The organism is Streptomyces sp. NPDC051738, from assembly GCF_044453205.1.
In the GTDB taxonomy this organism is placed as follows: Bacteria; Actinomycetota; Actinomycetes; order Streptomycetales; family Streptomycetaceae; genus Streptomyces.
In genome coordinates this window covers 1-81171 of the sequence record NZ_JBITCM010000031.1, presented here as the reverse complement: position 1 = coordinate 81171, position 81171 = coordinate 1, and the positions used below count along the sequence as shown (strand labels likewise).

Here is an 81171-nt window from a genome sequence, read left to right as displayed (position 1 = left end):
CGGATCTTCCGCAAAGCCCGGTGCAGCCCCAACCGCATGTCGTCAATCGCCGCCGCCATCCTCACCCTGGAGCGACAACGCTGAAAAGGCTCAGTGCTCGTGGTCCTGGTCCTTCTGCATGAAGACGATGCCCTCGTCCTCGACACGAGGCACCATGTGGGGATTGCCTCTCCGCACGCCTCGCACGAGGCGGTGGAGGCGCTGTCGATCTCCCGGGCGAGCCGATATGCCATCTCGGACAGCGTCGGCTCGACTCCCACCAGGTCGCCCAACTCCTCGACATCGCTGGGGACGGCCTGTTCGACGGGTCCCATGAGGCCCCCTATGGGCTGTCCCGTAATGATCTCGGGCTCGCGTTGATGCGGTGTCCCGTTGTGGGGCATCGCCTGCCTATCCGGCGAGGGCGAGGTTGCGCAGGCGGGCGATGCCAGGCATGGCGTGGTGGACGCCGTCTCCTCTGAGTCGGCAGTCGCGCAGGATCTTCCAGCCTTTCATCCGGGCGAAGACATGCTCGACGCGGGCGCGGACCTGTTTGTGGGACTTGTTGTGTGCCTGCTTCCAGTCGGGCAGTTCCTCGCCTTTGCGTCGGCGATGTGGCATGACGAGTCCTGTGCCTGGATAGCCGCCGTTGGCGATCGTGGTGGTCTTGCCGACGGCGGCCTTGGCGCCGGATTCCTCCCATGCCTTGCAGTCGGCGCGGTTGCCGGGAAGTGGTCGTCCGACCATGACGATCAGGCGGGTGTCGGCGTCGATGACGACTTGGTGGTTGGTGGAGTACCGGTAGTTCTAATAGCTCATCGGTGAGCCCGAGCGCGAGAGTGCAAGGGCCCGCTGTGCGAGTGGAAGCCTGCCCCCGTTCCGGGACTGGATCCCCGTGGTCAGACCGGCTTCGCCTCGCCCCTTGCCCTGTCGGGCGGAGACCTTCGGTAGTTCCGGGACATCGATCTCTTGTCAAAGACCGGTCCCACCCGGCAGGAGCGCGGACATCACAGGTTTCATGTCGCCAGCCCGTCGGCAGGGGCCGACCTCTCAGCAGTTCGCGAGCCCGAGAGCTCTTCAGCAGACCAAGGTCCCTGCCGGTCGCTGGAGACACGAACGGCTCATGAGATGGCGTGCCTTGAGCACTTCTATAGAGCGCCGCGTGCTCCGCCTGCAAGTGAAACCCCACGTTGACACGGAGGCAGAGACATTGAGCACGATCTTCTGCGGCATCGCCTGGGCGGAAGGACACCACGACATAGCTCTGGTGGATGGGGACGGTGCCCAGCTGGCGAAGTTGCGGATCAGCGATGACAGCGCAGGATTCCACGCGCTGATGGAACTGCTGGCCCGACACGGTGATAGTGCAGAGGATCCAATCCCGGTCGCCATCGAGACCCCCCGTGGGCTGCTCGTCGCCTGCTTGCGGGGCACCGGCCGCAAAATCTACGCGATCAACCCACTGGCCGCCGCCCGTTACCGCGATCGCGCCAGCGTCTCCCGAGCCAAGTCCGACGCAGGGGACAACATCCTGCGGACCGACCGGCACGCTCACCGCCCTCTGCCTGACGACAGCGAAGCCGGGCAGGCCGTCGCAGTCCTGGCCCGCGCTCCCCAGGACGCGATCTGGGACCGGTAGCAGATGATCAACCGGCTCCGCTCACACCTGCGCGAGTACTACCCGGCCGCCCTCGCCGCCTTCCACGGCCCCGGAAAACCCGGACTCGACTCGCCTCGGGCCCGCGTGATCCTGACCGCCGCACCCATGCCTGCCGACGCCGCCAAACTCACCCGCAGCCAGCTGCGCGCGCTGCTCAAACGCGGCGAACGTCCACGCTGCGGAATCGAAGCCGAGGTCGAGCGACTTCGGGAGATCTTCCGCGCGGACTACCTCCGACAGCTGCCGCAGGTCGAACAGGCTCTGGGACACCAAGCCACAGCCCTCATCCGGCAGGTCGACGCCGCTTGCACCAGCGTCGCCCAGCTCGCGGCCGCGACGGAGGAGGCATTCCTCGCGCACCCAGATGCCGACATCATCACCAGCTTCCCGGGACTGTCCGTGCTCTCCGGAGCACGCGTCCTCGCAGAAATCGGAGACGATCGCAAACGCTTCGCGGACGCCCGAGCGATGAAGGCATACGCCGGCGCGGCCCCCGTTACGCGGGCCTCCGGCCGCAGCGACGTCGTTGTAGCCCGCACTGTCAAGAACCAACGACTGGCCTCAGCAGGCCATATGTGGGCCTTCGCAGCCCTCCGCACGCGGGCTCCCCGCGCCCACTACGACCGACGGCGTGCCGGCGGAGAACGCCACACCGCAGCTCTCAGGAACCTGTTCAACAAACTGCTCGGCTGCCTCTACTACTGCCTACAGCGCCGCACGCTATTCGACCCCGATCGTGCCTTCACGCCGCCCATGGACCTCGCCGCCTGAGCGCCTACTTGACCCACCAGCGACATGAGATGTCTGACCGTGGTCGGCGACTGCGTGGTCGCGGGTGGGTACCAGAGTGCCGTCCACGATGAGCGCGGTGTCCTTGCGGAATCGCTTGTGCGGCTGGAGTACGAGCATGGGGCCAAGGTGGTCGATGACGCGGCCAGCTGTGGACTTCGAGACGCCGAACAGCGGGGCGAGCTGTCGCATCGTCAAGTTCGTGCGCCAGTAGGCCGCCACGAGCAGTACACGGTCCTCCAGCGGAAGGCTCCGGGGCCGGCCCTTGCGGACTGCGTCCGCGCCCTCGCGCCGCAGTGCGGTCACCAACATGGTGAAGCAGCGTGGGCTCAGTCCAGTGAAGGGGCCTATCCAGGACGGCTCCGAAGCCGAGATCACACCAGCCATCGCAAGATCGTCTCACCCGCGATCCGGCGTTATGGCCAACCGTCAGGTGTACAGGATGCGCACGGCGAGCAGCGTCTGCCAGGTCCAGCCGATAGTGAGCGAGATCCGCTGGATGAGTCCGCCGAGGTCGACCCAGCGTTGATGCTGGTCGAACGCGGCACTGGCCAGCGCCATCGTCGCTGCGAAGAGCACACCGCTGGCGATCGAGTAGATGGCCCACCCAGGTGAGTTGGGCAGGGCGAATACGAAGCAGGCCACAGCGAGGGCGAGGAATCCGATGAGAGACAACAGGTCATGCAGAGCCCCTGCGCGGGTGTGACGCTGGAGCTGATCGGGCGTGCCGGGAGGGTAACCGCTCACCGGATCGGTCCGGAAGGCACCTGCGCCCAGCAGACCGACCGCCCATGCGCCGATCAGCAGGGCGCCCCAGCGTGAAGGCCCAACACGCCACAGGCCCGCGGCGAAGATCAGCGACAGCAAGCCCGCGAGCAGGAAGTTGGCGGTCTGCGCCCACCCGGCACGGCCGAGGGCGAGCGAACTGACGGGATGGCGGAACGGTCTGTAGCCCACACGACGGGCGCCTTCAAACAGATATGCGACGGTGAACAGAGGCCCAGCGGCCATCCCGCAGGCAAGCAGCACTTGATTCCCCATCTCGTCAACATAGGTTGACAGGATGAACAGTGTCAACCTCGGTTGACATGAAGGCGGAGCCCCTGGCTGTCGACGTCAAGTGATCATTTACGGGGCAGCCCTTACGGGCTCGTGCATGGTTGGCCGTGAGACGTCGAGGACTGCGGTGGGGCTCGGGGGTCACATCTGCCGTGCCAATTTCAGGTCCGTGATCTCTTGGTGGGACAGCAGGCCGGCGATGGCCTGGACGGTGTCGCTCATGTGCTCGCGGTGGCCGAGGTGGCGTGCGAGTGCCCGCCAGTTCTTCAGGTGGGCGATGCCGTGCTCGACGCGGATACGGCGTGAGGAGTGCGCTCTGCGCTGGCGCTCGTACATCTCCTCGTACCAGTCCGGGGCGTTCTTCTTGAACGTGCGGTGCGGTGGTGTCACCACGCGTCCGCCGGTCTGAGCACCCAGACCCTGATAGCCGGCATCGGCGAGGATCTCGACCGCGGGCCGTCGGCCAGGAGCTTGACCAGCCCCAGCTGGCGGGCGTGGGTGATGTCCGCGCAGCTTCCGGGCTTGGTCGGGCTGCAGAACGGCACCCGGCCGTCCTCGTCCGTGACCACCATGGATTTGACGGCGTTCTGCTTGTTCTTGCCGGAGATGAACTTGTCCCGGTCCTTGCGTCCTTGGGCCGGTTGGCGCACCCGGATCTCGGTGCCGTCGATGATGCCGGTCTTCCCGGTCGCGCCGAGATGGTCGACGACCTCGGCCAGGCTTCGCAGACGCACGTCGGGGCTGATGGTGCACCCCCGCTCAGCGAGCAGGGGCCGCACCGCGCCGACAGCCCGGGTGATGGTCGAGCGGTCCACCCCGAACCAGCAGGCCAGCACGTCGTGAGTGGCCCCGTGACGGAGATGGACCAGGGTGGCCAGCAGCCGTTCAGCGAACACCAGTTGGTGCCTCGCATCAGCGCCTACGGCCCGCTTCCGTTGCCGGGATACGAGCCTGGCCTGCTGGCGCTCGTGCCACAACGGGCCGATCTCAGCGACGAGTTCAGCGATCACATCGGCCGTCAGGCCCTTGATCCGCCGGTTGCTGATGATCACTGCACGAGTCGCGTTCCCCACCACATGACCATGATCAACGATCAAGAGCTCGACGTCTCACGGCCAGCCATGCACGAGCTCGTTAGATGATCAATTCCAAGGGATGCCTGCGGAGGGTGTGGGGTGGGCGGCGGCCGAAGCCACCGCGAGACGGTCAGGCGGCGGGCTGCCGGCCCTGGTTGTCGAGGTGGCAGCGGGCGGTCAGGCGTCAGGGTCGACTTCGGGGTGCGTGAACCGCACGGGCTTGCCCAGCGACCGGGCGTTGGCGATTTCGGCTCGGGTGCTGTCTCCGATGTAGTCGCCGACTACGAGCACCTCATCAGCGAGCCGGATCTTCGCCCGGTGCAGATCGTCGAGTCGAACCTTGAGCGCCTCGGCCTCGACAGGGTCGGACCAAAGTTCGTGCGGCGACTTCATGTCACAGCCCGGTTTGACGACAATCTTTCCGGCTTTGGTCTCCCGCAGATCGGCCTCGTTCATCTCGGTCATGAAGCGGGTGGAGCCGCAGATCACGACGATACGCGGGAGGCTCAACAGCTTCTTCGCCTCGGCGAGCTTCTCCTCGGGGGTGAGCAGTTGCGGGTATGACACTGGTTCCTCCTGGTGGGGTGGTCCAAGGGGTGCCTGCGGAGACGAGAACGAGGGTGTCCAAGATCGTTTTGTGACGAACGACGTGGACACCCTCGCGACAGGACTCTATGCGACGACCGACGACATGCTGAAGGAGCATCCCGACCTGGCGCCATGGCGCCCGCCGGTCGGCATTACGCCCCGCCTGAGCGATGCCGAACTGGTCACCCTCGCCACAATGCAGGCCATGCTCGGCTACACCTCCGAGGCCAAATGGCTCCGCCATGCCCGTGCCCACCTGCGCCACCTCTTCCCCTACCTGCCCCAGCAGCCCGGCTACAACAAGCGGCTGCGCAAGGCCGCCGGTCTGATGCGAAGCGTCAACCGGATCCTGGCCACCACCTCGGTGTGGAGCGACGACGTATGGGTCGTGGACTCCACCCCGGTGGAATGCGGCCGCTCCCGCGAGACCGTCAAACGCTCCGACCTGGCAGGTTGGGCCGAGTACGGCTACTTCGCCGGCCACAGCCGCTTCTTCTGGGGCCTGCGCCTGCACCTGGTCTGCACCCTTCAGGGCCTGCCCATCGCCTTCGCCCTGACCGGGGCCAAGGCCGACGAACGCGAGACCCTCCTTGACCTCCTGGCAGCCGAATGCGAGCTTCTGCGAGAGCGCCCCCGACAGACTCTCATCGGCGACAAGAACTACTTCGGCTGTGGTTTCGAACGCGAACTGTCCGAGCATGGAGTCCAGTTGCTGCGGCCTGCCCGTAAAGGTGAACGGGAACGGCCTGGCGCAGCCCTGTTCAAGCCGCTGCGACAGGTCATCGAATCGATCAACGAGATCTTCAAGGGACACCTTGACCTCGAACGGCACCGAGGGCGCACACTCGGCGGTGTCATAGCCCGCGTCATGCAACGCATCCTCGCGCTGACCGCCGCGATCTGGCACAACGACGCCACCGGACAAACCGTCCTACGCTCACTGATCGCCTACGATCACTGACCCCTTGGACTAGATCATCTAGGGGCAGACAAGGCCACGCTACTCACGCGCCGTCTCCACCGAGCACTCCTCGATCCATCGCGCGACGACCGAGAAGGTCGCCAGGTACTCCAGGGCCTCCTGCTGGGTCCAGGTGACCTGCTCCTCGTGCGCCGCCAGATTCCGGATGCCGAGGAACGCCCCGGCGGACAAGTACTTGGCTCCCTCCTGCCGCGCTTTCCAAGTGGGGGTGTCTCGGTCGCCGTCGAACCTCAGCCGGGGTTTGCCCGTTGTCGGCGACTTGGGATCGAAGGACTGCATGCACAGGTCCATCTCGCCGATGTCATGGCGGCCGAGTTTCTGTTGCAGTCGACGATTCACCTTCCGCGCAGCCGTCAGCACAGCGTCCTGGTGGGCCTGGGCGGCCCAAAGTGGTGCGGCCGGCTCCCAGACCCACGGGTGTAAAGCGTCGGCCGACAGACCTGGCCCTCGGGCCCGTCGGAAGGCATCGAACTCGTCTTGATATGCCGCCAGTTCACGCGCGTGTATTGCAGCCTCACGTGCGGGTCCCCACCGCTTCTGCTTTGAGCTGTTGAAGTGCACCGTGTAGTCGCCGAGTCCCTGCGTGTACTCGTTGGCGATCTGGCGTACGACGATCTCCTTGCGGACCAGAGCCTCTTCCTGGGAACGGAGTCGAACCCAGTCCCCAAGTTTGTCGATGCCCTCTATGAAGTCGTCGAGCTTCTCGATCGCCCAGGCGTGGTCCATGCTGGGAGGGTAGGGCGAATGCCTCGCCTGAGCGCGGCATTTACGGAGGACTGGTTGACTCCCGAGGAGCGCCAGGAGCCCTGCCTCCGGTGACGGGTGGGAAGTGGAAAATCAGCCCTAAATGGGATCCATCCGGCCAAGCATGGTGCGATGGGTCTCGCATCGTCGTGCTTCGGGAATCGCTTTCTTTGGATCAACCGCCTTCGGGCAGCGGGTTCCTCGACTCACGGACCGCACCGTAACTCCCCACAGATCTTCGCGTACGTCAGCCGGAGGAGCCCGTGAGCGACCGAGAGCCCAATCTTCGGCTTGCCGCGCTGCTTGCTGAGGCCGAGTGGAGCGCGGGGGAACTGGCCAGAGCCATCAATGCCCTGGGGACAGCCCAAGGTTTGCGGCTGCGCTACGACCGCAGTTCGGTCGCGCACTGGCTCGGCGGGACCCGGCCGCGCGGGCCGGTTCCCGAACTGATCGCCGCGGCTTTCACGCAGCGACTTCGCCGCCTCGTCACCCCTGCGGACACCGCGCTCGTCCCTCTCAGGGACCCCACGGTGCTGCTGGCCCGCACTCCACCGGGGGGCGGAGCTGTGCACCGACTGATCGACCTGTGTCACACGGCGGCAGACCCCAACCGCCGCACTTTCCTGATGCGGACCGCGTACACCCTGACCTCTGTCAGTGCGCCGGACTGGCTGGCCCCGCCACCCGTCGAACCGCAGGATCAGCGGCACGCCGGTGCGGCCGGTCCGCAGGACGTGGCGGCATTGGAGGAAGCAGCCGCATGCTTCGCCACCATCAGTCAACGCTACGGCGGCGGGCACATCCGTGGCGCGCTGACGGCCCATATCGCCGACCAGGCCAGTTACCAACTCGCCCGCCCCGCATCAGCCGGTCTCCACCGCGACCTGCTGACCGTCGTAGCACAACTCACGCACCTCCTGGCCGACATGACCGCGGACGACGTGCTGCCCGGGCTCGCGCAGCGTTACTCGCACCTCGCGCTGGCAGTCGCCCAGGAGGCCGGGAACCGCCGCCAGTACGCAGTCTCCCTGAGGGCGGCGGCGGCCCGGGCGCTGCGGCTGGGCCACCCCCTGTACGCACTGCGCCTCGCGGAGGCAGCAGTTGAGGCGGGCGGACCGGCTGCCGACTCCTCCGCCCTCGCCTTCCTCCTCACCCAGCGTGCCCTGGCCCATGCGTACGACGGCCGTAGCCGCCGAGCCCTCGACGACCTGCTCGCGGCCGAGCGTCATCACAGCCGCGCCACAAGCCCCGCGGGCCCCTTCACGGACTATCCCCGGGCGGCCCTGGAATTCGAGCGCGCCGAGGTACTACTGGCGCTGGGGCACCGTGCTCACGCAGGTGCCCACCTGCGGAGTTCCCTGCAACTGCGTGCCCCCGACCAGCACCGACCGCTCGCCCTCACGTATGCCCGTCATGCCGAACTCCTCGTTCACACGCCCGCCCACCCTCTCGACGACGCCCGCCCCTTCGTGCCCGAGCACGACCGGCGCGGCCGGCGGCAGGAGCCGATGCGCACCAACAGGTCCGTGTGACACACACCCGCGGCGACCAGACGTACGAGGACTTCGTCATCGCGAGGTTCGTCGATCTCGATCTCGATCTCGCAGAGCTCGAGCGAAGCCCGCACCTCACTCAGTACGGCCGCTGTGATCCGCATCCTGACCTCTCACCGGGCTCTGAGAAGCGAACGGGGCAAAGGCGCCGGGCAAAGGGAAACTCGATCTCTGATGCGTGGAGCAACGTGTCACGGAAAGGTCCTCTCAAGGGCCCCTTCGGCCTGTGGGGAACGCCATTACACGTGGCCGGCGTCGTTGTCAGGAAGTAGCCCGTGGGCCTGATGTGGGGCACGCGTTGACCGCTCGTGCGTTCGTGAACACGCGCCTTGCTCGGCTTGATCCACCGGACAGGCCCCCCACCAGTCGCCTTGGTGGCTACTCGCCCTTCGCGTTCACTTCCTCGGACGGGCAGGCGGTGTTTCCGTCCGGCAGCTGCCCCGTCACCAGATAGCGGTCCACGTGCTGCTTCACGCAGGCAGCGTGGGCGTAGCCCGTGTGGCCCTGGCCCTCGTAGTCGATGATCACGGGCGAGTCGAGCCGGGCGGCCGTCTCCTCGGTCCACAGATACGGGGTCGCGGGGTCGTTGCGGACGCCGATCAGGAGCATGGGCGGGGCTCCGGGGTGGTCGATGTTCGCGATGAAGCCGTCACTCGGGGGCTGGCCGTGGCAGAGCTCGATCTCGGAGAGTTCACCGCGGCCAAAGATCGGGGACGCCTTTTGGAACTCCGGCCGCAGGGAGTCGAGTTTGCGCTGGAGGGCCTGCACATTCCCGCGGACTCCACGGTCGGTGTAGTCGGTGCAGTTCACCACCGTCCAGGCCGCGCCTTCGTTGTCCTCCTCCGGCTCGGCGAGTTCCGCCAGAACCGTGAGGTCCTTGAGGCCCTTGTCCCGCTCCAGCCTGCCCAGGCCGTCCGCGAGCTCCGGCCAGGCACGCGTACCGTACAGCGAGTTCTCGATGGCGAAGGCCAGCGACTGACCGGTGAACTCCTTGCCGTCCTTGGTGGTCAGCGGGGACTCGTCCAGCTGGGCGACCAGCTTTTCGGCCTTCTCCACCGCCTTGTCCGGGTCCATGCCCGTGTACACGCAGCTCGGCTGCTTGGTGCACCAGTCGACGAAACCCTCGAAGGCGAGTTGCTGGCCCTTCACCACGTCCATGGCCTGTTCCGTCAGGGGTTTGGAGAGGGTGTCGACTCCGTCGAGGACCATCCGGCCGACGTGCTGCGGGAATTGGGCGGCGTAGACGGCGCCGATCCGGGTGCCATAGGAGAACCCCAGGTAGTTGAGTTTCGGCTCGTCCAGCGCCGCGCGCAGCACGTCCATGTCCCGGGTGACGTCGACCGTGCCGACGTGGCGCAGGATCGGGCCGGTATGGCTTTCGCAGGCGCGGGCCGCCTTCTCGGTGGCACGCAGCAGTTCGGCGGCGTCCAGGTATTCGGTGCCCATGAGCGGCAGGGCGCCGTCGCAACTGATGGGGGCACTCTCGGCGATGCCGCGGGGGTCGAAGCCGACCACGTCGTAGGACTTGGCGAGATCCCGCCAGCGGTCGAAGCGGGTGCTGGTGCCCTGGGTGCCGCTCTGCCCGGGACCGCCCAGATTGAGGACCAGTGAGCCAAGCCGGGTCGGCCCGGTGGCCGGGATCCGGGCCAGGGCCAGCTCGATGGTGCCCTGGTCGGGGTGCGCGTAGTCGAGCGGGACCTGGAGCTTCCCGCACTGCATGGACGCGGGGTAGGAGGCGGGGCACGGGCCCCAGCCGATCTTCTGCTGGTAGAACTCGGCGAGCTGCGGGTCGTCCGCGGCCGGGCGCGGAGTGGTGCCGCCAAGGGTCGCGGCGGTCAGAACCGCAGCGCAGAACAGTGTTGCGCATCGCATGGCACGCTCCGAGGATGTGCCCCTCTCTCACCATAAGCAGGCGTTGAAGAGGTGGCACTCGTTGGAGCGGAGGGCTGGCTCAATTGCCCATGCTGGCCATTGAGGCGAGCAACCATGAGAATGGCGAAGTAAGCAATCGCCCATACCTGAATCCCAGCGTCCCAACACGTGACCCCATCCACCGCGAACGCGCAGACACGACCGTCAGTATCGATGCCAACCTTTCTGGATCCGATGCATACACAATGTGTGACTTCATGAAGTACGTGTTTGAAGACGTGCATAGCGTCTGGACCGGGGTGTGGACCAGTGCCGGCTATCCGGATCCGGAAACTACTTATTCTTTCCCGGGACCTGGAGAGGTGGTCGACTGGGGCTGAGGTCAGCCGAATGACGCGACGGCAGCGTATTGCCCCATCGATGATCACCTGGTGATATCGCAAGTCGTGGCCACGGAGATATGGGAAGGCGTACACAGGACCAATCCGGATCCCGATTTCGGATTCCCGGCAGGAGACTTCTCAGTGCTCATGCGGTGGCCCATGAATACGCTCATCACCTTCAGGGCGAGCTGGGGCTCGTCCCCTCCAGCGAAACTGAGCCGAGGCGATTCCCGGTCTACAAGACGGAGCTCCATGCAGACTGCTGGGCGGGAGTATGGGCGAAAAGCTGAAGACGAGCAGTTCCACGGGACGCCGGAGCAGAGGCGAGACGCATTTCTCACGGGTTGGAACAGCGGTGTTCCGGTGGAATGCGACACATACTTGCTCGGCGACTACTAGCCGGATAGCCGGATACGCAAACACCCACTGGCCCTGGCAGGCTCGCTGCGGGCGCCGGGCGCGGCCGGCGCGGGATTCCCAGGGCGCACAGCGCGCCGCCGAACACCACCGCGACGCCGACCCACACCGCGGGCTGCAGGCCGTCGACGAACTGCTGCGGGCTTCGCGTGCTGCCGTGTGCCACGAACACGGTGCTGAGTACGGCGATGCCCAGCGCGCCGCCGATCTCGCGGACGGTGGTGTTCGCGCCGGAGGCCTTGCCCGCGTGCTCCTTGGCGACCGAGCCGAGGACGACCGCGGCCGTGGGTGCGAAGACGAAGCCCATGCCGATGCCGGCCACGATCATCGGGCCGACCAGGGAGGAGTAGGCCGTGTCCGTGTCGGTGACGAGGTTGATCCAGCCGAGGCCCACGCCCTGGAGGAACAGGCCGAGTGCCATCAGGCGTCCGCCGCCGACCTTGTCGGTGAGCAGGCCCGCGACGGGGGCGACGAACATCGGCATGAGGGTCCAGGCGAGGGTGCGGACGCCGGCCTCCAGCGGGGTGCGCGGGGGCACGATCTGGAGGTACTGGGCGAGCCGGAACAGGGAGCCGAACACGCCGAAGTACATCGTCGCGGAGACGATGTTGGTGAGGGTGAAGGCGCGGACCCGGTAGAAGGACAGGGGCAGCAGCGGCTCGCGGGTGCGGGCCTCCCAGGCGACGAACGCGGCCAGCAGCACGGCGCCCGCCGTGAACGCGCCGAGGACCTTCGCCGAGGTCCAGCCGTCGGGCTCACCGTGCACGATCGCCCACACCACGGCGCACAGCCCGGCCGCCGCCAGCACCATACCGACCAGGTCGAGACGGACGCCGGGCAACGAGCTCTCCCGCAGGGCGAACAGGACCAGAGGAATGGCGATCACACACACCGGCACGTTGATCCAGAAGATCCACCGCCAGTCCAGGCCGTCGACCACCGCGCCGCCCACGACCGGACCCATGGCTACGGCCAGGCCGCTCACCCCGGACCAGACGCCCAGCGCCATCCCGCGCAGCCGCTCGGGCACCGCCTGGGACAGCAGGGTCAGCGACATTGGCATGACGGCGGCAGCCCCGAAGCCCTGGATCGTGCGGAAGGTGATCAGCTGGGCGCTGGTGTCGGACAGGCCGCAGCCGATGGAGGCGAGCGTGAACACGGCGATGCCGGCGACGAAGACCAGGCGCCTGCCGAACCGGTCACCGAGCGCGGCCCCCGTCATCAACAGGCAGGCGAAGCTGAGGACGTAGGCGTTGACGAACCACTGGAGTTCCTGGGTGTTCGCCCGCAGGTCGACGGCGAGCGTGTGCAGGGCCGTGGAGACGACGAGGTTGTCGAGCGCGACCATGAACATGGGCACGCTGCACGCGACGATGGCGAGCCACAGGGGTATGCGGCGGGCCGCCGAGGGTGCGGCCGGGTCGGTGACGGGATCGTCGAGGACCGGGTTCTCTTCGGACAGCGTCATGGCGAGGGACTCTCCTAGCGGAATGGGTGTCCAAGGGGGGCGGGGGATCAGCTGCCGGTCTGTGCCTGCTCGGCGAGGCGGTGCTTGGCGTCCGTCCAGTCGATGGGCAGGTCGGTCGCGGGGACCTGCCAGAACGTGAAGACGGAGTCCTTCATCGTGGGCCGCAGGCCGTTCATGATCGACCGGTGCGGTTCGGTCTTCGCGTAGGTGTACAGCGCCTCCTTGTTCTCCCAGGCCGACAGGGTCCAGAAGGTGCGCTTCAGTGGTTGGGCGATCAGTGAGGCGCCGTAGGCGCCGGGTGCGCCGGTGACCTGTTTCCACGCGGTCAGTGACTGAAGGAAGAAGCGCGGAACGTCCTTGAGTGAGCGGACCTCCAGGCGGGACGCCATGACGAACGCCTCGGTGTCCGGTGCGGGGGTGTTGACGGTGGTCCAGCGCAGGGTGGGCATGGCTGTGGCCCTCTCCGGAGGAAATATTGGATACCTCTACTATCTATGTTAGACAGTAGAGGTATCCAGTTTCCAGAGCGGGGGCCGATCGATGCGTATATCCGAGTTGAGCCGCCGCAGTGGTGTGGCCGTCACGACGATCAAGTACTACCTCCGTGAGGGGCTGCTCCAGCCCGGTCAGCAGACGGCGGCGACGCAGGCCGAGTACGACGAACACCACCTGCGCCGACTGAAGCTGATCCGGGCGCTGACCGGTGTCCGCGGCCTGTCCGTGAGCACCACCCGGGAGGTGCTTGACGCCCTGGCCGAGCACACCGACGACACCCATCGCGTTCTCGGTCTCACGCTGGGCTCCCTCGCGCCGGCCGGAAAGCCTGCCGACCAGGCCGACGAGGCCGGTGAAGTCGACGCCCTGGTCGAGGAGTTGGGCTGGGATGTGCACCAGGCCGCCCCGGCCCGCGGCACGCTCGCCGACACTCTGTCCTCCCTGCGCTCGCTCGGCGTCCCGATCGACTGGCGCGTCCTCCTGCCGTACGCCCGACTCGCCGAGCGCACCGCCGTCCTCGACCTCGACCAACTGGGCGGAATCGAGGACCCGTTGGAGGTCGCCGAGCGGGCCCTGCTGCTGACCGTCCTCCTGGAACCCGCGCTGCTGGCGCTCAGGCGCATGGCCCAGGAGAACGAGTCGGCGCGGCGGCACACCGGCGACTAACCCCGGAGCTCGCGCAACAGCTGTGCCGCCGCCTCCTTCCCGGAGGAGAACGCGGCCTCGTGCGAGCCGATCTGGTCGTGGTACTGCTGCTTGGAGTGGAAGTACGAGCCGCACAGCTTCACCCGCGGCCCCTCGTTGACCGCGTAGATGGTCTGCTGCGCGGTGCGCATGGCCATGTCGATGACCGGGTGCTCGTAGCGGAAGGTCCGGATCACCGACTCCTCGGTGACCGGCAGGGGGTAGTCGAGCGTGACGAAGTAGTCGGTCCGCGCATCGAAGCCCTGCAGTTTGTTCATGTAGTAGGCGACGTACGTGCGCGGCTGCCCGTCCACCGTCACCTTGCCGTAGTTCCAGGCCTCCCAGCGCGCGCGGTCGGCGGGCATCACCGAGGGGTCGGTGTGCAGGACGACCGTGGAGGCGTTGTAGCGCAGGGGCGACAGCAGCTCGTGCTGGGCCGGGGTCGGGTTCTCCAGCAGAGCGCGGGTCACGTCGGCGTGTGTGGCGGCGACGGCGTGGTCGAAGCGCTCCTCGCCGGACGCCGTCCGCACGACGACGCCGTCCGGGTCCTGCCGGATCCCGGTGACCGGCTCGGACAGCCGGGTCTTCGGGTCGATCGCCGCGATCGCCTTCCGCACGTACGAGATCGAGCCCCCGACCACCGTCCGCCAGTCGCCCCGGCGGCCGCCGAGACCGCTCTCGTCGTGGGCCATGAAGAAGGCGATCACGGTCGTCGCGGGCATCTCCCAGATCAGTTCGGCGGGCACCGACCACACCGCGCTGCACAGCAGGATGAAGTAGCCGTACCGGAACTCCTGGCTGTAGCCGCCCCGGTCGAGGTACTCGCCCATCGGCATGTTGGTGCGCTTGCGGAAGAAGTCCCGACGGCCCTCCTCGTGGAACCGGCGTGCCTCCCGCCAGATGGTCCGGAAGGACTCGGGGTGGCGGGCGCGGACCTCCTCCTCCGGGAGGTCCATCTCCTCGCTGCCGTACTGGACACCGCCGTCGAGGCCTCACGCAGCCGTGCCTCGGCCCGGCTGCGTGAAGCAGGTGCAGCCGGGCCGAGGTTGAGCGGTTCCGCATGGGTGCCGCCTGTGCGGACGCGCCGTCCCCCTCGGCTGCCCGTGGTCCCCGTCGTTCAGTTCGTTCAGTGAGTGACCAGCAGGCCGCGGCTGCGCAGGACCCAGCGCTCCAGCGGGCTGAAGATGAGCAGGTCGATGGCGATGCCGACGAACAGGATGAGGAGGATGGCGAAGAAGACCATGGCCATGGAGCTGTTGGTGCGGCCGTTCTCCAGGAGTTGGCCCAGGCCCACGCCGAGGTCGGGGTGGGAGGCGATGATCTCGGCGGCCATGAGGGAGCGCCAGGAGAAGGCCCAGCCCTGCTTCAGGCCGGCGAGGTAGCCGGGCAGGGCGGCGGGCATGACGATGTGCCAGGTGCCCTTCAGGCCCGTGGCGCCCAGCGTGCGGCCCGCCCGCAGGATCAGCGGGGGTACCTGGTCGACGCCGGAGACCAGGCCGTTGGCGATGGAGGGGATGGCGCCGAGCAGGATGACGGCGTACATCATCTTGTCGTTGAGTCCGAGCCAGATGACGGCGGGCGGGACCCAGGCGACGGAGGGCAGGGACTGCAGGCCGGACAGGATCGGGCCGATCGCCGCGCGGACGAACTTCACGCGTGCCACGAGCAGGCCGAGCGGCGTGCCGATGGCGAGGGCCAGCAGGAAGCCGAGCATGCCGCGGGAGACGGATGTCCAGATGTAGTCGAGGAGGGTGCCCTGCAGCCAGGACTCGCGCAGTTCGCCCCAGACGTCGGCCGGTGGGGGCAGTTTGGAGGGGTCGTCGGCGATCCCGGAGGAGACCAGGAACTGCCAGACGGCCAGGACCAGGGCGATGGCGACGAGGGGCGGCAGGACCTTCTGGGTGAGGGTCTTGCGGAAGGGCGTGCGGGTGGTCTGGACGGTGTCCAGGGCGTCCAGGCCGGCTTCGAGTCCGGCGAGGTCGTTGCCGTCCTTGGCGGTGGTGGTCTCAGTGCTGGCCATGGCGGCGGATCTCCCCACGCAGTTCTTCGGTGATCTCGACGGACAGTTCGGCGACCGCGGCGTCCTCGATACGACGCGGATGCGGCAGGTCGACCGTCCACTCCCGGGCGATACGGCCCGGACGCGAGGACAGCAGGACGACGCGCTGGGCGAGCCGAACCGCCTCGCGCACGTTGTGCGTCACGAACAGCACCGACAGTCCCGTCTCGCGCCAGATGCGGGTCAGTTCGTCGTGCAGGACGTCCCGGGTGATCGCGTCCAGCGCCGCGAACGGCTCGTCCATCAGCAGCAGCCGCCTGTCCTGCGCCAGCGCCCGGGCGAGCGCGACGCGCTGGCGCATACCGCCGGACAGCTCGTGCACCCGCTTGCCGTGCGCGCCCTGCAGTCGGACGAGGTCCAGCAGCCGTTCCGCCTCCGGCCGGCGCTCCGCCTTGGCGACCCCGCGCAGTTTCAGGGCGAGTTCGATGTTCTTGCCCGCGGTCAGCCACGGGAACAGCGCGTGCTCCTGGAACATCAGGGCGGGCCGGCCGTCCGTGCCGATCGAACCGGCGGACGGCAGGTCCAGCCCCGCGACCAGGTTGAGCAGAGTGGACTTGCCGCACCCGGAGGCCCCCAGGAGGGTGACGAACTCGCCGGGTGCGACATCGAGCGTGATGTCGTCCAGCACGAGTTGCTGTCCGCCGGGTGTGCCCGGCGCCGGGAAGGACTTCGAGACATGCTCGATCCGGGCGGCGTACGGCACCGCCGTGGTGTCCTCCGCGACCTTGGCGGTCGTGGCCGTCGTAGTGGCCATCGTCGTCATCTCCTGGGGGACTCGTCGGATGCGGTGGTCGTTACTTGACGCCGAGACCGGCGTCGTCGACCTCGTCCTTGCCGTCGGCCTTGAGGACCTTGTTGAGCGGAGCGAGGTCGTAGATGCCCTTGAGGTCGGGCTTCTCCAGCAGACCGGCCTTGACGGCGTGCTCCGCCTCGGTGTCGAGGGTGGCGGCCAGCGGGTCGTCCAGGAAGGTGATCGACTTCCAGGCCGGGTCGATGACCTCGGCGGGCAGGGCCTTGCCGGTCTCCTCCTTCAGCGCCTCGTTGGCCGAGGCCTTGGCCTTGTCCGGGTTGGCGTTGATCCACGCGTTGGTCTTCACCGAACCGCGCAGCACGGCCTCGACGACATCCGGGTGCTTCTTCAGGAAGTCCTGCCGGACGATGATGTTCGTGATCACGAACTTCTTGTCGGGCCACAGGTCGCCCTCGTCGAGCAGCACCTTGCCGCCCTCGGCGACCAGCTTGGACGCGGTCGGCTCCGGCACCCAGGCGCCGTCGATCGAGCCCGACTTGTAGGCGTCCGGCGTGATCTTGTTGTCGGTGCGGACCACGGAGACGTCGCCCTTGCCGCTCTCGGCGTCGACCTTCCAGCCCTGCTCGGAGATCCAGTTGAGCAGCGCCACGTCCTGGGTGTTGCCGAGCTGCGGCGTGGCGATGTTCTTGCCCTTGACGTCCTTCAGGGACTTGATCTTGTCCGGGTTGACGACGAGCTTCACGCCGCCCGAGGCCGAACCGGAGATGATCCGCAGGTTCTTGCCCGCCGCCTTGGTGTAGCCGTTGATGGCGGGGGAGGGGCCGATCCAGCCGATGTCGAGGGAGCCGGAGTTCAGCGCCTCGATCTCCGAAGGACCGGCGTTGAAGGTCGAGGGCGTGATCTTGGTGCCGCCGAGCTCCTTCTGGAGCAGGCCCTCCTGGATGCCCACCAGGGCGGTGGCGTGCGTCAGGTTCGGGAAGTAGCCGATGTTCACCTCGTCGACGGAGAGCTTCTTGGCATCCGCCGCGACCTCGGTCTGCTTGTCGCTGTCGGTGGACTCGGCGCCGTAGCCGCAGGCGGTCAGCAGCAGGGGCAGCGCCGCTATGACGGCGAAGGTGCGCAGGGTGGTGAGCGGTCTTGCGGCAGACACAGAGGTGTCCTCTCGAGGAAAGGGTGTTCAGGGAGGTACGGCAAGGCAGGCAGGGGGCCTGGTGACGCGTACCGGCACACCACTCGCCCGCCATCCCGACGGGACAGCAGGGGCGCAGCGGTGTGTGGGGGGTGGGTGCGCGTCGCGGAGAGTCTCAGACGAGCCGACAGATGGCGCTGGACGTACGGCCGAAGTCGATGTGGCGACGCGAGGTCAGGAGGGCCGGGAACAGGTCCGTGCGGTCACGCATGCTCATGGCGTCCCCACCCCACAGATTCCTAGTTTTCCTACCTGGTTGATGGGGATCGTGGCAGAAGGTTGCGCCTATCCCAAGTGGTTGTTCATATAATGGACGCTTCCTTCTCTCCATGTGAGAAAGGCGAGGTCAGGCCCCCGGCGCCAAGGGCGCGCAAAAGCGCGCGCGCCACCGCGTCATTCTGGCGGAAGGCGGGCGCGTTGGTGCGGGGCCGGGCGAAAGCGGCGACGGCCCGGCTGTTGGTGGGGGCGCCGAGGGCGATGCGCCGGGGGTGCGTTCCGCCGAGCGATGGGTCGATGACATGGCCGTTCTCGGAGGAGACCGCGAGCAGGCCGGAGCGGTGGGTGTGGGTGGGGTCGGCGATGACCTCCTCGGTGAGGGCGCCGGTCCGGTGCAGGTCCCGCAGGAGGGGGTCCTCGGTGCGGTCGAGGGAGGGGCGCGGCAGGTATGCCTCGATGAGGGCGGTCGCGTGGACGGTGTGCCCGGGGACGGTGGGGCTGGTCGCGGTGAAGGTGCCGGCGCTCTCGTCGGTGCCGATCCGGACGTCGGCGCCCACGAAGTGGACGATCCCCGCCCGGGACAGGGCCAACAGCTCGCGCAGCCGGAAGCCGGGCGGGCCGGAGGCCAGGAAGCTGAAGAAGCCCTGCCACCAGCCGTCGAGCCGCTCGGCGACGGACCGCGCGGTCAGCCGTCCCGCGGCGACCAGGCGGGGCAGCTGGCCGTAGAGGGACAGCAGGGCGAGGAACGCCCCGAGATCGGCGCTGAACTCCGGGTCCTCGCGGCGGGCGACATCCTGGGCGATGTGCTCGCGCAGATGATCCTGGAAGGCGTCCGGTGCCGGGAAGGAGAGGCCGTCCAGCGGATGATCCAGGGCATCGAAGTCCAGGCGGTCCGCCGGGTCGGGTACGGCCGCGGCGACGAGGGCCGCCATGGCGTCGTCGTACCAGCCCAGGCGGTCGTACGCGGCGACGAAGTCCGGCCAGGGGAGTGCGGTGCGTTCGGGGTGGGCGTGGAAGAGCTCGTGGTAGTGGCCGAAGCCGATCTCCTTGGCCATCAGCGGCCACACATCGCGCCGCAGGTCCAGCGGGCGCCCCTCGGCGAGCAGCGCGTCCACCGCCTCGGGGCCGAAGTGCCGGGGCAGCGGCGGGCGGGGGCCTTGGAGGCGGTAGCGGGCCTTGGAGTGGTACGGCACCCCGCGCCGCGATCCGACGTGCAGGACGGGCTCGCGGCCGGACGGAAGGTAGGTGAGGGTGCCGTCGGCCTCGGTGCGGTATGTGCCGCCGCGGCCCTCGGTGAGCATGGCCATCAGGTCGATGAAGGCGAGCCCGAAGCCCCGCAGGATGACGTGTTCGCCGGGCCGCAGTGCGGACAGGTCGGCGTCGGCTGAGAACTCCGGGGGGAGATGGAAGCGGCCGTGGCGGCGGGCGAAGCCGGCGTGCTCGCGCTGCTCGGCGGCGGGCGTGGCGCCGATGTGCCCCTGGGCCAGGATCACCAGGTCGGCGGTGAGCGGGTCGGCGCGGTCGGCCAGGTGCACGTGCTGCGGGCCGTCCGGGGGACCGGTGACGGCGGTCGCGGTGGTGCGATGCCACTCGACGGTCACCGAGGGCGGCAGCTCGACCAGCGCCCTGCGGAACACCCAGTCCAGATAGGCGCTCTGCGCGCGGCGGGTGGGGAAGTCGGCCGCGTCGAGTGAGCGCAGTTCGGCGAGCACCTCCGGGTCGGCGGGTTCGGCGTACGGGGTGTGACGTGGGCCCCGGCCGGAGAACTGGGCGGCCCACTCGGCGAGCGAGGGACCGGGCCGTACCGGGCCGTCGATGGTGGAGGACTCGTCGGTGAACATGGTGACGTCCTCGGCCATGGAGTTCATCCGGAGCAGCGCGGACTGCTCGTGCCGCCAGACGCGACCTGGTCCGGGCGGATGCGGGTCCAGCAGGTGGATGCGCAACTCCCGTGTCCCGTCCCACAGTTCGGGAGCGTTGGCGGCGATCCGCTCCAGCAGTCCCGTGGCGCGCGGCCCCGCGCCGACGACGACCAGGACGGCCGTGGCGGGTGCGCCGCTCACCGGTCACCGCCGATCGCCGGGCGGGCGTCGGCGGCCGTCGCCGCGCTCAGCCGGTGGCGTACGGCGGTCAGGTGGCCGCGCGCCCGCTGCAGCGGAGTGGGCGGCAGAGCGCGGGAGTTGCCGCGGGCGTAGTACCGCTCGACGTAGAACTGGCCCGCGCTCAGCACCGTGGTCACCGCGATGTACCACAGCGTGGCGACCATCAGCAGCGGAATGACCTGGTAGGTCTGGTTGTAGATCAGCTGCACCGAGTACAGCAGGTCGTGCACGGCCAGCACGCTGACGATGCTCGTGCCCTTCAGGGTGCCGATCAGCATGTTCCCGGCGGTCGGCACGATGGAGCGCATCGCCTGCGGGACGACGATCCGGCGCAGGGTGCGGCGTCTGCTGAGCCCGAGCGCCTGGGCGGCCTCGTTCTGCCCGGAGTCCACCGAGAGGATGCCACCGCGCACCACCTCGGCGGCATAGGCGGACTCGTGCAGGGTCAGGCCGATGACGGCGGTGAGGGTCGGGCCGAACAGATTGACCGTCTTGACGGTGACGAACTCCGGGCCGAACGGGATCCCGAGCCCGAGCGTCGGATACAGCGCGCCGATGTTGAACCAGAACAGCAGCTGCACCAGCAGCGGAGTGGACCGGAAGATCCACACATAGCCCCAACTCAGCGTGCGCAGCACCGGGTTGGCGGACAGCCGCATCACCGCGAGCGCCGTGCCGAGCAGGAAGCCGAGCACCATCACCACCGCGGTCAGCCACAGGGAGAGCAGCAGCCCGTCCAGCACGGCTGTCGTGGTGAAGTACCGGCCCACCACGTCCCATTGGAAGGCCTCGTTGCGGACCACGGAGTTGAGCACCATCGCGAACAGCAGCAGGGCGAGGGCGCCGGTCAGCCAACGGCCGGCGTGCCGGCGCGGGACGACCCGCGGCAGGTCCGCGTCCGCGGCGCCTTGGCGGGCGGATCCTTCGGGTGTCTGGGGCGTCTTCGTGGCAGGGGTGGGCGTGACATGGGGCGGCGTGACCATGGGGAGGCTCTCTCCAGGGGAGGGAATCGCAGGCGTGGATGACCCCGGTGGCATCCGCAGGGCGGCGCACTTACGGGCGCTGCGCGGGTGCGGTGCGGCCGGGGCGCGGCGTCGTCACGCTGCCGCGTCCCTCAACGCGGCCGGAGAGGCTGCCACGCATCGCGGAGCCGGTCCGCCGTCGATCGTATGTGCCCATGGCATCGATGTGTCAACAGCGCCGCGGACGGCGCCGGTCGGGCCCGTCCGGCATCCGGGCTCTGCTTGACGAAGAGCGCGATGTACTGCTCAATTAGTCGCATGAATGCCCAGCAGCGCTTGGTCACGCGCGATCACATCGACTTCTGTCGGGTGTGCTCCGCGGCGTGTTGCGCCTGACTCGGCAGCGGGCCGTCTGACCGGCCCTTCCCTCCCTCGGTGACCCCGTCGCGGGCCGAGTTCTCCCTTCACGCGCGCTGCCGCCGCACCCTTTCCACCGACGCCCGGCGTCGTCACGCCCGTATCGACTCGTCCTTCCACTCGTCGCCGCCGTTCTGACGAGCCATCACCCACGCCTGCACGCCCGGCAGTTCCGCCATGCCCGCGTGCGTGCCGCCGTATCCCCTGAAAGGCCCACGCCCATGCCCGTGGAGTTCCTCGGCATCGCCGCCACCAACAACGGCTCCGAAACCACGCCGCGCTCCGGCGCCGCGTTCGACAAGGAGTACACGCTCCGGCTCGCCCGGGCACACGAGGACCACGGCTGGGACCGGGTGCTGTTCGCCTACGGCTCCGGATCACCGGACCCGGCACCGGCCGCCGCGTACATCGCGAGCCGGCTGGACCGCCTCCAGATCCTGCTCGCCCACCGCCCGAACGTCTCGTACCCCACCTTCGCCGCCAAGACCTTCGCCACCCTCGACCAGATCAGCGACGGTCGGCTGACCGTCCACTTCATCACCGGCGGCAACGACCACGAGCAGGGCCGCGAGGGCGACACCCTCACCAAGGACGAGCGCTACGCCCGCACCCGCGAGTACATCCGGATCGTCAAGAAGATCTGGACCACCCACGAGACCTTCGACCACGAGGGCGAGCACTACCGCTTCCACGACTTCGTCAGCGACGTCTTCCCCGTCCAACAGCCCCGCCCGAACGTGTCGTTCGGCGGCTCGTCCCCCGCCGCCTACGCCGCGGGCGGCGCCGAGGCCGACATCTACTGCCTGTGGGGCGAGCCCCTCGCGAAGACCGCCGAGCAGATCGAGCACGTGAAGGCCGCAGCGAAGGCCGCGGGCCGCACCGACGTGCCGCGCATCCAGGTCGCCTTCCGCCCGATCATCGCCCCGACCGAGGAACTGGCCTGGGAGAAGGCCCACCGCACGGTCGGCGCGATCAAGGCCCGCAGGGAGCGGGGCGAGGCGATCACCAAGCGCCACAACGGACACGCGCAGCCACAGAACACCGGCTCGCAGCGGCTCATCGCCATCGCCGAGGCGGGCGAGCGCTACGACCGCGCCCTGTGGACCCCGACCGCCGCCGCGACCGGAGGCGCGGGCAACTCCAACGCCCTGGTCGGCACCCCGGAGACGGTCGCCCAGGCACTGCTCGACTACTACGACCTCGGCGTCGACATCCTCTCCGCGCGCGGCTACGACCTGCTGGACGACGCCATCGACTTCGGCCGGTACGTGATCCCGATCGTCCGGGAGGAGGTCGCCAAGCGCGACGCCGAGCGTGCCGCCCGCGGCACGCAGGCCCTCACGGCGGTGAACGGATGACCTCCGTCGCCCAACCACCGGCTCGGTCAACCGAGTTGACGGTCCTCGAAGTGCCCGTGTCCGACCCCTTGGTGGAGCCACTCCTGCGGGAACTCGGAGACGAGTACTCCGCGCGGTACGGCGGGGACGCCCACGGCGAGATGGCCCGCTACCCCGACGAGGAGTTCACCGCGCCGTACGGCGGCGTCCTGCTCCTGCTCCTGGAGCACGGCGAGCCGGTCGCGGGCGGCGCCTTCCGCCGGTACGACGCGACCACGGCCGAGCTGAAGCGGATCTGGACACACTCCGCCCACCGCCGCCGCGGCCTCGCCCGGCGCGTCGTCGCCGAGCTGGAACGCGAGGCGGGCGCCCGCGGCTACCGGTGCGTCTACCTGACGACGGGACCGCGCCAGCCCGAGGCCCGCGGCCTGTATCTGGCCACCGGCTACACACCGCTGTTCGACACGGAGGCCGACCCGGAAACCATCGGTCCGCTGCCCTTCGAGAAGCACCTGACCGCCGAAGCACCCACAGGAAGGGCCGCCGAGCTGTGAACGTCCACGGCATCAGACCACGCCTGCGCGGCGCCGCCGCCCTCCTGTTGCTGCCCCTGCTCGCACTGAATGCCTGCGGCTCCGGCGCCGCCGACGGCACAGCGCCGGTGGGCGCCCAGGGGTCCCCCGCACCGACCGACGACCCGGTCACCGCCGTACGCAAGGTGGACTCCGCCGCCGCCCTGCTCCCCGCCGACGTACGCAAGTCGGGCACGCTCCGGGTCGGCAGCTCGGTCGGCTTCCCGCCCGGTGCGTACTACCCGAACGGCCCGGACAAGGCGCCCGCCGGCCAGGACATCGACCTCGCCGACGCCGTGGCCAAGGTGCTCGGCGTGAAGCTGGAACGCCAGGACGCCTCCTTCGAGACCATCCTGCCCGCCCTCGGCAGCGGCAAGTACGACGTCGGCACCGGCAACTTCGGCGTCACCGCGGAGCGCCTCAAGACCATCGACTTCGTCACCTACATCAACGACGGCCAGGGCTTCGGGGTGAAGAAGGGCAACACCACGCTCAAGTCGAAGGTCACCGACCTCACCCAGCTGTGCGGGCTGACCATCGGCACCGGCGCCGGCACCACCTTCGAGGCGACCCTCAACGCGCAGAAGGGGGTGTGCGCGAAGGCGGGCAAGAAGCCGTACGACGTGAAGGTCTACTCGGAGAACGCGGCGCCGCTCACCGCGCTCCAGCAGGGCCGTATCGACGTGATCATGTCGACCATCAACGGCCTGCGCCACCAGGCCGCACAGCCCACCTCGCAGACCGCGTTCCTCGGCGAGTTCCACCGCCTCGACGTCGGCTTCGCCTTCAAGAAGGGCTCCGCGCTCACCAAGGCGTTCCAGGCCGCCGTCAACGCGCTGATCAAGGACGGCACGTACGCCCGGATCCTCGCCAAGTGGGGCACCTCCGCCTCCGCGATCGACACATCGCGGATCAACCCGCCCGAGCACAGGTGACCCATGAGCAGCGACACCGTTACCCCACCCGTCACCCAACTCGCCGAAGAACCAGCCGAGTTGAAGGTCGTGCCCGCCCGCCACTACGCGCGCTGGGCCGCCGCCGTCGCCGTCGTCGTGCTGATCGCCCAGTTCGCGCACGGCCTGGCCACGAACCCCGTCTGGGAGTGGAACGTCTTCCGGGACTACGTCCTCTCCGAGACGATCGTCCAGGCCGTGTGGGTCACCCTCCAGCTCACGGCCTACGCCACCGTCCTGGGCTTCCTCCTCGGCACCGTCATCGCCTTCATGCGGCTCTCGCGCAGCCCGGTGCTCTCGACCGTCGCCTGGACCTACATCTGGGTCTTCCGGTCCATCCCGATGATCGTCCAGCTGGTGTTCTGGTTCAACCTGAGCGCGCTGTACAGGGAGTTGGGCGTCGGCATCCCCTTCGGCCCGGTGTTCTGGTCCGTCGACAGCAACACCCTCATCGGCACCATCGGCGCCGCCATCATCGGACTGACCCTGCACCAGGCGGCGTACGCCGCAGAGATCGTCCGAGGCGGCGTCCTCTCCATCGACCACGGACAGCTGGAGGCGGCCGCGGCGCTGGGCATCCCCCGGCTGCGGCAGATCCGCCGGATCGTGCTGCCGCAGGCGATGCGCGCCATCCTGCCCACGGCCGGCAACGAGATCATCGGCCTGCTCAAGGGCACCTCGGTGGTCTACGTGATGTCGATCGGCGAGCTGTTCTACCAGGTGCAGGTGATCTACGGCCGCAACGGCCGGGTGATCCCGCTGCTGCTGGTCGCCACCGCCTGGTACGTCGTCCTGACCTCGCTCCTGTCGATCGCCCAGTACTACGTCGAGCGGCGCTACGCCCGCGGCGCCAACCGCACCCTGCCGCCCACCCCGCTCCAGCGCGTCCGGCGCCACCTGACGAAGGAGAGTTCATGAGTGCCGTCATGGTCGACGTCCACGGCGTCCACAAGAGCTTCGGCCCGCTGGAGGTGCTGCGCGGCGTCGACCTACAGGTCCGGGCCGGCGGGGTCACGGTGATCCTCGGCCCGTCCGGCTCCGGGAAGTCCACGCTGCTGCGGACCATCAACCACCTGGAGAAGGTGAACCGCGGCTGGATCAGCATCGACGGCGAGCTCATCGGCTACCGCCGCGCCGGGAACAAGCTGCACGAGCTGAAGGAGAAGGACGTTCTGAAGCAGCGGACCAACATCGGGTTCGTCTTCCAGAACTTCAACCTCTTCCCGCACCTGACGGTTCTGGAGAACCTGATCGAGGCCCCGGTCTCCGCGCTGCGCCGCACACGCAAGGCGGCGGAGGAGACGGCCCGTCGGCTCCTCGACCGCGTCGGCCTCGCCGACAAGGTCGACGCCTACCCGCGCCAGCTCTCCGGCGGCCAGCAGCAGCGCGTGGCCATCGCCCGCGCGCTCGCCCTCGAACCGAAGGTACTGCTCTTCGACGAGCCCACCTCGGCGCTCGACCCGGAGCTGGTCGGTGAAGTCCTCGACGTCATCAAGGACTTGGCCAGTACCGGCACCACCATGATCGTCGTGACCCATGAGATCGGCTTCGCCCGTGAGGTCGCCGACACCGTGGTGTTCATGGACGGCGGAGTCGTCGTCGAGCAGGGGCCGCCCAAGGCCGTCCTCGAAAACCCGCGCCAGGAACGCACCCGCGCCTTCCTCTCCAAGGTCCTCTGAACCCACCCCCTTCACCCCCGTTCCGCACGCAAGGAGTACGACCGTGTCCACTCGCCTCGCCCGCCGCCGCACCGCCGCAGCCGCGCTCGGACTGGCCTCCGCCCTCGTCCTCGCCGCCTGCAGCAACCCCTCCGAGGGTGGTACGACCGAGGTCGCGGCCGCGTCGGGCGCCAAGACGAAGATCAACATCAGCCCCGACCAGAACCGCGTCACTACCGACAAGGTCGACTCCATAGCCGCCGAGGTCCCGGAGAAGATCCGCAAGAGAGGCACCCTGGAACTCGTCGCCTCGTCCGGCTCCGCCGCGCCGCTGACCTTCTACGCCACCGACAACAAGACGGTCATCGGCGTCGAGCCCGACCTCGCCTACCTGGTCGCCGACGTGCTCGGCCTCAAGCCGCACATCAACACGGTGTCCTGGGAGAACATCTTCGTCGGCCTCGACAGCGCCAAGTACGACGCCGGCTTCAGCAACATCACCGTCACCGAGGAACGCAAGGAGAAGTACGACTTCGCCACCTACCGCGAGGACAACCTGGGCTTCGGAGCGAAGAAGGGCAGTGGCCTGAAGGTCACCGGGCCCGCGGACGTGGCGGGCAAGACCGTCGCCGTGAGCAGCGGTACCAACCAGGAGAAGCTGCTGATCGAGTGGAGCAAGGAGAACGAGAAGGCCGGCCGCAAGCCGGTCGACATCAAGTACTACCAGAACGACAGCGACACCTATCTCGCCCTCCAGTCCGGCCGTATCGACCTCTACCTCGGCCCCAACCCCACCGCCGCCTACCACGCGGCCACGACCGGCAAGACCGAGGTCGTCGGCACCTACTCCGGCGCCGGAGCCACCCTCCAGGGCCTCATCGCGGCCACCACCAAGAAGGACAGCGGCCTGGCCAAGCCGCTCGCCGACGCCCTCAACCACGTCGTCGAGAACGGCACGTACGCGAAGGTGCTGAAGCGCTGGGGCCTGTCCGACGAGGCCGTGACCAAGTCGGAGATCAACCCGCCGGGCCTGCCCAGGACCAACAAGTAGCCGCCGCCCGGGCGTCCTCGGCGGGACCAGGCATGCTCATCGTCCTGTGCGGGCTGCCCGGCACCGGCAAGACGACACTGGCGCGGCTGCTGGCCGGCCGGATCGGCGCGGTCCACCTGCGGATCGACACCATCGAGCAGGCGATCGTCCGTTCCGGTCTGGCCCGGCACCCCGTCGGGCCGGCCGGTTACATCGTCGGCTACGCCCTGGCCGAGGAACATCTCCGACAGGGGCTGACCGTCATCGCCGAGTCGGTCAACCCGCTGGCCGTGACGCGGGACGCGTGGCGTGACGTCGGTTCGGCGGCCGGAGCCGTGACCGTTGAGGTGGAGGTGGTTTGTTCGGATGCCGCCGAGCACCGGCACCGCGTGACGGCGCGGTCCGTGGACATCCCCGGGCTGCCCCTGCCCGACTGGCACCAGGTGCTCGCCCGCGCGTACGAGCCGTGGGAGCGCGAGCACCTGGTGATCGACACCGCCGGACGGAGCCCTCACGAGTCGCTGGCCGGGCTCATGCGACAGCTCGACATACGCTGAGCGGCGTCCGAGTGCGCCCCAACCACCCGGCACGGATGGTCCGTTGACACCCTCGCGCCCCGCATGCTTGCATCGCGCCATGCCACCGCAGGAGCCTCTGATACGCCGCCGCACCGTGGACCTCGTCCGCGTGGCCGCCGCACTGTGTCGGTTCCCCGGCTGATCACCGCGCGCCACCTCGCCACCACCCCCTCCAACGGCCATACCCATCGGACCTGTTGGAATCGACGGCCCGGCCCGTAGGTGCTCCCAGAGTTCGGCCCGCGCCGTCCCCCCCCGCCATGTCCGGCCTCCACACTCACGACGAGGACCCGTCATGCCCGCATCCGCTGTGCCTCCGTCCCGTCCCGCGACCCGCCTCGACGAGTCCGCCTACGACCGCCGCAGGCTGCGTCAGTGGCTCGCCGGGGACGCCAGGGCCGACGGGGTCAGCCGCCGTCGGCTGCTCACCCTGCTCGCCGCCACGGCGGCCGCGACCGCGCTCCCCGCGCCCGGCCCCGCCCGCGCCGCCGACACCCCGATCGTCAAACCGCCACCAACGCCGAGACCCGCTGGGAGGCCCTGCGCGGCACCGGCCACCACACCCCGAACGAGCTGTTCTTCGTCCGCAACCACACCACCACTCCCGTCCTGGACGCCGCCGACTGGCGACTGCGGCTGTGGGGCAGCGGGCTGCGGGGCGCCCTCGGCGAGGACAGGCCGGTGGAGTTCGGATACGACGATCTGCGCGCCCTGCCCGCCGTCACCCGGACCGCGTTCGTCGAGTGCGCCGGAAACGGCCGCAGCCACTACACGACCCAGCAGGGCGAGACGGTCACCGGCACCGCTTGGACGTCGGGCGCGATCGGCGTCGCCCGCTGGCGCGGGGTGCGCCTCGCCGACGTCCTGCGCAGGGCGGGACTGTCCCCGTACGCCGTGGACGTGCAGCCGCGCGGCCTGGACGCCGAGTACGTCAGCGGCGGGGAGAACCTCGGCCGGGTGCGGCGTCCGCTGCCGCTGGCCAAGGCGGTGTACGACGTGCTGCTCGCGTACGAGATGAACGGCGAGCCGCTGCCGTACGACCACGGGTATCCGGTGCGGGTGCTGGTGCCCTCCTGGGTGGGGATCTCGTCGATCAAGTGGGTCGGCGACATCGAGGTGTCCGCGCAGCCGCTCTTCTCACCGTGGAACACCACCTTCTACCGGCTGTACGGCCCCTCCCACCCGCCGGAGGGCAGCGCGCCGCTGACCCGGCAGACGATCAAGAGTGCCTTCGAGCTGGCCAGTGGCGCCACGTTCCCGGTGGGGGAGGGCCAGGTGCTGCACGGCCGGTCCTGGTCGGGCGCCGGAGGGATCGCGCGGGTCGACGTGAGCACCGACGGCGGAACGAGCTGGCGCCCGGCCCGACTGCACGATCGGCCGCGTGCCGACACCTGGTCGCGCTGGTCCGTCCCCTGGAGGCCCGCGACACCCGGCGCGACCCACCTGCTCGCCCGCGCCACCGACACCGCGGGGCGCCGCCAGCCGGACGTCTCCGTGCCCAACACACAGGGCTATCTGTTCGACGCGGTGGTGCGGCATCCGGTGACCGTGGTCTGATCAGGCACCCTCACCGCGGGAAGGGGCGTCATACGCACGCGCGTTGCGCACGAACAGCTCGTGCAGGTCCCGTACCGCCCGGGGGACGGAGCCGGAGTCGCGGCGCTCAAGGACCAGCAGCACCTCGGTCGCGTCTCCGGCGAGCGGCCGTACGGTGATGACGCCCCGCCGCTCCAGCGGGTCGCCGAGGACACTGAAGTCGGGCAGCACCGTCGCCCCCAGCCCCTCGGCGACCATCAGCTTTCCCATCTCGGCGCCGTCGGTGGAGTACGAGAAGGACGGCGTACGGCCGCCCAGCAGCCGGTGCAGGAAACGGTGCATGACATAGCCGGAGCGCATCACGACCAGCGGTTCGGCCAGCAGGCTGTCCGCGTCCACCGTGTCCAGGGCCGCCAGCGGACTGTCCGGGCGCACGCACACGACCGGCCGGCCGCGCAGCAGCTCGGTCGTCTCGAAGCCGGGCGGCAGGTCGTCGCCCGCCAGGTAGTTCACCAGCCCCAGATCGAACGCGCCCTCCAGCAGCCCGCGATGGATCTCGGACTGCTGCGCTCCGACCAGCTCGACCTGGGTCACCGGGTGCGCGGCCCGGAACTCCCGCACGGTCGGGATGACCAGCGGCACGGTGGCCGTGTTGACCGTGCCGAGCCGGACCATACGGCTGATGCGGTGCTGGTCACCGGCCGCGCCCCGCAACCGGTCCACCGCGTCCAGCACACTCATGATGTGCGGCAGCAGCTCCCGGCCCTCGTCGCTGATCTTCGCCCCGGACCGCTTGCGCTCCAGCAGATCCACACCGAGCTCGCGCTCCAGGTTGCGCACGGTCTCGCTGAGCGCGGGCTGGGACACATGCAGTTCGTCGGCGGCCCGCCGCAGCGACCCCAACCGGGTGACGGCGGCGATGTATTCGAGCTGTTTGATACGCACGACAGGAGACTGCGGCCCGTCGAGCGCCGGGTTCAAGGGAATCCCTGTCACAACCTCGTGAATACCGACTCTCAGCATGTGGAATCCCCTCCGGGCATTCTTGACCGGTCGGACTCCCCGCTGCTTTGATCGAAGGCATGAAGCGACAGGACCTCACGCGGCGACGCCATGTCGACCTTGCGCGTGTCTCCAGCTCCTGCTGTCGCTGTCGGGTCTGAGCGCACCCGAGGGAAACCCTCGCACTCGCGCTGATCTCCCTGTGTGAATCCGTGTGAATTCCACCGCCGGCCGTTTCCCTCGGTGATTTCGACTTTCCCGGGAACGTCGTGCCCGCACGCCCGAATCCCGATCTCCGAACACGTTTCCCTGTGACCGCACGCGCCCTTTCGCGTGCGCATTCCCGCCAGGAGCCCTCCATGCCCGTCCCGCCCGGATCCGACCCCGCCCGCTTCGCCTACTGGGTGCCGAACGTCAGTGGCGGCCTGGTCACCAGCACCATCGAGCAGCGCACCGACTGGGGCTACGACTACAACCGCGAACTGGCCGTCCTCGCCGAGAACAACGGCTTCGACTACGCCCTCAGCCAGGTCCGCTACATGGCCAGCTACGGCGCCGAGTTCCAGCACGAGTCCACCAGCTTCAGCCTCGCCCTGCTGCTCGCCACCCAGCGGCTGAAGGTCATCGCCGCCGTCCACCCCGGCCTGTGGCACCCGGGCGTGCTCGCCAAACTCGGCGCCACCGCCGACCACCTGTCGAACGGCCGCTTCGCGGTCAACGTCGTCAGCGGCTGGTTCAAGGGCGAGTTCACCGCCCTCGGCGAGCCCTGGCTGGAGCACGACGAGCTCCCCCACTTCTCGGCTTCGCTCGAACCGGGGGGACCCCCATCCGCCGCTCGGAGGAGTTCATCCGCGCCCTGCGTCAGATCTGGACCGAGGATCACACCGAACTCGCCGGTGACTTCTACCGGTTGCGCGACTTCTCCCTCAAGCCCAAGCCGCTCAACACCCCCGAGCGCCCGCACCCGGAGATCTTCCAGGGCGGCAACTCCACCGCCGCCCGCGCGATGGCGGGCCGTGTCTCCGACTGGTACTTCAGCAACGGCAAGGACTTCGACGGCGTCACCGAGCAGATCGCCGACGTCCGCGCGTCCGCCGCCCAAGTGGGCCGCAGGGCACCGAAGTTCGGCCTCAACGGCTTCCTCATCGCCCGGGACACCGAGGCCGAGGCCCGCGACACGCTCCGAGAGATCGTCGCCAAGGCCGACACGCCGGCCGTCCACGGCTTCCGCGACGCCGTCCAGCAGGCCGGGCAGTCCACCGCCGACGGCAAGGGCATGTGGCAGGACTCCAGCTTCGACGACCTGGTCCAGTACAACGACGGCTTCCGCACCGGCCTCATCGGCACCCCCGAGCAGATCGCCGAGCGGATCGTCGCCTACAAGCGCCTCGGCGTGGACCTCTTCCTCCTCGGCTTCCTGCACTACCTGGAGGAGGTCGAGTACTTCGGCAAGCGGGTGCTGCCGCTCGTCCGTGAACTGGAGGCCCAGGAAGCCGAGTCCGAGTCCGAATCCGTCGCCGCCCGAGCCTGACCTGGGGCCCTGTCGTCACAGGGTCCAGCCGCCCGCATCCGACACGCCCCTGAGAGGTCCTCGCATGGCCACCGTCCTGTCCGTCTCCGGAAGCCCCTCCGCCACCTCCCGCACCGCCCGGCTGCTGCGCCACCTCGACGACCGGCTCGCCGCCCAGGGCCACGAGGTGATCCCCTTCGACGTCCGCACGCTCCCGTCCGAGGCCCTGCTCCACGCGGACTTCGGCCACCCCGCGATCGTCGAGGCCACCGCCCTGGTCGAGCGCGCCGACGGAATCGTGATCGGCACGCCCGTCTACAAGGCTGCCTACTCCGGCCTGCTGAAGTCGCTGCTCGACCTGCTCCCGCAGTACGCGCTCGCGGGCAAGACCGTCCTGCCGCTGGCCACCGGCGGCACCAACGCCCACGTCCTGGCCATCGACTACGCCCTGCGCCCAGTGCTGAACTCCATGGGTCCCGCCCACATCACGCCGGGCTGGTTCACCCTCGACAAGGACATCAGCGTGGGCGACGACGGCACCCTGACCGTCGCACCGGCCGCCGCCGAGGCCCTGGCCCATGTCACCGACCAGTTCTCGATCGCCCTCGGTGGCCGCCCGACCCTGCTGGCGGCCACCGGATGAGCGCCGCGACGGTGATCGCCGACGACGCCGAGGCCCTCGCCGTCGCCGCCGAACTGGCCGCCGACTTCCGCAAGGACGCCGCCGAGCGGGATGCCGTGCGCCGGCTGCCGCACCCGGAACTCCAGCGGCTGTCCGCCTCCGGGCTGCTCGGGGTGACGGTGCCGGCGGAATTCGGCGGCGCGGACGTCCCTGCGGAGACACTCGCCGAGATCTTCCGGCTGCTGGCCTCGGCCGACGCCAGCCTGGCCCAGATCCCGCAGAGCCACTTCGTGTACGTCAACGTGCTGCGCCGGCAGGGGACGCGGGAGCAGCAGGAGTTCTTCTTCGGCGAGGTGCTGGCGGGCAGGCGGTTCGGCAACGCCCAGTCCGAGGCGGGCACCAGCCACGTACAGGACATCCGTACGCGGCTGACCCGGCGGCCCGACGGGTCGTACGGCCTGAACGGCGTCAAGCACTACTCGACCGGCGCCCTGTTCGCCGACTGGATCCCCGTCCTCGCCCGCGCCGACGACGACAACCTGCACGTGGCGTACGTGCCGCGCGACGCGCCCGGCGTCACGGTCGTCGACGACTGGGACGGCATGGGACAGCGCACCACCGCCAGCGGAACCGTCCGCCTGGAGTCGGTGCCCGTGCCCGCCGACCGGGTGGTGCCGCACCACCTCACCTTCGAGGGTCCCCAACTCCACGGCGCAGTGGCCCAGTTGCTGCACGCCGCCATCGACGCCGGGATCGCCTCGGGGGCACTCGCCGAGGCCGTGGAGTTCGTCCGCACCAAGAGCCGCCCCTGGTTCGAGAGCGTCGGCGAAGGACACGCGACCGCCGCCGAGGACCCCCTCCTGACCCAGCGGTTCGGTGAGCTGGCGATCCGGGTACGGGCCGCCGACGCGCTGCTCGCCACCGCCGCCAGGTCCGTGGACGCCGCCCGTGCCGACCTGACCGACGACTCGGCTGCCGAGGCCTCCATCGCGGTCGCCGCCGCCAAGGTGACCGCGGCGGAGGCGGCCGTGGAGGTCGGCAGCGCGCTCTTCGAGGTCGCCGGCACCCGCGCGGCCCTCGACTCCCTGCGCCTGCACCGCCATTGGCGCGACGCCCGCACCCACACCCTGCACGACCCGGCGCGCTGGAAGGTCCAGCACATCGGCCGCTACGTGCTGCGCGGCATCAAGCCGCCCCGGCACGGGCTGCTGTGAACGAACGACCCGACGCGACGAACGACCCCGATGCGACGTACGCCCCCGACGCGATGAACGACCCCGATGCGACGTACGCCCCCGACGCGATGAACGACCCCGTCTAGATGAACACCCCCGATCGGAGACCCCCCATGTCCCTCACCTTCCACTGGTTCCTGCCCACCAACGGCGACAGTCGCCATGTCGTCGGCGGCGGCCACGGCACCCCCGCCACGGTGTCCGGCCGTGACCGGCCGCCGACGGTCGCCTACCTCAGCCAGATCGCCCGTGCCGCCGAGGACCTGGGCTTCGTGGGCGCGCTGACGCCCACCGGCGCCTGGTGCGAGGACGCGTGGCTGACCACGGCGATGGTCGCCCAGTACACCGAGCGGCTGAAGTTCCTGGTCGCCTTCCGGCCCGGCTTCGTCTCGCCGACCCTCGCCGCGCAGATGGCGTCCACCTTCCAGCGGCAGACCGGCGGACGGCTGCTGCTGAACGTGGTGACGGGCGGGGAGAGCCACGAGCAGCGTGCCTACGGCGACTTCCTGGACAAGGACGACCGTTACCGCCGTACCGGTGAATTCCTCCAGATCGTCCGGGGGTTGTGGGAGGGCGCGACCGTCGATCTGGTCGGCGAGCACCTCCAGGTCGAGGACGCGAAGCTGGCCCGGGTGCCCGACCCGGTGCCCGAGGTGTACTTCGGCGGCTCCTCGCCCATCGCGGGCGAGATCGCCGCCCGGCATGTCGACGTCTACCTCACCTGGGGCGAGCCGCCCGCCGCCGTCGCCGAGAAGATCGCCTGGATCCGGGCGCTGGCCGAGAAGGAGGGCCGCAGCGTCCGCTTCGGCATCCGGCTGCACGTCATCACCCGGGACACCGCCGAGCAGGCGTGGGCGGAGGCGCGGCGGCTGCTGGCCGGGTTCGACACGGAGACGGTACGGGCCGTACAGGCCGGCCTCGCGCGCAGTGAGTCCGAGGGGCAGCAGCGGATGCTCGCGCTGCACGGCGGCAGCTCCGACGAACTGGAGATCTACCCGAACCTGTGGGCGGGCATCGGGCTGGTCCGGGGCGGCGCGGGCACGGCGCTGGTCGGCAGTCACGACGAGGTCGCCGAGCGGATCGCCGAGTACCACCGGCTGGGCATCGACGAGTTCGTGCTCTCCGGCTATCCGCACCTGGAGGAGGCGTACTGGTTCGGCGAGGGCGTGCTGCCGAGGCTGGAGGCGCAGGGGCTGTGGTCGCACCCGTTCCGCGACGCGACGGTCGCCCGCACTGTGACTCAGGTCCCCTTCGTGGAGCGGGAATCAGCCAAGGTGACACGCATTCCCTAGATTTCCTATCGAATTACTAGGGAAGTGTTGACCCCCGTCGGTGGAGCGAGTGAGGATGACATGACCGGGTTGGCCGGGCAGACCGGGACCGCGTTGTCTTCTGTCTTGAAAGAAGTCCGTCATGACAACTGCACCACCGGCCGGCAAGACGGTCGCAGCGGTGACCGGGCGCTCCGACTGGCCGCACATCGCCCGTGAGTTCGCGGACGACCTGGCCACGGACGCGGTCGAACGCGAGCAGGCCGGCAAGCCTCCGCTCGACGAGGTCGCGCGGCTGCGTGAATCGGGGCTCCTGGCGCTGCTCGTGCCGGCCGCGCGAGGCGGCGGGGGAGCGGACTGGCGTACCGCCTACACGGTCGTGCGGACCGTCGCGGCGGCCGACGGTGCGGTGGGTCATCTGCTGGGCAGTCACTACTTCCTGTCCTACTGCGCCCGGTTCTTCGCCGCCCCCGACCGTGCCGCCCGTGTCGAGCGGGCGTTCACGGCGGGGCAGTGGTACTGGGGCGGCGGTATCGCCTCGAACGAACCGCCGCTCATGCTGACCCCGACGGTGGGCGGCTATCTGCTGGACGGCCATCAGCGGTACGGCTCCGGAGTCGGGGTCGCCGACCGGCTGGTGGTCCGGGCCGCCGTGCCCGGCACCGGTGAACCCCTCGCCGTCCTCGTCGACCCCGCCCACCCGGGCCTCGTGAGCGGCGCCGGCGGCGACACCTTCGGGCAGCGGCTGGCGGCCGCCGGCAGCGTGGGGTTCGACTCCGTGCCGGTCGCGGCCGACGACGTACTCGGGTCGCTCTCCCCGGACGACGGCGCCCTGTCGCCCTTCGCCGGACTCGCCGTGCCGACCGCGCGGCTGGTCTCCGCACAGTTCTGTCTCGGCGTGGTCGACGGCCTGCTCGGTGAAGTCCGGGAGCACGGAAGGGCGGTGCACAGCCCCTGGCAGCCCTTCTCGCCGCAGCTCTGGCCGGGTGGCCCGTCGCAGGACCCGTATGTGCTGACCGCGTTCGGCGAGCTGGCCGTCGCCGCACGTGCCGCGTCCGCCCTCGCCGACCAGGCGGTGACCGCCCTCACGCACGGCCTCGCACGGGGGCACGACCTTGACGACGAGGAGTGCGCGGAGATCGCCGTGCTGGCGAGCGCGGCCGAGGCCGCCGCCTCCCGGGCCGCGCAGGAGATCACCAGCCGGGCGCTGGACGCCGTCGGCGCGCACGCGGCCTTCGCCCGGAACGGCCTGGACCGCTTCTGGCGCGACACCCGCACCCACACCCTGCGCGATCCGGTCGCCCACCGGTTGCGCGAGGTCGGGGACTATTTCCTCAACGGCGCGCACCCTCCGTTCAGCCTTCCCGCCTGAGCGAGGGCCCGGCGGGTGAGTGCCGACACGGTGGTGATGGATAATCTCGCTATGCGGATCTCGGCGAGAGCGGACTATGCGGTGCGGGCGGCGTTGGAGCTGGCCGCGGCAGGGGACGACACCTCGCTCAAGGCGGAGGCGATCGCCGAGGCGCAGGGCATCCCGCACAAGTTCCTGGAGGGCATCCTCGGCGACCTGCGCCGGGGCGGCCTCGTGGTGAGCCAGCGGGGCGGCAAGGGCGGCTACCGGCTCGCCCGCCCGGCGGACTCGATCCCCATCGCGGACGTGATCCGCGTGGCGGACGGCCCCCTGGTCTCGGTGCGCGGCGTACGCCCGCCCGACCTCTCCTACGTCGGCCCCGCCGAGTCCCTGCTGCCGCTCTGGATCGCCGTACGCGCCAACGTCCGCAAGATCCTCGGCGAGGTCACGCTGGCGCATGTGGCCGCGGCCAAGCTTCCGGATGACGTCCTGAGCCTCGCGGACGACCCAGAGGCCTGGACGAACCCCTGACGGTCCCACCGGCCGACTCCGTACCCTCGTCCGCCCCGTACCCTCGGCCGACTCCCTACCGTCGGCCGATGCCCTGGCCGCCGCACCCGCTGCGGAATCCCCGACCGGCGTCTCATTGCTCGGCGGCCCTCTTGACGCGGCTCGGATCCGGCCCGAGACTCCAGTACGGGAATCCTAGTGAATTGGTAGGGAAATATGGGCCGCTCCGCGCTGGACCTCGGCAGTGACACGGTCCGTGTCGCCGTCCGGCCGCTGCCCCTTCTGCCCCTGCTGACGTCCCGTCGCCACATCGACCTCGAGCGTGTGTGCAGCGCGGCAAGTTCCCCGCACGGTGCGGGCATCGCGACCGCCCGCCCCTGAACCTCACCTCACGTACCGCATTCCGGCCGCGCCGAAGCCGCCGCGCGCCATCGCCGTCGTATGCCCGTGACCGAGCACCCAGGGAGACGTATGTCCGCCCCATCCCCGACCGCCGTGCCGTCCTTCCGGAGCAGGATCGGCTGTGACGCGCGCAGCGGGTACTACGCCGCGCCCCGTCGTTACCGCCTCCATCTGACCCTGTCGTGTCCGCGCTGTCTGCGCATCGCCGTCACCCACAGCCTGCTCGGCCTGGACGACACCCTCCCGGTGATGCTGCTGCCCGCCGTGCCCGATGCCCCGGACGGCGGACACCAGGAGCTGCGCCCGCTGTACGAGGCCAGTTCGCACCAGCACCCGGGAGCTGCCGTCGCGCCGGTGCTCAGCGACACCTGGTCCGGCACGATCGTGAGCACCCACGCCCCCGACATCCTGCGGGACCTGGCCCGCCGGTTCGGCGGTGACGGCCCGGACCTCTTCCCGCGCGGCGCCGAGGAGGCCGTCGAGGCCATAGCCCGGCTCTGCGAGCAGGACATCACCGCGTCCGCGCAGCGCGCCGGGGAGCCGGGCGTCGACCCGGCGGCGCGCGACACCGCGCTCGCCTCCCTGCTGCACGCCCTGGACACGCTGGAACGGCGGCTGGCCTCCCAGGAGTACGTGCTGGGCGGCGAACCGACCCTCGCCGACGTCGAGTTGTGGGTGACCCTGGTCCAACTGGACACCGTGCACCGCCACCACCTGGACGCCACCGCGGTGCACCACATCACCGGCCACCCACGCCTCTGGGCCTACGCCAAGCGCCTCGCGGCCCACCCCGCCTTCGGCACCCACCTCGACCTGGACGGCATCGCCCGCAGGCACCACGCCCACTGCCGGGGCATGGAGGCGGCGGGCGCGGCGGTGCAGATCGTGGACTGGGCGGCGTACGCAGGGGGATAGGTACGTTCGAGGACGAGACGTCGCCCCACAGCCGGCCGTGTGGAACGGTCAGTCGGCCGGCTTCTCCCACACCGACACATGCTTGCCGCTCTCGCTCGTGAACGGCGCGCGCGTCCAGTCCTCCCACCGGTCGCACAGCCGCAGACCGGCGAGCCGTGCCATCAGGTCCAGCTCGGCCGGCCAGACGTACCGGAACGGGATGGTCCAGTGCTCCGCGCGGCCGTCGACGATGGTCACGTAGTTCGAGCTCATCGCCTGCGTGGCGACGTCGTACCTGTCGAACGCCCAGCGGGTGTCGCTGATGTGGAACGGAACGGCGCTCTGCCCCGCGGGGAGTTTCCGCAGCTCCGGCACCATGACCTCGACGACGAAGCGGCCGCCGGGCGCCAGGTGCGCGGCGACGTTGCGGAAGCAGGCGACCTGGGCGTCCTGGGTCGTCAGATTCATGACCGTGTTGAAGACCAGGTACGCGAGGGAGAAGGTCTTCTCCACGCGCGCCGTCGCGAAGTCCCCGATCGTCACGTCGATCGCGTCGCCGCCGGGCTTCGCGCGCAGCCGGTCCACCATGGCGCGGGACAGGTCGATGCCGTGCACCGGGACGCCGCGGGCGGCCAGGGGCAGGGCGATGCGGCCGGTGCCGATGCCGAGTTCGAGTGCCGGGCCGTTGCCGGCCAGTTCGGCCAGCAGGTCGACCGTCGGATCCACCATGCCGGGGCGGAACATGTCCGCGGCCGACTCGTCGTAGTCGGCAGCGATGTTCTCTGGGAAGTAGCCGTCGTCTTCGATCACGCCGGGACGGTACTCCCCGCCGCGCCGCCGGAGCACCCGGTTTTCCGCGAGCGGTGGACGGTGGTGCCGGCACCACCGTGACGCGGGGGTTTGGGACGACTGCCCTCGATGCCTTCGCCACCTAGATTCGTGAACCGAAGGAAGCGGAGACCCGGAAGAAGGCACGAGGACCCGGCATGAGCGCTTTAAGCAGGAGGAACGTACTGCGCGGCGGCCTGGTCGCCACGACGGCGGGGGTCGTGGCGCCCGGGCTTGGGACGCCGGTCGCGGCGGCCGGCGACGGGGGTTCCTGCCCTCCGCCGCCCGGACCGGCCATGGTCGGGCCCGGCGATGCGCGGTTCCCGTCCCTGGCGACCCGGGGCTACAACCGCCGGTTCGTGGGCAGGCCGGAGCACGTCTGGGTGGTCGGCACGACCGCGCACGTCGTACGGGCCGTGCAGCAGGCGGTGGACGGCGGACGGCGGATCACGGTCCGCAGCGGCGGCCACGGCTTCGAGAACTTCGTCGCCGACCCGGCCGTGGAGGTGGTCGTCGACATGTCCGGCATGAACGGCGTCGCGTACGACCCGGGCCGCCGCGCCTTCGCCGTCGAGGCCGGTGCCCTGCTGGGCGAGGTGTACCGGCGGCTGTACCTGGGCTGGGGCGTGACGGTCCCGGCGGGCTGGTGCGCCGACGTCGGCGTCGGCGGGCATGTCCTGGGCGGTGGCTACGGTCCGCTGTCCCGGCTGATGGGCCTGTCCGTCGACCACCTGTACGCGGTCGAGGTGGTTGTCGTGGGCCGCGACGGCAGGGCACGCAGTGTGGTCGCCACCCGCGAACCCTCCGACCCCAACAGGGACTTGTGGTGGGCGCACACCGGCGGCGGAGGCGGCAGCTTCGGCATCGTCACCCGCTACTGGTTCCGCACCCCCGGCGCCGACGGCGACGACCCGTCCGCCCTGCTGCCCGCACCGCCGGCCGGTGTGCTGAGCTTCTCGGTCTCCTGGGACTGGCAGCAGCTCGACAAGACCTCCTTCGCCCGGCTCGTCCGCAACCACGGCGAGTGGGCCGAGAAGCACAGCGCCCCCGACTCGCCGTATCTCGCCCTCTACAGCGAACTCGCCCTCACCCGCCGCCTGTCGGGATCGGTCCTCATGATCGGCCAGGTGGCCGCCGACTCCGGCGCCGAGCGCATGCTGGACGAGCACATCGCCGCGATCAACCGGGGCGTCCCGGTCCAGCCGGTCCGCACGCTGCGGAACCAGCCCTGGCTGGCCGCTGCCCTGGCCGGCTCACCGGGCGACCCCGGCCCGGTCTACCGCCTGAAGGTCAAGTCGGGCTACCTCCGCCGACGCTTCACCGACCGGCAGATCGACGCCCTGCACCACCACCTCACCCGGTCCGACTACGACCACCCGGGCGGCGGCGTGAGCCTCTACACGCACGGCGGCAAGGTCAACACCGTGGCCCCGGACGCGACCGCCACGCCCCACCGCGACGCGAGCATCAAGATGTTCTACGTCAACGGCTGGGAGGACCCCCGCGACGACGCCCGGCACATCGGCTGGCTGCGCGAGCTCTACGAGGACCTGTACGCCGACACCGGCGGCGCCCCCGCCGCGGCCGACGGCGCGTTCATCAACTACCCGGACACCGACCTCGCAGACCCCGCCCGCAACACCGGAGCCCCCTGGCACGACCTGTACTTCGGCGACAACTACCGCCGCCTCCAAGGCATCAAGGCGAAGTGGGACCCCCGTAACGTCTTCCACCACGCCCTGTCGGTCAGGCGAGCGTGACCTCGACCGGCAGCTTCTTGATGCCGTTGACGAAGTTGGAGCGCACGCGCGTGACGGCGCCGGTCAGCCTGATGTCGGCGATCCGCGGGATCAGCTCCTCGAACATGATGCGGATCTCGGTACGGGCGAGCAGATTGCCCAGGCACAGGTGCGGGCTGCCCTTGCCGAAGGTGACGTGGTCGTTGTCGGCGCGGGCGACGTCGAAGTCGTACGGATTGCCGAAGACCTCCTCGTCGCGGTTGCCGGAGGCGAACCACATGACGACCTTGTCGCCCTCCTTGACCCGCTTGCCGCCGAGTTCGACATCACGCGTCGCCGTGCGGCGGAAGTGGTAGACGGGGGAGGCCCAGCGCAGGAACTCCTCGACCGCCGTGGGGATCAGGGACGGGTCCTCCTGGAGGCGGGCCAGCTGCTCGGGGTGCTGGAGCAGGGCCAGCATGGAGTGGGAGATGGTGTGCCGGGTGGTCTCGTTGCCGGCCACCACCAGGAGCAGGAAGTAGTTGTCGAAGTCCTGCGGGGAGAGCGGGACGCCGTCGCGCGGGGTCGTGTTGACCAGCCGCGAGACCAGGTCCGTACCGTCACCGCCGCGGCGCTGCCGGGCCAGCTCCCGCCCGTACTCGAACACTTCGATCGAGGCGGGGGAGCGGAACGGCAGGTCGCGGTACTTCTCGCTCTCCGCGCTGTGCAGCAGCACGTCCGCGTAGTCCGGGTCGGTGTTGCCGATGATGCGGTTGCCCCAGTCGATGAGCCGCTGGTTGTCCTCCGGCGGCACGTCGATCAGCCGGGCCAGGACGTTGATCGGGAAGTCCGCGGAGACGTCGGCGACGAAGTCGAAGGTGCCCTTGGTCAGGGCCGCGTCCAGGGTCTTGGCGGTCAGGCCGCGCAGGAAGTCGGCGTAGCTGTTGATGACGCTCGCGCCGAACTGCCGCTGGATCACGCTGCGCAGCGCACGGTGCCGTACGCCGTCCAGCTCCAGGATGGAGGCACGCTTCTTGATCTGGTCGTCGTCGACCTCTTCGAGGTTGACGAACCGCGTCGACGTGAAGGTCTCCGCGCCACGGTCGACCCGGGCGATGTCGGCGTGCCGGGTGACCGCCCAGAAACCGGAGTTGGGCGCCTCCTCGGGCTGCCAGTGCACCGGGTCCTCGTGGCGCAGGGTGTGGAACATCCGCCACGGGGTGACCCCGTCGGTGAAGTTGTCCAGGTCGGCGAGGTCGACGTCGGCCAGCGGCATGGGCTCGTTCACCGCGGCGGAGAGGGTCTCAGTCTGGGTCATCAGGGGCTCCAGGGCGTCACAGGTGGTAGGCGTACTCGGTGAACTCCCAGTCGGTGACGTGCCGTTGGAAGCGTTCGACCTCGTTGCGCTTGTAGGTCAGGAAGGATGTGGTGAAGCCCTTGCCGAGCAGGTCGGTCAGGGCGGTGTCCGCCTCCAGCGCGTCCAGCGCCGCGGACAGGTCCCTCGGCAGCACGGCCGCCCGGGCGGTGTCGTAGCCGTAGCCCTCCAGCGGCGCGGGCGGCTCCTCACCGGCCTGGATGCCGAGCAGCGCGGCGGCGATCGTGCCGGCGACGAGGAGATAGGGGTTGGCACTGGCGTCCCCGAGGCGCAGTTCGACGCGGGCACCCGAGCCGCGCTCCGGCGGGATGCGGACCATCGCGCTGCGGTTGTCCAGCCCCCAGTCGATCAGCCAGGGCGCGAGGGTGTCGGGCCCGAAGCGCTTGTACGAGTTGACGGTCGGGTTGGCCAGCGCGGCGAGCGCGGGAGCGTGGGCGACGATGCCGGCGACGGCGTGCCGGGCGATGGCCGAGAGGCCGTACGCGCCCGCGGGGTCGTCGAAGGCGTTGCCGCCGCCTTCCTCGTCGGCGGCGTCGCAGGACAGGTGCAGATGGAAGCCGGAGCCGCCCGCGTCCCCGTACGGCTTGGCCATGAACGTGGCGAGCCGCCCCTCCTTGCGGGCCAGCTCCTTCACCGCGGCCTTGAAGCGGAACGCGCGGTCGGCCGCGTCCAGCGCCTCGGAGTGGGTCAGGTTGATCTCGTACTGGCCGCCGTCGAACTCGTGGTTGCCGGTGATCACGCCGAGGTTCAGATCGCGCAGATGCCGCAGGGTGCGCAGCAGGTGGTTGTCGGGGTCGGCGCGCAGGCCCGCGGTGTAGATGGCGCCGGTGGTCTCCGGGGCGCGGCGCCAGCCGGTGGGCGTGCCGGGGGCGGGCTCCAGCAGGAAGTACTCCAGCTCCGGGCCGATGACGGGACGCAGGCCCTGCTCGGTACAGCGGGCCAGCACCGCGCGCAGCAGATCGCGCGGTGACTCCGGGGCGGGGGCTTTGGTCGCCGGGTCGGTGACCTCGCCGAGGCAGGTGGCGACGCCGGGCTCCCAGGGCAGCACGGCCAGGGTGGACAGGTCGGGGCGTACGGTCACGTCCGGCAGACCGGCGTCGAGGCCGCCCGCCACGGGGACCACGTCGCCCTGCGGGCTGGTGTGGTAGACGGCCCGGCAGAAGGCCAGACCGTGCTCGCGGGCCGACGGCAGATGGTCCACCAGGACGTCCCGGGCGCGGTCGGTGCCCATGAGATCGGGATAGATCACCCGGACCACGTCCACACCCTCGGCGGTGAGCCGCTCCATGTGTCGGCGGATGTCTGGGATGTCGTGAGCGCTCACCGATGTCTCCTCGGGCGGATGGGGAAGGTGGCGTGGGGACGACCTGAGCAGCGGGTGCGGGGCGACCCGGGCTCATCGTTTGAACCCGAACGGTATGGATGCGATTAGCCGTACCGCAAGAGGGCGGCGTCAAAAATTTATCCACCTGGACAGGTATTGACCAGGGTCGAGCGACTTCCTATGTTGTTTGAAGCCAAACGAGTCAGGGGTTCGGTTATCGCACCCCTTTGGCCAAGGGCCCGGCCACAGGCCGGCCGGGCCCCTCACTCCCAGGAGGACCGGCCATGAAGGTCGTCGTCGACATGAACAAGTGCCAGGACCACGGCCAGTGCGTCTTCGCGGCCCCCGACGTCTTCTCGATGGACGGCGACGGACACCTGGTGTACGTCTCCGACCCCGACGACGCGCTGCGCGACGAGGTCGAGGAAGCCGCCGACGTCTGCCCGTTGCAGGCCATCCGGATCGAGGGCTGAGCCCATGACCGGACGCATAGTCGTCGCCGGTGCCTCGATGGGCGGCCTGCGCGCGGCGGAGCAGCTGCGCGCGGCCGGCTGGACCGGCACGATCACGGTCGTGGGCGACGAGCCCCACATGCCCTACAACCGGCCCCCGCTCTCCAAGGAGGTCCTCGCGGGCAAGGCGCCCTTCGAGTCGCTGGCCTTCACCCCGAAGCGGGCCGCCGCCGACGTGGAGTGGCGGCTGGGCACGAAGGTCGTGGCGGCCCGCCTGGCCGAGCGCACGGTCGCTCTCGACGACGGTGCGGAGATCTCCTACGACGGCCTGGTCGTCGCCACCGGCATGCGCCCCCGGCGCCTGAGGTGCCCCGGCCCGCTCACCGGCCGCCACACCGTGCGCACCCTCGCCGACGCCCAGGGGCTGCGGGACGAACTGACCTGCCCCGACGCCCGCGTGGTCGTGGTCGGCGCCGGGTTCATCGGCTGCGAGGTCGCCGCCACCGCCGTAGGACTCGGCGGCCGCGAGGTGACCGTCGTCGATCCGCTGCCGCTGCCCATGGTCGGACCGCTCGGCGAACTGCTCGCCCGCGCGCTGCTGAAGCGGCACGAAGAACGCGGGGTGCGCTTCGCGCTCGGCACGGGAGTCGCCGCCTTCGAGGGCGAGGACCGCGTCACCGGTGTCGTCCTGGACGACGGGACCGTGCTGCCCGCCGACGTGGTCGTGGAGTCGGTCGGCTCCGTCGCCAACGTCGAGTGGCTTGAGGGCAACGACCTCGACCTCACCGACGGCGTGCTCACCTGTGAGCGGCTGCGGGTGGGCGGACGGCCGGAGGTCGTCGCCGTCGGCGATGTCGCCCGCTTTCCCAACGCCCGCTACGACGGCGTTCCCCGGCGCGTCGAGCACTGGTCGATCCCGACCGATTCCGCCAAGCATGCCGCGAAGGTGCTGGCCGCTCATCTCGCCGGTGCGGAGGGGGAGTTGGCTCCCTTCGCGCCCCTGCCCACCTTCTGGAGCGACCAGCACGACTTCCGGCTCCAGTCGTTCGGGGCGCCCGTCCTCGGCCTCGACGACGTACGAGTCCTGGACGGCGACCCCGACGGCGACGTCCTGGTGGGCTACCACGCCGACGACCGGCTGGTCGGCGTCGTCGCGCTCGGTGGCCACAGCGCCGCCATGGGTGCCGCCCGCTATCGCACCCAGCTGCTGAAGCAGCCCGCCCTCACCGCGTAAGGAACACCGTCATGTCCTCTGTTCGTGGTTACTTCCACCCCAAGACCGGCAGTGGTGTCGCGTCGCTGATTCCGTCGCCTCCGTGGCGTTACTCCGGTGACCTGCTGACTGTCGAGTACCGGACCGATCCGGCGCGGGTGCGGGAACTGCTGCCCGAGCCGCTGGAGTTGGCCGACGAGGATCCCGGTGCGGTCGCCTTGATCTGGGCCGACTGGCAGTCGTGCTCGGAGTCGGGGGCTGAGCTGCTCGATCCTGTGCTGGCGCAGTACAAGGAGGCCTTCGCGGTCGTCCGGTGCCAGTACCGGGGGCAGACGTACTCGCGGTGTGTCCACATCTGGGTGGACAAGGACTTCGCCATCGCGCGTGGGCTGCATCAGGGGTATCCGAAGAAGCTCGGGTCCATTCATCAGACTCGGCCGCATCCGTACGGGCCCGCTCCGCGGATCGAGGCGGGGGCGCGGTTCGGGGCGACGCTCGCTGCGACGGATCGGCGGTTGGCGCAGGCCGTCGTGACGTTGCGGGAGCCGTCGGAATCGAACGGGTTCGTCAATGGGCATCCCATGGCTCATCACCGGTGGTTGCCCTCGATCGAGAAGGGCAAGGGGTTGGCTCTCGATGAGCTGATCGAGTCCGGGGCTGCTTCGTTCGAGGGGGGTCAACCGTGGGTCGGGGACGCCGAGTTGGAGTTGTTCGAGGCGCCTACGGAGGAGCTTGCCCGGCTGGAGGTTCGTGAGCCGATTGCCGCGTATTACCGGCAGGTCGGGGTGGTTTGGGATGGGGGGCGGCTGCTGGAGGTCGGTACGTCGGAAGCGTCTGCCGGGTGAGGCGGGTGGTCGGGTGCAGGTTGCGTTGTGGCTGGTCGCGCCCACGCGGCGGAGCCGCACATCGATACAGCCCCGCGCCCCTGGGTTGGTCAGATCCCCTTCGTTTGAATGGAGCCCTTCTTATGACTGACAAGATCGTCGTCGGCGGTGTTTCCGTCGACACCCGGCACTGGATCGGTGGGCGGCGGGTCGCCTCCGGCGACACCTTCACCGATACCTCTCCCATTGACGGCAGCGTCCTCGGCGAGATCGCCCGCGGCGGCCCCGCCGAAGCCGGCGCCGCCGTTGCCGCCGCTCGCGATGCCTTCCCCGCCTGGGCCGCCACTCCCCGCGCCGAGCGCGCCCGCATCCTGCACGCCATCGCCGACGGTGTCGAGAAGCGGCTCGAAGAGCTGGCCATCGTCGAGACCACCGACAACGGTGCGCTGCTGCGCTCCCACCGCCGGGGTGTGATGCCTCGTGTGGCCCACAACTTCCGGTTCTTCGCCGACTGGCTGCTGGAGCTGGAGCACGAGGACTTCGAGACGCGCGGGCACACGAACCATGTCTCGTGGGACCCCGCCGGTCCGTGTGTCCTCATCACCCCGTGGAACGCGCCGCTGATGCTGGCCACCTGGAAGGTCGCCCCGGCGCTCGCGGCGGGTGACACCGTCGTCCTCAAGCCCGCCGAGTGGTCCCCGCTCACCGCATCCCTCCTCGCCGACATCGCGGCCGAGGCGGGACTGCCCGCCGGTGTCCTCAACGTCGTCCAGGGCTACGGCTCCGAGATCGGCGACGCCCTCACCTCGCACCCGGACGTGCGCCGGATCAGCTTCACCGGTTCGGTGCCGACCGCCCGGCGCATCGCCGCGTCCGCCGCCGCGAACCTGACCCCGCTCAGTCTCGAACTCGGCGGCAAGTCACCCCTGTTGGTGTTCGCCGACGCCGATCTCGACCTCGCCGTCGACCTCGCCGTGGAGCAGTACGACAACGCCGGGCAGGTGTGTCTCGCCGGGACGCGTCTCCTCGTCGAGGCGTCGGTTGCCGAGGAGTTCACGCGGCGGTTCGTCGAGAAGGCCGACGCCTTGAAGCAGGGTGATCCGCGGGACGAGGCCACCGACATCGGGCCGAACATCCATCCCCGCCAGCTGGAGAAGATCGACGGCTTCGTGCAGAGGGCCGTCGCGGCCGGGGCCCGTGCGGTGATCGGGGGGCATCCCAAGGACGGGCAGTACTACGCGCCGACCCTGCTCACCGATGTCGCCCAGGACTCGGAGATCGTGCAGGAGGAGGTCTTCGGGCCGGTCCTGACCCTCCAGACCTTCGGCAGCGAGGAAGAAGCCGTACGCCTCGCCAACGACACCCGCTTCGGGCTCGCCGCCACCCTCGCCACCGGCGACCCCGAGCGCGCCGAACGCGTCACCGCTCAGCTCGTCGCGGGCACCGTCTGGGTCAACTGCTTCTTCGTCCGTGACCTCCAGGCGCCCTTCGGCGGCTCCCGGCTCTCCGGCGTCGGCCGCGAGGGCGGCACCTGGAGCTTCGACTTCTACTGCGACCTGAAGAACACCGTGACCGCCCCGACGGGATGGAGCCGCAACCATGGGTGAGATCGTCGGGGCCGGGCTGCTCGCGCACGTCCCCACCATCGTGCTCCCGGAGGAGGACCGGCTGGAGCTGAACGAGGGCAGGGAGATCACCCTCGTCACCGGGCTTCGGCAGCTCCGCGGGGACGTCTTCGAGCGGGACGACTACGACACCGTCGTCGTCCTCGACTCCCACTGGGCGACCACCGTGGAGTTCGTCGTCACCGCCCAGCAGCGCCGCGCCGGGCTCTTCACGTCCGAGGAGCTGCCGCGCGGGATGTGCCGGATGCCGTACGACTTCCCGGGCGACCCCGAACTCGCCCGCAGCGTCGAGAAGTTCGCGGACAAGCACGGCACCTGGATCACCGCGATCGAGGACGAGTACCTGCCGATCTACTACGCCACCATCAACCTCTGGAAGTTCCTGGGGGAGGGGCTGCCGGACAAGCGGTGGGTGACCATCGGGGTCTGCCAGACCGGTGACATGGAGGATCACCTGCGGCTCGGGCGGGCGTTGGCCGACGGTATCGCCGCCACCCCCGGGCGACGGGTTCTGCTCATCGCCTCCGGGGCCCTCTCCCACACCTTCTGGCCGCTGCGCGAGCTGCGCGACCACGAGGCCAGCGACCCGGTGCACATCTTCACGCCCGAGGCCCGCGAGGCCGACCACGAGCGGATCGGCTGGTTCAAGGAAGGCCGCCACGACAAGGTCCTCGACACCATGGACGCGTTCTGGAAGTACAAGCCCGAGGCGAAGTTCTTCCACTACCTGATGATGGCCGGCGCCCTCGGCGAGCAGGCCTGCGGCGCCAAGGCACGCCAGTACGGCGAGTACGAGAACTCCATCGGCACGGGCCAGGTCCATCTGTGGTTCGACCGCCCGGCCGACGGCTGGACCGGCACCGGTCTGCCCGCCGCCGACCGTTCCCCGCACAACCCCCACCGCGCCTAGGAAGGCCCGCCATGCCCGAGTACCGCCGCATCCTCCTCGACGGCGCCGCCGTCCAGGTCACCGTCGACGGGGACGAACTCGTCGCCGGAGACGGCCGCCGAGTGAAGATCGAGGAGGCTCAGCACCTGCCCCCGGTCGTCCCCTCCAAGGTCATCGCCGTCCACCTCAACCACCGCAGCCGGGTCGACGAGTTCGGGATCGAGCTGCCGGACACACCCACCTACTTCCACAAGCCGACCTCCTCCCTCAACTCCCACAACGGCGCCATCGTCCGCCCCGAGGGCTGCAAGTGGCTCAACTACGAGGGCGAGGTCGCCATCGTCATCGGGAGGACCGCGCGGAACATCTCCCCGGCCGAGGCGGGGGAGTACATCGCCGGGTACACGGTCGCCAACGACTACGGGTTGCACGACTTCCGCGACACCGACGCCGGTTCCATGCTGCGGGTGAAGGGGTCGGACACCCTGTGCCCGCTCGGGCCGGGCCTGGTCACCGACTGGGACTTCCACGGCAAGCGGCTGCGGACGTATGTCAACGGGGAGGTGGTGCAGGACGGTTCGACGGACGAGATGAAGTGGGACATGCACTATCTCGTCGCGGACATCGCCCGCACGATCACCCTGTATCCCGGGGACGTGCTGCTGTCCGGGACGCCCGCCAACTCCCGGCCCGTGCGGCCCGGCGACGTCGTCGAGGTCGAGGTGGAGGGCCTCGGGCGGCTCACCAACCACATCGTCACCGGTCCCACCCCGATCCGGGTCGACGTGGGCGCCCAGCCGACCGAGTCCGAGGAGGTGCTGTCCACCGCGCTCGGCGGTGACTGGGAGTTCCGCGGCATCCGGCCGCCGCAGCGGTGACCAGGGATACTGCGGTGGCCAAGCGTACGGCAGTGACCAGGCGTGCGGCGGTGGCCAGGCGTGCGGCGGTGGCCAGGCGTGCGGCGGTGACCGGGCCGACGGCGGTGTCCGAGGCGGCGGGTAAGGTCGCGAACATGACCGCACCCGCCGCAGGGCCCGAGGAAGGCAAGGGGCCCGAGGACCGCAAGCCGCGTCGGCGCATGAACTACGGCGAGGGCCGCGAAGCCCTGCTGAACGCCGCCGTGCGCGTCGTGGCACGGGGCGGGCTGCGCAAGCTCACCTACCGGGCGGTCGCGCAGGAGGCGGGCACCACACACGGACTGGTCGTCCACCACTTCGGCTCGCGCGACGCGCTGATCGAGGAAGCACTCGCCCACGCGATCCGCACCTCGCTCAGCACCAGCGCGCTCGAACCGGGCACCGGCAAAGTCGCCGACTTCTCGGTCGGCGTCTCCGACATGGTCACGGCCGATCCGGACATCCAGGCCTTCCAGTACGAGCTCCTGCTGGAGGCCCGGCGCCGCCCCGAGCTCCTCCCGCAGATCCGTGCCCTGTACGACGACTACTTCGACGCCACCGAGCGCGAGCTGTCCCGGATGCTGCCCGACGGTGCCGACCGCCCGCTGACCCGGCTGATCTTCGCCGCCCTGGACGGGCTCGTGCTGCACCAGCTCGTCTTCGGCGAGCCCGAGACCACCGACGCCGCGATCGAGGAGCTGCGGGGCCTGCTCCGGCTGCTGGCGGCCGACGGGGACGACGTCCCGGAGAACAAGGGCTGAGCAGCGCTTTTCGGTACCCCGGGCGCCTGTGGCCCGGGGTGCTCTTCGTCGTCGTGGCAATTCCTGTTCGTCGTCGTGCCAATTCTTGGCGGCACCCCTTGCCAAACGGATAGTTCCAGCCCACCATGAGGCAACTCGTTTGGCCTGAAACGAAGTCCTCTTCTCCCAGGCAGGTGATCCGAGTGGACAGTCAGACGGCGGTCAGGAACCAGACGCCCGACGCCTCCACCGCAGGCAAGCTCAAGCCCAACTCCCTCGGCGTGCTGGGCATCCTCTTCTTCGTCCTCTCCGCCCAGGCGCCGCTGACCGGCATCGCGGGCGCCGTCCCCATCGCCGTGGCCATCGGCAACGGCGCCGGGGCCCCCGCCGCCTATCTCGCGGCCGGTCTGATCACCCTGCTCTTCTCGGTCGGCTTCGTCGCCATGGGCCGGCATGTCGTGGACGCCGGGGCCTTCTACCGGTACATCGGCAAGGGGCTGGGCAAAGACCTCGGCAACGGCAGCGCGGGGATCGCCCTCTTCGCGTACTGCGCGATCCAGGCCGCCATGTACGGCCTGTACGGGGCGACCGTCAGCGGCCTGCTGGCGCACTACACCGGCGCGGACGTGCCCTGGTGGGTGTGTGCCCTGGTCACCATGGCGATCGTGCAGATCCTCGGGGCCCTGGGCATCGAGATGGGCGCGAAAGTGCTGGCGGTGTTCGTGCTGGCCGAGTTCAGCATCCTGAGCGCCTTCGCCGTCGTCACGCTGGTCAAAGGCGGCGGGCCCGAGGGGCTCGGGCTCGCGGACACCTTCTCGCCGGGCGCCGCCCTCGACGGCGCTCCGGGCGTGGCGCTGATGTTCGCCGTGGCGTCGATGATCGGCTTCGAGGCCACCGCCATCTACGGCGAGGAGGCGCGCGAACCGCGAAAGACCGTGCCCCGCGCCACCTACCTCGCCGTCGCCCTCGTCACCGGCTTCTTCGCCTTCGCCTCCTGGATGCTGATCTCCTCCTACGGAGCCTCGAAGGCGGCCGGGGCCGCGGGGGCGGCGCTGGAGAGCGGCGACTCGACGGCGTTCGTGTTCGCGCCGATCGCCGACCAGTTCGGCCCCTGGGTCAACGACGTCCTGCCCATCCTGCTGGCCACGTCCCTCTTCGCCGGCATCCTCGCCTTCCACAACTCGGCCAACCGCTACCTGTTCTCGCTCAGCCGCGAGGGGCTCCTGCCGCGCAGGCTGGCGGCCGTCAACCGACGGCACTCGCCCGGTGCCGCGGGCTTCGCGCAGACGTCGATCGCCGTCCTGCTGGTGATCCCGTTCGCGCTGGCCGACAAGGATCCGGTGCTCACGCTGTTCTCGTGGGGGAGCGGTATCGCCGTGCTCGCGATCATGCTCCTGTACTTCCTGACCTCGGCCTCGGTCGTCGCCTTCTTCCGGCGCGAGCGCCTCGACGCCCGGCCGTGGAACACGCTGATCGCGCCCGCGCTCGGGGCCGTGGGGATCGCCGGGGCCATCTGGCTGGTCGTCGAGAACTTCACGACCCTCATTGGCGGCGACCGGACGACCGCTGTGTGGCTGCAGGTGACCGTTCCGGCCGTGCTGGTGCTCGGGGTCGTCGCCGGTCGGCTGACGCGCTCGGCCCGTCCGTAGGGCACGCCCGTCGTCCGGCTGAGCGGTCGCCGGCCGGGCGACGGGTGGACGGTCCACCTCTGACCGTATTGTTTGAAATTTGTTTGCAATCAAACGTTATCTGGAGGTCCCGCATGCTGCACGCCACCCACGAGGAGTGGCTGCGTCGCGCCAAGTCCCCGGATCTGCCCGGCGCCCATCACATCGACGGCACCGACGAACCGGGCGGGGGAGGGACCTTCGCGGTCGTCTCGCCCCGCGACGGCCAGGTGCTGGCGCAGGTCGCCGACGGGGGTGCCGCCGAGGTGGACGCGGCCGTCGCCGCCGCGCGCCGGGCCTTCGACGCCGGGCCGTGGCCGCGCCTCGCGCCGGTCGAGCGCGGCCGGGTCCTGCTGCGGATCGCCGACCTGCTGGAGGAGCGGCGCGCGGAACTGGCGCTGACCGTCAGCCTGGAGATGGGCAAACCGATCACGGACGCGTACGACATCGAACTGCGCGCCGCCATCACCACCTTCCGCTGGTACGGCCAACTCGCCGACAAGCTCACCGACGAGTCGCCGCACACCGCCCCCGACGCGCTCGCCCTGGTCACCCGCGAACCGGCCGGTGTCGTCGGAGCGGTCGTCCCCTGGAACTTCCCGCTGACCCTGGCCGGTTGGAAGATCGCCCCAGCCCTCGCGGCCGGCTGCACCGTCGTACTGAAGCCGTCCGAGAACTCCCCGCTGTCCGCCCTCCTCCTCGGCCGCCTGGCCACGGAGGCCGGTCTGCCGCCCGGCGTGCTCAACGTGGTGAACGGCGAGGGCCCCGTCGCCGGACGCGCCCTCGGACTCCACCCCGACGTCGACGTCCTGGCCTTCACCGGCTCCACCGCCGTCGGCCGCCACTTCCTGCACTACGCGGCGGACTCCAACCTCAAGCGCGTCTGGCTCGAACTCGGCGGCAAGTCACCGAACATCGTCCTCCCCGACGCCCCCGACCTGGAGCGGGCCGCCGCCACCGCGGCCTGGGGCATCTTCTTCAACCAGGGCGAGATGTGCACGGCTCCCTCCCGGCTTCTTGTGCACTCCTCCGTCGCCGAACGCGTCACCGAGGCCGTCGTACGCCGCGCCCGCGAGCTGCGCGTCGGCGATCCCCTCGACCCGGCCACCGAGATGGGCGCCCTGGTCGGCGAGGCCCACCTCGGCCGCGTCCTCGACCACATCGGCACCGGCCGCGACGAGGGCGCCCGGCTGCGCACCGGCGGCGAGCGGGTGAACGCGGAATCGGGCGGCAGCTACCTGGCGCCGACCGTCTTCGACCGGGTCGACCCGGGCATGCGGCTCGCCCGTGAGGAGATCTTCGGCCCCGTCCTGTCGGTCCTCGCCTTCGACGACCTGGACGAGGCGGTACGGCTGGCCAACGCCACCGAGTACGGCCTCGCCGCCGGCCTGTGGACCTCCGACCTCTCCACCGCCCACCGCGTCTCCCGCGCGCTCAAGGCCGGCACGGTCTGGGTCAACTGCTACGAGGAGGGCGACCTGACCGTCCCCTTCGGCGGCATGAAGCAGTCCGGCAACGGCCGCGACAAGTCAGCGCACGCCCTGGAGAAGTACACCGAACTCAAGACGACCTGGATCCAGCTGTGACCCGCCCCCTGATCGCCGTACCCGCCCGCTTCTCCGCCACCACCTCGGCGCTGCGGTACGCCGCCGAGGTGAACGCCCGCGCCCTGATCGAGGCGGTGTGGCGAGCGGGCGGTGAACCGGCGAGCATCCATCCCGCCTCCGGGGACGTCGCCGCACGCCTCGCCCGCTTCGACGCCGTCCTGCTCCCCGGCGGCGGCGACCTCGCTCCGCGCCGCTACGGCGCCGCCGACATCCACGACAGCGTCTACGACGTCGACGACCTCCAGGACACCTTCGATCTCGAAGTCGCCCGGTACGCAGTGGAGTTGGGCGTACCCCTGCTGGCCGTCTGCCGCGGTCTGCAGGTCGTGAACGTCGCGCTCGGCGGCACGCTGGAGCAGGACATGGGCGGCCCCGAAGGTGAACACCGGCACGTCGTCCACCCGGTGGCGATCCGGCCCGGCACCCTGCTGGAGCAGGCCGCCGGCGCCGAGAAGGCGGAGGTCTCCTGCTACCACCACCAGCGGGTCGACCGCCTCGGCGAGGGCCTCACGGTCACCGCACGTGCCGACGACGGCACGGTGGAAGGGCTCGAACTCCCGGGCGCGAAGGGCTGGTTCACGGCCGTGCAGTGGCACCCCGAGGACACCGCCCACCGTGATCCGGCACAACAGGGGCTCTTCGACGCCCTGGTAGGGGCCGCTCGCGGGCGCCCGTGAGCCGCGGGGCGCGCTCCAGGTCCATCAGCGCGCCCCGCGCCCCCGTTGCGCAGCCGGGCGGCGTGTCACGCCTTCGGGCGGCGCCCACTGCGTCGCGGTGCCGGCTCGGCCCCGTCGAGCAGGGTGAGCCGGCGTTCCTCGCCCTGCTCCTCGACCTGGAGCACCACCCGGCGCAGCCCCTCCGCGACGCTCCGGCACTCCTCGCCGCTCAGCCGCCCGGCGACGAAGGCCTCCTCCTCGTTGAACGCCGGGAACAGGCGCCGCATCAGCGACTCGCCCTCCTCGGTCAGGCTGAGCAGCACCAGCCTGCCGTCGGTGGGGTGCCCGGCCCGCTTCAGCAGCCCGCGCCCCTCCAGCGTCCGCGACACCCCGGTGAGCGTCCCCTTGGAGATGCCGGCCTCCTCCGCGACATGCCGGGTCTCCGACTCGCCCCACACCCACACCACCCACAGCACCACGAACGCCGTCCAGGTCAGATCGGCCCCGCGCAGCACGGAGTTCTCCAGATGCTGCCGGACCGTCGAGGCGGCACGGTAGATGTTGGCGACGACGGCCATCTGATCCCGGTGCAGCGGGATGCCGCCGAGCTTGGCCTCGGCCCGTTTCTCGGCTTCGGTGATCGATCGTTGGCCGGGCATGGCACACTCCTTCGCCGCGGGCTCGTCGGACAGCGGTGTCGTTCGGGTTCAAATTGTACGGAGGGCCGGCTGCTGTCCGCCCCGGGGGGAGCCCGCGCCCTGCTCACTCCCCCCAGTCGAGCTGATGCTCGGGCGTGCCCACCGACCTCCCGTACGCGATCGCCTCGGCCCTGCCCGCCTCGTCGCCGCGCCGGTAGCGGCTGATTCGATATGCGGCTGGCGCCGCGTGGCTTTCCCGGCGAACACGACCACGCGTTCGTCCCCGGCGCCGAAGTCGACGTACCAGCCGTGCTCCGGCTCGAGCGCGACCGCGAACGCCTCCGCGAGCCCGGTGACGTCGTCGCCGTCGGCCTCCCACTCGACGAACGTCCACAGCGCCGGCTGCCCCGCGGTCGCACTCTCCGAGACGTCGACCCGGCTGACCTTGCGCAGGCGCAGGCCCCGTGGCCGGAACTCGGCGCCGGGGCGAAGGCTCTCGCCGATGAGGTATCCGGTGATCACGTGCGGTCTCCCTTCGCTGTGCAATGCAGCCATCTTGCCCGGTACACGTCAATGATGCGAAACTTCGGCATCGATGCCTGCCCGCGAGCCTGTCGGCGCATCGGGCACACCCGGCGCCTCGTCGCTGTACGCGCGGAGCACATCCGGATCGCCGCCGAGGACGCGGGCGCCCCATGCGCGGCACGGTCCTCGACATCAGCTGCTTCGGCGGCTCCTCGCGCATCGCGGTCGCGGTCCCGGTACCGGACGGGAGACACACTTGAGCGGACCCCTGACCATCCTCTTCGCGCCGGAGAGCGCCTACGGCCCGACCAACAACTGCATCGGCATCGGGGACGTGTTACGCCGCCGCGGCCACCGCGTGGTGTTCGCCGCCGAGGCGTCCTGGAAGGGCCGGCTCACCCACCTCGGCTTCGAGGAGGACCTCGTCGACCTGGCGCCCCACCCGAACAGCCCCAGGAGGCAGGCCAGTTCTGGAAGGACTTCGTACGGGACACCGCGCCCGAGTTCAGAAAGCCGACGATCGAGCAGCTCGGGACCTGGGTCCGGCCGGTCTGGGAGGAGCTGGTCTCCGGCGCCCGCTACTGCGAACCCCGGCTCAAGGAGATCGTCGAACGGGTCCGGCCCGACGTCATCGTCGAGGACAACGTCGTCTGCTTCCCCGCTCTGACCACGGCGGGCGTTCCCTTCGTGCGGATCGTGTCCTGCAACCCGCTGGAGGTGAAGGGCGAGCACATCCCTCCGCCCTTCTCCGGGTACCCGGCCGACGACCGCACGGGCTGGGCCGAGTTCCGTGCCGAGTACGACCGTACGCACCGCGACGTATGGGCGGCGTTCAACACCTGGGTCGTGGAACAGGGCGCAGGGCCGCTGCCCGACCTGGAGTTCATCCACGACGGCGACCTGAACCTGTACCTCTACCCGGAGATCGCCGACTACACCGAGGCCCGCCCGCTGGGCCCCACCTGGCACCGGCTGGACTCGTCGGTCCGTGAGACCGACGAGGCGTTCACCCTGCCGCCGGAGATCGCCGACCGCCCGGACGGCAGCGCGCTGATCTACTTCAGCCTCGGCTCGCTCGGCTCCGCCGACATCGACCTCATGCGCCGGGTCATCGCCTCACTGGCCCGCACCCCGCACCGCTACATCGTCTCCAAGGGGCCGCTGCACGACGAGATCGAACTCCCGCCCACCATGTGGGGCGCTGAGTTCCTCCCGCAGACCCGGATCCTCCCGCTGGTCGACCTGGTCATCACCCACGGCGGCAACAACACGACCACGGAGTGCCTGCACTTCGGCAAGCCCATGATCGTGCTCCCGCTGTTCTGGGACCAGTACGACAACGCCCAGCGGGTCGCCGAACTGGGCTACGGCGTCCGGCTCGACCCGTACCGCTTCACGGACGGTCAACTCCACGGCGCCCTGGCCGAGTTGCTCGATGACGCGCGTCTGCGGAGCGCCCTGGACGATGCCTCCGCGACGATCCGGGCCCGCGACGGGCTGCGGGCCGCGGCGGACCTCATCGAGCGACGTGGCCGCGGCCCGCACACGAACGAGCGCGGTTGATCCCCGACCGCGGTTGATCCCCGACTCCCCGAACCGACAGAGGTGCCGAACATGAAACGTTCCCCCTTGAGGCTGGGCGTCGGAGCCCTGACCCTTGCCGCCCTCGCCGCGCTCACCGCGTGCGGAGACGGCGACTCCTCCTCCGACGGCGACTTACGCACCGAGGCCACGCTCGACGTCGCCATACCGTCGGCCGTGTTCGCCCCCAAGGAAGAGGTCGCCACCTACGCCGTGGCCGACGCCGAGGGCTATTTCGCCGCGGAGAAGCTCAAGGTCGACGTCCTCAACACCGACGGCTCGGTCGCCGCGGTCCAGGCCGTCGCCTCGGGCAGCGCCGACATCGCGCCGGCCGACGCGGGAGCCATCCTCGCCGCCCGGGAGAAGGGCGTCCCGGTCAGGGCCGTCGGCGGCCTGGTGCGCAACTGGCCGTGGCGCATGGCGGTGCTGCCGGACAGCGGGATCAAGACCGCCGCCGACCTCAAGGGCAAGAAGGTCGGCGTCATCAGCCTCGCCTCCGGTTCGGCCATCTACGCCCGTGCGTACGCGGGCGACGCCGGCCTGGACGCGGCGGGGGACGTCGAACTGCTGCCCGTCGGGGTGGGCGCGCAGGCCCTGGCCGCGCTGGCGGACGGCAAGGTCGATGTGCTGGCGCTGTACACGCAGGCGTACACCACCATCGAGAACACCGGCACCGAGTTCCGCTACCTGGACAACTCCGAAGCCTTCGAGGGCATCCGCTCCCTCACGTTCGCGGTGACGGAGAAGACCCTGCGGGAGAAGGCGGCCGTACTGACGGGCTATCTGCGGGCGTCGTACCAGGCACTGCTCTTCTCCGCGGTCGCCCCCGAGGCCGCCATGCGCGACGGCTACGAGGCCTTCCCCCAGCTGCTCACCGGCAAGAAGGCCGACGACCGCGTCGGTGACGACACCAAGACCCTCCAGGCCTGGATCAAAACCGCCGTTCCGCCGGCCGGTGAACCCGCGAGCTTCAAGGACTGGGGTGCGATCAGCGAGCAGGAGTGGAACAAGACGGTCGCCTATACCAGGACGTCCGGCCAGATCACGGGGGACGTCGAACTCGCCGACCTGTGGGACGGCAGCCTGCTCGACGGTGCGAACGACTTCGACGCCGCGGCCGTGATCGAGAAGGCGAAGGCCGCCCGGCCGTGAGGAGCCTGGGCCGCCGTCGTCGCCGCAACGCGGCTCCCGTACCGGACGTGGACGTGGACGAGGACCGCTGGATCGAGATCGACGCACTGCACAAGGTCTACCGGCCGCGCAGATCCGAGCCGACCCACGCGCTCACGGACATCGCCCTCACCGTCCGGCGCGGGGAGTTCGTCTCGGTCGTCGGCCCCTCCGGGTGCGGCAAGACCACGCTGCTGAAGATCCTCGGCGGGATCGTGCCGGGGAGCGAGGGCACGGTCAGGGTCGCGGGCCGCGAGGTGACGGGGCCGCTGCCCGAGGTGGGCATGGTCTTCCAGGCGGCCACCCTCCTGCCGTGGCGCACCATCGTGCAGAACGTGATGGTGCCAGTGGAACTGCAGCGGCTCGACGCCCGGGTGTACCGGGAGCGGGCCGAGCGGCTGCTCGCGCTCGTCGGTCTCGACGGCTTCGAGGACAGGTACCCCCATGAGCTGAGCGGGGGGATGCAGCAGCGCGCCGGAATCTGCCGGGCCCTGGTGCACGACCCGGCCGTGCTGCTGATGGACGAACCCTTCGGCGCGCTCGACACCCTGACCCGTGAGCACATGAACGTCGAACTCCTGCGGATCTGGCGGGAGAGCGGGCAGACGGTCGTGCTCGTCACCCACTCCATCCCCGAGGCGGTCTTCCTCTCCGACCGGGTGGTCGTGCTCAGCCCGCGCCCCGGCCGGGTGGCCGAGATCGTCGACATCGACCTGCCCCGCCCGCGTGCGCTGAGCGTCATGACCTCGCCCCGGGCGGGGGTGGAGGTCGAGCGGATCCGCGTGCACTTCGACGCGGGCGCCGCCCTGACCGACTCATGAAAACGCCCGAACGGCCGAAACGGCCCGAACGGCCCCGCGTGGACCTGAGGGAGCGTCCCGAGCTGCTGCTCGTGCCGGCCGTCTTCGTGACCGTCGTCCTCTTCTGGGAGTTCGCGATCCCGGCCTTCGGCGTGGACGACTATGTGCTGCCGCGTCCGTCCCAGATCCTCGACGCCCTGCGTACGCAGCTGTCCGACCCGCTGTTCTGGGGCCATCTGAAGGTCACGGTCCTGGAGTCGCTGTACGGCTTCCTCCTGGGCGTGGGGGCGGCGCTGGCGCTGGGCACGCTGATCGCACAGGTGCGGCTGATCGAGCGCGCCCTCATGCCGTACATCGTCGCCTTCCAGACGGTGCCCAAGGTCGCCCTCGCGCCGCTGTTCGTCGTGTGGTTCGGCTTCGGTATGACGAGCAAGGTCGTCATGGCGGCGGTGATCTCGTTCTTCCCGATGCTGGTCAACGTGATCGAGGGGCTGCGCTCGGCGGACGCGGACCGGATCCAGATGCTCACGGTGTTCGGCGCGAGCAGGTTCCAGGTCTTCAGGATGGTGCGGCTGCCGAGCGCGCTTCCCTTCGTGTTCGCCGGTCTCGACATCGGCATCGTCTTCGCGCTCCTCGGCGCCGTCGTCGGCGAGTTCATCGGGGCGAAGGAGGGCCTCGGCTATCTCCTGCTCCAGACCAACTACAACTTCGACATCGCCGGGATGTTCGCCGTGCTGGTGGTGCTCTCGGTACTGGGGCTGATCGCCCACTTCGTCATCCGATTCGCCCAGAAGCGCCTCGTCTTCTGGTCCGAGGAGAACCGGGTGCTCGGCGCATGAGCAGCCCAGGGAAAAGGAGGCCGGTGTGACCGCGTACGACTTGGTGGTCAAGGACGCCCGTGTAGTCAGCCACGACCATGACGAGGCCCGGCCCGCGGACATCGCCGTCAGCGGCGGGCGGATCGCCGCCGTGGCTCCCGATATCGACACGTCGGGCGCGCGGCGGGTGGTCGACGCCGGCGGCAGGCTGGCGTTCCCCGGCGTCGTGGACGCCCACCAGCACTGGGGGATCTACCACCCGCTCGGCGAGGACACGGCCACCGAGAGCCGCGCGTGCGCACAGGGCGGGGTGACCACCGCCCTCACCTACATGCGGACCGGCCGCTACTACCTGAACAAGGGCGGCCCGTACGCCGACTTCTTCCCCGAGGTGCTGGCCACCGCCTCCGGCCGCACCCACGTCGACTACGGCTTCCACCTGGCGCCGATATCCCGCGACCACATCGACGAGATCCCGGATCTGATCGAGCGGTTCGGCGTCACGTCGTTCAAGGTCTTCATGTTCTACGGCAGTCATGGCCTGCACGGCAGATCTGCCGACCAGAACGCGTTCCTGATGATCCCCGAGGACGAGCGGTACGACTACGCGCACTTCGAGTTCGTCATGCGAGGCGTGCAGGCCGCACGCGAGCGCTTCCCCGACCTGGCCCAGCAGATCTCGCTGTCCCTGCACTGCGAGACCGCCGAGATCATGACCGCGTACACCAAGCTGGTCGAGGAGGCGGGCGAGCTGACGGGGCTCGCCGCCTACAGCGCGTCCCGGCCGCAGCACTCCGAGGGGCTGGCGGTCACCGTCGCCTCGTATCTCGCCCACGAGACCGGCCTGCCGACCGTCAACCTGCTGCATCTGTCCTCCCGCAAGGCGGTGGACGCGGCGGTACGGATGAGCCGGGCGTTCCCGCACATCGACTTCCGCCGCGAGGTCACCGTCGGGCACCTGCTCGCCGACATCACCACGGCGCACGGCCTCGGCGGCAAGGTCAACCCGCCGCTGCGGCCCCGTGACGACGTCGAGGCGCTGTGGGAGTACGTGCTCGACGGCACCGTCGACTGGGTCGTCAGCGACCACGCGTGCTGCCGGGAGGAGCTGAAGTTCGGTGAGCCGCAGAACCCCAAGGACGCCGTCTTCCTAGCCAGGGCCGGATTCGGCGGAGCCGAGTACCTCCTGCCCGGCCTCCTCACCGAGGGCACGAAACGCGGCCTGCCGCTGGGCCGTATCGCCGCCCTGACCTCCTGGAACCCGGCCCGCCGCTACGGCCTGCCCGCCAAGGGCGCCCTCGCACCCGGCTACGACGCCGACATCGCCCTGGTCGACCCGGACCACACCTGGACCGTGCACGCCGCGCAGTCGGAGTCGTCGCAGGAGTACACCCCCTTCGAGGGCTTCGAACTGACCGCCCGGGTCACCGACACGTTCCTGCGGGGCCACCACATCCTGCGGGCGGGCCGGATCACGGGCGAGCCGAGGGGCGCGTACCTGTTCCGCCCGACCCTGAGGGCCTGATCACTCTGTGCCGCACGGACGAGCACGTTGTGTGCCCCCGCGCGTCGTCGGTCCGTCCGCCCACGCGGTACCGCGGGAGTGCCGCGCCGCTCCGACTGTCCTGCTCGCCCCCGAAGTGCCACTCTGGGACGAAAGGATCCGCCGAGGGAACTCGGGAGGGCCCGATGGGACGTGATGTGCCGGCCCTGGTGTTCACGCGGGAGGACCGCCGTCAGTACCGGGAGAAGATGCACACCTGCCTCGACGTGCTGGCGCAGATGCTGCGCGAGTCGACGTTCGAGAGCGAGCGGCCCCGGGTCGGGCTGGAGATCGAGCTCAACCTGGTGGACGCCGACGGGCTGCCGGCGATGCGCAACACCGACGTCCTCCAGGCGATCGCCGACCCCGCCTGGTCCAGCGAGCTGGGCCGCTTCAACCTGGAGATCAACATCCCGCCCCGGGAGCTGACGACCGGCGGCCCCGGCGCCTGGGAGCAGGCGATCCGTGACGCGCTCAACCACGCCGAGGAACGCGCCGCTGCCGTGGGCGCACACCTCATCATGATCGGCATCCTGCCGACCCTGGGGGAGACGCACGTCGACGAGGCCGCCCTGTCCGGCGATCCGCGCTACCGGCTGCTCAACGAGCAGATCTTCGCGGCGCGCGGCGAGGACCTGCGGATCACCGTGGACGGCGTGGAGCGCCTGGCGACGTACGCCGACACCATCACCCCCGAGGCCGCCTGCACCAGCACGCAGTTCCACCTTCAGGTCGCACCGAAGGATTTCGCGAGCTACTGGAACGCCGCCCAGGCCATCGCGGGCGTACAGATCGCCCTGGCGGCGAACTCGCCCTACCTCTTCGGCAAGGAACTGTGGCGCGAGACCCGTATCCCCCTGTTCGAGCAGGCCACCGACACCCGCCCGCAGGAGATCAAGGCCCAGGGCGTACGCCCCCGGGTGTGGTTCGGTGAGCGCTGGATCACCAGCGTCTTCGACCTGTTCGAGGAGAACGTGCGCTACTTCCCGGCGCTGCTCCCGCTGTGCGACGACGAGGACCCGCAGCAGGCGCTCGACAGCGGCGGCGCCCCGCAGCTCGGCGAGCTGACCCTGCACAACGGCACGATCTACCGCTGGAACCGCCCCGTCTACGCCGTCACCGACAGCGGCCCGCATCTGCGCATCGAGAACCGGGTCCTGCCCGCCGGCCCCACGGTCGCCGACATCATCGCCAACGGCGCCTTCTACTACGGCCTCACCCGCGCCCTGGTCGACGAGGACCGGCCGATCTGGACGCGGATGTCCTTCTCGGTCGCCGAGGAGAACCTCCACACCGCCGCCCGGGACGGCATCGACGCCCGTCTGTATTGGCCCGGCGTGGGCGAAGTGCCGGTCACGGAACTGGTGTTGCGGCGCCTGCTGCCCCTGGCCCATCGGGGCCTGGAGCTGGCCGGCATGGACACGAGCTGGCGCGAACCCATGCTCGGCATCGTCGAGCAGCGTTGTGTCACCGCCCGCAACGGCGCCCTGTGGCAGGCGGAGACGGTCCACCACCTGGAGAAGGGCGGCACCGCCGACCGGTACGAGGCGCTGCGGCAGATGACCAGGACGTACATGGACTTCATGCATCTCAACGCGCCCGCGCACACCTGGCCCGTGGACTGACCTGCGCTCACCGCGTCGGCGAGGGTCGGCCGGCGCCTCCCCGCCACTCGTCGGCGGGCGTCAGCGGGACGGGTACGGGCGGCTCCGCCGACGTCGTCAGCTCGATACGGCGACCCTCCGCTGACGAGCGCAGCAGTGCGCTCATCGTCTCCAGCACATGCAGGGCGAGGTCACCGTTCGCCCGGGGTGCCCGCTGCCCGTCCGCGGTGATGAAGTCGAGCAGACCGACGCCCCGTGCGGCGTCCACGTACCCAGCGGACGGCGGGAGCGCACACCACTGCGTGCCGCCGAGTTCGAAGAGCCGTACCTCACCGTCGAAGTGGTTCGGATCCGGAACCGCCAGGGTGCCCGCGTCACCGTGGACCTCGATCGGGACGGCTGTCGTGGTCACGCCGTCGAAGCTCGTCGTGATCGTCGTCAGCGCCCCGCTCACGTGCTCCAGCACGCCGGAGACATGGCTGTCCACCTCGACCGGAATCCGCTCGCCCGTACGCGGGCCGGAGCCGATCACGCGCTCGGCGCGCAGCCGGCCGGCCGCCCCGATCACGGCACGCACGGGGCCCAGCAGATGGACCAGGGACGCGAGATAGTACGGCCCCATGTCCAGCAACGGGCCGCCCCCGGCGGTGTAGTAGAAGTCCGGGTGCGGATGCCAGCGCTCGTGCCCCGCGGTGACCATCACGGCCGAGGCGAACTGAGGGCGCCCGATGACGCCCGCCGCCACCGCGGCCCGCGCCGTCTGGATTCCGGTGCCCAGCACGGTGTCCGGCGCGCACCCCACCCCGACACCGGCCTTCGCGGCGGCCTCCACCACGGCATGGGCGTCCGGGAAGTCGGCGGCCAGCGGCTTCTCTCCGTAGACGTTCTTGCCGTGGCCGATGGCGCCGAGGGCGATCTGAGCGTGGGCCGCCGGGACGGTGAGGTTCAGCACCGTGTCCACGTCCGGGCTGCTCAGCAACTCCTCGACGGTCAGCGCCTCGACGCCCGGGAACTCGGCGGCGACCGCGGCCGACCGGGAGGCGTCGAGGTCGGCGACCGAGGTGATCCGTACGGCGGGATGGCCGGCGAGCGTGTCCAAATACGCGCGGGAGATGACCCCGAGCCCTACGACGCCGACGCGGTGCGGGTCGCCCACAGCATGCCCCTCTCGATGACGGTGCGGACGTTCGGGTCCTCCAGCACGTCGAGGCTGTGCCCCGGCGTCGTCACCACGATCCGTCCGGCGCCCCAGTGGCGGGTCCAGATCGCCGGCGAGGTGACCGGCCGGTGCCAGGGCTGCCACGGCCGGGCGGGATGGGTGGTGGTGGCCAGGACGTCGATCAGGTCGTCGTGGAGCACCCAGTACTGCTCGGTGTGCAGCTCGAAGTCGTCGATGCCCGCCGTGACGGGGTGCTCGCGGCCGAGCTCCGTGAGGGTGACGGCGTACGGCAGGTAGTTGTCCTCCTGGCCGCCCTGGCGATCGCATGGCTCCTTGCCCGGGTGCGTCGCGAACTGTCCGCCCACCAGGTGGAGATAGTCGGAGGAGGCGCGGAAGGAGTCGGCGATGCCGCCGTGCCAGCCGGTGAAGCCGGTGCCGGCCTCGACCGCCGCGCTCAGTCCCGCCAGTTGCTCGGCGCTGATCTGCGACATCGTGACGCACTGGACGACGAGATCGGTGGCGGCCATCTCGGTGGCGTCGGCGTAGACGTCGGTCGACTCCTCGACGCGGACGGTGTAGCCGTTGCTCCGGAGGAAGGGCAGGAAGAGTTCCGTGGCTGCGACCGGCTGGTGCCCCTCCCAACCGCCTCGTACCACCAGGGCTTTCTTCAGCGTCATCTCGTTGAATCACCGTTCCCGTGGCCGACCCCGTAACACCGCTCCCTCACTATGTGCCGGTGCGCTCGCGCTCAGGAAGGGGTGCCGAGATCACGAAAGTTTCGCGTCGGGGCCGGGGTCGCCGGTTCGGGCGTCGACCAGCCAACAGGCCCCGGTGAAGCGGACTTCGGCGCCCCGCACAAACGGATCGAACGCCGCGCGGACCGTCTCGACGACCCGTGCGCGGGTCTGCTCGTCGGCCTCGGGCAGCACCTGACCGACCGGCCCGAGCCGGGTGAAGTAGCCGATCAGCTCCGGCTCGGGCAGGGTGCAGGCGACGTCGATCGGCCGGATGTCGATTCCCGCCCATCCGCTCTCCTCCAGGATGCGGCGGACCTTGCCTGCGTCCGCGAAAGCGAACTGTCCCGGCCCGTCCGGCCGGCGGGCGGGGAGGTTCGGCAGGAGCGGTGCCGCGGCGCGCTCGGCCGTCGTCATGAACGGATTCTCCTCGGGGCCGCGCCAGACGATGAACCGCATCCCGGCCCCGTCCCTCACCGCGCGCCGAAGATTCGCGAAGGCCCGGACGGAGTCGTTGAAGAACATGACACCGAAACGCGAGATCACGGTGTCGAAGACAGCCGGTTCGAACGAGTGATCCTCTGCGTCGGCGCAGACGAAGGAGGCCGGTGCCGCCTCCCGCTCGGCACGCTCCCGGGCGGCGGCGATCATCGGCGCGGAAATGTCGACGCCGACACAGCCACCGCCCGGACCGAGCCGTCGCGCGACGGCCACCGTGGTGCCACCGGTCCCGCAGCCGACGTCGAGCACCCGGCCTTCGTGCCCGTCGGGTACCGCTTCGACGAGCAGGTCCTCATACGGCTTGAGCATCCTGTCCAACAGTGCTTGCATCGCCACCCAGGCATGCGCGGCGGGTCCCTTCCAACGGGCCGCCTGTTCGTCGTCCGTCCTGCGTGTGACGTCCATGATCGCCTCCTGGGCGTGTCCTCACCGGGCCGCAATGACAGCGTGCTACTTCAACTCAACTACGACATGCCGCCGCCTGCCCGGCCCCGAGCCCCATGGAGTGCCCCACAACTGCTCTTTCTGGTCCAGCAGGCACGAAGATCGGCCGAGAAACGCCAGAGCGGGGCCCGTAACCGGGTCCCGCCCTCTACGTTGCCACCAGTGGTCTCTCCTGTCCGGCCCGCCAACTCCGTGCACTGGGAGCTTCCTTGGACCCCGCAGACGCCTCAGCCGCCCCTCACATCGGCCCGCTCTCCCGCCGCAGATTCCTCCAGGTCACCGCGACCGCCGGCGTCACCGCGACGGCGCTCACCACCGTCGGCACCCCGGTCGCGACCGCCGCCACCGGCACCACCACCCTCTCCCTCACCGCCGCCACCGGCGGTTCCGCGACCCTCGCCCCCTCCGGTGACCGGCTCGTCGCCGAGATCCAGAACGTGCTCTGGTCCATCCCGAGGGAGGGCGGCACCGCCGTCCAGCTCACCCCGCCCGGCCTCGAACCCACCCGCCCGCAGTTCTCGCCCGACGGCAGCCGACTCGTCGTGTGTGCCTACCGCGGCGGCGGCTTCCACCTCTGGACGCTGCGGCCGGACGGCACCGGGCTACGGCAGCTCACCCACGGACCGTGGGACGACCGGGGCCCGGCCTGGTCGCCGGACGGCACCCGCGTCGCGTTCGCCTCCGAGCGCGGCGGCGACACCGTGACCGGAGCCCCGTACCGCATCTGGGTCGTGGACGTGCGCACCGGCGAGCTGACCCGGCTCACCGGGCACCCCGGACAGCAGGGCCCGGGGCAGGACGCCCGCTGGGAGGACTTCGACCCGGCGTGGTCCTCCGACGGGAAGCGCGTGCTGTTCGTCCGCGCCGGCGTCACCGCGACGGGCGCCCTGCGCGCGAGCACCGTCGCGTCGGTGCCCGCCGAGGGCGCGGGCCCCGTCACCACCGAGCACACCGACGACTCCGGCGCCCAGCTCATGACGCCCGCCGTCGCACCCGGCGGACGCCTGGCCTACCTGCGCACCACGGCCTCGCCCGCGGCCTCCTGCACCCTCGTCGTGGACGGGAAACCGGTCCCCGTCGAGGGCGACCTCCTCCCCGCACCGCCCCGCTGGACGGATGGCGACCGACTGCTCCTCACGGTCGACGGACACTTCCGCCTGGTCGACCCGGACGCCCCGGCCACCGGCGAGGAGATCCCGTTCACGGCCGCCCTGCCCGTGCATCGCCCCCGCTACCGCGCCAAGGCCTACGACTTCGACGGCGCCGGCACCCGCCCCGTCCGCGCCCTGCACCTGCCCGCCCTGTCACCCGACGGCCGCAGCGTCGCCTTCGCCGCGCTCAACGCGCTGTGGATCGGCGGCACGACGGGCGGCCGTGCCCCGCGCAAGGTCCTGCAAGTCCCCGCCACCCGCTATGTGCTGGCGCCGACCTGGACACCCGACGGCACGGCGCTGGTGTACGCCGACGACCGCGACGGACTGTTCGCCGTACGGCGGCGAGACCTCGACTCCGGAGCGGAGACCGTGCTCGCCGAGGGCGGCCGGGTCTTCCCCGCTCTGTCGCCCGACGGGACGCGGCTCGCCTGCCTGGACATGTCCGGCAACCTCGTGGTGCGCGACCTGCCCGACGGCAGCGAGCAGATCCTCGCCGCGCCGCTCGGCACCGGCGGCCTGCCCGGCCGGCCCAGCTGGTCGCCCGACGGCCGGTACGTGGCCCTGTGCGACCGCAACCGCCTCAACCAGCGTTTCCGCGAGGGCTACAACCTCATCCGCGTCGTCGACACGACCACCAAATCCGCCACCCTGTACGCCCTCGCCCCGCACACCTCGCTCTCCGACCGCTACGACTCCGGCCCCGTCTGGTCCCCGGACGGCCGCTGGATGGCCGTCATCGCCGAGTCGGCGCTCTGGCTGCTGCCGGTACGGGCCGACGGCACCCCGGAAGGCGAGCCCCGCAGGCTCACGACCGAACCCGCCGACCACCCGTCCTGGTCCGCCGACGCCCGCACCTTGCTCTACTTCTCCGCCGGCACCCTGCGCCTGCTCGACCTCGACAGCGGCCGGACCCGTACCGTCCGCGTCCCGTTGGAGCTGCGCAGACCGCGCCCGGCCGACACGGTCGTGCACGCGGGCCGCCTCTGGGACGGCACCGGCTCGGACGTCCGTGAGGACATCGACGTCGTGATCCGCGACGGCCGGATCGCGGAGGTGTCCCCGCACCGCACTGGCCGCCCCGCCGCACGCCGCGTCGACGCGAGCGACCGCACCGTGCTGCCGGGCCTGTGGGACGCGCACACCCACCCCTGGCAGACCACGTACGGCGGCCGTCAGACCGCGCTCCAACTCGCCTACGGCATCACGACCGCCGTCTCCCTGGGAGGCTTCGCCTACGAGCAGGCCCGCATCCGCGAGGCGGTCGCCGCCGGCGCCCTCGCCGGGCCACGGCTGCTGACCACCGGCGAACTGCTCGACGGGGCGCGCGTCGCCTACAGCATGGGCCGCGCCCACCGCACCCCGGAGGGACTGCACCGTTCACTGGCGCGCGGGGCCGCGCTGGACTGGGACTTCGTGAAGACGTACGTACGCGCCCCGGGCTGGGTGATGAACGAGGCCGCGGAGTTCGCGCACGAGCGGCTCGGGGTGCGCAGCGGCAGCCATCTGTGTACGCCGGGTGTGCAGCTGGGCCAGGACCTGACCACCCATCTGCAGGCGACGCAGCGGCTGGAGTACGGGCACGCGACCTCCGCCACGGGCCGCGCCCACCAGGACGTCGAGGAGATCTACACCCGCGCGGGCTTCCACCTCGTCGCCACCCCGTTCACCGCGCTCGCCCTGCTCGGCGCCGACCCCGCGCTCGCGGACGACCCGCGCGTCACCGCGCTCATGCCACCGTGGGACACGGCGCTGGTCCGCGAGCAGGCCGGAACGCCGCCCACCGCCACCCAACTGGCCACGTTGGCAAGGGAGATGGGCGTCTACCAGCGAATCCTCGCGGGCGGCGGCCTGATCGCCCTCGGCACGGACCAGCCGATCGTCCCGGTCGGCCTGCACCTGCACCTGGCCCTGCGCGCCCTGCACAGCGCCGGCCTGTCACCCGCCGAAGTGCTGCGCACCGCCACGCTGCTGCCCGCACGCGTCTTCGGCGCCGACGCCGACCTGGGCACCGTGGAGGAGGGCAAGCTCGCCGATCTCACGGTCGTGGACGGCGATCCCTTCACCGACTTCACCGACTTGATCCGTACGGCGGCGGTCCTGCGCGGCGGCGTTCTGTTCGAGCAGGCCGACCTGGTCGACGCCTTCGCCACCGCCACCACCCCCACCGAGCGACGGGCGGACGAGGAATGGCTGGAGGTGAGCCGCCGTATGCGCCGCGAGGGCTGCTGCGACCTGTGAGCCGGTCACCGAGCCGGACATGAGCCGGTCATGGTCCCCACACGCTTCGTGGGACATCTCCACAGGAGCATCACTTGGACTGCGCACAGCCTGTCCAAAGCCTCGTTAGCGTTGCGAGCCATTCGATCACCGCCGTTCGACCCCCAGGAAGCTCGCAGATGGACTACTGCTCCTCGTGCCGTCGGCATCTCAACGGGGCACTTGTGTGCCCCGGGTGCGGCGCCTACGCCCCGGACATCGCTCCCTCCGCGACCGGGGGTTCCACCGCGTCGATCATGCCCGGAGCGGCGGCGACCGGAACACCGGAGTGGGAGACGCCCGCCGTCGACACCTGGTACGACGGCTACTTCCGGGACGAGCCGGCGCCGCGCGCCGACCTGGACGAGACGGCACCCGTCGACCTGCCCGCCGACGCGCCGGACGTAGAAGGTGTGCCCGTCGCCCCGATGGGCCGGGCAGCGCGGCGTCGCCAGCGGGCCCGCTGGAAGAAGAACCAGCGCCGGGCCGTGGTCGCGACCGCTGTCGCCCTGGTCGGAGGCGGGCTGACCGTCTCGGCGATGAACCGGGGAGGCACCGACAAGGCCCAGGCGGCCACCGCGCCGGAGAGGCCGACCGCCGAGCTCCCGGAGCAGCAGCAGACGGAGTTCACCCGTCCGGCGTCCACTGCGCCGGACACCCAGGATGCCCCGCGCACCGCCACGACCCCTTCGCATCTGTCTCCGACCAACGCGGAGCGGGAGTCCGTCACCACGCCGCACACCACGCGGCAGTACACCCGACCGGACGTGGCCGCCACACCGAGCCCCACGGCGACCACGGTCCCGCAGACGCAGACCGTTTCCCCGACCGCGGGCGGCTCCAACTCCGGCGACAGCGGTGACTCGTCGGCCGACGAGCAGGCGCCGACCCCGACGGCGACCGACGGCTCCGACACCGGAACCTCCACGTCACCGGCGAGCCCCGCACCCGAAGAGACGTCACCGGCACAGCTCTGCGTGCTCAACCTCGTCTGCCTCGGCTGACCACGCCGGGGACCTGACCCGACCGTCGGAGCACACGGCACCTGAGATCACCGTCACTCACCCGCATCGCCACACAACATCGTCGATGCGGTCATGCTGGAAGAAGCCGTACGCCGTGCCCGGCACGGCCCGGCCACCAGCAGAGCGGGATGTCGTACTCAGGAAGGAACTCTCCATGGTCGAGCAGGACGAGCGCTTCGATGTCGTGGTCCTCGGCGCGGGCCCGGGCGGCTATGTCGCCGCCATCCGCGCCGCCCAGCTGGGCAAGCGGGTCGCCGTCGTGGAGGAGAAGTACTGGGGCGGCGTCTGTCTGAACGTGGGCTGCATCCCCAGCAAGGCGCTGCTGCGCAACGCCGAACTGGCGCACATCTTCACGCGCGAGGCTAAGACGTTCGGCATCAAGGTGGAGGGGCAGGTCTCCTTCGACTTCGGCGAGGCGTTCCGCCGTAGTCGCAAGGTCGCGGACGGCCGGGTCAAGGGCGTCCACTACCTGATGAAGAAGAACAAGATCACCGAGATCGACGGCCGCGGCACCTTCCTCGACCCGCACACCCTCCAGGTGGCGGGCTACGACGGCGAGACCCGCACCATCGGCTTCGACCAGTGCATCATCGCCACCGGCGCCACGCCGAAGCTGCTTCCGGGCACCCGGCGCAGCGCGCGCGTGGTGACGTTCGAGGAGCAGATCCTGGCCGAGGAGCTGCCGCGGTCGATCGTCATCGCGGGGGCGGGCGCGATCGGTGTCGAGTTCGCCTATGTGCTGCACAACTACGGCGTGAAGGTCACGATCGTCGAGTTCCTGGACCGGATGGCCCCGCTGGAGGACGCCGAGGTCTCCGCCGAACTCGCCAAGCAGTACCGCAAGTTGGGCATCGACGTACTCACCTCCACCCGGGTCGACGCCGTCGACGAGTCCGGCGAGCAGGTGCGCGTCACGGTCACCGGCAAGGACGGCGCCCAACAGGTACTGGAGGCCGACAAGGTGCTCCAGGCGATCGGCTTCCAGCCGAACGTCGAGGGCTACGGCCTGGACAAGACCGGCGTGACCGTCACCGAGCGCGGCGCGATCGACGTCGACGGCCGCTGCCGTACGTCCGTCCCGCACATCTTCGCCATCGGCGACGTGACCGCGAAGCTGATGCTCGCGCACGCCGCCGAGGCCATGGGCATCATCGCCGCCGAGACCATCGCGGACGCCGAGACGATGGAGCTGGACTATGTGATGATCCCGCGCGCCACCTACTGCCAGCCGCAGATCGCCAGCTTCGGCTGGACCGAGGCACAGGCGCGCGAGCAGGGCTTCGACGTGAAGGTGGCGAAGTTCCCCTTCACCGCGAACGGCAAGTCGCACGGTCTGGGCGACGCGACCGGCTTCGTGAAGCTGATCAGCGATGCCAAGTACGGCGAACTCCTCGGCGGCCACCTGATCGGCCCAGACGTCACCGAGCTGCTGCCCGAACTGACCCTGGCTCAGCAGTGGGACCTGACCGTCCACGAGGTCGCCCGCAACGTCCACGCCCACCCGACCCTCGGCGAGGCGGTCAAGGAAGCGGTGCACGGCCTCGCCGGGCACATGATCAACTTCTGAGGGTTCAGCCTTGGAGTTCTGGGGGCTCAGCCGTCGAGCCACCAGCGGGCCGCCGCCCAGGCCATGACGTAACCGAAGCCGTTGACCGCCCAGTGCAGGGCCATCGGTGCCAACAGACTGCCGGAGCGGCGGCGCAGCTCACACAGGACGACCCCGGCGACGGCCGTGGCGACGATCGCGACGGCCACCGTCGGTGCCACGCCCGCCGGGCCGTCCCCGAAGAGCGAACCGACGGCGGCGTTGGACCGGTTGATGCCGCGCGACGGCAGCAGGTGCCACAGCCCGAACAGCAGCGACGACACACCGGTGGCCCAGACCGTACCGCGCCGGCGCCGGATCATGGCCCACAGCACCCCACGGAACGCGGTCTCCTCCAGCAGCACGGTCCCGAACGGCACCCGGACCAGCGTCACCCACAGCACCTGCGCCACCGACAGATCGGCGGCCCTGGCGTCCCGGAACGCCTCGCGGCCGGCCGGGGCGGCGAGGAGCAGCACCACCACGAGCAGGACAATCCCGGCCATCACGGGAGCCCACCGCAGTCCCCGGCGCAGCCCTGCCGCGTCGAGCCCCAGGTCGGCCCGGGTGAGACCGTCCCAGCGGGCGAGGAGCAACAGGACGGCCGTCGCGGCCACGCAGACGACCACATACATGCCGGGGCTCCGCGCGAGCCAGTTGTTCAGCAGGTTCGCGGCGGCGAGAACGGCGACAGCACAGACGATCGGCATCCGGGTTCAAGGATGCCCCGACCGCGCCGTTCAGCTCAGCTTGCGGCAGTACAGCGCGTCGGGAGTCCGGGAGGAACCCACCCGACCGGTGTACGCGACCCCGGCCGCGTACTCGTCGTCCGCGCACTGCCCCTTGTAGTGGCCCTGCGCGAAGTCCCCGCCCTTGGGGGCCGCCCCTCGGTTGTCGCCCCGGTCGAACCAGACCGTACGGCCGCTCGCGCCGAGCCTCCCGGCCGGGGCGGTGGCGCACAGGGCGGCGGAGACCGCGGCGCCGCGCACGCTGTATCCGATGAGGAACCGGCCGTCGGGGCACTGGAGTTTGGTGTAGCCCGACGCCCAGTCGCTCCCCGATGCGACATACCGCTCGTCGACGACGACCTCGTGCCCGCCGGCCGGGTCCCACAGGGCACCGGCGGCCACGTCCGAGCACAGGCCCCGGTTGCCGGTGTGGCTCAGGCCCAGCAGTCGCTGCCCGTCGGGGCAGACGGCCTTGCGGGCGCCCGAGTCCCAGTCGGGCAGGGCCCTCATCCGCCGTGACTGGACGAAGTCGCCGTGGTCGGGGCTGAGCATGGACCAGTCGGCGACCGGTGCCACCGGCCCGCGGCGGCCCTCGGCCTCGATGAGCCGGGTCCAGGCCGCGGCGCGCCAGTCGTCACCGTCGTAGAGGCCCATGCGGTTGCCGTCGGCGTCCCAGTGGAGCAGGGCCCAGCCGTTGCCCTTGCGGTCCTCGTGCCAGCCGACCAGCGGCCAGTACGCGAAGTCGGCGTCGGTGCGGATCAGTTGGTCCACGAAGTTCTCGAACCAGGCGCGCTGCTTGGTGCCCGTCTCCTCCCGGCCGCCGACGCCGAACTCGCTGATCCAGACGGGAGCGGTGAAGTGCCGGTCCTGTTCGGAGGTGACGAAGAAGGCCTGGCGGTTCAGGACGGCGATCAGCTCACCGGGGCTCAGGTCCCGGTAACGGGGATCGCTGGTCTCGCCCGTTCCTGTGGCGCCGCTGTGGTTCGGGCCGGTGTAGTCGTAGAAGTGGGCGGAGTACACGAGCTTGCCGGAGTCGACGAGGGTGTGGGAGAGGCGGCGGGCGGGCTCCAGGGTGGGGCGTTCGTGCGCGAAGCCGTCGACCGGGATGCCGGTCCAGTTGATGCCCTCGACGATGATCAGCAGATCCCGGTTGGCCTCGGTCAGGATGCGGTCGCCGACGCGCTGCGAGGCCGCGAACCAGTCGTGGTCGTCGCCGAGGCCCCAGTTGGGGTCGTCCCAGATGTCGCGGCGGACCTCGTTGTAGAGATCGGCGCCGACGACCCGCTTGTTGTCCTTGTAACGGCGAGCCATGAACAGCCAGTCGTTCTCCCACTCCTCGGTGGACCGGCTCGCGTTCCAGCGTTCGTTGCCGTCGACTCCACAGCACCAACGGGTCGTGTTCGTATGGTTGTTGAGGATCACCGCCAGCCCGGCGGCGGTCAGCTCACGCACCACCGCGTCGTACACCTGGAGCGGGGTCCTGCCGCGCAGTGCGGGATTGGCGGCGACGGCGTCGTCCGTGACCGGACCGCTGTCGTGGACCATCTCGCCCGAGAAGGGCAGCCGGATGCTGTTGATCCCGATCTCGCGGAACCCGGCGATGATCTCGGCCATGGGGGCGCGATCCAGACCGAGCGGAATCCGCCCTGAGTTCTCGCCTGCGTGGTGGCTCGCGTCGTCGGCCGGATCGCCGGACCCGTTCCAAGTGCCGCTGGCCCCGTGCCAGTTGCCGGAGCGCAGCTGGAAGCGGTCCCCGTCGGCGTCGACGATCCAGCGGCCCCGGGTGCTGAGCGGCGGCGTCCAGTCCTCCGCGACGGCCGTCACCCCGGGCGGGGCGGCCTCGACGGCGGATCGCTGCTCGGCCGCGGCCGCTGCCCCGGGCAGGGACATCAGCAGGGGCAGGAGGAGTACGGCGGCGAGTGTGGTCCTCACCAAGGATCCGCGCACGGGCACCATCCATCCCGACGGCTACTTTGTCATGGCGGCGTCATCATGAGGGATGGCGGCGTATTGGTCCAGTCCTTCAAGCGGTCGGTCACGGGCCGGCCTTGATCGTCTTCATGGTCAGGTGGGACTCGACGCGGAGAACGCAGGGGATGCCGGTGAGCTTGCCGGTCAGGAAGGCCTCGTAGGCGGCGTGGTCGGCGACCGCGACGCGGATGAAGTAGTCGGGGCGGCCGAACATCCTCCGGAACTCCGTGACCTCCTCGTAGGAGGCCACGGTGTCCTCGAAGTCCAGGAAGGTCTTGCGGTCGGTGGCGCTCACCTCGACGTCGATGAGGACTTCCAGCCCGCGACCCACGGCCTGCGGATCGATGACGGCCCGGTAGCCGGCGATGACACCGGCCTCCTCCAGTCGCTTGACCCGGCGCAGGCACGGGGGCGGTGTCAGGCCGACTCGTTTGGCCAGCTCGACATTGGTCAGCCGACCGTCCTGGCGCAGATGGAACAAAATTTCTCGATCTAGCGCATCAAGGCTCACTTCATTGCTCACGAGCTGATCGTAGAGCCATTATCGGCAACCATATGAGGTACGAGTTTTCCTAAAATGTCGCCATGCCCATATCCGCCGCCGCTGTCGGCGCCTCGCCCCGGCATGCTGCCTTCCAGGACTCCGCCGCCGTGGGCCTGGGGTTCGTCCCGCTCGGCATCGCCTTCGGGGCGCTCGTCACCCGGTCGGGGCTCGACTGGTGGTGGGCGAGCCTGTCCAGCGCGGTCGTCTTCGGCGGATCGTTCGAGTTCCTGCTGATCGGCCTGGTCACCACCGTCACCCCGCTGGCGACGATCGCCGTGGCCGCGTTCCTGGTGAACCTGCGACACGTCTTCTACGCGCTGTCCTTCCCCCTGCACCGGGTGACGGGCCGCCTGGGCCGGACGTACAGCACCTTCGCGCTCTGCGACGAGGTCTACGCCCTGACCGCCGGGGAGCAGGCCCGCTCCTGGTCCGGACGGCGCATCCTCTGGCTGCAGTTCTTCCTGCACCTGTACTGGACCGCAGGCGCCACCGTCGGAGCCCTGCTGGGCGCCCTGATCCCGGGCGGCGTCACAGGCCTCGACTTCGCGCTGACCGCGCTGTTCACCGTGCTGGCCCTCGACGCCGTCCGCGACCGGCACGGCGACCTGCCGACGCCGCTGCTCGCGCTCCTCAGCGCCCTCGCCGCCCGTCTGCTCCTCCCCGGCCAGATGCTCCTGGCGGCCTTCGCCCTGTTCCTCGCCGGGCTCCTGGCCCGGCACCTCGCCACCGCCCGGAAGCCGAGCCATGCCTGACGCCCGCTATGCCATCGCCGCGGTGCTCGTCGCAGCCGCCGTCACCTGGACCCTGCGCGCCCTGCCCTTCGCCGCCCTCGCCCCGCTGCGCGCGAGCGCCACCGTGCGCTACCTCAGCACCCGTATGCCCGCCGGCATCATGGTGATCCTCGTCGTCTACTGCCTGCGTGACCTGCCGCTGACCCAACCCCGGGTCCTCGCCCCGCTGCTGGCCCTGGCCGTCACCGTCGGCCTGCACCTGTGGCGCCGCAACGCCCTGGTGAGCATCCTCGGTGGTACGGCCCTCCACGTGGCGTTGACGAGCATGGTGTTCGCCCACTGAGGGCACCGCGTCCCAAGGAAGGCACGATTCGCATGCCGGCCAGGAACCTCACCGTCAACCGGGCTGCCCTCACCCATCGCCTCGCCTACGCCCTGCGCCACCCCGACCGCGTGCCCCGCCATCTGGCCCGCACCGCCCGGGACATATGGCTGCGCAACCGCCACCCGGACCACGTCTCCTACTACCGCGCCGTGATGCGCTCCGACACCCGGGCCGACCCCGACACGGCGGTCGGCAGCCACAGCCGCGAGCGGTGGCTGGCGCTCGGGGCGATGCAGTTCGACTACCTGGTCGGCCACGGCCTGCGCCCCGAGCACCGGATGCTGGAGATCGGGTGCGGCAACCTGCGCGGCGGCTGGCGGTTCATCCGCCACCTCGACCCCGGTCACTACTACGGCATCGACATCTCGCCCGACATCCTCTTCGCCGCCCAGGACACCGTCGCGGAGATGGGCCTGCAGCGGCGGCTCCCCACGCTGACCCCGGTACGCGACCTGACGCTGCGGTTCCTGCCCGACGCCCACTTCGACGTCGTGCACGCGCACAGCGTCTTCTCCCACTCGCCGCTCCCGGTCATCGACGAGTGCCTGGCCAACGTCGGCCGGGTGCTCGCCCCCGGCGGCTGGTTCGACTTCACCTTCGACCGCACCGAGGGCGAGGAACACCACGTCCTGCGGGAGGACTTCTACTACCGCACCGAGACCCTTGTGGCACTGGCCGAGAAGCACGGCCTGCGGGCGCGCTTCATGACGGACTGGGAGGCGCTGCCGCACGGCCAGTCCAAGATCCGGGTCACCCACGGCGAGTGAACCGACGCCCCGTCATCAGGTCATCCGTCCCGGACTCTTGACTCGTAGAGCGGGAATGGCGATCCTCTTTCGCACATCTTGCGAGGTCATGACAACCCGACCCCGCATCCCGCCGACCGAGGGACGTGGGCAGTGACCAGTGCCGGACGCCCGTACCGCAGACGCAAAAACGTCACCGTTGTGTCGCTCCTGCTGCTCATGCTGTCCATCGTGCTGGGCCCCACGCCCAGCTCGGCGGCCGGAACCGACTGGTGGGAGCCGACCGCCCGACCCGCGCCGGACTCCGGGATCAACGTCACGGGGGAGCCCTTCAAGGGCACCAACGCCCAGGGCGAAGTGCGCGGCTTCGTCGACGCGCACGACCACATCTTCTCCAACGAGGCCTTCGGCGGCCGTCTGATCTGCGGAAAGCCCTTCTCCGAGCAGGGCGTCGCCGACGCCCTCAAGGACTGCCCCGAGCACTACCCCGACGGCTCGCTCGCCATCTTCGACTTCATCACCAACGGCGGCGACGGCAAGCACGACCCGGTCGGCTGGCCCACCTTCAAGGACTGGCCCGCCCACGACTCGCTGACCCACCAGCAGAACTACTACGCCTGGGTCGAGCGGGCCTGGCGCGGCGGCCAGCGCGTCCTGGTCAACGACCTAGTCACCAACGGCGTGATCTGCTCCGTGTACTTCTTCAAGGACCGCAGCTGCGACGAGATGACGTCCATCCGGCTCCAGGCCAAGCTGACGTACGACATGCAGGCCTTCATCGACAAGATGTACGGCGGCACCGGCAAGGGCTGGTTCCGGATCGTCACCGACAGCGCGCAGGCCCGCGACGTCATCGAGCAGGGCAAGCTGGCCGTCATCCTCGGCGTCGAGACCTCCGAGCCCTTCGGCTGCAAACAGATCCTCGACATCGCGCAGTGCAGCAGGGCGGACATCGACAAGGGCCTGGACGAGCTGCACGCGCTGGGCGTGCGCAGCATGTTCCTGTGCCACAAGTTCGACAACGCCCTGTGCGGGGTCCGCTTCGACTCGGGCGGGCTCGGAACGGCCATCAACGTCGGCCAGTTCCTGTCGACCGGCACCTTCTGGAAGACCGAGACCTGCAAGGGGCCCCAGCACGACAACCCCATCGGCAACGCCACGGCGGCCGAAGCCGAGAAGGAGCTCCCGGCGGGCGTGGAGGTCCCCTCGTACAGCGCGGACGCCCAGTGCAACGTCAGAGGGCTCACCGAACTCGGTGAATACGCCGTCCGGGGCATGATGAAACGCAAGATGATGCTGGAGATCGACCACATGAGCGTCAAGGCCACCGGCCGCGCGCTCGACATCTTCGAGGCCGAGTCCTACCCCGGCGTGCTCTCCTCGCACAGCTGGATGGACATGGACTGGACCGAACGGGTCTACGGCCTCGGCGGTTTCATCGCCCAGTACATGCACGGCTCGGAGGGCTTCATCTCCGAGGCCAAGCGCACCGAGGCCCTGCGCGACAAGTACGGCGTGGGCTACGGCTACGGCACCGACATGAACGGCGTCGGCGGCTGGCCGGGACCGCGCGGAGCGGACGCCCCCAACAAGGTGACGTACCCCTTCAAGAGCGTCGACGGCGGCTCCGTCATCGACCGGCAGACCACCGGCGAGCGCACCTGGGACCTGAACACCGACGGCGCCGCCCACTACGGCCTCGTCCCGGACTGGATCGAGGACATCCGACGCGTCGGCGGCCAGGACGTGGTGGACGACCTCTTCCGGGGCGCCGAGTCCTACCTCGACACCTGGGGGGCCTCCGAGAACCATGAGCCCGGGGTGAACCTCGCGCGCGGCGCGACCACCTCCGCCAGTTCCTCGGAGTGGAGCCTGTTCACCAGCTACCAGCCGAACCGGGCCGTCGACGGCGACGCCGGCACCCGCTGGGCGAGCGACTGGAACGACGACCAGTGGTACCAGGTCGACCTCGGGTCCACCCACCTGGTCAAGCGGGTCACCCTCGACTGGGAGCGCGCCTACGGGAAGTCGTACCGCATCGAGCTCTCCACCGACGGAGCGAACTGGCGGACCGCCTGGTCCACGACCGCCGGCGACGGCGGCCTGGACACGGCCCGGTTCGCAGCGACACCGGCCAGATACGTACGCGTCCAAGGGCTGGACCGTGGCACCGACTGGGGCTACTCCCTCTCCGAGGTCGGCGTCCACAGCAGCTGACACCCACGAGAGGCGATCCATGGCACGGTTGCCGTCCGCCGAGCGGCGGCGACAGCTCACCGAAGCGGCGATCAGGGCGATGGCCCGGGACGGCGTCCCCAGGACGACGACCCGGTCCATCGCCGCCGAGGCAGGCGTCTCCCTGAGCGTCTTCCACTACTGCTTCGACTCCAAGCAGGCGCTGATCGAGTCCGTCATCACGACCCTCACCGACCACTCCGTGACGGTGGTGCAGGAGGCCATACGGCCCAGAGCCACCCTGGAGGAAACCGTCCGGGCCGGCTTCCAGGCGTACTGGGACCACGTCCGGGCTCACCCGGACGAGCACATGCTCACCTACGAACTGACCCAGTACGCGCTGCGCCAGCCCGGATTCGAGCATCTGGCACGACGGCAGTACGAGCTGTACACCGAGACCTACGCCGAGCTCATCGACCAGCTGCGCCAGACCATGGGCCTTCACCTGCGCGTACCCGCCCCCGTCCTCGCCCGCTACCTGGCCGCCATGACCGACGGACTGACCCTCAACTACCTCGTGCTCGGCGACGAGACGGCCTGGAAGGACATCCTCGACACGGTCACCACGCACATCGCCGGGCTGGTACGCGAGCCCGGACAGGGGACGTCACCCGCGTAGGGCGGCCCGCTCCCGGGCCGGTTCCGCCGTGTCCCGCCGAAAGAGCCACCGCAGCTCCGGCTCGACCACGAAGCGCAGGACACGCCGGACGGGCGGGGTGCACAGCAGGGTCACGACCCCGGCGGCGACGACGGTGACGACGACCGCGCCGAGCGGCCGGTGGATCCAGGCGGGGTCGTACCAGCCGAAGTACTTGGAGGCCTGCGCGACGAAACCGTGCAGCAGATAGCCGTACAGCGTGCCCGCGCCCAGCGCCGTGCACCACATCCGCCGCCCGGGCACCCAGGCCAGGAAGCACGCCACCAGCAGCAGCGAGCAGCCGAACAGCATCGGCGTCATCACGACCCCGTACCACCCGGGCGCCCCCAGCTCCTCGGCGCTGTCGCGGTGGTAGAACCAGCTGCCGGTCATCCGGGGCACTGCCCAGTACGCCACCACCAGCGCGCCCGCGAACACGGGCACGGCCGCGATCCGCGCCGCCCGGCGCCGCACCAGCCGGAAGTGCTCCGGCTTCAGCGACAGCCCCAGCACGAAGTACGGCAGGAACTGCAGGATGCGCTGCAGGTCGAGGTCGTTGCCGATGGACGGCGAGAGGGTCGCCAGCATCGCCACGCCGAGCGCGAGCGGCACCGGCAGGCGCACCCGCTGCCACAGCGGGGTGGTCAGCCGCCACAGGAACAGCGCCGCCAGGAACCACGTCAGATACAGCGGGTCCAGCAGGCTGATCGGGCGGTCCGGCTCCTGGTCGGTCCACCTGGTGAAAAGGGTGTACGCCGTCTCGAAGACGACGTAGGGGACGACCAGCCCGGTGACCAGGCGCTTGAGGTGTTTCGGGCGCCCGTCGAAGCCGCGGGAGAAATACCCCGACACGACGATGAAGGCCGGCATGTGGAATGCGTACACGAGCATGTACAGCGCGCTGACGCTCCGGCTGCCGTCCCGCAGCGGCTCCCAGGCATGCCCCACCGCCACCAGCACGATCGCCGCGTACTTGACGTTGTCGAAGTACGCGTCCCGCTGCTTCGCGGGCGCGGGCGCGGGCGCGGGCGGCGCGGCCGTGACACGACCGGGAGCGCTGTCCGGGGCGGTGACGGCTGTGGGGATGGACTTGGACATCCCACGCGCCTCACCACTTCCGGAGCAGGCAAACCTCCTGTGGCGGAACCCGCCCGCCACCTGCGCAGCAGCCGGGGCCATAGGGCCGTCAGGGTGTGGTCGTAACCCATGTGATCGCCCCAAATGGTGCGACCCGGAGGAATGGCTGACGGTGGATCACGTCAAGGCCTGGCAGAAGTGGTGATGAAGCGTCAGCCACCCAGGCCGTGACGAAAGGATTCACCTATGCGCTCTGCCCGCATGCTGCTCGCCACCGCGACGGCCACGGCCGCCCTGGCGATCGCACCCGCCGCCTACGCCATGACCGCAAGTGACTGGGACAAGGAGGACTCGTCGTCCTCCTACAGCGACGACCACGACAAGGAGTCCGGCAAGGAGTCGGGCAAGGACGAGAAGGAGGAGGACAAGGGGAAGGACTCCGGCAAGGACGACTACAGCAAGGACGACTACGACAAGGACGACTACGACAAGGACTACAGCAACGACCACGACAAGGGAAGCAAGGACGACGAGCCCAAGGGCGGTGTCCACACGGGTGGCGGAGCGCTGGCGTCGGCTCTGACCAACGGGCACGACGACGACTACAGCAAGGACGAGCACGACAAGGACTCCGACAAGGAGGACTACGACAAGGACTCCGGTAAGGACGACTACGACAAGGACTCCGGCAAGGACGACTACGACAAGGACTCCGACAAGGAGGACTACGACAAGGGCGACAAGGACGAGGAGCCCAAGGGCGGTGTCCACACGGGTGGCGGAGCGCTGGCGAGGGCTCTGGCCAACGGTGACGACGACTACAGCAAGGACGAGCACGACAAGGACTCCGACAAGGAGGA

General features: G+C 70.1%; 71 protein-coding genes and 7 pseudogenes. 49 read left to right on the top strand and 29 right to left on the bottom strand.

All coding sequences use genetic code 11. The features are described 5' to 3' along the window. A pseudogene (locus tag ACIA8X_RS43555) lies at nt 1-84 on the top strand (IS5/IS1182 family transposase); the annotation flags it as partial. 306 nt (nt 85-390) lie between these two features. On the opposite strand, the pseudogene ACIA8X_RS43550 reads toward ACIA8X_RS43555, so the two are convergent. Continuing rightward, nucleotides 391-786, bottom strand: a pseudogene (locus ACIA8X_RS43550) (transposase family protein); the annotation flags it as partial. Between the two features lie 403 nt (nt 787-1189). Here ACIA8X_RS43550 and ACIA8X_RS43545 point away from each other — a divergent pair. Next, nucleotides 1190-2410 (top strand): annotated as a pseudogene (locus ACIA8X_RS43545) (IS110 family transposase). A gap of 33 nt (nt 2411-2443) precedes the next feature. On the opposite strand, the pseudogene ACIA8X_RS43540 reads toward ACIA8X_RS43545, so the two are convergent. The 5 genes and pseudogenes from ACIA8X_RS43540 to ACIA8X_RS43520 all read right to left on the bottom strand — a co-directional run. Beyond that, a pseudogene (locus ACIA8X_RS43540) lies at nt 2444-2815 on the bottom strand (transposase family protein); the annotation flags it as partial. Nucleotides 2816-2857: 42 nt separating this feature from the next. Continuing rightward, the gene (locus ACIA8X_RS43535; RefSeq protein ID WP_393460946.1) at nt 2858-3505 is read right to left on the bottom strand and encodes a DUF998 domain-containing protein; all 648 of its coding nucleotides are present in this window, start codon (nt 3503-3505) and stop codon (nt 2858-2860) included. 123 nt (nt 3506-3628) lie between these two features. After that, nucleotides 3629-3880: a transposase gene (locus ACIA8X_RS43530; RefSeq protein ID WP_393460943.1), complete on the bottom strand. Its 252-nt coding sequence runs from the start codon at nt 3878-3880 to the stop codon at nt 3629-3631. Then, nucleotides 3874-4539 (bottom strand): transposase family protein, encoded by a 666-nt coding sequence (locus ACIA8X_RS43525; protein ID WP_393460940.1) that lies wholly within the window; start codon nt 4537-4539, stop codon nt 3874-3876. The genes ACIA8X_RS43530 and ACIA8X_RS43525 overlap by 7 nt, the downstream gene beginning before the upstream one ends. Nucleotides 4540-4740: 201 nt before the next feature. After that, on the bottom strand, nt 4741-5130 hold the full coding sequence (locus ACIA8X_RS43520; RefSeq protein WP_393460937.1) for a hypothetical protein: 390 nt from the start codon (nt 5128-5130) through the stop codon (nt 4741-4743). A 70-nt stretch (nt 5131-5200) separates the two neighbouring features. Here ACIA8X_RS43520 and ACIA8X_RS43515 point away from each other — a divergent pair, with 70 nt between their 5' ends. After that, a complete protein-coding gene (locus ACIA8X_RS43515) occupies nt 5201-6112 on the top strand; it encodes an IS982 family transposase (RefSeq protein ID WP_393460934.1) in 912 nt (303 codons plus the stop codon). A gap of 39 nt (nt 6113-6151) precedes the next feature. On the opposite strand, the gene ACIA8X_RS43510 is transcribed toward ACIA8X_RS43515, so the two are convergent. Then, nucleotides 6152-6859 (bottom strand): TIGR02391 family protein, encoded by a 708-nt coding sequence (locus ACIA8X_RS43510; RefSeq protein WP_393460931.1) that lies wholly within the window; start codon nt 6857-6859, stop codon nt 6152-6154. A 281-nt stretch (nt 6860-7140) separates the two neighbouring features. Between ACIA8X_RS43510 and ACIA8X_RS43505 the strand changes: the two genes are divergently transcribed. Then, a complete protein-coding gene (locus tag ACIA8X_RS43505; RefSeq protein ID WP_393460928.1) occupies nt 7141-8409 on the top strand; it encodes a hypothetical protein in 1269 nt (422 codons plus the stop codon). Between the two features lie 399 nt (nt 8410-8808). On the opposite strand, the gene ACIA8X_RS43500 is transcribed toward ACIA8X_RS43505, so the two are convergent. Beyond that, nucleotides 8809-10302 (bottom strand): alpha/beta hydrolase, encoded by a 1494-nt coding sequence (locus tag ACIA8X_RS43500; protein WP_393460925.1) that lies wholly within the window; start codon nt 10300-10302, stop codon nt 8809-8811. A gap of 460 nt (nt 10303-10762) precedes the next feature. Here ACIA8X_RS43500 and ACIA8X_RS43495 point away from each other — a divergent pair, with 460 nt between their 5' ends. Continuing rightward, the gene (locus tag ACIA8X_RS43495; RefSeq protein WP_393460922.1) at nt 10763-10975 is read left to right on the top strand and encodes a neutral zinc metallopeptidase; all 213 of its coding nucleotides are present in this window, start codon (nt 10763-10765) and stop codon (nt 10973-10975) included. Nucleotides 10976-11022: 47 nt separating this feature from the next. Here the strand turns inward: ACIA8X_RS43495 and ACIA8X_RS43490 are convergent, their stop codons facing one another. Further along, nucleotides 11023-12570, bottom strand: coding sequence for an MFS transporter (locus tag ACIA8X_RS43490; RefSeq protein ID WP_393460919.1), 1548 nt, complete (start codon nt 12568-12570; stop codon nt 11023-11025). A 47-nt stretch (nt 12571-12617) separates the two neighbouring features. Beyond that, a complete protein-coding gene (locus ACIA8X_RS43485; protein ID WP_399460609.1) occupies nt 12618-13019 on the bottom strand; it encodes a DUF3291 domain-containing protein in 402 nt (133 codons plus the stop codon). Between the two features lie 91 nt (nt 13020-13110). On the opposite strand from ACIA8X_RS43485, the gene ACIA8X_RS43480 reads away from it, so the two are divergent. Beyond that, nucleotides 13111-13731: a MerR family transcriptional regulator gene (locus tag ACIA8X_RS43480; protein ID WP_399460608.1), complete on the top strand. Its 621-nt coding sequence runs from the start codon at nt 13111-13113 to the stop codon at nt 13729-13731. On the opposite strand, the gene ACIA8X_RS43475 is transcribed toward ACIA8X_RS43480, so the two are convergent. From ACIA8X_RS43475 to ACIA8X_RS43450, 6 genes are all read right to left on the bottom strand, one after another. Further along, entirely contained in the window at nt 13728-14705 is a 978-nt protein-coding gene (locus ACIA8X_RS43475) for an FAD-dependent oxidoreductase (RefSeq protein ID WP_399460607.1), read from the bottom strand. The two genes, ACIA8X_RS43480 and ACIA8X_RS43475, sit on opposite strands and share 4 nt — an antisense overlap. A gap of 170 nt (nt 14706-14875) precedes the next feature. Beyond that, the gene (locus ACIA8X_RS43470) at nt 14876-15769 is read right to left on the bottom strand and encodes an ABC transporter permease (RefSeq protein ID WP_393460907.1); all 894 of its coding nucleotides are present in this window, start codon (nt 15767-15769) and stop codon (nt 14876-14878) included. Continuing rightward, nucleotides 15756-16571: an ABC transporter ATP-binding protein gene (locus ACIA8X_RS43465; RefSeq protein ID WP_393460904.1), complete on the bottom strand. Its 816-nt coding sequence runs from the start codon at nt 16569-16571 to the stop codon at nt 15756-15758. Before ACIA8X_RS43465 ends, ACIA8X_RS43470 begins: the two co-directional genes overlap by 14 nt. Nucleotides 16572-16602: 31 nt before the next feature. Beyond that, entirely contained in the window at nt 16603-17709 is a 1107-nt protein-coding gene (locus tag ACIA8X_RS43460) for an ABC transporter substrate-binding protein (protein ID WP_393460901.1), read from the bottom strand. 341 nt (nt 17710-18050) lie between these two features. Continuing rightward, complete coding sequence (locus ACIA8X_RS43455; protein WP_393460898.1) at nt 18051-20027, bottom strand: FAD/NAD(P)-binding protein; 1977 nt, start codon at nt 20025-20027, stop codon at nt 18051-18053. Next, complete coding sequence (locus ACIA8X_RS43450; RefSeq protein ID WP_393460895.1) at nt 20024-21049, bottom strand: amino acid ABC transporter permease; 1026 nt, start codon at nt 21047-21049, stop codon at nt 20024-20026. The genes ACIA8X_RS43455 and ACIA8X_RS43450 overlap by 4 nt, the downstream gene beginning before the upstream one ends. Before the next feature lie 617 nt (nt 21050-21666). Here ACIA8X_RS43450 and ACIA8X_RS43445 point away from each other — a divergent pair. The 8 genes and pseudogenes from ACIA8X_RS43445 to ACIA8X_RS43410 all read left to right on the top strand — a co-directional run bounded on the left by ACIA8X_RS43445 (nt 21667) and on the right by ACIA8X_RS43410 (nt 29130). Beyond that, entirely contained in the window at nt 21667-22803 is a 1137-nt protein-coding gene (locus ACIA8X_RS43445) for an LLM class flavin-dependent oxidoreductase (RefSeq protein ID WP_393460892.1), read from the top strand. Next, the gene (locus tag ACIA8X_RS43440; RefSeq protein ID WP_393460889.1) at nt 22800-23336 is read left to right on the top strand and encodes a GNAT family N-acetyltransferase; all 537 of its coding nucleotides are present in this window, start codon (nt 22800-22802) and stop codon (nt 23334-23336) included. Before ACIA8X_RS43445 ends, ACIA8X_RS43440 begins: the two co-directional genes overlap by 4 nt. Further along, nucleotides 23333-24289: an ABC transporter substrate-binding protein gene (locus tag ACIA8X_RS43435; RefSeq protein WP_399460606.1), complete on the top strand. Its 957-nt coding sequence runs from the start codon at nt 23333-23335 to the stop codon at nt 24287-24289. Before ACIA8X_RS43440 ends, ACIA8X_RS43435 begins: the two co-directional genes overlap by 4 nt. A 3-nt stretch (nt 24290-24292) precedes the next feature. Next, the gene (locus ACIA8X_RS43430) at nt 24293-25225 is read left to right on the top strand and encodes an amino acid ABC transporter permease (protein WP_399460605.1); all 933 of its coding nucleotides are present in this window, start codon (nt 24293-24295) and stop codon (nt 25223-25225) included. Beyond that, on the top strand, nt 25222-25986 hold the full coding sequence (locus ACIA8X_RS43425) for an amino acid ABC transporter ATP-binding protein (protein ID WP_399460604.1): 765 nt from the start codon (nt 25222-25224) through the stop codon (nt 25984-25986). Before ACIA8X_RS43430 ends, ACIA8X_RS43425 begins: the two co-directional genes overlap by 4 nt. Before the next feature lie 43 nt (nt 25987-26029). After that, nucleotides 26030-27016, top strand: coding sequence for an ABC transporter substrate-binding protein (locus ACIA8X_RS43420; protein ID WP_399460603.1), 987 nt, complete (start codon nt 26030-26032; stop codon nt 27014-27016). 32 nt (nt 27017-27048) lie between these two features. After that, a complete protein-coding gene (locus ACIA8X_RS43415) occupies nt 27049-27552 on the top strand; it encodes an AAA family ATPase (protein ID WP_399460602.1) in 504 nt (167 codons plus the stop codon). Between the two features lie 316 nt (nt 27553-27868). Continuing rightward, nucleotides 27869-29130 (top strand): annotated as a pseudogene (locus ACIA8X_RS43410) (sulfite oxidase). On the opposite strand, the gene ACIA8X_RS43405 reads toward ACIA8X_RS43410, so the two are convergent. Next, nucleotides 29131-30054, bottom strand: coding sequence for a LysR family transcriptional regulator (locus tag ACIA8X_RS43405; RefSeq protein WP_399460601.1), 924 nt, complete (start codon nt 30052-30054; stop codon nt 29131-29133). A gap of 137 nt (nt 30055-30191) precedes the next feature. On the opposite strand from ACIA8X_RS43405, the gene ACIA8X_RS43400 reads away from it, so the two are divergent. From ACIA8X_RS43400 to ACIA8X_RS43360, 9 genes and pseudogenes are all read left to right on the top strand, one after another. Then, nucleotides 30192-30272 carry a putative leader peptide gene (locus ACIA8X_RS43400; protein ID WP_351078001.1) on the top strand — a complete coding sequence of 27 codons (81 nt, stop codon included), beginning with the start codon at nt 30192-30194 and terminating at the stop codon, nt 30270-30272. 198 nt (nt 30273-30470) lie between these two features. After that, nucleotides 30471-31642: pseudogene (gene sfnG, locus ACIA8X_RS43395) on the top strand (dimethylsulfone monooxygenase SfnG). A gap of 64 nt (nt 31643-31706) precedes the next feature. Beyond that, nucleotides 31707-32264 carry an NADPH-dependent FMN reductase gene (gene ssuE, locus ACIA8X_RS43390; protein ID WP_393460865.1) on the top strand — a complete coding sequence of 186 codons (558 nt, stop codon included), beginning with the start codon at nt 31707-31709 and terminating at the stop codon, nt 32262-32264. Beyond that, complete coding sequence (locus ACIA8X_RS43385) at nt 32261-33457, top strand: SfnB family sulfur acquisition oxidoreductase (RefSeq protein WP_399460600.1); 1197 nt, start codon at nt 32261-32263, stop codon at nt 33455-33457. Before ssuE ends, ACIA8X_RS43385 begins: the two co-directional genes overlap by 4 nt. Before the next feature lie 134 nt (nt 33458-33591). Next, nucleotides 33592-34770, top strand: a complete 1179-nt coding sequence (locus ACIA8X_RS43380; RefSeq protein ID WP_399460599.1) for an LLM class flavin-dependent oxidoreductase — start codon at nt 33592-33594, stop codon at nt 34768-34770. A gap of 121 nt (nt 34771-34891) precedes the next feature. Further along, entirely contained in the window at nt 34892-36121 is a 1230-nt protein-coding gene (locus tag ACIA8X_RS43375) for an acyl-CoA dehydrogenase family protein (RefSeq protein ID WP_393460855.1), read from the top strand. 51 nt (nt 36122-36172) lie between these two features. Beyond that, nucleotides 36173-36631, top strand: coding sequence for an Rrf2 family transcriptional regulator (locus ACIA8X_RS43370; protein WP_093910565.1), 459 nt, complete (start codon nt 36173-36175; stop codon nt 36629-36631). 195 nt (nt 36632-36826) lie between these two features. Continuing rightward, nucleotides 36827-36991 (top strand): hypothetical protein, encoded by a 165-nt coding sequence (locus ACIA8X_RS43365; RefSeq protein ID WP_393460852.1) that lies wholly within the window; start codon nt 36827-36829, stop codon nt 36989-36991. Between the two features lie 90 nt (nt 36992-37081). After that, entirely contained in the window at nt 37082-37927 is an 846-nt protein-coding gene (locus tag ACIA8X_RS43360) for a glutathione S-transferase C-terminal domain-containing protein (protein WP_393460849.1), read from the top strand. A 48-nt stretch (nt 37928-37975) separates the two neighbouring features. Here the strand turns inward: ACIA8X_RS43360 and ACIA8X_RS43355 are convergent, their stop codons facing one another. Then, a complete protein-coding gene (locus tag ACIA8X_RS43355) occupies nt 37976-38716 on the bottom strand; it encodes a class I SAM-dependent DNA methyltransferase (protein ID WP_393460846.1) in 741 nt (246 codons plus the stop codon). A gap of 176 nt (nt 38717-38892) precedes the next feature. Between ACIA8X_RS43355 and ACIA8X_RS43350 the strand changes: the two genes are divergently transcribed. Further along, a complete protein-coding gene (locus tag ACIA8X_RS43350; protein WP_393460843.1) occupies nt 38893-40494 on the top strand; it encodes an FAD-binding oxidoreductase in 1602 nt (533 codons plus the stop codon). On the opposite strand, the gene ACIA8X_RS43345 is transcribed toward ACIA8X_RS43350, so the two are convergent. Together ACIA8X_RS43345 and ACIA8X_RS43340 are read right to left on the bottom strand one after the other, a co-directional pair. Beyond that, complete coding sequence (locus ACIA8X_RS43345; RefSeq protein ID WP_393460840.1) at nt 40481-41770, bottom strand: cytochrome P450; 1290 nt, start codon at nt 41768-41770, stop codon at nt 40481-40483. The genes ACIA8X_RS43350 and ACIA8X_RS43345 overlap by 14 nt on opposite strands. Nucleotides 41771-41786: 16 nt before the next feature. Further along, nucleotides 41787-43151: a glutamine synthetase family protein gene (locus ACIA8X_RS43340; protein WP_393460837.1), complete on the bottom strand. Its 1365-nt coding sequence runs from the start codon at nt 43149-43151 to the stop codon at nt 41787-41789. A gap of 284 nt (nt 43152-43435) precedes the next feature. Between ACIA8X_RS43340 and ACIA8X_RS43335 the strand changes: the two genes are divergently transcribed. The 10 genes from ACIA8X_RS43335 (at nt 43436) to ACIA8X_RS43290 (ending at nt 53741) form a co-directional block, all read left to right on the top strand. Then, nucleotides 43436-43624, top strand: coding sequence for a ferredoxin (locus ACIA8X_RS43335; RefSeq protein ID WP_393460834.1), 189 nt, complete (start codon nt 43436-43438; stop codon nt 43622-43624). A 4-nt stretch (nt 43625-43628) separates the two neighbouring features. Beyond that, entirely contained in the window at nt 43629-44837 is a 1209-nt protein-coding gene (locus ACIA8X_RS43330; protein WP_393460831.1) for an NAD(P)/FAD-dependent oxidoreductase, read from the top strand. A gap of 11 nt (nt 44838-44848) precedes the next feature. Next, entirely contained in the window at nt 44849-45661 is an 813-nt protein-coding gene (locus ACIA8X_RS43325) for an acetoacetate decarboxylase family protein (protein ID WP_393460828.1), read from the top strand. 122 nt (nt 45662-45783) lie between these two features. Beyond that, a complete protein-coding gene (locus tag ACIA8X_RS43320; protein WP_393460825.1) occupies nt 45784-47247 on the top strand; it encodes an aldehyde dehydrogenase in 1464 nt (487 codons plus the stop codon). Beyond that, nucleotides 47240-48175, top strand: coding sequence for a 3,4-dihydroxyphenylacetate 2,3-dioxygenase (locus tag ACIA8X_RS43315; protein WP_393460822.1), 936 nt, complete (start codon nt 47240-47242; stop codon nt 48173-48175). The genes ACIA8X_RS43320 and ACIA8X_RS43315 overlap by 8 nt, the downstream gene beginning before the upstream one ends. 11 nt (nt 48176-48186) lie before the next feature. After that, complete coding sequence (locus ACIA8X_RS43310) at nt 48187-49032, top strand: fumarylacetoacetate hydrolase family protein (protein ID WP_393460819.1); 846 nt, start codon at nt 48187-48189, stop codon at nt 49030-49032. A gap of 134 nt (nt 49033-49166) precedes the next feature. Beyond that, nucleotides 49167-49811 carry a TetR/AcrR family transcriptional regulator gene (locus ACIA8X_RS43305; protein ID WP_393460816.1) on the top strand — a complete coding sequence of 215 codons (645 nt, stop codon included), beginning with the start codon at nt 49167-49169 and terminating at the stop codon, nt 49809-49811. Nucleotides 49812-49993: 182 nt separating this feature from the next. Beyond that, on the top strand, nt 49994-51439 hold the full coding sequence (locus tag ACIA8X_RS43300) for an APC family permease (protein ID WP_393460813.1): 1446 nt from the start codon (nt 49994-49996) through the stop codon (nt 51437-51439). Between the two features lie 113 nt (nt 51440-51552). Beyond that, on the top strand, nt 51553-53043 hold the full coding sequence (locus ACIA8X_RS43295) for an aldehyde dehydrogenase (protein WP_393460810.1): 1491 nt from the start codon (nt 51553-51555) through the stop codon (nt 53041-53043). Beyond that, nucleotides 53040-53741, top strand: coding sequence for a gamma-glutamyl-gamma-aminobutyrate hydrolase family protein (locus ACIA8X_RS43290; RefSeq protein WP_393460807.1), 702 nt, complete (start codon nt 53040-53042; stop codon nt 53739-53741). The genes ACIA8X_RS43295 and ACIA8X_RS43290 overlap by 4 nt, the downstream gene beginning before the upstream one ends. 65 nt (nt 53742-53806) lie before the next feature. Here ACIA8X_RS43290 and ACIA8X_RS43285 read toward each other — a convergent pair whose 3' ends face one another. Both ACIA8X_RS43285 and ACIA8X_RS43280 read right to left on the bottom strand, forming a co-directional pair. Continuing rightward, nucleotides 53807-54379 (bottom strand): MarR family winged helix-turn-helix transcriptional regulator, encoded by a 573-nt coding sequence (locus ACIA8X_RS43285; protein ID WP_393460804.1) that lies wholly within the window; start codon nt 54377-54379, stop codon nt 53807-53809. Nucleotides 54380-54427: 48 nt separating this feature from the next. After that, nucleotides 54428-54880: a hypothetical protein gene (locus ACIA8X_RS43280; RefSeq protein ID WP_393460801.1), complete on the bottom strand. Its 453-nt coding sequence runs from the start codon at nt 54878-54880 to the stop codon at nt 54428-54430. A gap of 690 nt (nt 54881-55570) precedes the next feature. Here ACIA8X_RS43280 and ACIA8X_RS43275 point away from each other — a divergent pair. From ACIA8X_RS43275 to ACIA8X_RS43250, 6 genes are all read left to right on the top strand, one after another. Next, nucleotides 55571-56446: a glycosyltransferase gene (locus tag ACIA8X_RS43275; RefSeq protein WP_393460798.1), complete on the top strand. Its 876-nt coding sequence runs from the start codon at nt 55571-55573 to the stop codon at nt 56444-56446. A 51-nt stretch (nt 56447-56497) separates the two neighbouring features. Further along, nucleotides 56498-57616 (top strand): ABC transporter substrate-binding protein, encoded by a 1119-nt coding sequence (locus ACIA8X_RS43270; protein WP_393460795.1) that lies wholly within the window; start codon nt 56498-56500, stop codon nt 57614-57616. 53 nt (nt 57617-57669) lie between these two features. Then, the gene (locus tag ACIA8X_RS43265; RefSeq protein ID WP_393460952.1) at nt 57670-58455 is read left to right on the top strand and encodes an ABC transporter ATP-binding protein; all 786 of its coding nucleotides are present in this window, start codon (nt 57670-57672) and stop codon (nt 58453-58455) included. Nucleotides 58456-58493: 38 nt separating this feature from the next. Further along, on the top strand, nt 58494-59273 hold the full coding sequence (locus ACIA8X_RS43260; RefSeq protein ID WP_393460792.1) for an ABC transporter permease: 780 nt from the start codon (nt 58494-58496) through the stop codon (nt 59271-59273). A gap of 25 nt (nt 59274-59298) precedes the next feature. Next, nucleotides 59299-60777 carry a dihydroorotase family protein gene (locus tag ACIA8X_RS43255; protein WP_393460789.1) on the top strand — a complete coding sequence of 493 codons (1479 nt, stop codon included), beginning with the start codon at nt 59299-59301 and terminating at the stop codon, nt 60775-60777. Between the two features lie 164 nt (nt 60778-60941). Then, on the top strand, nt 60942-62420 hold the full coding sequence (locus tag ACIA8X_RS43250; RefSeq protein WP_393460786.1) for a glutamate--cysteine ligase: 1479 nt from the start codon (nt 60942-60944) through the stop codon (nt 62418-62420). A gap of 7 nt (nt 62421-62427) precedes the next feature. Here the strand turns inward: ACIA8X_RS43250 and ACIA8X_RS43245 are convergent, their stop codons facing one another. The 3 genes from ACIA8X_RS43245 to ACIA8X_RS43235 form a co-directional block, all read right to left on the bottom strand. Next, entirely contained in the window at nt 62428-63555 is a 1128-nt protein-coding gene (locus ACIA8X_RS43245) for a Gfo/Idh/MocA family protein (RefSeq protein WP_393460783.1), read from the bottom strand. Then, a complete protein-coding gene (locus tag ACIA8X_RS43240) occupies nt 63525-64235 on the bottom strand; it encodes a ThuA domain-containing protein (RefSeq protein ID WP_393460780.1) in 711 nt (236 codons plus the stop codon). Before ACIA8X_RS43240 ends, ACIA8X_RS43245 begins: the two co-directional genes overlap by 31 nt. A 90-nt stretch (nt 64236-64325) precedes the next feature. Beyond that, on the bottom strand, nt 64326-65198 hold the full coding sequence (locus ACIA8X_RS43235; RefSeq protein WP_393460777.1) for a class I SAM-dependent methyltransferase: 873 nt from the start codon (nt 65196-65198) through the stop codon (nt 64326-64328). A gap of 248 nt (nt 65199-65446) precedes the next feature. Between ACIA8X_RS43235 and ACIA8X_RS43230 the strand changes: the two genes are divergently transcribed. From ACIA8X_RS43230 to lpdA, 3 genes are all read left to right on the top strand, one after another. Beyond that, the gene (locus ACIA8X_RS43230; RefSeq protein ID WP_393460774.1) at nt 65447-68629 is read left to right on the top strand and encodes an amidohydrolase family protein; all 3183 of its coding nucleotides are present in this window, start codon (nt 65447-65449) and stop codon (nt 68627-68629) included. A gap of 158 nt (nt 68630-68787) precedes the next feature. Continuing rightward, complete coding sequence (locus ACIA8X_RS43225) at nt 68788-69651, top strand: hypothetical protein (protein WP_393460771.1); 864 nt, start codon at nt 68788-68790, stop codon at nt 69649-69651. 175 nt (nt 69652-69826) lie between these two features. Then, on the top strand, nt 69827-71239 hold the full coding sequence (lpdA, locus tag ACIA8X_RS43220; RefSeq protein ID WP_393460949.1) for a dihydrolipoyl dehydrogenase: 1413 nt from the start codon (nt 69827-69829) through the stop codon (nt 71237-71239). A 26-nt stretch (nt 71240-71265) separates the two neighbouring features. On the opposite strand, the gene ACIA8X_RS43215 is transcribed toward lpdA, so the two are convergent. The 3 genes from ACIA8X_RS43215 to ACIA8X_RS43205 all read right to left on the bottom strand — a co-directional run bounded on the left by ACIA8X_RS43215 (nt 71266) and on the right by ACIA8X_RS43205 (nt 74479). Next, nucleotides 71266-71967: a CPBP family intramembrane glutamic endopeptidase gene (locus ACIA8X_RS43215; protein ID WP_393460768.1), complete on the bottom strand. Its 702-nt coding sequence runs from the start codon at nt 71965-71967 to the stop codon at nt 71266-71268. A 30-nt stretch (nt 71968-71997) separates the two neighbouring features. Then, nucleotides 71998-73941, bottom strand: a complete 1944-nt coding sequence (locus ACIA8X_RS43210; RefSeq protein WP_393460765.1) for a glycoside hydrolase family 5 protein — start codon at nt 73939-73941, stop codon at nt 71998-72000. Between the two features lie 79 nt (nt 73942-74020). Further along, entirely contained in the window at nt 74021-74479 is a 459-nt protein-coding gene (locus tag ACIA8X_RS43205; RefSeq protein ID WP_393460762.1) for an Lrp/AsnC family transcriptional regulator, read from the bottom strand. Nucleotides 74480-74541: 62 nt separating this feature from the next. On the opposite strand from ACIA8X_RS43205, the gene ACIA8X_RS43200 reads away from it, so the two are divergent. From ACIA8X_RS43200 to ACIA8X_RS43180, 5 genes are all read left to right on the top strand, one after another. Then, nucleotides 74542-75252, top strand: a complete 711-nt coding sequence (locus ACIA8X_RS43200; protein ID WP_393460759.1) for an AzlC family ABC transporter permease — start codon at nt 74542-74544, stop codon at nt 75250-75252. Next, nucleotides 75245-75574, top strand: a complete 330-nt coding sequence (locus ACIA8X_RS43195) for a branched-chain amino acid transporter permease (protein WP_393460756.1) — start codon at nt 75245-75247, stop codon at nt 75572-75574. The genes ACIA8X_RS43200 and ACIA8X_RS43195 overlap by 8 nt, the downstream gene beginning before the upstream one ends. A 32-nt stretch (nt 75575-75606) precedes the next feature. Beyond that, nucleotides 75607-76383, top strand: coding sequence for a class I SAM-dependent methyltransferase (locus ACIA8X_RS43190; RefSeq protein ID WP_393460753.1), 777 nt, complete (start codon nt 75607-75609; stop codon nt 76381-76383). Nucleotides 76384-76515: 132 nt separating this feature from the next. Beyond that, complete coding sequence (locus tag ACIA8X_RS43185; RefSeq protein ID WP_393460750.1) at nt 76516-78579, top strand: discoidin domain-containing protein; 2064 nt, start codon at nt 76516-76518, stop codon at nt 78577-78579. A gap of 19 nt (nt 78580-78598) precedes the next feature. Next, nucleotides 78599-79216, top strand: coding sequence for a TetR/AcrR family transcriptional regulator (locus ACIA8X_RS43180; RefSeq protein ID WP_393460747.1), 618 nt, complete (start codon nt 78599-78601; stop codon nt 79214-79216). On the opposite strand, the gene ACIA8X_RS43175 is transcribed toward ACIA8X_RS43180, so the two are convergent. Further along, entirely contained in the window at nt 79205-80332 is a 1128-nt protein-coding gene (locus tag ACIA8X_RS43175; protein ID WP_399460598.1) for an acyltransferase family protein, read from the bottom strand. The genes ACIA8X_RS43180 and ACIA8X_RS43175 overlap by 12 nt on opposite strands. 225 nt (nt 80333-80557) lie before the next feature. On the opposite strand from ACIA8X_RS43175, the pseudogene ACIA8X_RS43170 reads away from it, so the two are divergent. Beyond that, a pseudogene (locus ACIA8X_RS43170) lies at nt 80558-81171 on the top strand (DNA primase); the annotation flags it as partial.

Excerpts from the sequence above, each read along its gene's own strand:
- ACIA8X_RS43510 (WP_393460931.1), bottom strand. The coding sequence starts at position 6,859 with ATGGACCACGCCTGGGCGATCGAGAAGCTCGACGACTTCATAGAGGGC.
- ACIA8X_RS43500 (WP_393460925.1), bottom strand. The coding sequence starts at position 10,302 with ATGCGATGCGCAACACTGTTCTGCGCTGCGGTTCTGACCGCCGCGACC.
- ACIA8X_RS43495 (WP_393460922.1), top strand. The coding sequence starts at position 10,763 with ATGGGAAGGCGTACACAGGACCAATCCGGATCCCGATTTCGGATTCCC.
- ACIA8X_RS43490 (WP_393460919.1), bottom strand. The coding sequence starts at position 12,570 with ATGACGCTGTCCGAAGAGAACCCGGTCCTCGACGATCCCGTCACCGAC.
- ACIA8X_RS43485 (WP_399460609.1), bottom strand. The coding sequence starts at position 13,019 with ATGCCCACCCTGCGCTGGACCACCGTCAACACCCCCGCACCGGACACC.
- ACIA8X_RS43480 (WP_399460608.1), top strand. The coding sequence starts at position 13,111 with ATGCGTATATCCGAGTTGAGCCGCCGCAGTGGTGTGGCCGTCACGACG.
- ACIA8X_RS43475 (WP_399460607.1), bottom strand. The coding sequence starts at position 14,705 with ATGGACCTCCCGGAGGAGGAGGTCCGCGCCCGCCACCCCGAGTCCTTC.
- ACIA8X_RS43470 (WP_393460907.1), bottom strand. The coding sequence starts at position 15,769 with ATGGCCAGCACTGAGACCACCACCGCCAAGGACGGCAACGACCTCGCC.
- ACIA8X_RS43465 (WP_393460904.1), bottom strand. The coding sequence starts at position 16,571 with ATGACGACGATGGCCACTACGACGGCCACGACCGCCAAGGTCGCGGAG.
- ACIA8X_RS43450 (WP_393460895.1), bottom strand. The coding sequence starts at position 21,049 with ATGGTCACGCCGCCCCATGTCACGCCCACCCCTGCCACGAAGACGCCC.
- ACIA8X_RS43445 (WP_393460892.1), top strand. The coding sequence starts at position 21,667 with ATGCCCGTGGAGTTCCTCGGCATCGCCGCCACCAACAACGGCTCCGAA.
- ACIA8X_RS43440 (WP_393460889.1), top strand. The coding sequence starts at position 22,800 with ATGACCTCCGTCGCCCAACCACCGGCTCGGTCAACCGAGTTGACGGTC.
- ACIA8X_RS43430 (WP_399460605.1), top strand. The coding sequence starts at position 24,293 with ATGAGCAGCGACACCGTTACCCCACCCGTCACCCAACTCGCCGAAGAA.
- ACIA8X_RS43425 (WP_399460604.1), top strand. The coding sequence starts at position 25,222 with ATGAGTGCCGTCATGGTCGACGTCCACGGCGTCCACAAGAGCTTCGGC.
- ACIA8X_RS43415 (WP_399460602.1), top strand. The coding sequence starts at position 27,049 with ATGCTCATCGTCCTGTGCGGGCTGCCCGGCACCGGCAAGACGACACTG.
- ACIA8X_RS43400 (WP_351078001.1), top strand. The coding sequence starts at position 30,192 with ATGAAGCGACAGGACCTCACGCGGCGACGCCATGTCGACCTTGCGCGT.
- ssuE (WP_393460865.1), top strand. The coding sequence starts at position 31,707 with ATGGCCACCGTCCTGTCCGTCTCCGGAAGCCCCTCCGCCACCTCCCGC.
- ACIA8X_RS43385 (WP_399460600.1), top strand. The coding sequence starts at position 32,261 with ATGAGCGCCGCGACGGTGATCGCCGACGACGCCGAGGCCCTCGCCGTC.
- ACIA8X_RS43380 (WP_399460599.1), top strand. The coding sequence starts at position 33,592 with ATGTCCCTCACCTTCCACTGGTTCCTGCCCACCAACGGCGACAGTCGC.
- ACIA8X_RS43375 (WP_393460855.1), top strand. The coding sequence starts at position 34,892 with ATGACAACTGCACCACCGGCCGGCAAGACGGTCGCAGCGGTGACCGGG.
- ACIA8X_RS43370 (WP_093910565.1), top strand. The coding sequence starts at position 36,173 with ATGCGGATCTCGGCGAGAGCGGACTATGCGGTGCGGGCGGCGTTGGAG.
- ACIA8X_RS43365 (WP_393460852.1), top strand. The coding sequence starts at position 36,827 with ATGGGCCGCTCCGCGCTGGACCTCGGCAGTGACACGGTCCGTGTCGCC.
- ACIA8X_RS43360 (WP_393460849.1), top strand. The coding sequence starts at position 37,082 with ATGTCCGCCCCATCCCCGACCGCCGTGCCGTCCTTCCGGAGCAGGATC.
- ACIA8X_RS43350 (WP_393460843.1), top strand. The coding sequence starts at position 38,893 with ATGAGCGCTTTAAGCAGGAGGAACGTACTGCGCGGCGGCCTGGTCGCC.
- ACIA8X_RS43345 (WP_393460840.1), bottom strand. The coding sequence starts at position 41,770 with ATGACCCAGACTGAGACCCTCTCCGCCGCGGTGAACGAGCCCATGCCG.
- ACIA8X_RS43335 (WP_393460834.1), top strand. The coding sequence starts at position 43,436 with ATGAAGGTCGTCGTCGACATGAACAAGTGCCAGGACCACGGCCAGTGC.
- ACIA8X_RS43330 (WP_393460831.1), top strand. The coding sequence starts at position 43,629 with ATGACCGGACGCATAGTCGTCGCCGGTGCCTCGATGGGCGGCCTGCGC.
- ACIA8X_RS43325 (WP_393460828.1), top strand. The coding sequence starts at position 44,849 with ATGTCCTCTGTTCGTGGTTACTTCCACCCCAAGACCGGCAGTGGTGTC.
- ACIA8X_RS43320 (WP_393460825.1), top strand. The coding sequence starts at position 45,784 with ATGACTGACAAGATCGTCGTCGGCGGTGTTTCCGTCGACACCCGGCAC.
- ACIA8X_RS43315 (WP_393460822.1), top strand. The coding sequence starts at position 47,240 with ATGGGTGAGATCGTCGGGGCCGGGCTGCTCGCGCACGTCCCCACCATC.
- ACIA8X_RS43310 (WP_393460819.1), top strand. The coding sequence starts at position 48,187 with ATGCCCGAGTACCGCCGCATCCTCCTCGACGGCGCCGCCGTCCAGGTC.
- ACIA8X_RS43305 (WP_393460816.1), top strand. The coding sequence starts at position 49,167 with ATGACCGCACCCGCCGCAGGGCCCGAGGAAGGCAAGGGGCCCGAGGAC.
- ACIA8X_RS43295 (WP_393460810.1), top strand. The coding sequence starts at position 51,553 with ATGCTGCACGCCACCCACGAGGAGTGGCTGCGTCGCGCCAAGTCCCCG.
- ACIA8X_RS43285 (WP_393460804.1), bottom strand. The coding sequence starts at position 54,379 with ATGCCCGGCCAACGATCGATCACCGAAGCCGAGAAACGGGCCGAGGCC.
- ACIA8X_RS43270 (WP_393460795.1), top strand. The coding sequence starts at position 56,498 with ATGAAACGTTCCCCCTTGAGGCTGGGCGTCGGAGCCCTGACCCTTGCC.
- ACIA8X_RS43250 (WP_393460786.1), top strand. The coding sequence starts at position 60,942 with ATGGGACGTGATGTGCCGGCCCTGGTGTTCACGCGGGAGGACCGCCGT.
- ACIA8X_RS43240 (WP_393460780.1), bottom strand. The coding sequence starts at position 64,235 with ATGACGCTGAAGAAAGCCCTGGTGGTACGAGGCGGTTGGGAGGGGCAC.
- ACIA8X_RS43235 (WP_393460777.1), bottom strand. The coding sequence starts at position 65,198 with ATGGACGTCACACGCAGGACGGACGACGAACAGGCGGCCCGTTGGAAG.
- ACIA8X_RS43225 (WP_393460771.1), top strand. The coding sequence starts at position 68,788 with ATGGACTACTGCTCCTCGTGCCGTCGGCATCTCAACGGGGCACTTGTG.
- lpdA (WP_393460949.1), top strand. The coding sequence starts at position 69,827 with ATGGTCGAGCAGGACGAGCGCTTCGATGTCGTGGTCCTCGGCGCGGGC.
- ACIA8X_RS43215 (WP_393460768.1), bottom strand. The coding sequence starts at position 71,967 with ATGCCGATCGTCTGTGCTGTCGCCGTTCTCGCCGCCGCGAACCTGCTG.
- ACIA8X_RS43210 (WP_393460765.1), bottom strand. The coding sequence starts at position 73,941 with ATGGTGCCCGTGCGCGGATCCTTGGTGAGGACCACACTCGCCGCCGTA.
- ACIA8X_RS43200 (WP_393460759.1), top strand. The coding sequence starts at position 74,542 with ATGCCCATATCCGCCGCCGCTGTCGGCGCCTCGCCCCGGCATGCTGCC.
- ACIA8X_RS43195 (WP_393460756.1), top strand. The coding sequence starts at position 75,245 with ATGCCTGACGCCCGCTATGCCATCGCCGCGGTGCTCGTCGCAGCCGCC.
- ACIA8X_RS43190 (WP_393460753.1), top strand. The coding sequence starts at position 75,607 with ATGCCGGCCAGGAACCTCACCGTCAACCGGGCTGCCCTCACCCATCGC.
- ACIA8X_RS43180 (WP_393460747.1), top strand. The coding sequence starts at position 78,599 with ATGGCACGGTTGCCGTCCGCCGAGCGGCGGCGACAGCTCACCGAAGCG.
- ACIA8X_RS43175 (WP_399460598.1), bottom strand. The coding sequence starts at position 80,332 with ATGTCCAAGTCCATCCCCACAGCCGTCACCGCCCCGGACAGCGCTCCC.